The organism is Salinivibrio sp. SS3, assembly GCF_001722105.1.
In the GTDB taxonomy this organism is placed as follows: Bacteria; Pseudomonadota; Gammaproteobacteria; order Enterobacterales; family Vibrionaceae; genus Salinivibrio; species Salinivibrio kushneri.
This window is the reverse complement of sequence record NZ_MEBQ01000004.1, coordinates 1-113,364: the sequence shown is the minus strand read 5'-3', so window position 1 is coordinate 113,364 and position 113,364 is coordinate 1. Positions and strand designations below refer to the sequence as shown.

General features: G+C 51.7%; 109 protein-coding genes, 5 tRNA genes and 1 pseudogene (1 of these 115 only partly in view). 57 read left to right on the top strand and 58 right to left on the bottom strand.

Features of this window, described 5'->3' with window-relative positions; all coding sequences use genetic code 11:
- The 4 genes in view from BGL48_RS02210 to BGL48_RS02195 are tightly spaced (at most 36 nt apart) and all read right to left on the bottom strand, a layout consistent with a single transcriptional unit that may run on beyond the window.
- A protein-coding gene (locus BGL48_RS02210; protein ID WP_069361120.1) for a DUF2069 domain-containing protein crosses the window boundary here: on the bottom strand, window positions 1–124 show its 5' portion. The gene continues 290 nt to the left of window position 1, outside the view; the window shows 124 of its 414 coding nt (coding positions 1–124); its start codon is at window positions 122–124; its stop codon lies off the left edge, out of view.
- Between the two features lie 36 nt (window positions 125–160).
- Window positions 161–751, bottom strand: a complete 591-nt coding sequence (wrbA, locus tag BGL48_RS02205) for an NAD(P)H:quinone oxidoreductase (protein WP_069361119.1) — start codon at window positions 749–751, stop codon at window positions 161–163.
- Window positions 748–1,104: an arsenate reductase (glutaredoxin) gene (gene arsC, locus BGL48_RS02200; RefSeq protein WP_069361118.1), complete on the bottom strand. Its 357-nt coding sequence runs from the start codon at window positions 1,102–1,104 to the stop codon at window positions 748–750. Before arsC ends, wrbA begins: the two co-directional genes overlap by 4 nt.
- Window positions 1,105–1,127: 23 nt before the next feature.
- Window positions 1,128–2,627 carry a beta-barrel assembly-enhancing protease gene (locus tag BGL48_RS02195; RefSeq protein ID WP_077520285.1) on the bottom strand — a complete coding sequence of 500 codons (1,500 nt, stop codon included), beginning with the start codon at window positions 2,625–2,627 and terminating at the stop codon, window positions 1,128–1,130.
- Window positions 2,628–2,752: 125 nt separating this feature from the next.
- Between BGL48_RS02195 and BGL48_RS02190 the strand changes: the two genes are divergently transcribed.
- From BGL48_RS02190 to BGL48_RS02180, 3 genes are all read left to right on the top strand, one after another.
- A complete protein-coding gene (locus BGL48_RS02190; protein ID WP_069361117.1) occupies window positions 2,753–2,971 on the top strand; it encodes a sulfurtransferase TusA family protein in 219 nt (72 codons plus the stop codon).
- 10 nt (window positions 2,972–2,981) lie between these two features.
- Entirely contained in the window at window positions 2,982–4,061 is a 1,080-nt protein-coding gene (locus BGL48_RS02185) for an AI-2E family transporter (RefSeq protein WP_069361116.1), read from the top strand.
- A 106-nt stretch (window positions 4,062–4,167) separates the two neighbouring features.
- Window positions 4,168–5,604 carry an FAD-dependent oxidoreductase gene (locus BGL48_RS02180; protein WP_069361115.1) on the top strand — a complete coding sequence of 479 codons (1,437 nt, stop codon included), beginning with the start codon at window positions 4,168–4,170 and terminating at the stop codon, window positions 5,602–5,604.
- A 77-nt stretch (window positions 5,605–5,681) separates the two neighbouring features.
- Here BGL48_RS02180 and bcp read toward each other — a convergent pair whose 3' ends face one another.
- Window positions 5,682–6,152: a thioredoxin-dependent thiol peroxidase gene (gene bcp / locus BGL48_RS02175; RefSeq protein WP_046073724.1), complete on the bottom strand. Its 471-nt coding sequence runs from the start codon at window positions 6,150–6,152 to the stop codon at window positions 5,682–5,684.
- Between the two features lie 267 nt (window positions 6,153–6,419).
- Here bcp and dapA point away from each other — a divergent pair, with 267 nt between their 5' ends.
- The 3 genes from dapA to purC are packed head-to-tail and all read left to right on the top strand — an operon-like array spanning window position 6,420 to window position 9,114.
- Complete coding sequence (gene dapA, locus BGL48_RS02170; RefSeq protein WP_069361114.1) at window positions 6,420–7,298, top strand: 4-hydroxy-tetrahydrodipicolinate synthase; 879 nt, start codon at window positions 6,420–6,422, stop codon at window positions 7,296–7,298.
- A gap of 15 nt (window positions 7,299–7,313) precedes the next feature.
- The gene (gene bamC / locus BGL48_RS02165) at window positions 7,314–8,342 is read left to right on the top strand and encodes an outer membrane protein assembly factor BamC (protein ID WP_069361113.1); all 1,029 of its coding nucleotides are present in this window, start codon (window positions 7,314–7,316) and stop codon (window positions 8,340–8,342) included.
- Window positions 8,343–8,400: 58 nt separating this feature from the next.
- The gene (gene purC, locus BGL48_RS02160; RefSeq protein WP_069361112.1) at window positions 8,401–9,114 is read left to right on the top strand and encodes a phosphoribosylaminoimidazolesuccinocarboxamide synthase; all 714 of its coding nucleotides are present in this window, start codon (window positions 8,401–8,403) and stop codon (window positions 9,112–9,114) included.
- A 69-nt stretch (window positions 9,115–9,183) separates the two neighbouring features.
- On the opposite strand, the gene BGL48_RS02155 is transcribed toward purC, so the two are convergent.
- Genes BGL48_RS02155 through BGL48_RS02140 form a run of 4 tightly spaced genes read right to left on the bottom strand, consistent with a single transcriptional unit; the run spans window position 9,184 to window position 11,577 of the window.
- Window positions 9,184–9,378, bottom strand: a complete 195-nt coding sequence (locus BGL48_RS02155; RefSeq protein WP_069361111.1) for a DUF2897 family protein — start codon at window positions 9,376–9,378, stop codon at window positions 9,184–9,186.
- Complete coding sequence (locus tag BGL48_RS02150; protein WP_069361110.1) at window positions 9,366–10,061, bottom strand: M15 family metallopeptidase; 696 nt, start codon at window positions 10,059–10,061, stop codon at window positions 9,366–9,368. The genes BGL48_RS02155 and BGL48_RS02150 overlap by 13 nt, the downstream gene beginning before the upstream one ends.
- Entirely contained in the window at window positions 10,061–11,194 is a 1,134-nt protein-coding gene (gene dapE / locus BGL48_RS02145; protein WP_069361109.1) for a succinyl-diaminopimelate desuccinylase, read from the bottom strand. Before dapE ends, BGL48_RS02150 begins: the two co-directional genes overlap by 1 nt.
- Before the next feature lie 38 nt (window positions 11,195–11,232).
- Entirely contained in the window at window positions 11,233–11,577 is a 345-nt protein-coding gene (locus BGL48_RS02140) for an ArsC family reductase (RefSeq protein ID WP_069361108.1), read from the bottom strand.
- 224 nt (window positions 11,578–11,801) lie between these two features.
- On the opposite strand from BGL48_RS02140, the gene BGL48_RS02135 reads away from it, so the two are divergent.
- Window positions 11,802–12,080, top strand: coding sequence for a winged helix-turn-helix domain-containing protein (locus tag BGL48_RS02135; RefSeq protein ID WP_025740011.1), 279 nt, complete (start codon window positions 11,802–11,804; stop codon window positions 12,078–12,080).
- Here the strand turns inward: BGL48_RS02135 and BGL48_RS02130 are convergent.
- Together BGL48_RS02130 and BGL48_RS02125 are read right to left on the bottom strand one after the other, a co-directional pair.
- The gene (locus tag BGL48_RS02130; protein ID WP_176719627.1) at window positions 12,077–12,457 is read right to left on the bottom strand and encodes a DUF1499 domain-containing protein; all 381 of its coding nucleotides are present in this window, start codon (window positions 12,455–12,457) and stop codon (window positions 12,077–12,079) included. The genes BGL48_RS02135 and BGL48_RS02130 overlap by 4 nt on opposite strands.
- Before the next feature lie 65 nt (window positions 12,458–12,522).
- Window positions 12,523–12,873 (bottom strand): DUF2956 domain-containing protein, encoded by a 351-nt coding sequence (locus tag BGL48_RS02125; protein ID WP_069361106.1) that lies wholly within the window; start codon window positions 12,871–12,873, stop codon window positions 12,523–12,525.
- 121 nt (window positions 12,874–12,994) lie between these two features.
- Here BGL48_RS02125 and BGL48_RS02120 point away from each other — a divergent pair, with 121 nt between their 5' ends.
- Window positions 12,995–13,444: a DUF2919 family protein gene (locus BGL48_RS02120; RefSeq protein WP_069361105.1), complete on the top strand. Its 450-nt coding sequence runs from the start codon at window positions 12,995–12,997 to the stop codon at window positions 13,442–13,444.
- A gap of 68 nt (window positions 13,445–13,512) precedes the next feature.
- Here BGL48_RS02120 and crr read toward each other — a convergent pair whose 3' ends face one another.
- The 5 genes from crr to cysZ form a co-directional block, all read right to left on the bottom strand.
- Window positions 13,513–14,022, bottom strand: a complete 510-nt coding sequence (gene crr, locus BGL48_RS02115) for a PTS glucose transporter subunit IIA (RefSeq protein WP_069361104.1) — start codon at window positions 14,020–14,022, stop codon at window positions 13,513–13,515.
- Window positions 14,023–14,061: 39 nt separating this feature from the next.
- The gene (gene ptsI, locus BGL48_RS02110) at window positions 14,062–15,789 is read right to left on the bottom strand and encodes a phosphoenolpyruvate-protein phosphotransferase PtsI (RefSeq protein WP_069361103.1); all 1,728 of its coding nucleotides are present in this window, start codon (window positions 15,787–15,789) and stop codon (window positions 14,062–14,064) included.
- Window positions 15,790–15,839: 50 nt separating this feature from the next.
- The gene (gene ptsH / locus BGL48_RS02105; RefSeq protein ID WP_069361102.1) at window positions 15,840–16,097 is read right to left on the bottom strand and encodes a phosphocarrier protein Hpr; all 258 of its coding nucleotides are present in this window, start codon (window positions 16,095–16,097) and stop codon (window positions 15,840–15,842) included.
- 317 nt (window positions 16,098–16,414) lie between these two features.
- Entirely contained in the window at window positions 16,415–17,383 is a 969-nt protein-coding gene (gene cysK / locus BGL48_RS02100; RefSeq protein ID WP_069361101.1) for a cysteine synthase A, read from the bottom strand.
- Window positions 17,384–17,554: 171 nt separating this feature from the next.
- Window positions 17,555–18,313 carry a sulfate transporter CysZ gene (cysZ, locus tag BGL48_RS02095; RefSeq protein WP_069361100.1) on the bottom strand — a complete coding sequence of 253 codons (759 nt, stop codon included), beginning with the start codon at window positions 18,311–18,313 and terminating at the stop codon, window positions 17,555–17,557.
- 309 nt (window positions 18,314–18,622) lie between these two features.
- On the opposite strand from cysZ, the gene zipA reads away from it, so the two are divergent.
- The 3 genes from zipA (at window position 18,623) to gltX (ending at window position 23,298) form a co-directional block, all read left to right on the top strand.
- Window positions 18,623–19,585 (top strand): cell division protein ZipA, encoded by a 963-nt coding sequence (zipA, locus tag BGL48_RS02090; RefSeq protein WP_069361099.1) that lies wholly within the window; start codon window positions 18,623–18,625, stop codon window positions 19,583–19,585.
- 111 nt (window positions 19,586–19,696) lie between these two features.
- Window positions 19,697–21,706 (top strand): NAD-dependent DNA ligase LigA, encoded by a 2,010-nt coding sequence (gene ligA / locus BGL48_RS02085; protein WP_069361098.1) that lies wholly within the window; start codon window positions 19,697–19,699, stop codon window positions 21,704–21,706.
- A gap of 167 nt (window positions 21,707–21,873) precedes the next feature.
- Window positions 21,874–23,298 (top strand): glutamate--tRNA ligase, encoded by a 1,425-nt coding sequence (gene gltX, locus BGL48_RS02080; protein ID WP_069361097.1) that lies wholly within the window; start codon window positions 21,874–21,876, stop codon window positions 23,296–23,298.
- Window positions 23,299–23,370: 72 nt separating this feature from the next.
- Here the strand turns inward: gltX and BGL48_RS02075 are convergent, their stop codons facing one another.
- Window positions 23,371–24,621, bottom strand: a complete 1,251-nt coding sequence (locus BGL48_RS02075; protein ID WP_069361096.1) for a uracil-xanthine permease family protein — start codon at window positions 24,619–24,621, stop codon at window positions 23,371–23,373.
- A 260-nt stretch (window positions 24,622–24,881) separates the two neighbouring features.
- On the opposite strand from BGL48_RS02075, the gene BGL48_RS02070 reads away from it, so the two are divergent.
- A complete protein-coding gene (locus BGL48_RS02070; RefSeq protein ID WP_069361095.1) occupies window positions 24,882–26,054 on the top strand; it encodes a DUF2066 domain-containing protein in 1,173 nt (390 codons plus the stop codon).
- A gap of 96 nt (window positions 26,055–26,150) precedes the next feature.
- Here BGL48_RS02070 and BGL48_RS02065 read toward each other — a convergent pair whose 3' ends face one another.
- The 6 genes from BGL48_RS02065 to miaB all read right to left on the bottom strand — a co-directional run bounded on the left by BGL48_RS02065 (window position 26,151) and on the right by miaB (window position 32,277).
- Entirely contained in the window at window positions 26,151–26,729 is a 579-nt protein-coding gene (locus BGL48_RS02065) for a YSC84-related protein (protein WP_069361094.1), read from the bottom strand.
- A gap of 73 nt (window positions 26,730–26,802) precedes the next feature.
- Window positions 26,803–28,368, bottom strand: coding sequence for an apolipoprotein N-acyltransferase (lnt, locus tag BGL48_RS02060; protein ID WP_069361093.1), 1,566 nt, complete (start codon window positions 28,366–28,368; stop codon window positions 26,803–26,805).
- Window positions 28,355–29,227 carry a CNNM family magnesium/cobalt transport protein CorC gene (gene corC / locus BGL48_RS02055; RefSeq protein WP_069361092.1) on the bottom strand — a complete coding sequence of 291 codons (873 nt, stop codon included), beginning with the start codon at window positions 29,225–29,227 and terminating at the stop codon, window positions 28,355–28,357. The genes lnt and corC overlap by 14 nt, the downstream gene beginning before the upstream one ends.
- Window positions 29,228–29,245: 18 nt before the next feature.
- Entirely contained in the window at window positions 29,246–29,716 is a 471-nt protein-coding gene (ybeY, locus tag BGL48_RS02050) for an rRNA maturation RNase YbeY (protein ID WP_069361091.1), read from the bottom strand.
- The gene (locus BGL48_RS02045; protein WP_077485401.1) at window positions 29,713–30,798 is read right to left on the bottom strand and encodes a PhoH family protein; all 1,086 of its coding nucleotides are present in this window, start codon (window positions 30,796–30,798) and stop codon (window positions 29,713–29,715) included. The genes ybeY and BGL48_RS02045 overlap by 4 nt, the downstream gene beginning before the upstream one ends.
- A gap of 54 nt (window positions 30,799–30,852) precedes the next feature.
- On the bottom strand, window positions 30,853–32,277 hold the full coding sequence (miaB, locus tag BGL48_RS02040; protein ID WP_069361089.1) for a tRNA (N6-isopentenyl adenosine(37)-C2)-methylthiotransferase MiaB: 1,425 nt from the start codon (window positions 32,275–32,277) through the stop codon (window positions 30,853–30,855).
- 283 nt (window positions 32,278–32,560) lie between these two features.
- On the opposite strand from miaB, the gene BGL48_RS02035 reads away from it, so the two are divergent.
- Both BGL48_RS02035 and BGL48_RS02030 read left to right on the top strand, forming a co-directional pair.
- Window positions 32,561–33,721 carry a 2-octaprenyl-3-methyl-6-methoxy-1,4-benzoquinol hydroxylase gene (locus BGL48_RS02035; RefSeq protein WP_069361088.1) on the top strand — a complete coding sequence of 387 codons (1,161 nt, stop codon included), beginning with the start codon at window positions 32,561–32,563 and terminating at the stop codon, window positions 33,719–33,721.
- A 27-nt stretch (window positions 33,722–33,748) separates the two neighbouring features.
- Window positions 33,749–34,360 carry an HAD family hydrolase gene (locus tag BGL48_RS02030; protein ID WP_069361087.1) on the top strand — a complete coding sequence of 204 codons (612 nt, stop codon included), beginning with the start codon at window positions 33,749–33,751 and terminating at the stop codon, window positions 34,358–34,360.
- A gap of 61 nt (window positions 34,361–34,421) precedes the next feature.
- Here the strand turns inward: BGL48_RS02030 and BGL48_RS02025 are convergent.
- The 8 genes from BGL48_RS02025 to lolB form a co-directional block, all read right to left on the bottom strand.
- Window positions 34,422–34,496 (bottom strand) — tRNA-Gln (locus BGL48_RS02025).
- Between the two features lie 17 nt (window positions 34,497–34,513).
- Window positions 34,514–34,600 (bottom strand) — tRNA-Leu (locus tag BGL48_RS02020).
- 50 nt (window positions 34,601–34,650) lie between these two features.
- Window positions 34,651–34,727 (bottom strand) — tRNA-Met (locus tag BGL48_RS02015).
- Window positions 34,728–34,997: 270 nt separating this feature from the next.
- Window positions 34,998–36,089, bottom strand: a complete 1,092-nt coding sequence (gene ychF / locus BGL48_RS02010) for a redox-regulated ATPase YchF (protein WP_069361086.1) — start codon at window positions 36,087–36,089, stop codon at window positions 34,998–35,000.
- A 24-nt stretch (window positions 36,090–36,113) separates the two neighbouring features.
- On the bottom strand, window positions 36,114–36,704 hold the full coding sequence (gene pth / locus BGL48_RS02005) for an aminoacyl-tRNA hydrolase (RefSeq protein WP_046073696.1): 591 nt from the start codon (window positions 36,702–36,704) through the stop codon (window positions 36,114–36,116).
- 193 nt (window positions 36,705–36,897) lie between these two features.
- Window positions 36,898–37,845, bottom strand: a complete 948-nt coding sequence (locus BGL48_RS02000; RefSeq protein WP_046073862.1) for a ribose-phosphate pyrophosphokinase — start codon at window positions 37,843–37,845, stop codon at window positions 36,898–36,900.
- A gap of 32 nt (window positions 37,846–37,877) precedes the next feature.
- On the bottom strand, window positions 37,878–38,735 hold the full coding sequence (gene ispE, locus BGL48_RS01995; RefSeq protein ID WP_077607689.1) for a 4-(cytidine 5'-diphospho)-2-C-methyl-D-erythritol kinase: 858 nt from the start codon (window positions 38,733–38,735) through the stop codon (window positions 37,878–37,880).
- On the bottom strand, window positions 38,728–39,318 hold the full coding sequence (lolB, locus tag BGL48_RS01990) for a lipoprotein insertase outer membrane protein LolB (protein ID WP_069361084.1): 591 nt from the start codon (window positions 39,316–39,318) through the stop codon (window positions 38,728–38,730). The genes ispE and lolB overlap by 8 nt, the downstream gene beginning before the upstream one ends.
- A 298-nt stretch (window positions 39,319–39,616) precedes the next feature.
- On the opposite strand from lolB, the gene hemA reads away from it, so the two are divergent.
- The 10 genes from hemA to BGL48_RS01940 all read left to right on the top strand — a co-directional run bounded on the left by hemA (window position 39,617) and on the right by BGL48_RS01940 (window position 49,685).
- The gene (hemA, locus tag BGL48_RS01985) at window positions 39,617–40,876 is read left to right on the top strand and encodes a glutamyl-tRNA reductase (protein ID WP_069361083.1); all 1,260 of its coding nucleotides are present in this window, start codon (window positions 39,617–39,619) and stop codon (window positions 40,874–40,876) included.
- 11 nt (window positions 40,877–40,887) lie between these two features.
- Entirely contained in the window at window positions 40,888–41,976 is a 1,089-nt protein-coding gene (gene prfA / locus BGL48_RS01980) for a peptide chain release factor 1 (protein ID WP_069361082.1), read from the top strand.
- Entirely contained in the window at window positions 41,976–42,821 is an 846-nt protein-coding gene (prmC, locus tag BGL48_RS01975; protein WP_069361081.1) for a peptide chain release factor N(5)-glutamine methyltransferase, read from the top strand. The genes prfA and prmC overlap by 1 nt, the downstream gene beginning before the upstream one ends.
- 31 nt (window positions 42,822–42,852) lie before the next feature.
- A complete protein-coding gene (locus tag BGL48_RS01970) occupies window positions 42,853–43,236 on the top strand; it encodes a SirB2 family protein (protein ID WP_069361178.1) in 384 nt (127 codons plus the stop codon).
- Between the two features lie 2 nt (window positions 43,237–43,238).
- A complete protein-coding gene (locus BGL48_RS01965) occupies window positions 43,239–44,048 on the top strand; it encodes a SirB1 family protein (protein WP_069361080.1) in 810 nt (269 codons plus the stop codon).
- 31 nt (window positions 44,049–44,079) lie between these two features.
- The gene (kdsA, locus tag BGL48_RS01960) at window positions 44,080–44,931 is read left to right on the top strand and encodes a 3-deoxy-8-phosphooctulonate synthase (protein WP_069361079.1); all 852 of its coding nucleotides are present in this window, start codon (window positions 44,080–44,082) and stop codon (window positions 44,929–44,931) included.
- Between the two features lie 254 nt (window positions 44,932–45,185).
- The gene (locus BGL48_RS01955) at window positions 45,186–46,532 is read left to right on the top strand and encodes a Na+/H+ antiporter NhaC family protein (protein WP_069361078.1); all 1,347 of its coding nucleotides are present in this window, start codon (window positions 45,186–45,188) and stop codon (window positions 46,530–46,532) included.
- Window positions 46,533–46,804: 272 nt separating this feature from the next.
- Window positions 46,805–48,478, top strand: a complete 1,674-nt coding sequence (gene ushA / locus BGL48_RS01950) for a bifunctional UDP-sugar hydrolase/5'-nucleotidase UshA (protein ID WP_069361177.1) — start codon at window positions 46,805–46,807, stop codon at window positions 48,476–48,478.
- Between the two features lie 98 nt (window positions 48,479–48,576).
- Window positions 48,577–49,050, top strand: a complete 474-nt coding sequence (gene ybaK / locus BGL48_RS01945) for a Cys-tRNA(Pro) deacylase (RefSeq protein ID WP_069361077.1) — start codon at window positions 48,577–48,579, stop codon at window positions 49,048–49,050.
- A gap of 17 nt (window positions 49,051–49,067) precedes the next feature.
- A complete protein-coding gene (locus BGL48_RS01940; RefSeq protein ID WP_046073686.1) occupies window positions 49,068–49,685 on the top strand; it encodes a LysE family translocator in 618 nt (205 codons plus the stop codon).
- Window positions 49,686–49,755: 70 nt separating this feature from the next.
- Here BGL48_RS01940 and smrA read toward each other — a convergent pair whose 3' ends face one another.
- Together smrA and BGL48_RS01930 are read right to left on the bottom strand one after the other, a co-directional pair.
- Entirely contained in the window at window positions 49,756–50,340 is a 585-nt protein-coding gene (smrA, locus tag BGL48_RS01935; protein ID WP_083238382.1) for a DNA endonuclease SmrA, read from the bottom strand.
- A 145-nt stretch (window positions 50,341–50,485) separates the two neighbouring features.
- Entirely contained in the window at window positions 50,486–50,623 is a 138-nt protein-coding gene (locus BGL48_RS01930) for a DUF3149 domain-containing protein (RefSeq protein ID WP_046073685.1), read from the bottom strand.
- Window positions 50,624–50,929: 306 nt separating this feature from the next.
- On the opposite strand from BGL48_RS01930, the gene BGL48_RS01925 reads away from it, so the two are divergent.
- A tRNA-Pro gene (locus BGL48_RS01925) sits at window positions 50,930–51,006 on the top strand.
- 126 nt (window positions 51,007–51,132) lie between these two features.
- A tRNA-Pro gene (locus BGL48_RS01920) sits at window positions 51,133–51,209 on the top strand.
- 53 nt (window positions 51,210–51,262) lie between these two features.
- Here BGL48_RS01920 and BGL48_RS01915 read toward each other — a convergent pair.
- Window positions 51,263–51,700 carry a DUF411 domain-containing protein gene (locus BGL48_RS01915; protein ID WP_069361076.1) on the bottom strand — a complete coding sequence of 146 codons (438 nt, stop codon included), beginning with the start codon at window positions 51,698–51,700 and terminating at the stop codon, window positions 51,263–51,265.
- A gap of 12 nt (window positions 51,701–51,712) precedes the next feature.
- Window positions 51,713–54,655 (bottom strand): cation transporter, encoded by a 2,943-nt coding sequence (locus BGL48_RS01910; protein ID WP_083238380.1) that lies wholly within the window; start codon window positions 54,653–54,655, stop codon window positions 51,713–51,715.
- A 103-nt stretch (window positions 54,656–54,758) separates the two neighbouring features.
- Between BGL48_RS01910 and cueR the strand changes: the two genes are divergently transcribed.
- Window positions 54,759–55,220 (top strand): Cu(I)-responsive transcriptional regulator, encoded by a 462-nt coding sequence (cueR, locus tag BGL48_RS01905; protein WP_069361075.1) that lies wholly within the window; start codon window positions 54,759–54,761, stop codon window positions 55,218–55,220.
- A 3-nt stretch (window positions 55,221–55,223) separates the two neighbouring features.
- Here cueR and BGL48_RS01900 read toward each other — a convergent pair whose 3' ends face one another.
- The 3 genes from BGL48_RS01900 to tesA all read right to left on the bottom strand — a co-directional run bounded on the left by BGL48_RS01900 (window position 55,224) and on the right by tesA (window position 57,982).
- Window positions 55,224–56,078, bottom strand: a complete 855-nt coding sequence (locus BGL48_RS01900; protein WP_069361174.1) for a thioredoxin family protein — start codon at window positions 56,076–56,078, stop codon at window positions 55,224–55,226.
- A 432-nt stretch (window positions 56,079–56,510) separates the two neighbouring features.
- The gene (locus BGL48_RS01895) at window positions 56,511–57,356 is read right to left on the bottom strand and encodes an SDR family oxidoreductase (protein ID WP_069361074.1); all 846 of its coding nucleotides are present in this window, start codon (window positions 57,354–57,356) and stop codon (window positions 56,511–56,513) included.
- An 11-nt stretch (window positions 57,357–57,367) separates the two neighbouring features.
- Window positions 57,368–57,982, bottom strand: a complete 615-nt coding sequence (gene tesA, locus BGL48_RS01890) for a multifunctional acyl-CoA thioesterase I/protease I/lysophospholipase L1 (RefSeq protein WP_069361073.1) — start codon at window positions 57,980–57,982, stop codon at window positions 57,368–57,370.
- Here tesA and BGL48_RS01885 point away from each other — a divergent pair.
- On the top strand, window positions 57,981–58,667 hold the full coding sequence (locus BGL48_RS01885; protein WP_069361072.1) for an ABC transporter ATP-binding protein: 687 nt from the start codon (window positions 57,981–57,983) through the stop codon (window positions 58,665–58,667). The two genes, tesA and BGL48_RS01885, sit on opposite strands and share 2 nt — an antisense overlap.
- A complete protein-coding gene (locus tag BGL48_RS01880; protein ID WP_069361071.1) occupies window positions 58,657–61,098 on the top strand; it encodes an ABC transporter permease in 2,442 nt (813 codons plus the stop codon). Before BGL48_RS01885 ends, BGL48_RS01880 begins: the two co-directional genes overlap by 11 nt.
- Before the next feature lie 129 nt (window positions 61,099–61,227).
- On the opposite strand, the gene BGL48_RS01875 is transcribed toward BGL48_RS01880, so the two are convergent.
- Entirely contained in the window at window positions 61,228–62,124 is an 897-nt protein-coding gene (locus tag BGL48_RS01875; RefSeq protein ID WP_069361070.1) for a TIGR01777 family oxidoreductase, read from the bottom strand.
- 226 nt (window positions 62,125–62,350) lie between these two features.
- Between BGL48_RS01875 and BGL48_RS01870 the strand changes: the two genes are divergently transcribed.
- From BGL48_RS01870 to BGL48_RS01855, 4 genes are read left to right on the top strand one after another with little or no spacing between them, the layout of a single operon-like run.
- Window positions 62,351–63,076: a DUF1538 domain-containing protein gene (locus tag BGL48_RS01870; protein WP_069361069.1), complete on the top strand. Its 726-nt coding sequence runs from the start codon at window positions 62,351–62,353 to the stop codon at window positions 63,074–63,076.
- Window positions 63,073–63,855 carry a DUF1538 domain-containing protein gene (locus BGL48_RS01865; protein WP_069361068.1) on the top strand — a complete coding sequence of 261 codons (783 nt, stop codon included), beginning with the start codon at window positions 63,073–63,075 and terminating at the stop codon, window positions 63,853–63,855. Before BGL48_RS01870 ends, BGL48_RS01865 begins: the two co-directional genes overlap by 4 nt.
- A gap of 9 nt (window positions 63,856–63,864) precedes the next feature.
- A complete protein-coding gene (locus BGL48_RS01860) occupies window positions 63,865–64,215 on the top strand; it encodes a P-II family nitrogen regulator (RefSeq protein WP_069361067.1) in 351 nt (116 codons plus the stop codon).
- Window positions 64,212–64,634: a CBS domain-containing protein gene (locus tag BGL48_RS01855; RefSeq protein WP_069361066.1), complete on the top strand. Its 423-nt coding sequence runs from the start codon at window positions 64,212–64,214 to the stop codon at window positions 64,632–64,634. Before BGL48_RS01860 ends, BGL48_RS01855 begins: the two co-directional genes overlap by 4 nt.
- A 249-nt stretch (window positions 64,635–64,883) precedes the next feature.
- Here BGL48_RS01855 and BGL48_RS15950 read toward each other — a convergent pair.
- Window positions 64,884–65,151: pseudogene (locus tag BGL48_RS15950) on the bottom strand (transposase); the annotation flags it as partial.
- Window positions 65,152–65,352: 201 nt separating this feature from the next.
- Here BGL48_RS15950 and BGL48_RS01850 point away from each other — a divergent pair.
- Entirely contained in the window at window positions 65,353–67,668 is a 2,316-nt protein-coding gene (locus tag BGL48_RS01850) for a hypothetical protein (RefSeq protein ID WP_069361065.1), read from the top strand.
- A 149-nt stretch (window positions 67,669–67,817) separates the two neighbouring features.
- Window positions 67,818–68,939, top strand: coding sequence for an ISAs1 family transposase (locus BGL48_RS01845; protein ID WP_069361064.1), 1,122 nt, complete (start codon window positions 67,818–67,820; stop codon window positions 68,937–68,939).
- A 398-nt stretch (window positions 68,940–69,337) separates the two neighbouring features.
- Here the strand turns inward: BGL48_RS01845 and BGL48_RS16440 are convergent, their stop codons facing one another.
- Window positions 69,338–69,463: a hypothetical protein gene (locus BGL48_RS16440; RefSeq protein ID WP_255377289.1), complete on the bottom strand. Its 126-nt coding sequence runs from the start codon at window positions 69,461–69,463 to the stop codon at window positions 69,338–69,340.
- Window positions 69,464–69,636: 173 nt separating this feature from the next.
- Between BGL48_RS16440 and BGL48_RS01835 the strand changes: the two genes are divergently transcribed.
- The 4 genes from BGL48_RS01835 to BGL48_RS01820 are packed head-to-tail and all read left to right on the top strand — an operon-like array spanning window position 69,637 to window position 73,746.
- On the top strand, window positions 69,637–70,548 hold the full coding sequence (locus tag BGL48_RS01835) for a 3-keto-5-aminohexanoate cleavage protein (protein ID WP_069361063.1): 912 nt from the start codon (window positions 69,637–69,639) through the stop codon (window positions 70,546–70,548).
- A complete protein-coding gene (locus BGL48_RS01830; RefSeq protein ID WP_069361062.1) occupies window positions 70,545–71,501 on the top strand; it encodes an L-carnitine dehydrogenase in 957 nt (318 codons plus the stop codon). The genes BGL48_RS01835 and BGL48_RS01830 overlap by 4 nt, the downstream gene beginning before the upstream one ends.
- Window positions 71,501–71,962: a thioesterase family protein gene (locus tag BGL48_RS01825; RefSeq protein ID WP_069361061.1), complete on the top strand. Its 462-nt coding sequence runs from the start codon at window positions 71,501–71,503 to the stop codon at window positions 71,960–71,962. Before BGL48_RS01830 ends, BGL48_RS01825 begins: the two co-directional genes overlap by 1 nt.
- Before the next feature lie 29 nt (window positions 71,963–71,991).
- Window positions 71,992–73,746 carry a BCCT family transporter gene (locus tag BGL48_RS01820; protein ID WP_255377288.1) on the top strand — a complete coding sequence of 585 codons (1,755 nt, stop codon included), beginning with the start codon at window positions 71,992–71,994 and terminating at the stop codon, window positions 73,744–73,746.
- Between the two features lie 142 nt (window positions 73,747–73,888).
- On the opposite strand, the gene BGL48_RS01815 is transcribed toward BGL48_RS01820, so the two are convergent.
- Window positions 73,889–74,836, bottom strand: coding sequence for a GlxA family transcriptional regulator (locus BGL48_RS01815; protein WP_218089793.1), 948 nt, complete (start codon window positions 74,834–74,836; stop codon window positions 73,889–73,891).
- A 295-nt stretch (window positions 74,837–75,131) separates the two neighbouring features.
- On the opposite strand from BGL48_RS01815, the gene BGL48_RS01810 reads away from it, so the two are divergent.
- On the top strand, window positions 75,132–76,505 hold the full coding sequence (locus BGL48_RS01810; protein ID WP_069361058.1) for a hemolysin family protein: 1,374 nt from the start codon (window positions 75,132–75,134) through the stop codon (window positions 76,503–76,505).
- A complete protein-coding gene (locus BGL48_RS01805; RefSeq protein WP_069361057.1) occupies window positions 76,502–77,518 on the top strand; it encodes a CNNM domain-containing protein in 1,017 nt (338 codons plus the stop codon). The genes BGL48_RS01810 and BGL48_RS01805 overlap by 4 nt, the downstream gene beginning before the upstream one ends.
- Window positions 77,519–77,642: 124 nt before the next feature.
- Here the strand turns inward: BGL48_RS01805 and metQ are convergent, their stop codons facing one another.
- Genes metQ through metN form a run of 3 tightly spaced genes read right to left on the bottom strand, consistent with a single transcriptional unit; the run spans window position 77,643 to window position 80,215 of the window.
- Window positions 77,643–78,458: a methionine ABC transporter substrate-binding lipoprotein MetQ gene (metQ, locus tag BGL48_RS01800; protein ID WP_069361056.1), complete on the bottom strand. Its 816-nt coding sequence runs from the start codon at window positions 78,456–78,458 to the stop codon at window positions 77,643–77,645.
- A 46-nt stretch (window positions 78,459–78,504) separates the two neighbouring features.
- Window positions 78,505–79,191 carry a methionine ABC transporter permease gene (locus BGL48_RS01795; RefSeq protein ID WP_069361055.1) on the bottom strand — a complete coding sequence of 229 codons (687 nt, stop codon included), beginning with the start codon at window positions 79,189–79,191 and terminating at the stop codon, window positions 78,505–78,507.
- Window positions 79,181–80,215 (bottom strand): methionine ABC transporter ATP-binding protein MetN, encoded by a 1,035-nt coding sequence (gene metN, locus BGL48_RS01790; RefSeq protein WP_069361054.1) that lies wholly within the window; start codon window positions 80,213–80,215, stop codon window positions 79,181–79,183. The genes BGL48_RS01795 and metN overlap by 11 nt, the downstream gene beginning before the upstream one ends.
- 247 nt (window positions 80,216–80,462) lie before the next feature.
- Between metN and BGL48_RS01785 the strand changes: the two genes are divergently transcribed.
- Window positions 80,463–81,101, top strand: coding sequence for a LysE family translocator (locus BGL48_RS01785; RefSeq protein ID WP_069361053.1), 639 nt, complete (start codon window positions 80,463–80,465; stop codon window positions 81,099–81,101).
- 7 nt (window positions 81,102–81,108) lie between these two features.
- On the opposite strand, the gene BGL48_RS01780 is transcribed toward BGL48_RS01785, so the two are convergent.
- From BGL48_RS01780 to BGL48_RS01770, 3 genes are all read right to left on the bottom strand, one after another.
- Window positions 81,109–82,248: an amidohydrolase gene (locus BGL48_RS01780; RefSeq protein WP_069361052.1), complete on the bottom strand. Its 1,140-nt coding sequence runs from the start codon at window positions 82,246–82,248 to the stop codon at window positions 81,109–81,111.
- A gap of 129 nt (window positions 82,249–82,377) precedes the next feature.
- Window positions 82,378–84,525, bottom strand: a complete 2,148-nt coding sequence (pta, locus tag BGL48_RS01775) for a phosphate acetyltransferase (protein ID WP_069361051.1) — start codon at window positions 84,523–84,525, stop codon at window positions 82,378–82,380.
- Between the two features lie 105 nt (window positions 84,526–84,630).
- Window positions 84,631–85,827, bottom strand: coding sequence for an acetate kinase (locus BGL48_RS01770; RefSeq protein WP_069361050.1), 1,197 nt, complete (start codon window positions 85,825–85,827; stop codon window positions 84,631–84,633).
- 355 nt (window positions 85,828–86,182) lie between these two features.
- Between BGL48_RS01770 and yfbV the strand changes: the two genes are divergently transcribed.
- Complete coding sequence (gene yfbV / locus BGL48_RS01765) at window positions 86,183–86,632, top strand: terminus macrodomain insulation protein YfbV (protein WP_046073658.1); 450 nt, start codon at window positions 86,183–86,185, stop codon at window positions 86,630–86,632.
- Between the two features lie 117 nt (window positions 86,633–86,749).
- Here the strand turns inward: yfbV and BGL48_RS01760 are convergent, their stop codons facing one another.
- The 3 genes from BGL48_RS01760 to BGL48_RS01750 all read right to left on the bottom strand — a co-directional run bounded on the left by BGL48_RS01760 (window position 86,750) and on the right by BGL48_RS01750 (window position 89,192).
- Window positions 86,750–87,718 (bottom strand): ChaN family lipoprotein, encoded by a 969-nt coding sequence (locus BGL48_RS01760; RefSeq protein WP_069361049.1) that lies wholly within the window; start codon window positions 87,716–87,718, stop codon window positions 86,750–86,752.
- A 15-nt stretch (window positions 87,719–87,733) separates the two neighbouring features.
- The gene (gene rlmA, locus BGL48_RS01755) at window positions 87,734–88,561 is read right to left on the bottom strand and encodes a 23S rRNA (guanine(745)-N(1))-methyltransferase (protein WP_069361048.1); all 828 of its coding nucleotides are present in this window, start codon (window positions 88,559–88,561) and stop codon (window positions 87,734–87,736) included.
- A gap of 130 nt (window positions 88,562–88,691) precedes the next feature.
- Entirely contained in the window at window positions 88,692–89,192 is a 501-nt protein-coding gene (locus BGL48_RS01750) for a YfbU family protein (protein WP_069361047.1), read from the bottom strand.
- Window positions 89,193–89,392: 200 nt separating this feature from the next.
- On the opposite strand from BGL48_RS01750, the gene BGL48_RS01745 reads away from it, so the two are divergent.
- Both BGL48_RS01745 and BGL48_RS01740 read left to right on the top strand, forming a co-directional pair.
- Window positions 89,393–90,040 (top strand): energy-coupling factor ABC transporter permease, encoded by a 648-nt coding sequence (locus tag BGL48_RS01745; RefSeq protein ID WP_069361173.1) that lies wholly within the window; start codon window positions 89,393–89,395, stop codon window positions 90,038–90,040.
- A 149-nt stretch (window positions 90,041–90,189) separates the two neighbouring features.
- Window positions 90,190–91,380, top strand: a complete 1,191-nt coding sequence (locus BGL48_RS01740) for an MFS transporter (protein WP_069361046.1) — start codon at window positions 90,190–90,192, stop codon at window positions 91,378–91,380.
- A 62-nt stretch (window positions 91,381–91,442) separates the two neighbouring features.
- Here the strand turns inward: BGL48_RS01740 and focA are convergent, their stop codons facing one another.
- Window positions 91,443–92,891 carry a formate transporter FocA gene (gene focA, locus BGL48_RS01735; protein WP_069361045.1) on the bottom strand — a complete coding sequence of 483 codons (1,449 nt, stop codon included), beginning with the start codon at window positions 92,889–92,891 and terminating at the stop codon, window positions 91,443–91,445.
- A 197-nt stretch (window positions 92,892–93,088) separates the two neighbouring features.
- Here focA and BGL48_RS01730 point away from each other — a divergent pair, with 197 nt between their 5' ends.
- Window positions 93,089–93,994: a LysR substrate-binding domain-containing protein gene (locus tag BGL48_RS01730; protein ID WP_069361044.1), complete on the top strand. Its 906-nt coding sequence runs from the start codon at window positions 93,089–93,091 to the stop codon at window positions 93,992–93,994.
- A gap of 77 nt (window positions 93,995–94,071) precedes the next feature.
- Here the strand turns inward: BGL48_RS01730 and pflA are convergent, their stop codons facing one another.
- The gene (pflA, locus tag BGL48_RS01725) at window positions 94,072–94,812 is read right to left on the bottom strand and encodes a pyruvate formate lyase 1-activating protein (RefSeq protein ID WP_069361043.1); all 741 of its coding nucleotides are present in this window, start codon (window positions 94,810–94,812) and stop codon (window positions 94,072–94,074) included.
- Between the two features lie 330 nt (window positions 94,813–95,142).
- On the opposite strand from pflA, the gene BGL48_RS01720 reads away from it, so the two are divergent.
- A complete protein-coding gene (locus tag BGL48_RS01720) occupies window positions 95,143–96,765 on the top strand; it encodes a methyl-accepting chemotaxis protein (RefSeq protein ID WP_069361042.1) in 1,623 nt (540 codons plus the stop codon).
- 145 nt (window positions 96,766–96,910) lie between these two features.
- Here the strand turns inward: BGL48_RS01720 and pflB are convergent, their stop codons facing one another.
- Together pflB and BGL48_RS01710 are read right to left on the bottom strand one after the other, a co-directional pair.
- On the bottom strand, window positions 96,911–99,187 hold the full coding sequence (gene pflB / locus BGL48_RS01715) for a formate C-acetyltransferase (protein WP_069361041.1): 2,277 nt from the start codon (window positions 99,185–99,187) through the stop codon (window positions 96,911–96,913).
- Between the two features lie 133 nt (window positions 99,188–99,320).
- The gene (locus BGL48_RS01710) at window positions 99,321–100,832 is read right to left on the bottom strand and encodes a DUF3360 family protein (RefSeq protein WP_069361040.1); all 1,512 of its coding nucleotides are present in this window, start codon (window positions 100,830–100,832) and stop codon (window positions 99,321–99,323) included.
- 428 nt (window positions 100,833–101,260) lie between these two features.
- Here BGL48_RS01710 and BGL48_RS01705 point away from each other — a divergent pair, with 428 nt between their 5' ends.
- The 5 genes from BGL48_RS01705 to BGL48_RS01685 all read left to right on the top strand — a co-directional run bounded on the left by BGL48_RS01705 (window position 101,261) and on the right by BGL48_RS01685 (window position 106,013).
- Window positions 101,261–102,490 (top strand): tetratricopeptide repeat protein, encoded by a 1,230-nt coding sequence (locus BGL48_RS01705; protein WP_069361039.1) that lies wholly within the window; start codon window positions 101,261–101,263, stop codon window positions 102,488–102,490.
- Between the two features lie 428 nt (window positions 102,491–102,918).
- The gene (locus tag BGL48_RS01700; protein ID WP_069361038.1) at window positions 102,919–103,689 is read left to right on the top strand and encodes an ABC transporter ATP-binding protein; all 771 of its coding nucleotides are present in this window, start codon (window positions 102,919–102,921) and stop codon (window positions 103,687–103,689) included.
- A gap of 84 nt (window positions 103,690–103,773) precedes the next feature.
- Window positions 103,774–104,550 carry an ABC transporter substrate-binding protein gene (locus BGL48_RS01695; protein ID WP_069361037.1) on the top strand — a complete coding sequence of 259 codons (777 nt, stop codon included), beginning with the start codon at window positions 103,774–103,776 and terminating at the stop codon, window positions 104,548–104,550.
- Window positions 104,551–104,588: 38 nt separating this feature from the next.
- Window positions 104,589–105,329, top strand: coding sequence for an ABC transporter permease (locus tag BGL48_RS01690; RefSeq protein WP_069361036.1), 741 nt, complete (start codon window positions 104,589–104,591; stop codon window positions 105,327–105,329).
- 6 nt (window positions 105,330–105,335) lie between these two features.
- Window positions 105,336–106,013 (top strand): ABC transporter permease, encoded by a 678-nt coding sequence (locus BGL48_RS01685; RefSeq protein ID WP_069361035.1) that lies wholly within the window; start codon window positions 105,336–105,338, stop codon window positions 106,011–106,013.
- Window positions 106,014–106,096: 83 nt separating this feature from the next.
- On the opposite strand, the gene xthA is transcribed toward BGL48_RS01685, so the two are convergent.
- Both xthA and BGL48_RS01675 read right to left on the bottom strand, forming a co-directional pair.
- Window positions 106,097–106,900 (bottom strand): exodeoxyribonuclease III, encoded by an 804-nt coding sequence (gene xthA / locus BGL48_RS01680; RefSeq protein WP_069361034.1) that lies wholly within the window; start codon window positions 106,898–106,900, stop codon window positions 106,097–106,099.
- A 118-nt stretch (window positions 106,901–107,018) separates the two neighbouring features.
- Window positions 107,019–107,219, bottom strand: a complete 201-nt coding sequence (locus tag BGL48_RS01675) for a hypothetical protein (RefSeq protein WP_069361033.1) — start codon at window positions 107,217–107,219, stop codon at window positions 107,019–107,021.
- A 569-nt stretch (window positions 107,220–107,788) separates the two neighbouring features.
- Between BGL48_RS01675 and BGL48_RS01670 the strand changes: the two genes are divergently transcribed.
- The 4 genes from BGL48_RS01670 (at window position 107,789) to arsJ (ending at window position 111,698) form a co-directional block, all read left to right on the top strand.
- Entirely contained in the window at window positions 107,789–108,238 is a 450-nt protein-coding gene (locus BGL48_RS01670) for a helix-turn-helix domain-containing protein (protein ID WP_175993704.1), read from the top strand.
- Window positions 108,239–109,032: 794 nt separating this feature from the next.
- On the top strand, window positions 109,033–109,374 hold the full coding sequence (locus tag BGL48_RS01660) for a metalloregulator ArsR/SmtB family transcription factor (RefSeq protein ID WP_021024015.1): 342 nt from the start codon (window positions 109,033–109,035) through the stop codon (window positions 109,372–109,374).
- An 11-nt stretch (window positions 109,375–109,385) separates the two neighbouring features.
- Complete coding sequence (locus BGL48_RS01655; RefSeq protein WP_069361031.1) at window positions 109,386–110,393, top strand: ArsJ-associated glyceraldehyde-3-phosphate dehydrogenase; 1,008 nt, start codon at window positions 109,386–109,388, stop codon at window positions 110,391–110,393.
- Window positions 110,394–110,474: 81 nt separating this feature from the next.
- Window positions 110,475–111,698 (top strand): organoarsenical effux MFS transporter ArsJ, encoded by a 1,224-nt coding sequence (arsJ, locus tag BGL48_RS01650; RefSeq protein ID WP_069361030.1) that lies wholly within the window; start codon window positions 110,475–110,477, stop codon window positions 111,696–111,698.
- A 48-nt stretch (window positions 111,699–111,746) separates the two neighbouring features.
- Here arsJ and BGL48_RS01645 read toward each other — a convergent pair whose 3' ends face one another.
- A complete protein-coding gene (locus BGL48_RS01645; RefSeq protein WP_069361029.1) occupies window positions 111,747–112,100 on the bottom strand; it encodes a DUF4168 domain-containing protein in 354 nt (117 codons plus the stop codon).
- Window positions 112,101–112,311: 211 nt separating this feature from the next.
- Here BGL48_RS01645 and BGL48_RS01640 point away from each other — a divergent pair, with 211 nt between their 5' ends.
- Entirely contained in the window at window positions 112,312–113,289 is a 978-nt protein-coding gene (locus tag BGL48_RS01640) for a glutathione S-transferase family protein (protein WP_069361028.1), read from the top strand.
- Window positions 113,290–113,364: the final 75 nt, after the last annotated feature.

Here is a 113,364-nt window from a genome sequence, read left to right as displayed (position 1 = left end):
GAGGAATCGTCCAGCCGATGGTCACCGCCAAGGCATTGAGGTGAGGGTGGGGCGACAATGATGCGTGCCAGATGACCACCCAGGCAATCAGGCCGAGGTTACTCAACAACGAAAGCTTACGCATTAATGCAAGCCGAGAGTCAGTCACAATTCTATCCTTTTATCCCAAGTGATGGTGAACGGTTTGTGCAAAACGTGCGAGACGTTGGCCTAAGGCTTTGGCGATTTGTTTTTCGTCGGCGATTAAAGGCTGGTTTGCATCAGCCACACTCGACGCACCATAAGGTGAACCACCGCCTTCTGTGGTGTGTAATGCGCGCTCGCTATGCGGGACACCGAGCAGCATCATGCCATGATGAAGCAGCGGCACCGTCATGGTGAGCAGGGTGGTTTCTTGCCCACCATGCAACATAGAGCCAGCGCCAAATACCGCGGCAGGTTTATCAATCAGTGCACCTGATAGCCACTCACCACTGGTACTGTCGATAAACTGCTTTAAGGGCGCGGCCATATTACCAAAGCGCACCGGGCTGCCAAGCGCCAAACCGTGGCAATCCAACAAGTCTTGCCGGGTGACAAAAGGGTCTTTCGCCGTCGAGGCCGGGGTTTGACCATCAGGGTAAGCGGGTAGCTCGGGCACCGTGCGCAACACGGCTTCCACACCTTGTGCTTCGATGCCCCGCGCGACTTGTTGGGCGAGCTTGCGTGTATTCCCCGAGCGACTGTAGTAAAGCACTAATACCTTTGTCATTTTATCAGCGCGAGTACGTTCTCAGGGGGGCGACCAATCACCGCCTTTTCCCCTTTTACTGCAATGGGACGTTCGACCAATTTGGGATTGTTGACCATGGCGTCGAGTAGTTGCGCTTCGTCTACTGACGCATCGCCCAAGTTCGCCGCTTTGTAGTCCGCTTCTTTGGTTCGCATCATCTCCCGAAACGAGCTGAGCCCGAGTTGCTGTTTTAACATCGATAAGGCTTCAGCAGAAAGCGGGTTATCGAGATACTTGATAATAGTCGGCGTCACACCGTTGGACTCCAACAACTTGAGAGTTTCACGGCTTTTGGAGCAACGCGGGTTGTGGTAGAGAGTTATAGCGGTCACAACAATGATCCTTTTTGAGTGAGTTAACGGTCGCTAAGCGCTTTAAAGCGGGCTTGTTGGCGACGTAGTTGATCAAGACGCGCATCATACCGTGCCTGCGCCAAGCTACCTAACTCAGCGAGCTGGGCGGCTTGGGTATAATTGCGAATGGCTTTGTCCCATTGTCCGCGTAAGGCATAACGCTCACCTTGGGCGGCCAGCTCACCGTCTCGATGCGTACCAGTACTTTCGTACGCTTGTTGTAACAAAAACCAACCGTTGCTGTCATCTGGATGCTGGTGTGTATATCGCTCCAGCATGGAGATCGCGTCGTCCCCTCGCTTGGCTTTGACGAGGGTATAGGCATGATTGAGCAATAATACGCGGTTGTTTGGTTGATGGTTCAACGCCTGCTCGAGGCGTGATAGTGCCTTATCGTAGTGTTTCTCACCGATGTTTAAATCGGTCATCGCATCGATGAAAAATCGATTATTAGGTTGCGCCTTAATCAGTGGGGTTAATTTTTTCCGCGCATCGTCAAAACGACGCGCGTCAATATCAAGCAGCGCCATCCCGTAGTTAAGGCTTTGCTTTTCGGCCGGCGAGGCCTCTTTATGACGTCGTTCAAACCAGTCCATGGCCGAGCGACTGGCGATGCCACTATATCGTGCGACGATCCGCGCGCGCGCAAGTTGATAATCGGGCGAGACAGGTACCCGTTTTTGTGGGTATTGGCGGGCACGAGCGCGAGAGTCAGTGATCCGTGAAGCCGGTAAAGGGTGGGTGCTGAAGTACTCGGGCATTTGACTGGCGTAACGGTACTCATCCGCCAGCCGTGAGAAAAATCGCGGCATGGCTTGCACATCAAAATCAGCACGTGCGAGGGTTTCAATACCGATCCGATCGGCTTCTTCTTCATTACGACGAGTGAAATTGATTTGGTTTTGCATACTGCCGGCTGTCGCGGCATGTGCGGCTGCAATCCCAGCTTCGGGAGCGGCAATCGCGAGCATCAATGACCCCACTAAGGCGGCGACGGTCAGCGGCGAGGTTTGCGCTTGCTCCTCCATGCTTCTCGCCAAATGACGTTGGGTGACATGGGCGATTTCGTGGGCCATCACCGATGCCAGCTCGCTTTCCGTTTTTGCATGGAGGAATAGGCCGGAGTGCATGGCCACGTAGCCACCGAAAAAGGCAAAGGCGTTGATTGCCTGATTATCGATTAAAATAAATCGAAAGGGTGTACGAACATCGTTGGCATTCGCCACCAGTCGATGACCTAAGCCGTTAATGTACTCGTTGAGCAAAGGATCGCTGATGATGGGCTTGCTGGCTCTTAGCATCCGCATATAGGCATCACCAAACTCTTTCTCTTTGGCCACCGATAAGGTACTGACGGCAGCGGTACCGATATCCGGTAAATCACTTTGGTATGACTCAACGCGGGCAGACACAGGCGCGCTCGCTAACACCCCCGCCAATGCATAACAGAGCAGGCGGCGAGCCTTGCTGCCTTTGTGAGAGCCAAGTGCGCGTGATGACATAAGTATGATGACCTTTAAATGCAGGGTGTACTTAGGTACAGACCGATAAAACCCGTTAGGGTTTCGTTGGCGTTCTATCTAATGTCCATTACAATACTGACGATAATACCGACCGGTGAGCCAGAATGGAATCTCAAACACTTGATTTGCGAGAACATGTTTGCCCAATGGCGCTATTGCTGGCAAAGCGCGCCGCCGCGTTATTGCCGTCAGGTGAGCAATTGGTGATTTTACTCGGTGATCAAGGGGCGAAAGACGATATCCCCAAGTATTTTAAACGCGAAGGCTTCAGCATGCAGTGGTTAGACACGCCAGCTTCGCGGCTACTCATCACAAAGAAATAGCGGGCTTTTTATGTTTGATATGTTACATCGCTGGTATCGGCGACGTTTTTCTGACCCACATGCGGTAAGTCTGGTGGCGATCCTCCTTTTTGGTTTTATTACCATCTACTTTTTTGGCAATTTGCTCGCCCCATTGCTGGTGGCGATCGTGATGGCCTATCTACTAGATTGGCCGGTCAATCGTCTCTGTCGGTTGGGGTTGCCCCGCGTGTTGTCAGTGCTGGTGGTATTGACTGTGTTTGTCAGCTTAACCTTGATGGCATTATTTGGGTTGGTGCCGACCATATGGAACCAAGGGGTCAGTTTGGTCGCTGATGTGCCAAATATGTTTAACAACATGCAAGCACTGATGCTGAGTTTGCCAGAACGCTACCCAGAGCTGATTAATCCGCATATGGTCAACACCTTTGTCGACACCTTGCAAAATAAAGTGCTTAACCTGGGTGAAACACTGGTAAAAGGTTCATTGGCGTCTTTGGTCAACTTAGTCGCGGTAGCGGTATACCTGATTTTGGTGCCGCTGCTGGTGTTCTTTTTGCTCAAAGACAAAGCGCAAATGCTGGCGATGTTTAAAGGCTTGTTGCCGCGTAATCGTCGTCTTGCCTCTCGAGTCGGGCATGAGATGAATCAACAGATCTCCAACTACATCCGCGGCAAAGTGACTGAAATCATTATCGTCGGGGTGACCAGCTACTTGACCTTTAGCCTGTTAGATCTTCGCTACGCGGTGCTACTCAGTGTGGCGACGGGCTTTTCTGTGCTGGTGCCTTATATTGGCGCGGCGATTGTCACCCTCCCGATAGCGATTGTTGCTTTGTTCCAGTGGGGACTCGAGCCTGGCTTTTGGTATGTGATGATCGCCTATGGTGTTATCCAAGCGCTGGATGGCAATGTGCTCGTCCCCGTGCTTTTTTCAGAAGCGGTGAATTTACATCCCGTCGCCATCATAATAGCCGTACTGGTTTTCGGTGGACTCTGGGGCTTTTGGGGCGTATTTTTTGCTATTCCATTGGCGACCTTAGTGAAAGCGGTGTGGCAAGCGCTGCCGGTGATAGAGCTGGATGACGATCCCAAGGCAGAGATTGAGTGATCCATCTTGTTTTCACGCCCCTAATTAAAGGGGCTGAGCGGCAGGTAAACATCGACACGCCGTGATCAGTTTGGCCCATAGAAGTAGTAATGAAAACAGGGTTGGCATGGCAGAACACAGGCAAGAAAAAACGCAAGTAGAAAAGTTTCGCGTCGCGGTGATAGGTGGCGGTGTTGCAGGAACCACAGCAGCAATGCGCTTGGCTGAGCGCGGCGTGGATACCCAGGTGTTTGAAGCGGGCACCGGCTTGGTCAGTGGGCCGCCGATTTGTCATCTGCATGCGGGCGGCAATTTGTATCGTGAAATCTCGCTCGATCAATGCCTGATCTTACTTGAACAGTCGGTAGCCACGGTGCGTATGTATCCGCATTCGGTTAATCGTCGACCGACTGTCCTTGCTGTTCCTCAGCAAGACCCAGGCTCGCTCGACAGCGTGATTGCACGTTTAGAAACCCTGCGCGAGCGCTACGCGCAATTGGTTGAACTGGATAGCGATAATAAAGTCATGGGCGAGCCGAGCGATTATTTCCGTTTGTATCAGCAAGAGGAATTGGAAGCACTGCGCGCTCAAAACTATCACAGTCTGACCGATGCCGCGGACCAGTGGATGTGGCCTGTCGCGCAATCGCTCGATTTAAGCGCAATGAAATACCCTCTGGTGCTGGTGCAAGAATACGGGCTTAGCGTCTTTCGCCTAGCAGCGGAAGCGCAATTGACCCTTGCTGACGCGCCGCATTGTCAGCTTAATTTCAATCACAAAGTGATGGATACTCAGCCCATCTCGTCAGGGTGGCGGGTAACCTATCAAGACCAGACTGGCCAGATACAAAGCACTGAGGTTGACTATCTGATCAATGCGGCCGGATTCCGTACGGGCACGATCGATGATATGGCCGGGTTTGGTCGCAAGCGTTTGGTGGAATACAAAGCCGCGTATATCGCGCACTGGACAAGCACAGAGTACCAATGGCCAGAGATTATTGTCCATGGCCAGCGGGGCACGCCACAAGGGATGGCACAATTGACCCCTTACCCGGATGGTTTTTTCCAACTCCATGGCATGACCCAAGATGTTACCTTGTTTGAGCGTGGTTTAGTGAAAAGCTCTGCGGAGTCGGCGCAACCGACTGTCGATGCACGTTATGTGAAAAACATCGATAAAGGCTGGGACTGGCAAGAAGTGTGTGAACGCACTGATCGTGCGATTGACCACTTTGGCCAGTGGTTACCGGCATTTAAACAGGCGGAAGTCGGCGGCAAACCCTTGTGTGGTGCGCAGCAAATCCCCGGGGATGATCCTTCCTTACGTGCCTCGGATGTGTCGTTTGATGGTGAGCGTTATGCACGCTTTGAAATTGTTAAAGCGTCGTCGGCGCTGACGGCCATCAATAAAGTACTGGCGCAATTTGAAGATGCGGGTTGGATCTCGCCTACCTCTTATCAGCCACTGTCGCGCCCCAACACCGCGAAAATAATCGATACCGCTTGCGAGCTTGCGATACGCCGCGGATATCCGGAGGCGTTGGCAAAGCCTGTCGGTTAATCATACAAAAAGCGCACGGTGGCCGTGCGCTTCTAGTCTGTAGGCTGCTCTGTCGCCAACGCTAACGTGGACTGACGTTACGCTTGGTTTAAGTAATCAAGTACCACTTGGTGGTGGTCCTTGGTTTTAAACTTATTAAACACATGTTCTATCTTACCGTCTTTGCCGACCAAAAAGCTTAGACGATGAATCCCATCGTATTCTTTGCCCATGAATTTTTTCGGTCCCCAGACACCGAACGCATCGGCGACGGCATGATCTTCATCGCTCAACAGCGTGAAGTTAAGTGCATCACGTTCAACAAAGCGGGCCAGTTTTTTCACCGGATCAGGGCTAATGCCAAGCACCACGGTGTCAAGTGCATCCAACTCAGCTTTGGTATCGCGTAATGAGCAGGCCTGCGTTGTACAGCCCGGTGTCATCGCCTTTGGGTAGAAATAAACCAGAACACGTTTGTCGCCTTTGAATTGGCTAAGCGTGACGGTGTCGCCATTTTGGTCTTGCAGTGAAAAATCGGGCGCTTGGGCGCCTTCGGTGATTGTTTGCATGCGCTGCGTTTCCTTTTTGTCGGTCAACCGAATCCACGATGATAGAGGGTGCTCGAGATTACGCAAGTTTTTGATAATAGGATCACTGACTTGACAGGATTTGACTGCCCATTGACGCAGGCTCCCTCCTTCTTCGATTATAACGTTAAGACACATTGTCTATCGATGAAAAAATGTCGATTAAGACATGCCTAGACGCAGGGTTATTCTTGTGTTTGCCCAGCGCCAAAAGTAACATTGCAAGCATCACTAATAAGGGAGACGAACATGGTTTCTGGAAGCATTGTGGCGCTCGTCACACCAATGGATGCACACGGCGAAGTTGATTACGTTAGCCTGGAAAAACTGGTCGAGTTTCATATCCAATCGGGCACTGATGCGATTGTCGCAGTGGGCACGACGGGTGAGTCGTCGACAGTAACCGTGGATGAGCACATTAAAATTGTGCTAAAAACCTTGGAATTTGCTAATGGACGTATTCCGGTTATCGCGGGAACCGGTGCCAATGCCACCCACGAAGCCATCACTTTCAGTAAAATGTTTGCTGGCTCGGGCGTGGCGGCCTGTCTAAGCGTGACCCCTTATTACAACAAACCGACCCAGGAAGGCTTGTTCCAGCATTACAAAGCCATTGCTGAAGCCACTGACCTGCCGCAAATTTTATATAATGTCCCCGGGCGTACGGCGGTCGATATTCAACCGGAGACAGTGGCGCGATTGGCTGAGTTTGACAATATTATTGGTCTTAAAGATGCCACGGCTGATGTAAGCCGAGTCGCGATCCATCGGGAACTTTGTGGCGATGATTTCCTCTTATTCAGTGGCGATGATTTAACGGGCCTAGATTTTGTCTTGGCTGGGGGGCATGGCGTTATCTCTGTGACCAATAATGTGGCAGCGGCGCAAATGGCGAAAATGATCAAACTGGCGCGCGCGGGTGACGCAGAGCAAGCACATGCCATCAACGAAACCTTGATCCCCCTACATCGCCACCTGTTTGACGAAGCCAATCCGATCCCAGTGAAGTGGGCAGTCCGCGAAATGGGCTTGATTGCGGATGGACACCTTCGTCTGCCATTAACTGAATTAAGCGAGCACTTGCGTCCAGATGTGCGAGAAGCACTGCGTGTAGCAGGTGCGGTGTAAGCCGTTGGAGTGTCAATGAAACCAGTATTTAAGCTCGGCCTTTGTGCCATCATGGCCACCAGTGTGGTGGCCTGCAGTGGTGGCGTCGAGCAGCGTCGTCAAGCCAAAGATGACTTTGGCTACTTGCAAACAACCCCGTTGTCGCCATGGCAAACCTTGCCGGATCAAGCGCCGTATTTTTCCACCAATTATCAGATCCCGACACAAGACTTTAATGGTGAAGTGGGTCAGAACGTTGATATTCGTCCGCCGCGCCAAGTGCTGGACTTAATCCCGGGCGCACGGATACAACGTGATAGCCGCGGCGTCACCCTTGCGGTTGCCAATGAAAAGCAACTCGATAAAGTGTGGCAAACGGTGGAACGTTTGGTCAGCGAGCAGACCATTCCAGTGGCCTCACAAACCGCAGACCAAGTAGAAACCGGTTGGATTGCTTGGGAAAAAGAAGACAGCGCCCATCAAGCACGCTTCCGTCTATCGCGTCTTGAGCAAGGTCGCCGTTTTGCGCTAGGGGTGAATATGATTGACTCGCGCGCGAAAGCCAGCGATGAGCCACTCACGCCTGCGTTGCGTGAGCGCTACAACACCTTGATGACCAACCTTATCACGGTCAGTCACGATGCGGCCTTGCGTGCCGAAGCGCGCCGTCTGGCCGAGCAACGTCAAGCAGATATTCCGATTAGCTTTGGTACCGATCGCAGTGGCCTGCCAGTGATTATTGCTCGTGCGCCCTATGACGTAGTGTGGGAAAAGCTGCCTGCCATCATTAAGCCTTTAGGGTTCACGGTAGAAAGTCGTAACCAGTCGCAGGGCACGGTAAAAACCCGTCACGTTGCGCCAAGTGATGAGCGCTGGCAATCCCTTGGCGTTGATCCGGTTTCGTTCCCAGATAACAGCTACACCTTGCTGCTGGGCGATCTCGGCAACCGCACATCACTTAACGTTACCAACAGCGATGGCAAACCCGTTGATGAGGCGACGTTAGAAGCGCTGAGTCCAGCGCTAAAAGCGGTCATTGCCCAAGTGAGTCAAGTATCAGAGTAATTTTATAGGGACGCGGTGAGCGTCCCTTACTTTTAGCGCCTAATGGAGAGTATAGGTAATGGAAAAACGTGCTGAGTTGTATCGCGGTAAGGCAAAATCTGTCTATGCCACAGAGGATGAGCACCGCTTTGTTCTGCACTTTCGCAATGACACGTCTGCGTTTGATGGCGAACGTGTCGAGCAGCTTGAGCGAAAAGGTGAAGTGAATAACAAATTTAATCACTTCATCATGCAAAAGCTTGAGCAGGCGGGTATCCCCACCCAAATGGACCAATTATTGTCCGATACCGAGTGCGTGGTGAAAAAGCTCGATATGATCCCAGTAGAGTGTGTGGTGCGCAATATCGCGGCCGGATCGCTTTGCCGTCGCCTCGGCGTCGAAGAAGGTACGGCATTGACGCCACCGACCTTTGAACTGTTTTTAAAAAACGACGCACTGCACGATCCTATGGTCAATGAATCCCTGTGTGAGTCTTTGGGCTACGCGACACAAGCACAACTGGCGACGATGAAATCACTGACCTATAAGGTGAATGATGTTCTCAAAGCCTTGTTTGCCGACGGTGACTTATTGCTGGTCGATTACAAACTTGAGTTTGGTGTTGATCATCAAGGCAATATTGTTCTGGGTGACGAGTTTAGCCCCGACGGTTGTCGATTGTGGGATGCCAATACCCGAGAAAAACTGGATAAAGACCGCTTCCGCCAAGGCCTAGGTGGCGTTGTGGATGCTTACATCGAGGTGGCAAAGCGTATCGGCCTTACCCTGTAATTTTTGGACTCAAAAAGCAAACGTTTGCTTTTTAAGTGAGAAAAATAGCGCCATTAACGTGGCGCTATTTTAGTCTTTGTGTTCATCAGACTGCGATGGCTTGCTATCCGCATCTTTTTCCTTGGATGACGCGGTTTTGTCAGGCTTGTCTTTATACTTAAGGCCAAATTTTGCGTTGGCAGTATATTTGAGCGCCATGATATTGCTAACCACGACAGCTACCACGATGGCAATAATGACATAAGGGTTGGTTAGCCATTCCATTGTTCCACCTCGCACAAGTTAGTGACGTAGGTTGAATATATCCAATCCATCTGCTCAAGAATAGTCTCTTTACCACAAATAGGCGCATTGCTGATCGCGCTGGCAAGCATGTCTTGGCTCAATGCTGACAAGAGGGCGGCGCTGGTGGCGATATGGCTGATATGCCAAGGCTCTCTCGCAACCCCACCTTTATCTTCGGCATAAGGCAGGAAGAACCCCCACTTAGGGGCATGCACTTTGAGCCATTGTGAGAAGGCCGCTTGAGGGCCATCATCATATTCCGGTGGCGTGAGCGCCAACCTTTGATCCGGCCCCAGTGCGCGCTTGTCATACACGTCTATGTCTGTGCCCCAATGGTGGCGGCTTGCCCCTGGCAAGGCTGACCAGCGCAGTATCGCTTTGACCCGCGCTGCCTCTGACAATGTTGACACATCTAACGGGCGACTCTCAGCATCTAATACTGGCTTTTCGCCATTAAATTTACCGTTCCAAATGGCTAACTGACGCGCAAACGAGCGATAGCCGCTGGCAATCATGAGCGTGAACCCCGCTTGCGATGCCGCCTGTTGTAGGGCGGCAAAGTCGGCGAATACCGCTTGGTGCAAGCAGGGCGCATTAGGTCGACTGTTAATCGGTGTTAGCGCGGAGGCGTCTTGCCCTGTGAGCTGTGCGGGTGTCGGCATCAAGGGAGTGCCTTCTCCAAGACCTTTTGATACATGTCAGTCAGCTTTTCTAAATCCGGGATGCTCACACACTCATTGACCTTGTGGATAGTGGCATTCACCGGACCCAGCTCAATCACTTGCGCCCCCATTTGCGCAATAAAACGTCCGTCGGAGGTGCCGCCAGTGGTCAGCAATTCTGGTGTTTGATGGTTCACCTCTTCCACCGCAGCCACCACTGCATCCAGTAACGTGCCTTTATCGGTTAGGAAAGGGTCACCACTGTGCGTCCACTCAAGGGTATAGTCGAGCCCATGGGCGTCTAAAATCGAGTAAACCCGCTTTTTGATGGTTTCACTGTCCAACTCAGTACTAAAGCGGAAGTTAAACTGTGCATGGCACTCCCCTGGAATGACATTGGCCGCGCCCGTGCCGGCCTTGATATTGGGGATTTGAAAGCTTGTGGGTGGGAAAAACGCATTGCCTTTATCCCACAGTGTTTGCGCAAGCTCGGTGAGTGCTGGCATCGCCTGATGCACCGGGTTAGTCGCAAGGTGAGGGTAGGCAACATGCCCTTGTGTGCCTTTGACGTAGAGATCCCCTGTGATGGATCCGCGACGGCCGTTTTTCACCACATCACCGACGTGGTGGGTGCTGGACGGCTCACCGACAATACACATGTCAATCTTTTCGCCGCGCGCCATTAGAGTATCGACCACACGGGTAGTGCCATTGATAAACGGGCCTTCTTCATCAGAGGTGATTAAAAACGCCAGTGAGCCAGAGTGGTCTGGGTGCTCGGCAATAAAACGTTCAACGGCCACAACCATGGCGGCCAGTGAGCCTTTCATGTCGGCGGCGCCACGTCCGTGGAGATGATCATCAATCACCGTCGCTTCAAACGGCGGTGTGTGCCATTGTTCGTGCGGCCCTGAGGGAACCACATCGGTGTGGCCGGCAAAAGCAAACAGAGGGCCTTCCGTTCCCCGTCTGGCCCACAGATTGGTGGTATCTTCAAACACCATGGTCTCAATGGTGAAGCCCAAGGCTTCTAATCGCGCAATCATTTGATCTTGGCAGCCGGCATCTTCCGGCGTGACCGATTCTCGGTTTATCAGATCTTTCGCTAAAGCCAGCGTGGCAGAGTCAGTCATCAGGGTTTCCTTACAACAAAAATGAATCGGCTATCACATTACGCGAAAATATCAGCGTATTGATTCTCTTTGAAGCCGAGATAATAGCTACCTTTGTGTACGAGCAATGGGCGCTTAATGATCGCTGGATTATCAAGCATGATCGCGATTGCGCGGGTTTGATCTAAATTGGCTTTTTGCTCATCACTCAATTGGCGGTAGGTGGTGCCACGTTTGTTGACTAGCGCTTCCCAGCCGAGTGCTGAGACAAACGTCTGCAGCATTTGTGCGTCTAGGCCATCTTTTCGATAGTCGTGATATTGATAGTCGATACCTTGGTTATCCAACCACTTTAGGGCTTTTTTTAGGGTGTCGCAGTTTTTGATCCCAAATACAGTTGTCATGGTCTTATCGTGCTTGTTGGCAAAGGTTTAAGAGTGACACTGCTGGTTAATGAACGCAACACCTAGCGCGGCAGGCATGTGCGTCATTTGATGGCCCAAGAATGTGTGAAATGCGTAGGTAAATGCGCCTGCAGCACGTCGATTTGATGGCGTTTTGATCAAACGCAAAGCCTCTTAGTAGGCACCATGAATAATGGGATCACTCGTAATTGTTGGAGGTTCATATGGAACTCAACCCGGTATTTGCTCGGCGCTTGTATCTCGCCGCACTGGTAGAAGAGATGGAGCGCCCAAACGTGCCGCGTTTGATTGAGGCAACAGGCTGGCCACGCCGCACGATCCAGGATGTACTCAAATCGTTGTCAGGGCTAGGCATTGATATGACATTTATCCAAGATGGCAAGCGCCATAACGATGGTTATTACCAGCTAAAAGACTGGGGCCCGTTTCGTCGCGATTGGGTCGAGGATAAAAAGCGAGATATTCGCTCTTATATCAACTAATACGCACCAGAGGGTGTGACTAATTTCGCCTCAATGAGTGTACGGCGAATAGCATCTGCACGCCGACGGTTTGCGCCAAAGTCGTAATAGCCGACACGAGAGGCAGAGCGAAGCGCAATCTGGTCTCCGTTGAGTGAGACTTCAACATCATCGACAAAGCGCAACACCCGGGTGGTGAAGCGTAAGTGTGCGTAGTTGTCTTGGGCTGAAACGAGTTCTGCACGGGGCATTGAGGCAATTTTCTCGACAATGTTAGCCAAGGCAACGTCGGTGTTAGCCAGCCGCAGAGGCGCTAACTGAAACGTCGCGCGCGTGTCTTCTGTTGAAACACAATTAGGGCTGTCACCACAGGCAGTGACAGGCGGTTGTTTTGCCATGGGGCCTCCTTTTGAGCAGCCGAACAGCGTAAAAACGACAATAAGGCCGAGCAGATTTTTTCCCATTATGCCCCCACGAGCGCGTAACCAATAAATCCTATCCAGCTTACGACGAGTAAAAGCCAAGGTAAATGGCGGTAGCCTTTATCCTGTGCGGGTGGCTGAGAGGAAGGCGCAGGCTCGCGAGGTTGCTCGACCGCCGGTGTCGCCTTTTGCTGTTTCTTTCGTGCTTTATCCTGTGCTCGCGCCTTTGCCTTTTGTTCTTTTTTGTACTGCGCAATCCCTTTCTCAATCCCCTGAGCGATCAGTTTTGTCTGAGCCTTGGTTTGTCCGGGCTTTTGCGTGGCTTTGGCAACGCGCATGGCGTCTTGTTGCGTCTCTGGCGAAATCGTTGCTTTTGCTTTTGCTTTGGCCATGAAGGCTCCATATAACGCTAAATAAATGGCTCGCCCCTAGGATAACAAATTTTGCTTTTGCGCTTGCAGTTTTTATCGCATGTCGCCATGGTAAATGCGTGACTTCTCAATCAAAAATCTTATGGACACGTTTCATCATTTCGACGACAAAGGGTACATCAAAGCGCCCCAGATCGCCGTGTTGTGCCTACTACTGTTAAGTCGCGCATGGTGGCTACTGGCGATGGCTGGAGTGAGCCGAGAGCAGGGCAGCGAGCTGCTCGCGCTGGTTTATCCTGACACGTCTGCGTTTTATCTCAGCTTAGTGATTGGTTTAGTGCCGCTTGCGCTATTACTGTTGGTGGGAAACTGCGACAAGGCGCCTGAATGGTTAACACAGCATTGGCACTTGGGTTATTGGTGGGTATGGCTGTTGTGGACGTGGGAAGCCTATCAAGTGGCGCATACGCTCACGATGACGGGGGGACGGTTTGATTGGTTGCTTGCCTTGCATGGGCTTTGGTTAGTGTGGGCGAGCCTTTATTGGCTGAGAAGCCGGCGAGTGAAGCGCTTTTTTTACCAGTTCACATAAACAGGACAAGCATCGGGCATAAAAAAACGCAGCACGAGGCTGCGTTTTTCTTCACTAAGAAATCTGAATTACTTAGTGACGCGCAATACAGAGGTTTCGCCCACAGTGACGGCACCAGAGAGCTTAGTTAGCTCTTTGATTTCGTCCATGTTAGAGATAACCACTGGTGTCAGTGTTGATTTGGCTTTCTCTTCGAGCATGCCTAAATCAAATTCGATCACGGTGTCACCGGCTTTCACCGTTTGACCTTCTTCCGCAATGCGTTTGAAACCTTCGCCTTTTAGCTCGACGGTGTCGATACCAAAGTGTACGAACAGCTCAACGCCGTCATCTGACTCAATTGAAAAAGCGTGGTTGGTTTCGAAAATCTTACCGATAGTGCCGTTAACTGGCGCAACCATCTTGTCGCCTGATGGTTTAATCGCAACACCATCACCGACGATTTTCTCAGCAAACACAACGTCAGGTACGTCTTCGATGTTGACGATCTCACCCGACAATGGGGCGATAATTTCAATGGCACTTGCGTCGTTGCCGTCTTCAGACACCAACTTCTTCAGTTTGTCGAACAGACCCATAGTGTTGCTCCTAAGCAGTGATTCTTTGCTGATTGTATATTAGCAAGCGGTTTTTTCCGCAATAAATTTTTCGACATAGGCCTCGATTTCTGCCGCAGTTGGCAAAGTGAGTGCTTTGTCGGCCATCGCTTTCACATCAGCAAAGTTGGCATTACGGATAATCTTCTTGATGCGAGGGATAGAGATGGCACTCATACTAAACTCATCCAAACCCATTCCCATCAATAGTAACGTTGCTTTCTCGTCACCTGCAAGCTCTCCGCACATCCCGGTCCATTTACCTTCCGCATGTGAGGCATCAATCACTTGCTTGATAACCGTCAATACAGCAGGAGACAGAGGGTTATATAGGTGCGAAATCAGCTCATTACCACGATCGACCGCCAAGGTATACTGAGTCAAATCGTTGGTGCCAATGCTGAAGAATTCCACTTCTTTCGCGAGGTGGTGAGCGATCGCAGCCGCGGCTGGCGTCTCAACCATCACACCGATTTCCAGATCGGCGTCGAAGTCGTGACCTTCTTGGCGCAGTTCTGCTTTGTAGGTCTCGATCGCTTCTTTCAGCTCTCGGATTTCTTCCACAGAAATGATCATCGGGAACATCACACGGATTTTACCGTGCGCCGAAGCACGAAGAATAGCACGAAGCTGATCGCGAAGAATTTCGCGACGATCGAGGCTAATACGAACTGCACGCCAACCCAAAAATGGGTTCATTTCTTCCGGCAAGTTCATATAAGGCAGATCTTTGTCACCGCCGATATCCATGGTGCGGATGATCACAGGATGGCCATCAATCGCTTTCGCTACCGCTTTGTAAGCTTGGTATTGCTCTTCTTCAGTCGGAAGCGCGTCGCGGTCCATAAACAGGAACTCGGTGCGATAAAGCCCCACACCTTCACCGCCGTTACGGTTTACGCCGTCACAGTCTTTGACCGTGCCTACGTTACCGCACACTTCGACTTGGTGACCGTCAAGCGTGATGGCTGGCAGATCTTTAAGCTTCGCCAGTTCCGCTTTCTCGGCGATGTGTTGGTCACGAATCACTTTGAATTTGCTGAGTTCTTCGTCTGAAGGGTTGACAACGATTTGGTTGTTAATCGCATCAAGCACCAGCATGTCGCCGTTTTGTATTTTGTTGGTCGCATCATTGGTGCCTACAATCGCTGGCAACTCAAGCGAGCGTGCCATGATTGAGGAGTGTGAAGTGCGACCACCAATGTCGGTGATGAAACCAAGCACATAATTCAGGTCAACCTGTGCTGTTTCTGAAGGCGTCAGGTCGTTTGCAACCAGGATCACTTCTTCGTTGATAGCGCTCAACGACACCATATTGATGCCAAGTGCGTTTTTGACGAAGCGTGAACCGATGTCACGGATATCCGCGGCACGCTCTTTCAGATAATCGTCGTCGAGTGACTCAAGCGTGACCGCTTGTTCTTCGATAACGCTATAGATAGCGTGATCGGCGGTCGCTAGGTTTGACTTGATGAAGCTGACGATCTCTTCTTCGAGTTCTTCATCTTCAAGTAGCATGATATGACCTTCGAAGATAGCTTCTTTCTCTTCGCCGAAGGTCTCCCTTGCTTTGTCCTTGATCGCTTCGAGTTGCGTCTTAGACTGTTCGCGAGCATCCAATACGCGCTGAATTTCTTGATCGATTTGAGACGCAGCAATCTTATCTTTATTGATAACAACGTCTTCTTCTTGCAGCAGCAGTGCTTTACCAAAAGCAATACCAGGTGATGCCAGGATGCCTGAAATCATAGCTTTACCTTACGTTTATCCAACTTAAAACCGATAGAAAAAGAGCCGGATTACTCCAGCTCGTCCATCAGTTTTACTAGGTGATCAACGGCTTGTTGTGCTTGCGCACCTTCAGCAGAAATAGTCACCATAGTGCCTTTGGTCAAGCCAAGGGTTTGAAGTTTAAATAGGCTTTTTGCGCTCGCGCTCTTACCGTTAGATTCAACAGTGATGTCAGCGTCGTAGCTTTTCGCTTCTTTAACGAACTGCGCCGCTGGACGAGTGTGTAGGCCGTTTTCTGCAGTAATCTCAACTTGCTTCTGATACATGATTCACCCCGTTTCTGTATTTTTTTAAATCTATGTATTAAATATAAGGTTAGCTTAACCGCTAACGGGCGACTTCGCTATCCGTTGACGCTAACCTAACCAAGAAATCGACCTGATAGCTTAATCCATGTCAATTTCGTGTCATCTTTTTGCCATTTTTGACCTTCCACTCATTAGGCGCGAGGGCTTTTATTTTGATGCGGAAAATAAAAAGGCAGACGTGTTTTACTAAAGCTTAATATAAAAATCAAACAAAAAAGGCCCAATTTGGGCCTTTGCGAATAGGGGGTTGTAAAGGCTTGTTGGCTAACCTGCTGTTACTGCTCAGTTTCCAGCTCGGTGAACATGCCAGCAAACAGTGGCGAGCTGAGATAACGCTCTGCTGCACTTGGCAAAATTGTGACGATCTTCTTATTTGCAAACTCGGGAAGCTCGGCAATTTTGTTAGCCGCAACCACCGCGGCACCTGAAGAAATCCCGCCCAAGATGCCTTCTTCTTCCATCAGGCGGCGAGCCATGGCAATGGCTTCGTCTGAGCTGACAGACACCACTTGGTCAACAAGCGTGACATCTAAGTTTTTCGGCACAAAGCCCGCGCCAATACCTTGAATTTTGTGAGGGGCAGGTTGCACGTCTTGTCCCGCGATGGTTTGCGCAATCACCGGCGACTCGGCAGGCTCGACGGCGACTGTGGTAATGGCTTTGCCTTGGGTGTTTTTAATGTAGCGGCTGACACCGGTTAGGGTGCCACCAGTGCCAACGCCGGAGACAAACACATCGATTTCGCCGTCAGTGTCTTCCCAGATTTCAGGCCCAGTGGTCTTTTCATGGATCTCAGGGTTGGCGGGGTTGTCGAACTGTTGCAGCATCAGATATTTACCTGGCTCTGCTGCCATGATTTCTTCCGCTTTGGCAATCGCGCCTTTCATGCCTTTTGGCGCTTCGGTCAGCACCAGCTTCGCGCCCATGGCTTTGAGCAGTTTACGGCGCTCAAGGCTCATTGACTCTGGCATGGTTAGGGTCAGCTTATAACCACGTGCTGCCGCGACATAGGCAAGCGCGATACCCGTGTTACCACTGGTCGGCTCAATCAATTCGATACCGGGTTTGAGGGTGCCTTTTTTCTCTGCATCCCAGATCATATTGGCACCGATACGGCACTTGACGCTAAAGCTTGGGTTGCGTGCTTCAACTTTGGCCAGCACGTTTGGCTTCGCCACGCGGTTTAGGCGAACTAGCGGTGTGTTTCCGATGGTTTGTGTATTGTCTTCGTAAATCTTGCCCATTGTATCGTTCCTTCATGACACCGATTTTAATCACCCTCCAAGCATATCTCTGCTGCTTGGTTTTGAAAGGATCGGTTGGTTATATCTTATTGTGACATTAACCAATAACTGATTGGTTAAACGAAAAAAGCCCACATTATGGATGTGAGCTTTCGCGTAGACGATCACAGATTAATTGCGCCCCAATGAGGATTTGTGTTTATCCACCCACATAGCGGTTGCGCCGCATACTGCCGCAGGCATCACCAGTAGGTTGAGAAAAGGAGTCATGGTAAACAGCATGACTATTGCGCCAAAGCTAAGCGATGCGCCCCGTTGTTGGTTTAACGTCTGGCGCATGGCGGGAAACGACACCTTGTGATTATCGAACGGATAATCACAGTATTGAATCGCCATCATCCACGCGCTAAACAAAAACCAGATCACTGGCCCCACGGTTTGTCCAACCGCGGGGATCCATAGCAGCAGTAAAAAGCCTAATGCTCTGGGGATGTAGTAGGCGAGTTTTTGCCACTCTCGTTTCATCACCCGCGGGATATCTTTAATGATACCAGCCAAGCCATCATCCGGTGCCCGTGTGCCTGACAGCTTTGCCTCCACATGTTCGGCCAGCAAGCCATTAAAGGGCGCGGCTATCCAGTTTGCCAGTGTGCTGAACACGTAGGAGAACACGACCAAGATAGCAATCACCACTAAAGGCCAAATCAAAAAAGAGAGCCAGGACAACCACTCAGGTAGACTGGCCATCCAATGGTCGATCCAGTCACCCACCTGCGAAAGCAAATAGATGAACGCGCCACCCAGCAGCAACACATTGATCAAAATAGGAATGATTACAAACCGGCGTAAGCCGGGTGCCATCATCAGAGAAAAGCCTTGGAACAGATAACCAGCACCAGTTTGGGGGCGAGGGCGAGCATAATTCGCCATGATATCTCCTTGAGAACAATGTCGGTCACAACAAGCCGCATACATGCGGTCGATACAAAAATAACGGTGTGCGCTATATTACGGGGGGAATCATTGCGATGACAACGACCCAATAATGGGAAAGTTTAACGATTTGTGTGTCTTGATTCGTTAAATTCTCCCCAACTTTTGATACAGTTAACTAAGTTGACCATTAACGCATTGCGTCAGCCAACAGGCCCCGCTTATGATCACACTAACCTTTGCAACCTGGTTGGCGTTGTGACATAAGCGAATCAAAACGCTGAACATAGATAGATTTGAGAATCGATGATGCAGGAATTGCGCCTTGTACTGATTGTGTTGGGGGCACTAGCAATCGCAGCTTTGCTTTTGCATGGCCTCTGGACAAACAAGAAAGAAAAGACGACCAAGTTTGGTGAAAAGCCGTTGGGAAAGCTGGATGACGACAGTGACGATCAAAAGTTTGACCAAGATGGTATTGGCGCCGTCAGAGTCGTCAGTCGCGCTAAAAGCGAAAGCGACAAACCTGTGCGCCAAGAGCCAGCGATGAACTTTGGGGAGAAACCTGACGTCGACCCCTTGTTCGCTGGGCAACCTGGCCCCCAGTCTGAACCTGAACAACCCCTGTATCCTTCAATGTCCGCCACTGACGATGAACCTTCGTTTTCAGCCGCCACCCCGCAAGCGGCAAATCACGATAATGAAGAACCAGAGATGCCGCAGGCACACGCGACCATGGCTGATGATGAGCCATTAGCGCCAGCGCAAAGCGCGCGTCAAGGTGATACAGAAACGGCTGAGCAGGGCGAGTCGCAACACAGTGATGAATCGCCACAGGCGGATGAAGCCGCGGATGAGACAGAAGTGCTGGTTTTGCATGTGCACGCGAACAATAGTGACGTATTCACTGGCCTTGAACTGATCCCGATCCTTGAGCAATACGGCCTCCGTTTTGGTGATATGGGTATTTATCATCGCCACTCTGATCTATCGGGGAGTGGAAAAGTCTTATTCAGTGTGGCCAATATGGTCAAACCCGGTACCTTCGATGTAAGCCATAGCGAAAGCTTTGAAACGCCGGGTATTAGCTTTTTCATGACCCTGCCGTGTTACGGTGAGCCAGAGCAAAACTTTAAGCTTATGCTGCAAACGGCCCAGCAAATTGCGGACGAGTTGGGCGGATTAGTGCTGGATGATTCACGCACCATGATGACCCCGTCACGATTGGATGAATATCGCGAGCGCGTCAAAGCCTTTATGGCCAAATAGCCTGCGCTAACGCGACCACGGTTTAAGCATACAGCGGGACATGGCTCCCGCTGTCTGTGATTTATCGATATACTTGCCCGCAACCGACTCCGCTCAGACGACGAATCAAACATGGCTTACAGCAAACAACAACTCGATGATTTAAAGCACCAGCTTAACTATCACGCCTACCGGTACTACGTTGAAGACAGCCCAGAGCTGCCCGATGCCGAGTACGACCGCCTGATGCAAGACTTATTGGCCATTGAGGCGGCACACCCTGAATGGATAACTAGCGACTCACCGAGTCAGCGAGTCGGTGGCGCACCGCTTAGCGCGTTTGAGACGGTCACCCACGAGTTGGCGATGTTATCTTTGGGGAATGCCTTCAGTGATGACGATCTGGCTGACTTTGAACGCCGTGTTAAAGATAGACTCGGTGATGGCGAGCCGGTCACCTACACCTGTGAGCCCAAGCTCGATGGTTTAGCGGTGAGCCTGATTTACGAAAATGGTGAGCTGGTTCAAGCTGCGACGCGGGGAGATGGCACCACCGGCGAGAACATCACCCACAACGTCAAAACCATTCGCAACGTCCCCCTTACCTTACAGAAAGGGGATTGGCCAACGCGGCTCGAAGTGCGTGGTGAGGTCTTCATGCCGAAAGCGGGCTTCGAGGCACTTAACGAGGCCGCGCTTAAAAAAGGCGATAAAACCTTTGCCAACCCGCGCAATGCGGCGGCAGGCAGCCTGCGTCAACTGGACCCCAAAATCGCCGCTAACCGACCATTGAGTTTCTATGCCTATGCGGTGGGCGTGATGTCGACTCCCTTCGGCCAAGGGCAAAGTGAGCGCTTACAGAAGCTCAAACAGTGGGGCCTAGCGCTCAGTCCAGAAGTGAAACGGGTGGAAGGCCTAGACGGCGTGAAAGCCTACTACCAAGACATTATGGCGCGCCGTGATGCACTGCCCTACGAAATAGACGGTGTCGTCATCAAAGTTGACAGCATTGCCAGCCAAGAACGGTTAGGGTTTGTGGCGCGCGCGCCTCGTTGGGCGATAGCTTACAAATTCCCGGCGCAAGAAGAAATCACCACTGTCAACGATGTGGAGTTCCAAGTGGGCCGCACTGGGGCCATTACGCCAGTTGCCAAGCTTGAGCCTGTGTTCGTGGGCGGCGTCACGGTCAGTAATGCTACCTTGCACAACGGTGATGAAATCGAACGGTTAGGCGTTCATATTGGTGACACCGTGGTGATCCGCCGTGCCGGTGATGTCATCCCTCAGGTTGTTGGCGTGGTGGAAAGCCGGCGTCCTGAGCAGGCACAACCAATAGTGTTTCCCGATGCGTGTCCGGTCTGTGATTCAGCGGTGACCCGTATCGAGGGGGAAGCGGTCGCACGCTGCACCGGCGGATTAATTTGTCTGGCACAGCGCAAAGAAGCGATTAAACACTTTGCGTCTCGTAAAGCCATGGATATTGATGGCTTGGGCGATAAAATCGTCGAGCAGTTAATCGAAAAAGAGCTAATTGAGACGCCAGCCGATCTCTTTACCTTGACCCCGGGTCGTGTGACGCAGCTCGACAGAATGGGGCCAAAATCAGCGCAAAACTTGGTTGATGCACTGGAAAAAGCCAAAGCCACGACCTTGCCACGCTTTATTTATGCCTTGGGCATTCGTGAAGTGGGCGAGGCGACCGCGCAAAATCTCGCTTTGCACTTTCATACCCTCGACGCGTTGCGCGCGGCCGATGAAGAGGCTCTCATTAACGTGCCGGACGTGGGTGCGATTGTCGCAGGCCACATCGTTCGCTTCTTTGCCGAGCCGCACAACCAGAGTGTGCTAGAAGCCCTACTGGCAACTGGGATCCACTGGCCCGAAATCAGCGCGCCGTCAGAGCCAGATGCGCAACCGTTGGCGGGTAAAACCATTGTCCTGACGGGCACCTTATCGCAAATGTCTCGCAGTGATGCCAAAGCGGCGTTACAGGCGTTGGGCGCGAAAGTGACCGGCAGTGTCTCGGCAAAAACCGACATGTTAGTGGCGGGGGAGGCCGCAGGCTCCAAACTCACCAAAGCGCAAGATCTGGGCGTCACTGTACTCGATGAAGATCAAATGATTGCCATGCTTAATCAGTAGCTTTATCCATCACGCTGTGTGCCGAGCGATTCGAGCGAATCATCGCGCACAGGTGCAATAGTTTACATGGCCATGTTCCGTGTCTGAGCATGGCCGGATTGTGGAATTTACCTGTACTGGTAAACTAACCGTTACATATTATTCTCAACACTGGGATAGGGATCCTAATGACGATTAAAACCCGCTTTGCCCCCAGCCCAACCGGCTTTTTGCATGTTGGTGGCGCGCGTACCGCACTTTACTCTTGGCTAGCAGCACGCAGCCAAGGTGGTCAATTTGTGTTGCGTATTGAAGATACAGATATCGAACGTTCAACCCAAGAAGCCATTGATGCCATTCTAGAAGGCATGAAGTGGCTGGGCCTTGATTGGGATGAAGGGCCGTACTACCAAACGAAACGCTTTGATCGCTATAACGAGCTTGTTGATCAGCTGTTGGCAGAAGACAAAGCCTACAAGTGTTATGCCCCCAAAGAGCTGCTAGAAGAAATTCGTGAAGAGCAAAAAGCGAATGGCTTGAAAGCACGCTACGATGCTAATCACCCCAAAGTGGTTGAAGCAAACAGCCAAGCCAACGCTGACGACCCACACGTCATTCGTTTCCGTAACCCCAAAGACGGCAAGGTGGTGTTTGACGATAAGATCCGCGGTCGGATTGAAATTGCGAACAGCGAGCTTGATGACTTGATCATCCGCCGTACCGACGGCAGCCCAACCTACAACTTCTGTGTGGTGGTTGATGACTGGGATATGGGGATCACCCAAGTGGTGCGTGGCGAAGACCACATTAACAACACCCCGCGTCAGATTAATATTTATGAAGCGCTGGGTGCGCCTGTCCCTGAGTTTGCCCATTGCTCGATGATCCTCGGCGACGATGGTGCCAAGCTGTCTAAGCGACATGGTGCAGTGAGCGTCATGCAATACCGCGATCAAGGTTTCTTGCCACAAGCACTGCGTAACTATTTAGTGCGTCTGGGATGGTCTCACGGCGACCAAGAAATCTTCTCGATGGAGGAGATGATTGATTTCTTCTCCCTAGAAGCGATCAGTAAGTCAGCCTCTGCCTTTAATACGGAAAAATTGCGTTGGCTGAACAACCATTACATCAAAAATGGTGATCCGGCTGAGGTCGCGTCACACTTGCAGTGGCACCTGGATCAACAGGGTATTGATGCGTCCACAGGGCCGGCTCTGACTGACGTGATCCAGCTGGTGGGTGAGCGTTGTGACACCCTAGTGGAGTTGGCCGAGCAAAGCCGTTACTTCTATCAAGATTTTGATGAGATTGAGGCAACCGCCGCCAAGAAACACCTGCGTCCAGTCGCGCTTGAGCCATTGCAAGTAGCCAAAGGCAAGATTGAAGCGTTGGATGAGTGGACAGTGGATGCCCTAAAAGCCGTGATCGCGGATACCTGTGCCGATCTCGATGTTGGTATGGGTAAAGTTGGTATGCCATTGCGTGTTGCAGTCACTGGTGGTGGTCAATCACCCTCAGTGGATGCGGTGATGCACCTGATTGGTAAAGACCGCGTATTGGCGCGTATCGAACAAGCCATCAAAGTGGTTGAAGCTCGAGCCGCACAAAGTTAAAAAAGTCGCCAAACCGCGGCACAATCAAAAAAGGGCGCTGCGGCGCCCTTTTTAAGTGTGTCATCGCCTGTCTTAATGCGACTCTTCTTCCATCTGTGCGCTATCAACGATGTGGTTCTCGCCCATTTGACGAGGCAGCACCCAGTTAAGCACGATGGCGACCAAGCCACACAAGCTGATGCCTTGTAAGCTGAAATCGCCAATGCCAAAGGCCATCCCGCCAATCCCAAAGACCAAGGTGACCCCGACAATCGCGAGGTTGCGCGAGTCGTGAAGATCTACTTGATTGCGAATCAAAGTATTCAGACCCACGGTAGCGATAGAGCCAAACAGTAGGATCATAATGCCGCCCATCACCGGCAAAGGAATGGTCAGTAGTAGGGCTCCCAGTTTACCCACAAACGCCAGCACAATGGCGGTGAACGCCGCGTAGGTCATTATTTTAGGGTTAAATGCTTTGGTGAGCATCACTGCGCCGGTGACTTCACTGTAAGTGGTATTGGGCGGAGCACCAAACATGGATGCAGCGATCGTCGCCGCGCCGTCACCTGCCATGGTGCGGTGCAAACCGGGCTTTTTCAGGTAGTCTTTACGGGTGACATTGGAAATTGCCAGCATATCGCCCACATGCTCCACCGCGGGGGCGATGGCTACGGGAATCATAAATAAAATGGCGTTGATGTTAAATTCTGGCAAGGTAAAGGCAGGCATCATCAACCAGCTGGCATTGGCTACTTGGGTAAAGTCGACAATGCCCATCACTAGGCTGGCCACATAGCCAACCGCAATACCGGCCATAATGGGGACCAATTTGAAAAAGCCCTTGGCAAAGACACTGACCGCAATGGTGGTGAGTAATGAAAGCAGGGAAATCCAGATAGCGATATCACCGGCGATGAGTTGCTCACTGCCGTCGCCACTTTTACCCAGCGCCATATTGACGGCGGTGGGCGCGAGGCCAAGTCCAATCACCATAATCACAGGGCCTACCACCACGGGAGGAAGCAATTTGTGAATAATGTCTACGCCTTTCACGCGAATAATGCCCCCCATGATGAGGTAGATAACCCCGGCGGCCATCAGTCCACCCATGGTGGCGGGAATACCGAAATTGTTCACGCCGTACAGAATGGGAGCAATAAAGGCAAAAGAAGAGGCGAGAAAAATAGGAACAGAGCGGCGGGTAATAACTTGAAAGATTAGGGTACCTATTCCGGCACCAAAAAGTGCGACGTTTGGGTCAAGCCCGGTTAAAAGCGGGACTAACACCAAGGCTCCAAATGCGACGAACAGCATTTGTGCCCCTTGTAAAACTTGCATCATGATCTCACCTCCAAAAAAAATCGCGCAATGCTAGCACAAAGCGTTTCTGTGATTCCTGTCATGTTTTTAAATGTGAGACCGATAGCAAATAAATGATGTAACGGATTTCATTGATCGAACGGAATCGTGAAATAGACCGTTTTACAGTGGCACCTATCACTATATCGCGTTTGCTCTATCTTTTTTACAAATGAGGATTGCTGAACCTAGAGCTGTCAGCTTATGATCGCTGGACTCCCATTTATCCATGTGGAAAGACTATGAATCGATTTGTGTTGGCCTTCATTGCCTGTTTATGGTTGCCTAGCGCGCTGGCAAACGACCTTTATCACGCCAGCATTCCGCTTGATAATGGCGCGCAAACCTCCCAACAAGCGGCAAAAAAACAAGGGTTAAGTGCCGTTCTGACTAAGGTGTCCGGTCAGCGGAACTTGTCTGACAACCCAGCGGTTAAACAAGCGCTGCAAGAGGTAGATAGCCTAATCACCCAGCTCGGTTATGGTGAACATGAGCAAGGGGCGGATGGCGCGACGCAGCGTACGTTAGAAGTTGGATTTGACAGCCAACAGGTGCGTGAAATATTGCGTCAAGCGGGGCTCCCTTTGTGGGGAAGTCCGCGCCCGTCGGTGCTGGTGTGGCTGGTGGATGACCGCGGCCTTGAACGGCAAATTATTTGGGAGCAAAGTGAGCGCCCAGTGATAGATGAGCTGCGCCAAGCGGCGGCATTACGTGGGTTGCCTGTACTTATTCCTGTGGGCGATTTTGATGACCTGATGGCGATTTCGAGCAGTGATTTGTGGGGCGGGTTTATTCAGCCCGTTGAACAGGCCAGTGAGCGTTACCAACCAGACGGTATCGTGATTGCCAAACTGACCGACCAGGGGATTCGCTGGCAGCTTTTTCCTGAAGCAAACCAAATGCAAACTAATCAAACCCGCGGTCAGGCGCGTAACGCAACCGCAATGATTCATTCACTGGCCGACTATTACGCGCAGCAAACCGGCGTCATCCTGGATCAAGACGAAGACAGTGCGTCTGTGGTTATTGCGGTTGGCGGTATAGAGAGCGGCGATGATTATGTCGCACTCGAGAAAACACTGGCAAACTTGAATGCGGTACAAAGTGTACATTTACGCAAGCTTAATGATGACACCCTAGTATTCGATGCGCAGTTGGCCGCGTCACAGCAAGCTCTGATTAAAGAGCTAACCGCCAACCGAGAAGTGCGGTTGATGACCATGCAGGAGCAAGAGGCTTATACGGCAAGCACATCGCCAACCGCCAGCGAGTCGGCAAATACCGCGCAGCCGCCTGTTGAGCTGGAACAAGGTGATCAGGCGGTCGAACAGGGGGAGAGCGATAGCACACAAACGCTTGTTCCCGAGCCACAACCGTCGGCGGAAAAGCGTCTGTGGTTTGTTTGGCAGCCGTAACGATGTACTGGCAACGCCAAGCTAAAAAGGCTAGCCAACACGGCTAGCCTTTTTGATGCGCAGATAAGGCGTTTTACGCTCTGTACGCGTCAGTGACTACCAGTTAGTAGGAGTAAATTGTTGACCGGCGAGGGCGGCTTCTACCATCAGTCCTCCCTTTGCATGGGTAAAGACAGTCAGCCCATTGACGTAATAGGCTTTCGACTGACGGTTACTGGCGGAGGCTGAGGTGCCAGAGGTACCGGTTTGCGCCGATGCCCCCTCGGTCAATGCGGTGGCAGACGCTTGCGCGCCAAGCTCCACTTGACCTTGCATAAAGCGGTCATACGCTGGTTTGTCTTTAAAGAAAACAATTTCACTGAATGCTTGGCCACCAAAGGTCAGCCCGACCGATACCTGTTTGAGCGCCGCGGCACTGACCGGCGCATCTTGACGATAAACGACGCCCTTACCATAGGCACCACCTACCCAAAAACCCCCTTTGCCGACAGAAGGAAAGACGGCATAGCCGTAGGCGTTATCAAAAAAAGGTTGGGTTTGTGGGTACTGCTTAAATTGTTCGCGTGCGAGGTTGGCTTGACGCACCTGGTCTTGCTGCGAGCTGGTCGCGCAACCGGTCAATGCCGTCAGTGCGACAATGACCAATGCAAACCAGCGATGAGAACGACGTAACATGGTTATCTCCTTATGGCGTTAATCTAAATGACCAAAAGCACAATCAGGTTACGTCAGTCTCTTGCTGGCAATGTCAGAGGTTTGTTGAGATTTTACTTGGTTTACGGGTATCGCGACGCCAAACCATTACGCCCAAACAGCCACTGATCATGACCCAAAGCCACAGCGGCGTATTGCCCCATTGGCGGTAAGGCGTGATGCCTTCCGTCCCGGTTATCTGCGTGGTCAGCACCTGGGTTTCAAACTGAGGCAGCGTCGCTTCAAGCTTGCCGTGCTCATCCACCAAGGCCGTGACACCGTTGTTGGTGGCCCGTATTACTGGTAGGCCAAATTCAAGTGCGCGCATTCGAGCAATTTCAAGGTGTTGCCAAGGGCCAATTGAGCGACCAAACCACGCATCATTCGATAGCGTAATAATTGCGTCGCTGTCCGCGTTCAAGTTGTCGCGGATTTGCGCGGGAAAGGCTATTTCATAGCAAAGCGCGGTAATGTAGTCCCAGCCGTTGGCGGGCAGGGCGGGCTGAACCGGCTCACCTGGTGAAAATGATGACATTGGCAGGTTAAACAGCGGCGCGAGCGGGCGTAATAGCCCCTCAAAGGGCACAAACTCGCCAAACGGTAGCAAGTGATGCTTGCTGTATTGGGTGGGGGCCGGATAGCGATACGCTGGCGTCCCTGCGCCCAGTGCCAGTACATTGTTAAAGTACGCGCCCTGCTCATTTTGGTCGAGCGCGCCAGTGATCACCGTGGTTTGATTATGCTTGGCGGCTTGATCAAGCTGGGAGAAAAAACGGGGCAGTTCGCGCTCTAGAGCGGGAACGGCGGCCTCTGGCCAAATAATGACATCACTGTCCCAATGCTGGCGGGTTAAATCCAAGTACTTCATTAGCGTCGGCCAGCGCTGATCGGGGCGCCATTTCAGCGCTTGCGGCACATTGCCTTGAATTAACGAAATTTGCTGTTGTTGGTCGGTTTTTGTTACCCAGTTAATGCTGCCGAGGCCATAGCTGACCGCGACCAGCCCTAACCCCGCGGCGACCGCACCATAACGTGCTTGTCCTTGCCAATGACCCCAGCGAGGCGTGATGAGTGCGAGCAGGCCAGCCAGTATAGCCAAGACAAGCGTGATCCCCTGTACCCCGAGCACAGGAGCAATGCCAGCCAGTGGGCTGTCGATTTGGCTGTAGCCAGGCCATAACCAAGGAAAGCCGGTAAACACCCAGCCTCGAAGCCAATCAATCACCAGCCATAAGGCGGGGGCGAGGATTAACCACTTGATACCGGGCTGACGAATGGACAGCTTGTTGACCAATGCGCTAAATAACGCCGGGTAGAGGGAGAGATAAGCAATCAGCAGTGCCATCAACGACAAGCCGGCGATGGCAGGCATGCCACCAAAATGATCGATGCTGACGTAAACCCAGCTAACGCCGGTGGTAAATTGGCCCAGTCCCCAGCAAAACCCCAACCACGCACTGCGCTTGGGCGAGGCGTTTTGTAGCAGAGTGAATAAGCCCCACAAGGCAACCAGCATCAATGGCCAGTACGAGAAGGGAGAAAAGGCGAGGGTGGCGGAGGCACCAAAAGCGGCAGCCAGTAATGACTGCCCGCTTTGGTATAAACGGTTAGGCGTTTTCACTGTTAACTTCGCTACTGTCTGGGATAGTGACTTGTAGCTGAATGATACGACGACTATCGGCGGCCGTCACTTTAAAGTGATAATCACCAATGTCGACTTCTTCACCGCGATCAGGGAGATGGCCAAAGCTGGTCATCACCAGACCACCGATGGTGTCTACCACATCGTCTTGGAATTGAGCACCGAAATGCTCATTAAAGTCTTCCAGGGTCGTCAGGGCTTTGACCGAGAATGTATGACGGCTGAGCTGGCGAATTTCCTGCTCGTCTTCGTCGTCGTACTCGTCTTCGATCTCACCGACGATCTCTTCGAGAATGTCTTCAATGGTCACAACCCCTGACACGCCCCCAAACTCGTCAATGACAATCGCCATGTGATAGCGCTCTTCTTGGAACTCTTTGAGCAAACGATCCACGCGTTTACTCTCAGGTACCACCACCACGGGGCGTAACACTTTTTCGATGTCAAAGTCTTCGGCATCTGGGCGCAGGTAGCGCAACAAATCTTTCGCAAGCAAAATGCCTTCAACATGGTCTTTGTCATCGCTGATCACAGGATAACGAGAGTGTTGGGCATCAATAATAATATTAATGATCGCTTCCAATGACTGCGATCGTTCAACGATTACCATCTGCGAACGGGGTATCATGATATCTCTCACACGCATGTCAGAGATTTGCATTACACCTTCCAGCATGTCCCGAGTGTCATGATCGATCAGGGCGTTTTGCTCTGAGTCTCGAAACAAGTCCACCAGTTCTTGTCTGTCTTTTGGGTCAGCTTGGAAAAACTGACCCAGCCGCTCGAAGAAGGTCTTCCTACTCGGACCGTCTGAGTTTTGCGAATTATCGTCGTTCATTCAATTTCATTCAGTTGGTTAACGCTCGATGAAGTCGTTAGCATAAGGGTCACTGACCCCCATAGCGGCGAGAAGCTCTCGCTCCAGCGCCTCCATTTGCTCGGCTTCATCATCCTCAATATGGTCGTAACCCAGTAGGTGTAAGCTACCATGGACAACCATATGTGCCCAATGATCCATCAGTGCTTTGCCTTGTTGTTGTGCTTCTTGTTCAACAACTTGGCGACACACGACCAAATCACCGAGTAAATCAATCTCCACCCCAGGGGGGGCATCAAACGGAAAAGATAACACATTTGTGGGTTTATCTTTGCCGCGATAATCGCGATTAAGGCTTTGGCTCTCGCCCTCATCGACGATGCGTATCGTCACTTCTGCTTGGGGCCGAGCGGTGCGCACGGCCTGTTCAAACCAAGCTTGGAGCTGATCGTCACTGGGCAAGCCTTGTTCGTTCTCACAGGCAATTTGCACATCGACATAGTAGCTCATGACGGATCCTGTGAGTCAGTGGTGGCAGGCTGCGCAGCCACTTGCTGGGCTTCACGCGCTTCTCGACGACGTGCCTCGGCTTCTTTTCGCGCTTTGGCGTCTTCCGCTTCCCACTTATCGTAGGCTTGAACAATGCGGGTGACCACATGGTGGCGGACGACATCATCTGCTTGGAAAAAGTGGAAGCTAATTTCGTTCACGTCCGCGAGTACCTCAATCGCATGGCGCAGGCCTGAGCGCGCATTGCGCGGTAAGTCGACCTGAGTCACGTCACCGGTGATCACGGCCCGTGAATTAAAGCCAATCCGCGTCAAGAACATCTTCATCTGCTCGACTGTAGTGTTCTGGCTCTCATCCAAGATAATAAAGGCATCGTTCAAGGTTCGGCCACGCATATAAGCAAGAGGTGCCACCTCGATCACGTTACGATCGATCAATTTCTCCACCCGTTCAAAGCCGAGCATTTCAAAGAGCGCATCGTAAAGGGGACGCAAGTAGGGGTCGACCTTTTGGCTTAAGTCACCGGGCAAAAAGCCCAGCTTTTCACCGGCTTCAACCGCAGGACGCGTCAGGAGGATACGACGGATCTCTTGACGCTCAAGCGCATCCACCGCCGCCGCAACAGCAAGGTAGGTTTTACCCGTCCCCGCAGGGCCGATACCAAAGGTGATATCATGATTGACCATGTTGGCGATGTACTGCGCTTGGTTGGGCGTACGCGGTTTGATCACCCCTTTTTTGGTCTTGATGTTGATTTCTTTACCGTAAGGAATGCTCGACTCGGTGTTTTGCTCCAACACGCCCGACTCTTTGATCGCCAAATGAATCGCTTCGGGCTCAATGTCTGGAGAGCTACCACGCACAGGGGCAGTGTCGACGTATAAGCGCTTTAAAATATCGACCGCGGCATTGGCTGTATGGGGTTTGCCCATCACAGTAAATGCATTATGGCGGTGGCTAATTTCCACACCCAAGCGGCGCTCAAGCTGTTTGATATTATCGTCAAACGGGCCACATAAGTTGGCAAGACGGGTGTTGTCGGCAGGTTCTAGGTTCAGGTCAAGAGAGATGATTTTAGACAAGATTATCCTCGCTTTCGGCGCCGGTTACCCGGCGCCGTTGAATTGATGAACGCGTTATGGCGTGAAAACACCAACACCAAGCTCGTTTTCGTTGCGCGTCTTCGCCATGATTTCGGTTGGCGAGACGGCGACACGCAAGTCCATATCTTTTTCGGTACGAACCAGCTCGCCGCGCAGCGAGTTTGGCATCACTTCAGTTATTTTGACGTCAACAAATTGGCCAATCAAATCGACAGAGCCTTCAAAGTTGACTACTCGGTTGTTCTCGGTACGACCACGCAACTCCATCAGATTTTTGCGTGATGGGCCTTCAACCAAGATACGTTGTTCGGTATCCAGCATCATGCGCGAATAGCGCATAGCCTGGCTGTTCACTTGTTGTTGCAAGCGGTATAAACGCTCTTTTTTCACTTGCTCCGGGGTATCGTCTGGCATATCGGCAGCCGGCGTGCCTGGACGAGACGAGTAAACAAAGCTAAAGCTCATATCGAAATCGACATCTTTAATCAATTTCATGGTCGCTTCAAAATCTTGCTCGGTTTCCCCCGGGAAGCCCACGATAAAGTCAGAGCTGATGGTGATATCCGGACGCACCTGACGCAACTTACGGATTTTTGATTTGTACTCAATCGCCGTGTGCGGGCGTTTCATCATGGTCAAAATCCGATCTGAGCCGCTTTGTACCGGCAGGTGCAAGAAACTTGCAACCTCAGGGGTATCACGATACACCTCAATGATATCATCGGTAAATTCAACCGGATGGCTGGTGGTGTAACGGATACGGTCAATACCATCAATCGCCGCGACATAACGCAGCAACTCTGCAAACGTGCATACATCACCGTCATGGGTGTCGCCACGGTAGGCGTTCACGTTTTGTCCCAACAGGTTCACTTCACGCACACCTTGTTCAGCCAGCTGTGCAATTTCGAACAATACGTCATCCAGCGGGCGGCTGACTTCTTCGCCACGGGTGTAAGGCACCACGCAGAACGTACAGTATTTGGAACAGCCTTCCATGATCGAGACAAAGGCGGTCGGCCCTTCTGCACGAGGCTCAGGCAGACGATCGAATTTTTCGATCTCTGGGAAGGTAATGTCCATCACTGGCGCATGATCCGAGCGTGACTGCTTGATCATCTCTGGCAGGCGGTGCAAGGTCTGCGGGCCAAAAATCACATCCACATAAGGCGCACGCTCACGAATATGGTCGCCTTCTTGAGTTGCCACACAGCCACCGACACCGATCACCAGCTCTGGGTTTTTGTCTTTGAGGGTTTTCCAACGCCCGAGTTGATGGAATACCTTTTCTTGTGCCTTTTCTCGAATCGAGCAAGTATTGAGAAGGAGAACGTCTGCGTCTTCTGGTTGTTCGGTCAGCTCATAGCCACCGGCAGAATTGAGCAGATCTGCCATTTTGGATGAGTCATACTCATTCATTTGGCAACCCCAGGTTTTGATCAGCAGTTTCTTAGCCATGTAACTTCACGCTCATTGTTAATCTTATGGACGACATTACCCTTTCAAGCTGTATGGTTTTTAATCAGTCAATCAGCTTGGCAAGCCGCGTATTGTACTGCTTTCCAATATCGCTGACCAGATCACAGGTTCGGAGAAATCACGTCGATCCGGCTAAACGTTTGAGCGGACGCGACAAAGGCCCGCTCGGAAAAGCGAATTTGCCCTCACTTTGATCGGATTGATATCGAATTCTCGTTTACCTTCAGTAGAATGCTTGCATCAACGGCACAAAGAGACGGTCATGAATCAATTTGAAGTTATTATAGTCGGCGGTGGCATGGTTGGCGCAGCGGCGGCACTTGGGCTTGCTCGCCAAGGTCGCCAGGTGGCGTTAATTGAGCGCCAGCCCCCTGAGCCTTTTGAACCTTCACAACCGATGGATTTGCGCGTTTCGGCGATTTCTCAGGCATCGGTGAGCTTGCTCAAGGATCTCGGTGCGTGGGCCAGTGTTGAAGCCATGCGTGTTTGCCCGTATCGCCGCCTAGAAACCTGGGAAGCGGAAGACAGCCGTGTGTGTTTCAGTGCTGACCAACTCGACTTGCCACAATTAGGATATATGGTCGAGAACCGCTTGATTCAACTTGGTCTGTGGCAACAGTTTGCTCGTTTTGACAATTTGCACCTCGTCTCACCGGCCTCGATCACGGGTATGACGCAGGCGGGCGAGCTGCATCAAGTCCAATTAGACAGTGGTGACACCCTGAGTGCCCCTTGGCTTATCGGCGCGGATGGTGCCCATTCCAAAGTGCGAGACTACGCGCAAATCGGCCTCACTAGCTGGGATTATCGTCAGCATTGCATGCTCATCCATGTCGAAACCGCTGCGCCCCAACAAGACATTACCTGGCAGCAGTTTTTCCCCTCCGGACCACGCTCGCTGTTGCCGCTTTGTGGCCACAATGCCTCGCTAGTGTGGTATGACAGCCCAGCGAGAATTCAACAGTTGTGTCAGCTCAATGCCGAACAGCTCAAAGCTGAGATCGTGAGCCATTTCCCACCACAAGTGGGCGACGTCACCCCCATCAACTGGGGCGCGTTTCCACTGACACGCCGTCATGCTCAGCAGTACCATCGTAATGGGGTCGTAGTGATTGGTGATGCCGCCCACACCATTAACCCGCTGGCAGGGCAAGGGGTGAACTTAGGCTTTAAAGACGTCGCTGCACTGCTGGATGCCTGTGCCGATGCGGGCGCACAATGGCAAGCGGAGTCAACGTTAAAGGCATACGAAAAGGCACGCCGTACGGATAACATGATGATGCAAACCGGGATGGATGTGTTTTATGCCGTGTTCAGTAACCAAGTGACGCCTTTAAAACTGGCACGTAATGCAGTGTTTAAACTGGCTGAACACAGTGGCCCGGTGAAAAAGCAGGTGTTGAAATATGCACTTGGGCTATAGTCTTGGTGACAATAACAAGGACGTGATATGGCTAACTACCAGAACATTATTTTTGATATTGGCAATGTGATCGTGCGTTGGTCACCAGAAGAAATTATCCGCTTAACCTTAGGGGACGCGGCGGATGCCCACGCGCATGCCAATCAAATCTTTCAGAGCGATACCTGGCAAGCGCTGAACCGTGGCAGGCTCACCGAGGCGCAAGCCAAGCAGCGTTTTGCCGATGACACGGCGCTAAGCCCCGCGCAGCTTGAGGCGCTGTTTTATTACATCAAACAGACTCAGATTTGTCTTTACGGCAGTGTTGATTTGCTTCGCTCGGCCAAAGAGGCCGGATACGGGGTTTATGCGTTAACCGATAATGTGCGCGAAATCGTGGCGTTCTTAAAACAGCGCTATACGTTTTGGTCACTGTTTGATGGTGCGATTGTGTCAGCGGAAGTGGGCTGTTTGAAACCCGAGCCCGCCATCTATCAACGCTTGTTGGATGATTACCATCTCGACCCAGCTTCTTGCGTGTTTTTGGATGACAAAGTCGCGAACGTCGAAGGCGCGAAAGCGCTAGGCATGGCGGGCATCCCTTTTACCGATGCACAGCAAGGTCGCGCAGAACTCGCCAAGCTGGGGATTGTGGTTTAACCGATGCGGTAAACATGAACGCCCAAACGCAAAAAGCCCACAAGGTGTGGGCTTTTTAATATGGCTGGGGTACCAGGATTCGAACCTGGGAATGACGAGATCAAAACCCGTTGCCTTACCGCTTGGCGATACCCCAGTAGGCGTTGCCTAACTTGGTGCGGAGAGAGGGACTTGAACCCTCACGTCCTTTCGGACACTAGCACCTGAAGCTAGCGCGTCTACCAATTCCGCCACCTCCGCAAAAGGTGGGTAACTCGGCAATAAAAACGCTGCCAAATTACAAAAATAAATGGTGGCTACGACGGGATTCGAACCTGTGACCCCATCATTATGAGTGATGTGCTCTAACCAACTGAGCTACGTAGCCACGCTGTAAGGCGAAAGCCTTAAGACGGAACGGATTATGCGGATCGAGAGCTAGAGCGTCAAGTATGGCTGGCCATTTTTTTATGATTTTCATCTCGTTGGCTGCATTATTCACCAGTTTGTGCGGTTTTTGTCAACAATATGCGTCCAAGACTAACGCTTAGCCTGAGGTTAGCGCGATTCAAATAAAAAAAAGCCAGCCCGCAGGCTGGCTCAAAATCAATAGGGTGGGGTCTCGACAACACACCCAGAGGGGCTTAACGCTTGCGCGTTAAACGTTGAAACGGAAGTGAATGACATCGCCGTCTTTAACAATGTACTCTTTGCCTTCCAGGCGCCACTTACCGGCATCTTTGGCACCGCTTTCGCCATTGTTAGCAATGTAATCATCATAGCCAACCACTTCGGCGCGGATAAAGCCTTTTTCAAAGTCGGTGTGGATTTTACCTGCCGCCTGTGGCGCGGTAGAGCCGATCGGCACCGTCCAAGCACGCACTTCTTTCACCCCTGCGGTGAAATAGGTATGCAAGGTAAGCAGCTCGTAACCGGCGCGAATAACGCGGTTTAGGCCCGGCTCTTCTAGACCCATTTCATCTAAGAACGCGGCCGCTTCTTCGGCGTCCAGCTCGGCAATTTCGCCTTCAATTTCCGCACACACAGCCACCACGGTCGCGCCTTCTTTAGCGGCGATGTCGCGGACTTGGTCCAAGTACGGGTTGTTTTCAAAGCCATCGTCGTTGACGTTGGCAATGTACATGGTGGGCTTGAGCGTCAAGAAGTTGAGGTATTGCACCGCCGCTTCTTCTTCTTTGCTCAACTCGACCGAGCGCAACATGTTGCCTTCTTCTAGTACAGGCAGCAGTTTTTCCAATACCGTCAGCTCAAACTTGGCGTCTTTGTCGCCGCCTTTGGCTTTTTTGGCGTTGCGCTGCATCGCGCGCTCACAGCTTTCCAAATCGGCGAGCGCCAGTTCGGTGTTAATCACGGCAATGTCATCAGCAGGATCGACTTTGCCCGACACATGGACAATATTGTCATTTTCAAAACAGCGCACCACATGGCCAATGGCGTCGGTTTCACGAATGTTGGCCAGGAATTTGTTACCCAGGCCTTCACCGCGTGACGCACCTGCGACCAAACCGGCGATATCGACAAACTCCATGGTGGTCGGTAGCACTTTTTGTGGGTTCACAATCTTGGCTAACGCATCCAAGCGTAGGTCAGGCACAGGCACCACGCCCGTGTTTGGCTCGATGGTACAAAATGGAAAGTTAGCGGCGTCAATGCCCGCTTTGGTCAGTGCGTTAAATAGTGTGGATTTACCTACGTTTGGTAGGCCCACGATGCCACATTTAAAACCCATGAGATGGTAACCCTTTAATCAAAATTACTGTGCTTTGAAGGTATGTAAACGATTTTGCGCTTTAGCAAGATCGTCTTTGAGCAGTATTTCAAGGCTGCGAACCGCCTCATCAGTGGCCTGTTCTAACAGACTCTGCTCATTGGCGGGGGCTTTGGTAAGCACATATCCCGCCACCTTATCCTTGTGACCCGGATGGCCAACACCAATCCGAAGTCGATAAAATGATTTATCATTTGCCAGTTTGCTGATGATGTCACGCAGGCCATTATGGCCACCGTGCCCACCACCTTGTTTAAACTTGGCCACACCGGGTGGTAAGTCTAGTTCGTCATGCGCCACCATGATGGCGTCGACGGGAATATTGTAAAAGTTCGCCAGTGCTTGCACGGCCTTCCCGGACAAATTCATGTACGTGGTTGGGATCAACAAACGCAGATCTTGCCCGTGGACATTGATACGGCCCGTCAAACCAAAGAATTTTTTTTCTTCTTTTAACGGTGCATTGTGGATCCGCGCAAGCTCTTGCACGACCCAAGCGCCCGCGTTGTGGCGTGTTTGGGCATATTCTGGCCCTGGATTGGCCAATCCAACTAGTAAGCGGATCTGATTACTCACAACGTTTCTCGCTATCTGTCTACTCATCGTAGCCGGTGAGCATCGCGCCCACGCAAAAAGGCGACATATCCTACCATTGTTGTGACTAAAGGGTCGAGCCAGCACCGGTAAATGGCCGATAAAAAAACACCCTGCACAAAGGCAGGGCGCTTAGGCGCGGTTGCTGTGGCTAACTCAATGCCTGGCGGCTAACTTACGAGTTAAACATCGCAGAGATAGACTCTTCGTTGCTGATACGGCGAATCGCTTCGGCCAGCATGCCAGAGAGCGTTAATTGCGATACGCGGCCAGTGGCCTGGATCTCGGCGCTCAGTGGGGTAGAGTCCGTCACCACGATTTCATCAATCACAGACTCAGCGATATTCTTCGGAGCATCGCCAGAGAAAACGGGGTGAGTCGCGTAAGCGAAGACGCGCTTAGCGCCGCGGTTTTTCAACGCTTCGGCCGCTTTACACAGGGTGCCACCGGTATCAATCATGTCATCAACGATGATGCAGTCACGCCCTTCAACATCGCCAATCAAGTGCATAACCTGTGAGACGTTGGCACGTGGACGGCGCTTATCGATAATCGCGATGTCAGTGTCATCCAGCAGCTTCGCAGTGGCACGCGCGCGGACCACGCCGCCAATGTCAGGAGACACAACCACAGGGTCTTCCAGGTTCTTCGCCAGCATGTCTTCAAGCAGAACAGGGGTACCAAAGATGTTATCGACCGGCACGTCGAAGAAGCCTTGGATTTGTTCAGCGTGGAGATCAACGGTCAGGACGCGGTCAACACCCACGTTAGAAAGGAAATCTGCAATGACTTTTGCGGTGATAGGAACACGAGAGGAGCGGACGCGGCGATCTTGACGAGCATAACCAAAGTAGGGGATAACAGCGGTTATGCGGCCAGCCGATGCACGTCGAAACGCGTCTATCATGACGACCAGTTCCATTAAGTTGTCATTGGTCGGGGCGCAGGTGGACTGGAGGACGAACACGTCACTACCGCGCACATTCTCGTTAATCTGAACGCACACTTCACCGTCAGAAAAACGGCCTACAGTGGCGTCACCCAGTGACATGTAAAGACGGTTTGCGATACGTTGGGCGAGAACGGGTGTCGCGTTACCAGCGAACAGCTTCATATCAGGCACGGTGGAAACCTCGGGTTGCATCCATTTAGTAGTCACTGACCGACGGTTTGTTGCTGCAGCGCATCAAGTAGGGGTGAACGATTCAACCCACGTGCAACAAACCCTGTCAGCCAGTTAGGCATAGTGTCGAGTGTGGCCTGGGCATCTTGTGCAGTGTCAAACTCGGCAAACACGCACGCGCCTGTCCCAGTCATCCTAGACGGCGCGTATTCTAGCAGCCACGAAACAGCCTTATCAACCTCGGGGAATTGTTTACGGGCTATCTTTTCGCAATCGTTTTCGTATTTTTGTGCCATAAGCGCAGAAACTGTGCGCTTTGGCGTGTTTCGTTGCAACTGAGGGTGAGTGAAAATGGCAGCGGTGGAAATAGACACGTCAGGCTTCACCACCAAGTAGTATTTCTCGCGTGGCGCAACGGGCGTAAAGACTTCTCCAATGCCTTCTGCGACTGCCGCCTGCCCATAAATGAAAATCGGCACATCGGCACCTAGCGTCAGGCCGAGTTGCGCCAGCGTTTGTTGGCTTACTTGGGTTTGCCACAAATGATTGAGTGCAACCAGCGTGGTGGCCGCATCGGATGACCCACCGCCCAGACCGCCGCCCATGGGGAGACGTTTTTCCACATCGATGTGCGCGCCTTGTTGGCATCCTGTATGCTGCTGCAACGCTTTTGCGGCTTTGACAATCAAGTTGTCATTTTCACTCACCCCCTCTATCACGGGGCTGAGGCTGATCTTACCACTCGCGTTCGGCGTAATAGCCAATGTGTCGCCATGGTCGAGAAACTGAAACAGGGTTTGCAGCTCATGATAGCCATTGTCGCGACGGCCGGTGATGTAGAGAAATAAGTTAAGTTTGGCAGGCGCGGGCCAAAAGGTGGGTTCAGTCATTATCGAGCGTCCAATCAGAAATCATCAATTTAACGGTTTGCTGGTCTCGGGTCAGGGTAATACGTGTGGGGAGCGCAGGCTGCGTGTCAGCGCTGTAGTCTTGATAGTCAATGTCCCAGCCTTGCGCCCCGTTGAGGGTCGCAACACGGTTATCTGGCCCTAGCGAAAAACTATCTTGTGCGCGTGGTAGTCCAATGAGCCAAGGGGCAAGCGCGTCGACAGGTAAGTGTGCACCAGTCAAATAGGCGACCAAACGGGCCGGGTCGGTATCTTGATAGCGCTCACCTTGGTCATCAATTAAGACCGCACCTTGTTCATTCATGGTTAACGACAGCAAGGTGGTGCCGAGAAAGTTGGTGAGCCGCAGTTGAGATTGGGCGGGCGAATACCGCCAGTACAAATTGGCAGAAAAACGCGTGCTCGGGGCAATAAACGCGACCTTACCCCGTGCGGTGTAGCTATCCACCGATGCCAAGGCGTCGCGATGACTCTGCCACTCAGTCGTGGGGGCTGGGGCAGTGGCACACCCCGCAAGTAGCATTAAAAACAGTGCCAAGACGCTCACGCGTATAGAGGAGAACATCAAACCGAGTATCCTTTTTGTTTTCGTCAACCGACCGCTTGTTGTCGTTCGCCGACTCCAATCGCTGTGTAACGCTACTTTGCCACAAGCGCCGGACGGAGAGAAGCCAGTCAAGCGCTTGGTTGTGTGGAGGAAATAAAGGCATGTTAGCTGTTGTATACCTTTACATCGATTTCGCGAGGCTTCACATTTCCGTGCCACGAGAATGCTGCGATACAATGTTCGCTTTAATTCGCGGGGGGCATCAAGTAAAATCCTCCGCTCCAATCCTTACTGGTGCTGTCGGTAACAACGCTTCATGAGCCTGTTAGTTCTCGGAATTAATCACAAAACGGCCCCCGTCGAGCTGCGGGAAAAGGTCGCCTTTTCGCCGCAACAACTTGAGCAGGCGTTAGGGCAGCTTTCCGAGCATCCACAGGTGCGCAGTTGCGTGATCGTTTCAACCTGCAACCGCACTGAGATTTATGCGGAGCTAAATCAGCCGGGTGTTGGGGTATTGGTGGAATGGCTAACGCGTTTTCATCAGCTCAGTAGCGATAGCCTGATGGCCAGCATTTATTACCATGAAGAGCAATCTGCGGTGAAGCACCTGATGCGGGTCGCGTGCGGGTTAGACTCCTTGGTGTTAGGCGAGCCGCAAATATTGGGGCAGGTCAAGCAAGCGTACGCCAGTGCCGGGAAAGCGGGAATGATTTCTGGCTCATTGGAGAAATTGTTTCATAAAACCTTTGCGGTGGCGAAGCGGATCCGCACCGAGACCGAGATTGGCGGCAATGCGGTATCAGTGGCTTTTGCCGCTTGCACATTGGCGCGCCAAATTTTTGAGTCGTTATCGGACGTGACAACCTTGCTAGTGGGTGCCGGCGAGACCATTGAGCTGGTGGCCAGGCATTTAAAAGAGCATCAATGCAGTCAAATTATATTTGCTAACCGCACACAATCACGCGCGCAGGCACTTGCCGAACAATTTGACGCCAAGGTGTCGGGGCTTGAGGCGCTTCCAGAGCAACTCTGCCAGGCCGACATCGTGATTAGCTCGACCGCCGCGCCCATGCCATTGATTGAAAAGGCGATGGTCGAAAAAGCCTTGAAACAGCGGCGTCATCAACCCATGTTGCTGATTGATATTGCTGTCCCGCGTGACATTGATGAAAACGTGGGCAGTCTCGCGGATGCGTACCTATACAGCGTGGATGACTTACAGTCGATTGTGGAGCACAACCGCGAGCAGCGAAAGTTAGCGGCGATTCAAGCCGAAGCGATTGTGACCGAAGAAAGTGCTGATTTTATGCGCTGGCTGCGCTCACGCGAAGCGGTAGACAGTATCAAGCAGTACCGCACACAGTCTGAACACATTAAACAGGCGGAATTGGAGCAAAGTATTCAGGCTCTAGCCAATGGTGCTGACGCAGAAAGCGTATTACGCCAGCTGAGTAACCGCCTGACCAATAAACTGATCCACCCCCCCACGCAGGCGATGCAGCAAGCTGCACAAAATGGTGAGCCGGATAAACTGGCGGTGATGCGTGTTTGTTTGGGGCTGGACAGTGACAACTAACGAAGAGATATATGAAAGCATCAATATTAGCCAAGCTAGAGTCGCTATCTGAGCGTTACGAAGAAGTTCAGCACCTGCTCGGCACCCCAGATATCATTAATGATCAGAACAAATTCCGCGCGTTGTCGAAAGAGTATTCGCAGCTGGAAGAGGTGATCAAGTGCTTTACTGAGTTCAAGCAAGCGCAAGAAGACTTGGCGGCTGCCCAAGAGATGGCCAACGAAGATGACGCAGAGATGCGTGAAATGGCGCAAGAGGAAGTCGCGCAGGCTGAACAAACCATTGAGTCACTGACCGATCAGCTCCAGATTTTGCTATTGCCGAAAGATCCGAACGATGATCGCAATTGCTTCCTAGAAATTCGCGCCGGTGCCGGTGGGGATGAAGCCGGGATTTTTGCCGGGGATTTATTCCGCATGTATAGCCGTTATGCTGAGCAGCGCGGCTGGAAGTTAGAAATCATCAGTGCCAGTGAAGGGGAGCACGGCGGCTTTAAAGAAGTGATTGCCCGTGTTGCCGGAGAAGGTGCGTATGGTGTGCTCAAGTTTGAATCTGGCGGCCATCGCGTTCAGCGCGTGCCCGCAACAGAATCACAAGGGCGCGTGCATACCTCGGCCTGTACTGTGGCGATTTTGCCAGAAATCCCAGAAGCGGAAGCGCCAGAGATTAACCCAGCTGATCTGAAAGTTGATACCTTCCGTGCATCCGGTGCCGGTGGTCAGCACGTCAACACCACAGATTCTGCCATCCGTATTACCCACTTGCCGACTGGCACTGTGGTGGAATGTCAGGATGAGCGCTCACAACACAAAAACCGCGCCAAAGCGATGTCGGTACTGGCAGCACGCTTGATTAAAGCGGAAGAAGAAAAGCGCGCCGCAGAAGAAGCGTCAACGCGCCGTAACCTGTTAGGCTCGGGTGATCGCTCAGACCGTATTCGCACCTACAATTATCCGCAAGGGCGGGTATCGGATCACCGAATCAACCTGACCTTGTATCGTCTCGACGATGTCATGCAAGGTGACCTGGATAGCTTGGTCGACCCGGTGATTCAAGAGCACCAAGCCGACCAACTTGCCGCCTTGTCTGAGCAGCAATAATGACAGCGACGATCAGCGCATTACTGGCCGATAGCACCACAGAGCTGACCGCTTTATCGGGCGGCGCTGCAGGCGTCGACGTTAGGGCGTTGCTCTGCCATGTGTTAGGACAACCAAGCAGTTATCTTTACACTTGGCCAGAGCGCAAACTCACCGCCGCACAATTAGCGCAATTTCGTCAGTTGTTTGCTCGTCGTCTACAAGGCGAGCCCGTGGCGTATATTTTGGGTTACCGCGATTTTTGGACGCTACGACTCAATGTGTCACCGACCACTTTAATCCCGCGTCCTGAAACCGAGCTGCTGGTGGAACAAGCGCTGGCCGTGTTGCCTGCCACGCCTTGCCGTGTGCTGGATTTAGGCACCGGAACGGGGGCTGTGGCTTTAGCCATTGCCAGCGAGCGGCCTGATGTCACCGTTGTGGGGATTGACCTGATGCCTGAAGCGGTTGCCTTAGCAAGCCGAAATGCGCACGACAACCACCTCTCAAACGCCCACTTTATTCAAAGCGACTGGTTCAGCGCACTCAGTGATATGAATCGGTTTGAGGTGATTGTGAGTAACCCACCGTATATTGACGGCGATGATCCACACCTTCAGCAAGGCGATGTCCGCTTTGAACCCGCCAGTGCTTTGGTCGCCGAAGAAAGTGGCTTAGCCGCGATTCGTCACATCGGCCAAACCGCGCCCACGTATCTGGTCGATGGGGGCTGGTTGATGGTCGAGCATGGTTATAACCAAGGCGAAGCGGTCCGGGCGGCATGGAAAGACGCCGGCTGGCCCGATGCCAAAACCCAACAAGATTACGCTGGGCTCGATAGAATCACCTTGGCACAGCGACTTTAACTGACACTGATAGGAAGCAGGAATCGTTATGATCTACATGGCTCTTAAGCACACCCACTTACTTACCGTGGTGTTAAGCCTTTCGTTATTCGTTATCCGATTTGTCTGGGTGATGCGTGGCAGTGAGATGATGAATAAAAAATGGGTCAAGGTCACCCCGCATGTGGTCGATACCCTATTACTAAGCACCGGTGTGGCGCTGATTTTTGTGACCGGGTTTATTCCTTTCACCGAATCCGGCGCGTGGCTGACAGAAAAGCTGACCTGTGTCTTAGCTTACATTGCCTTGGGCTTTGTCGCCTTGCACTACAGCCGAGGCAAACTGTTCCGCACTGTGGCCTTTCTAGGCGCATTGGGGTGGGCCTATGCCGCGGCGAACCTTGCATTACTCAAAGTTCCTCACGTAATGGGATAAACATGATGCCATTAACCGATCAACAATTAGACACGCTCACACTGGCAGAGGGGGCGGCGACCCTGAACCATGCCATCGACTCGTCAGTCGATGTGCATCAGATTAAAGCGTCGCTGGATCGCCTTGCCGACGAAGCCGAGCACCAGCTTGGCGCCGAGCCCGATATGGCATTACGACTGGATGGCCTGTGTCGTCTTTTTTATCACCAGTGGCAATTTAAAGGCGACATCGAGCAGTGCTTTTCATCGGATAATGTCTTTATTAATAAGGTGTTAGAGCGTAAAACTGGGATCCCAGCTTCATTGGGCGCTGTCTTCTTATACTTGTGCGAGCGCTTGTCGCTGCCGGTTAAGCCAATGGCGTTCCCCAGCCAGCTGGTGCTGCGTATTGATGAGTTAGAGGACGCCCCCGTTTTCATCAACCCGTTTAACGGCGAACGGGTTAACGAGCGCATTTTGCGTGGCTGGCTCAAAGGAAGCCAAGGCCCACTTGCCGAGCTTGAAGCGTCGCACTTGCAGCCAAGTGACAACCCCACCATTATCGGTCGTTGGCTTACTGTGGCGAAAAGTGCGCTATTACGGGAAGAAAAATACGCCATGGCGCTGCGTTGTAGTGAACTGGCGCTAACCTTTAGCCCTGATGATCCTTACGAGATTCGCGACCGCGGCTATATTTTCCAACAACTGGATTGCGATCGTGTGGCGGCGACTGATTACGAGTATTTTATTGAGCAATGCCCGGATGATCCGGCAGCAGAGCTGCTAAAAATGCAAGTAAAAGCGCTTAACGAAGAGCAACCGACGTTACATTGATGCGTGATCACGCATGACTAAGGATACCTGTATGACGCAAAAAACCGTCCACATTGGTGACACCCCTGTTGCCAACGATCGCCCGTTTACCTTGTTTGCTGGCATGAACGTGCTGGAATCACGCGATTTGGCCATGCAAATTTGTGAGCATTACGTCAAGGTGACCGACAAGCTTGGCATTCCCTATGTTTTCAAAGCTTCATTCGACAAAGCGAACCGCTCATCAGTGCATTCTTACCGTGGCCCGGGCATGGAAGAGGGGCTCAAAATCTTTGAAGAGCTAAAAAGCACCTTCGGCGTCAAAGTGATTACTGACATCCACGAGCAATATCAAGCGGCACCGGTAGCGGAAGTGGCAGATGTGATCCAATTGCCCGCCTTCTTAGCGCGCCAAACCGACTTGGTTGAAGCCATGGCCAAAACCGATGCGGTGATCAACGTTAAAAAACCCCAGTTTATGAGCCCTGGCCAAGTCGGCAACATCGTCGACAAATTTGCCGAGTGCGGCAACGAAAAAGTGATTTTGTGTGAGCGTGGTAGCTGCCACGGTTACGATAACTTGGTGGTGGATATGCTCGGCTTTGATGTGATGAAAAAGGCCTCTAACGGCAGCCCGATCATCTTTGATGTCACCCACGCGCTGCAATGTCGTGATCCACAAGGCGCGGCGTCTGGTGGCCGCCGTCAGCAAACGGTTGATCTAGCCCGTGCGGGTTTAGGCACTAAAATTGCCGGTTTGTTTATCGAAGCGCATCCAGACCCAGACAATGCCCGTTGTGATGGCCCGTCAGCGCTGCCGCTAGATAAACTCGAGCCTTTCCTCGCACAAATGAAAGCGCTGGATGATGTGATTAAAAACTTTGAAGAGATTGATATCCGCTAATTAGCGGTCGATCGATACCCATAAAAAGCTGCCGAAATGGCAGCTTTTTTTGTCTGTATTGAAACACAATAGGTCAGCCAGTGACGGGCGCGGTTCCTAGGATAAAAGGGAAGGTCAGCTGTTGCTGAGTAATGAGTCAGCAATCTAGACAAGCAATCAAGATATTTAGATGTTTAGACGTCCATTTGTTGACTGGACGGCTAGAGGTCTGTAACCTTGATCACAGTTTTAAAAGAGGTATTACAAAAACTGCCATGACAACATCAGCAAACACCGCACCGCGGCCCTCGGCGCTCGCACTTCTCCCGCTACTTTTATTTTTAACCCTTTTTATCGGAGCGGGGGTGTATTTTACTCTAGAAGGTGCGGACTACGCGTTTTATCAGCTTCCTGCGCACGTCGCTATTCTGCCTGCAGTGATCCTGGCCATTGGCTTGAGCCGTGAGCGCCTGAACACCGCCATTGAACAATTTATTCGCGGTATGGGACACGGCGACATTATTGCGATGTGCTTAATTTATCTGCTCGCCGGTGCTTTTTCCGCGGTCGCCGATGCCACGGGTGGGGTAGAGGCCACGGTCAATCTGGGACTGACCCTGATCCCAGAGAGCTTGATCTTACCCGGACTATTTGTGATTGCGGCGTTTATCTCTACGGCAATGGGCACCTCGATGGGCACCATTGCCGCATTAGCGCCTTTTGCATTGAATATGGCGACAGCCACGGGGCAGGCACCGGCGGTGATGGCCGGTGTACTGCTAAGCGGGGCGATGTTTGGTGATAACCTTTCTTTTATCTCTGACACCACCATCGCCGCGACGCGCTCACAAGGCTGTAGCATGCGTGACAAGTTCAAAGAGAACGTGGGGATAGCCATTCCCGCCGCAATCGCCGCGATTATTCTGTTTGTGTTTAACAACCAAAGCGCACCCGTCGACGCACCAGGGAGCATTAACTATCTGGCGGTATTACCCTATTTGTCGATCATTGTATTGGCGCTGGCGGGATTAAACGTGTTTGTGGTGCTCACCGCTGGGATTGCCTTGGCGCTGTGTGTGGGGTTAATGAGCACCCCTGACTTCACGTTGCTGACCTTCAGCCAAGAGGTCAAAGCAGGTTTTGCCAGCATGCAAGAAATCTTTGTCTTGTCGCTGATGATTGGCGGGATCGCCGAGCTGATGCGTTGCCAAGGTGGGCTGAGCTTTTTGACCCAGGCGGTGAATCGGGTGATCGCTCGGTTTGAAAAAAACCGTGGCTCGCATCACTCCCGCGCGAGTGAATTTGGTATCGCCTTGTTAGTGTCTTTTTCTAACTTGTGTACCGCCAACAACACGGTTGCGATTGTGGTCTCTGGGCAAGTGGCGAAAAACATCGCCAGTGAGCACGCGGTGCCGGCCAAACGCAGTGCCAGCTTGTTGGATATCTTTTCCTGCGTGGTACAAGGCCTGATCCCTTATGGCGCACAAATCCTGCTCCTCGGTGCCAGCTTTGGCTTGTCGCCGTTGGTGATTGTTAGCCACTCTTACTATTGTTTCTTCCTCGCCGCGTCGGCATTGATTGCGGTGATTAGCCGCCGATGGTGGCAAGCGCGTCGCGCTTAATCGCCATGGTTGACACATCACGGCGCTGTCTTTTCTTGTCTAGATAGGTAAGCAAAGGCTGCGCCGTTTTTGATCTGTCTAGAGTTCAGACTCTATAAATTTTGTCTCGATCACCAAAGTCGCCTTGCCTAAGCGTTGTAAGGTGATCGCAGCAACAAAAATATGAAATCACTCAGCACCATAGCATCAATTCTTTTAGACTAGATAGCGTTTTATAACCACCGACAATGATGTCGATGGTGGTTTATCCATCGCTAAAAAGGTCTATGATCATGAAGGAACGTCTTTGTTTGAAGGCAGCGGTCAGCGCTGCATTAATTGCCTCATTGGCAGGCTGTGCCAACTCTGGTTCAGAGACACAAGAGCAAGGTTGGGCGCCAGATACTACTTATAAACTCACCATTCTTCATACCAACGATCACCACGGTCGTTTCTGGCACAACCGCTATGGCGAATACGGCATGGCAGCACGTAAAACCTTGATTGATGATCTGCGCGCAGAAGCCAAAGCGGAAGGCAGCCAAGTACTGCTCCTGTCGGGCGGCGACATCAACACGGGTGTCCCAGAGTCAGATTTGCTGCAAGCCGAGCCTGATTTCAAAGGGATGACCCAAATTGGTTACGATGCAATGGCCATTGGTAACCACGAGTTCGATAACCCGCTTAGCGTGCTTGAACAGCAAATGCAGTGGGCTGACTTCCCGATGCTTTCTGCCAACATTTACGACAAAGAAACCGGTGAGCGTAAGTATCAGGCTTACGAGATGTTTGAGCGCAATGGGTTGAAAATTGCGGTTGTGGGTCTGACCACCGAAGACACGGCCAAAATCGGTAACCCAGAATACATTGGTTCTCTCGACTTCCGCGACCCGAAAGCCGAAGCGAAAAAAGTGATCGCCAAGCTGAAAGAAACCGAGAAGCCCGACATCATTATCGCCGCGACCCATATGGGTCACTACGCCGACGGTAAGAGCGGCGTGAATGCCCCAGGCGATGTGGCGCTAGCACGTTACATGGATGACGGTGATCTCGACCTTATCATCGGCGGCCACTCACAAGAGCCTGTGTGTATGGAAGGCCCGAACATGTATAACAAGAGCTTCGAGCCTGGGGATGCATGTACGCCAGACCAACAAAATGGCGCGTGGATTATGCAAGCTCACGAATGGGGTAAGTATGTCGGTAAAGCGGAATTTGAATTCCAAAACGGCGACCTTAGCCTGGTTAGCTATGACCTGATCCCGGTTAACCTGAAGAAGAAAATTAAGGTTGATGGCGAGAAAAAACGCGTCTTTATTCAAGATGAAATTGAAAAAGACCAAGCGCTGTATGATTTCTTGAAGCCTTACCAAGACAAAGGGCAAGAAAAGCTGAGCGTGAAAATTGCCGAGAGCAACGGCAAGCTAGTGGGCGATCGCAACATTGTGCGCTTCCAGCAGACTAACCTAGGTCGTCTGATAGCCACCGCTCATATGGAACGCGCCAAAGCAGACTTTGCGGTCATGAACTCAGGCGGTGTGCGTGACTCTATCATTGCCGGTGACATCACCTATAAAGACGTGCTCAAAGTGCAGCCATTTGGCAATATGGTCACCTATACCGACATGAGCGGTAAAGAAGTGATGGATTACCTCAATGTGGTTGGAACCAAGCCAGTTGATTCGGGTGCTTACGCGCAATTTGCGGGTCTGTCGATGGTCGTTGAAGACGGTAAAGTCCATGACGTGAAGATTGGCGGTGAGCCCATTGATATGGATAAAACCTATCGCTTCACCGTGCCAAGCTTTAACGCTGCAGGCGGCGACGGCTATCCAAAACTGACTAATCACCCTGGTAACGTCAATACTGGCTTTGTTGATGCAGAAGTATTGAAAGACTATCTGGAAGCCAACAGCCCAATCGATGTTAATGACTATGCGCCACAAGGCGAGATCGTTTACAAATAAATGGCTGTAAGATTGTCAGAACAAAAAGCGGTACCGATGCGGTGCCGCTTTTTTTATGTAATCATTAGTGACGGGTTTACAAACAAGTGGCAAAAACGATGACGCCTGCAATTAAATTAGCAGAAAAACAAAGCATTGCGTTTGAAGTTCACCAGTACCAGCACGATCCGAATAACCTTAATTTTGGTGAAGAAGCTGTCCAAGCGTTAGGGCAAGACCCGGCTCGGGTATTCAAAACACTATTGTTTTGTATTAATGGTGACAGCAAGCAGCTAGCGGTGGCGGTTGTCCCCGTCAAAGGCACCCTCAACCTAAAAGCCGCTGCCAAAGCCGCGGGTGGCAAGAAAGCAACCATGGCCGATCCGCAAGTGGCCCAGCGCACAACAGGCTACCTGGTCGGAGGGATAAGCCCGCTTGGTCAGAAAAAGCGGCTACCGACGTTTGTCGACAGCTCCGCGCAGCAGTTTGAGACGATTTGTGTCAGTGCCGGGCGGCGTGGACTGGAAATCGAACTCTCACCGGACGATCTGCTGTCTTTGACTGCGGGGCACTATGCCGCGATTGGCGAATAAATAAGAAGGATACATAGATGACTCTTACCATTTGGGCGTCGCTCGCCTTGGTTTGCATGCTTGGGGCGATGTCGCCCGGGCCGAGCTTGGTGGTAATGGCAAAGCATAGCCTTGCCAATAGTCGCTTACATGGCATTGTGGCTTCATGGGCGCATGCCTTGGGGGTTGGCCTCTACGCGCTAATTACCATGTTAGGGTTGGCGGTTATCTTTAAACAATCCCCGTTGCTTTTTACCGTCATTGCCTATGCCGGCGCTGGCTATCTCGCTTGGCTAGGAGTGAAATCATTGCTCAGTAAAGGCGGGGTGGCAGCTAAATTAGAAGCGGGACAACCCGCCAGTTTAGGCGAGGCGGCACGTGATGGGGCGATGATCTCGATGCTCAACCCAAAGCTGGCACTATTTTTTATTGCCTTGTTTAGCCAGTTTGTTGCGGTGGGCACGGACTTATTTAGTCGTAGTGTGATTGTGCTGACGCCATTATTGATTGATGGGCTCTGGTACACCTTGATAGCCTTTTTGTTATCCAGCCCTGCCATTGTCGACAAGCTACGTCACCACGGCGCGTGGGTGGATAAGCTTTCAGGCGTGGTGTTGATTGCGCTGGCGGTACGTGTGGTGGTGACGCTGCAATAGTGAGGCGCAGCTAGAGGCAACAAACAGACGCGTTAATAAAAAGACTGGCAGCCCGCCAGTCTTTTTGCATTTAGGGGCGGTGACTTAAGTGGCGCTCGCGGGTTTCTAGCTTTTTCTCTTGGCTTTTTTTGATCATCACATATAACGCGCCGGTACCGCCTTGATGACGCAGTGCCGAGTGGTAGCAGAGCACATCTGAAATTTGTTGTAGCCACTGACAGACATAGCTTTTCATCATTGCCTGTGGGTTACTACGCTCGCCTTTTCCATGCACAATGATCACAGTACGCACATCCATACGCTGGCATTGTTTTAAAAAACGTAAAATTTCATCTCGGGCTTTTTCCAATGACATCTTATGCAGGTCGAGCCTTGCGTTGACGTCATATTTGCCCAGTCGTAGTTTACGAAACACGCCATCCTGTACGCCATCGCGCTTGTAGGCCATCACCTCGTCGGGCTTGACCATCTGGGCGTACTCGAGTGACAGGTATTCAGGATCGCTGTTTGCCAGTTTCTGTGCGGCCTGTTGGCGTGCAAGCTGGGCCTCAGTGGGCTGATGCGAGCCTGTTTGCTCCTCAACCGTGTCCTGCTTGATGGGTGCCACGTCTGACATCATTTCTCGAAACAGCTCAAATTCATTTTTATCACTCATCACTACAGTGCCATGTGCGTCGTGGAGTCATTTGGGGACAGTATAAACGAAAATAAAAAAAGAAACCTAGAGCCACACTCTGTGACCAACCATGCAACTCCAGGTTAAGCAAGTTTGCTTAAAGATAGGTAGGCAATAAAACAGGTTATTGAGGTTTGGAAGTCATCACTTTGTAGACAAAATAGCCGCCGAAAAAGCTGATCAGGCCAAATGTACAGATGATGACAATCATGGATGACAAGCCCACGGCGTTGCCGAAAAGTAGATCAAGCCAAAAGTCCATAGTCTGTACCCTCGCGTCCGTTAATGTAGGGTCAGGATGCCAATAGGAAGCGGGTTGAATACTGATCAGGATCAAGAGAAATGGCGAACAAATTATCAACATTTGTTAACAACGATCTGATCACAAACTGCGCGCAACTGATGCGACTTTCACCGTTTAGAGCGGTTGAATGAAAAAATAAGCCGCTAGGGCTTGAGGTTTCTCGGTGCTTGAGTATGATAGGCGACTTCAGCAGCGAGGATGCACTTAAACGCATACTAAGCTGCTTGACAAGTTCGATGCCCATTCGTAAAACTTGTCAGATATCGGTGAATAGCGCAGTTTGGTAGCGCATCTGGTTTGGGACCAGAGGGTCGGGGGTTCGAATCCCTCTTCACCGACCATTATTCAGTTAGTGGAGAGCGCGTTTGGTCGGGGGCCGGAAGCCGGTCCAATCGAAGCCCTCTTCACCGACCATTATTTTAAAACTGAGTGATCTAAGGTTACTTGGTAGACGTAAAAAGCATTAACGGTGAATAGCGCAGTTTGGTAGCGCATCTGGTTTGGGACCAGAGGGTCGGGGGTTCGAATCCCTCTTCACCGACCAACAAGAAACCCCAGCCGAGAGGCTGGGGTTTTTTCGTTATGCTGACGGTGAGCCTATGGCTTTGGGTAATGCTGGAAGGCTTGCGTGTTGCCTGCGTCATCAAACGCCATCACTGTGTAGGGCTGGTGGCGGTCACCATATTCCATTCCTGGCGAGCCAATCGGCATGCCAGCGACAGCGAGACCTTCTAACCCAGTATTGGTAGCGAGTAGCTTTTTCACCTCTTTGGCTGGTACATGCCCTTCAATCACATAGCCGTTGATACGTGCGGTATGGCACGATTGCATATCGGCAGGTACGCCCATCTCTTGCTTAATGGACGCCATATCGTCATGCGGTTTAACCTCCAGCTCAAAACCGGCTTGCGCCATGTGCTCAACCCAATCGTCGCAACAGCCACAGCTGGGAGATTTATACACCACACCGCTCGCGGCCATCGCTGAGGCACTCATCAGGCTCACGACTCCAGCAAGTAGTTGTAAACGCTTCATTCTCGCTCCTTGTTACTTATTGTCTGATTTTATTTTGAAAAAACGTAGTCGATTGGCGTTGGTGACAACCGTAATCGAAGATAGCGCCATCGCGCCTCCTGCGATTACTGGGCTGAGCAACATGCCAGTGAATGGATAAAGGATGCCGGCCGCGACTGGGATCCCTAAGGTGTTATAAATAAAGGCACCAAAGAGGTTCTGCTTCATATTGCGCACGGCGGCTTGAGACAAAGCAATCGCGTTAGCCAATGCCCCTAGGTGCTGGTGCATCAGAGTGATTTGCGCACTTTCTATGGCAATATCACTGCCACTGCCCATGGCGACACCCACATCGGCTTGTGCGAGTGCAGGGGCGTCATTAATGCCGTCACCGACCATCGCCACACGTTTGCCTTGCTGTTGCAGCTGTTGAATTTGTTCCGATTTACCATCGGGTAGCACCCCAGCAATCACATGATCGATGCCTAGCTGACGACCAATGGCATTGGCGGTATCAGGATGGTCACCAGAGAGCATGATCACTTCGAGCCCTTGCGATTGCAGGTTGGCAATCGCCTCAATCGCATCGTCGCGAATAGGATCACTGACGCCAATCAGCGCTTGCACACTGTCTGCATTGGCAAGATAGATGGCAGTCTCGCCACGCTGAGTCATGGCGTCGATGTCACTTTGATAGGAGGCAGTCTCGATCCCTTGTGCGTCCATCCAGGCTTGGTTGCCAATGAAGTAACGCGTACCATCAATTTGCGCCTGGATCCCCTTGCCAGACTCGCTGTTAAAGTCGTTTGACGTTGGCAGTGAGAGATCCTGTGCCTTGGCATCATTAACAATGGCCTGCGCCAGCGGATGCTCGGAGTGTTGCTCCAGCGAGGCGGCGATCGCCATCAAACGCGCTTGGTCGCCGTTAATAGCTTTTACATGGGTCACTTCCGGCTGGCCGCGTGTCAATGTCCCGGTTTTATCAAACACTAGGGTATGGAGCTTGGCCGCAGTTTGTAGCGCATCCGCATCACGAATTAATACCCCGACTTCGGCAGCGCGACCGACCGCCGCGGTGACCGATAAAGGCGTGGCGAGGCCAAGCGCACATGGACAAGCGATGATTAGCACCGTGGTCGCGGTGACTAGCATGTAGCTGACCGACGGCTCGGGGCCGACAACATACCAGATAGCCGCTGTAACCAACGCAATAGCGACCACGATGGGTACAAACACCGCGGAAATGCGATCGGCAAGCTTGGCCAGCTCGGGTTTACTGCTCTGTGCTTCGCGCACCAAATCGATAATACGCGCCAGCATGGTATCGCTACCCACACCAGTGGCTTTAAGCGTCAGGCTCCCTTTTTGGTTGACTGTCCCCGCGTGCAGCGTGTCTCCCTGCTGTTTGCTGACCGGCACGGGCTCACCCGTGAGCATAGACTCATCAATATAGCTGCTACCATCAACCATTTCACCATCCACAGGGACTTTGGCACCCGGTTTCACGCGCAGCGTCATGCCTTGTTCCACATCACTTAGTGGGCGCTCGGTTTCTTGGCCATTTTCAATCACTAGGGCAGTGGGCGGCTGCAAATCAAGCAGCTGGTCAAGCGCTTTGGAGGTGTTGGCACGTGCGCGCGCCTCAATCGCGTGGCCTAAGCTGATTAAACCAATGATCATCGCTGAGGCTTCAAAGTACACATGACGCGCCTGCTCGGGGAACAAGGCAGGGGCGAGCACCACCGCGGTAGAATACAGCCATGCTGCGCCTGTCCCGAGTGCCACCAAGGTATCCATGGTAGCCCGTTTGTGCTTCAGCGCTTGCCAGGCATTGGCGAAGAAATGACGCCCCCCGGTAGCGAGCAGCAAGAGGGTAAGGATGGCTACCGAGCCCCAAGCCCACTGATCTTGGCTGGATTGAATGGTCATACTGCCACCCAATATTCCCCAAGCCATAATCGGGCCACCCAGGCCCAAGCCAGCGATCGTGCTGCGTTTAAAGTTTTTCAATTCCGCGGCTTGTTGGTGCTGCTGGCGCTCGCGACGATCATTGTCATCCTCGACTTTCTCAGCGCCATAGCCGGCGTTTTCCACGGCCTCAACGATGGTGTCAGGTACGGCATCACCTTTTACAATCGCACTGCGCTCGGCCAGATTCACACTCACATTGGCCACGCCATCCACACTGCTGATGGCAGTTTCAACACTTTTGACACAGCTTGCGCATGTCATGCCAGATAACACAAACTGCATACGTGAATGGCTGGATGAGGTTTCAGTGCGTGGCGGCGTTTCGGCCTGTTGGTCAACCTCAGTGGTCGTAGTTTGAGGTTGATGCGGCTCGGTGGATGAGGGCGTTTCTTGGCTGGGGTCGATGAGTGTGGCCTCAAAGCCTAAAGATGTGATCGTTTCAATCAGCGTCTCGGCGCTAAGCGTCGTGCGTACGGTCGCCGCGTCTTTGCTGACTTGGTAGTCAAAAACCGCATCGTTTTCATCGAACGCACGCTCTACTTTCGCCACGCAGTGACCGCAGCTTAACCCCGATAATGCCAATTGATGCTGATAACCGACTTGATAGCCAAGGTTCTCAATGGTTTGGATGATGGACGCCAAGCTCAAGCTGGTGTGAATATCTGCATGAGTTTTACTGACCGAATGAGAAAACACCGTGGGCTGCTCGTCCAGCGCTGCTTCGACTTTGGCCACACAGCGGCCGCAGTTTAGCCCGCTTAAGACCAAGTGATAATGCTCACCGACCTGATACCCGAGCGCTTCAATCGCGTTGACTGCTTGGCGTAGTGGGTACTCAGTGCTCTCACCCAGGGCTTCTAACGACACTGACTGGGTATCAATGTTCTCAATGCGAATCCCGTCGATACCCTCAAGCGCTTTTGTCGCTTTTTTCACACAGCCTTGGCAGCTTAAGCCACTCAGCGGCAGTGTGTAGTCGGTGATGTGAGTGTCGGTGGTGGTCATTGCCTCTCCTTATCGCCTGACATGATTCGATGTTGGCGTTTGTCGCAACGTCAGTTAGGCTAAACTGTAAACCTTATAGCTACTGGAAGGTCAAGCGAGAAAAATGAAGATTCAACAAGTGGCAGAGAAAACTGGCCTCACCAGCAAAACCATTCGCTTTTACGAGCAGAAAGGGCTGATCACCCCGCCGCATCGAGCGGAAAACGGCTATCGCGATTATCGCGAGCAGCATATCAATGAGCTGCAAATGATCCGCCGTGCGCGATTAGTGGGCTTTACCTTGGAAGAAAGTGCGGATTTGTTAGCGTTATCGCGCGATCCGTCGTTACGCAGTGCCGATGTCAAAGCGCGCGCCGAGACAAAATTGGTAGAGATTGATGAGAAAATGGCAGAACTGGCGGCAATGAAAACCACCCTGCACGCTCTAACGCAGGCCTGTCCGGGAGATGGTGACGCGCAGTGCCCGATTATCGAAGCACTGCGCGGTGACAGTGAGCTAGGCGAGTTAGACACCAGCTCCTCAAGTTGTTGCGCGTCAGGGGCTGAACCGCCCGCGACAAACTAGCATTTAGTAAAGCAGCGAATAGAGCTGACGACGATAACGCGACGCGACTTCATTGCCTTGGCCGAGTGCGGTAAGAATATCCATCAGGGTTTTCTTGGCTTCACCCTCGCCATGATTCATATCGCGGCGAAGAATCTTCATCAGTAACTCCAGCGCCTCTTCACTGCGATTAATCTGATTATATTGCACCGCCAACTCATAAGCGACGTTGGCGTCGTCTGGGCTTTCCTCGAGTTGGGCCTGAAGGCGGCGGATTTCAGGGGCATCAATCGCTTGGTTATGCAGCTCAATTTTTGCCACCAAGCTTTTGTAGGTGGCATCTTGATCTTGCATCAGCACGGTGTCGAGCAGCGCTTGCGCCGCATCAAACTGATGGGTCTCGACCAAGCATTCCGCCATCGCCAGCTTATACTCGCCTTTATCGCCGTGACTGGTTTCCAGTGGCTTTAAAATGACCAAGGCATCGGTATAGTTACCTTCGGCCATGAGCTGACGCGCTTGCTCGAACGCTTGATCTTCTTGACTAGGTAGGTGCTTATCAAGCATTTCGCGCACTGTGTCGTAGTTTTGTGGGCCAGCTAAACCGTCTACCGGCTGACCGTCTTTAAACAGCGCCAGAGTTGGCAGTGCACGGACGCCAAATTGCGCGGCAATCATTTGTTGCGCTTCGCAATCGATGGTTGCAAGGGTAAAGGTGCCATGACTGTCGTGAGCAAGTTGTTCGACGGTGGGTTTTAGCTCCACGCTTTCGGGCATCATGTTCGCCCAAAAGTACACCAATACGGGCGTGCGAGACGATGACTCGAGAATTTGCTGAAAATTATGCTCGGTTAATTCGACAATATAGTTTGCGTTCATCATGGATCCTGACCAAGTGGATTTTCCTTAAGGGTGGGGGCAAACGTGCAGAAATTCAAGCAACTGGGCCTGTATTTGGGCGTGTGATGGCGGATCGAACCGAAAGGTGAAAAGGGGCGAAACGTAACAGCTACGAAAAAGCCACCCGAAGGTGGCCTATTTCGTCGGTCTGCAAGCGAAGTCATTACAAAGCAAGTGCGAGTTACAACACGAGCACCACGCACAAAGCGACGCTCAAGCAGAGCCAGTTCAATTGATGCAAGGTCATCAGCCGGCTCCTTTATGATTGTTATCGAGGATGTTGCGTTGTCGATGGACAGTGTCCTAACGGACGTTGTCCACCAGTGACTACCAGATTAGCGCTCGTCTATGACAAAAGTATGACAAATGCGACAGCAGCCACGCTTTTGTGGTGGTTTTTTCGCTGTTGCATCAACCGCCTTTGAGCAATACCCGATCGAGCCAGCGGCTGGGTAACACGCGTTTTAGAACCGCCATCCACACCGTGGGCTGAGTGACTCGATAACGTATCTTGGGGCGAGGCGAGAACAAGGCATGCGTCAGCGGCGCGACAAGCGCGTCGGCAGGCAGGGTATATTTGTTGCCGCCTTCGTCCGCCGCGAGGCGGTCAAGTTGGGCTTGGTAGGCCTGCTGATGACGGCTTTTATTGGGCTCGACCCAGTGTTTAAAGGCGCTGAGCGCATTGGCACGAAATGCCGTTTCAATTGGGCCAGGCTCAATCAAGCTCACCTTAATCGGTGTGTCGCTCAGCTCTAAACGCAAAGTATCGGTCCAGCCTTCGAGGGCAAACTTGCTGGCGTTATAGGCGCCGCGATATTTCAATGCCACGATACCCAGCACCGAGCTGTTTTGCACAATGCGTCCTTCGCCGTAATTAAGCAGCATCGGCAATAAGGCTTGGGTTAAATGGTGCCAGCCAAACACATTGGTCTCAAACTGAGCGCGTAAGGCATCGGTGGGCAAATCTTCCAGCGCGCCGGGTTGGCCATAAGCACCGTTATTAAACAGCGCAAAAAGCTTGCCACCCGTCATTTGCTCAACCGCCTCGACTGCTTGGTTGATGCTGGCCGTGTCTGACACATCTAACTGAATACAAGTTAGGCCTTCTTGCTGTAAACGGCTGACATCGTCAGCCTTTCGGCAACTGGCGATCACCGTGTGTCCTTGCTCATGCAAGGCTTTGGCGCAGGCATAGCCGATGCCGGTGGAGCAGCCAGTGATTAAAATGGCGTTATTAAGCGGTGAGGCAGTGTCCATAAGATCCCCGTTCATGATTGAGTTGCGTCAGACAAGTAAGGCGCGAGTTTTTCTGCCATAAAATCGGCAATCCAAGCTTGTGCGGCGGGCATCGGGTGAATGCCATCATCACGCATCCATTCAGGCTTTTGGATCACAGTCTCCATAAAAAAGGGCAGCAAGGGGGTTTGTGTTTGCGCCGCCAGTGTAGGATAAATATCAGCAAACCCTTGTGCATAGCGCTGACCATAATTAGGCGGGATTTGGATTTGCACCAACAAAGGCGTGGCATCGGCCGCGCGAGTTTGGGTGATCAATTGCTTAAGGTTGTCTCGTATACGTTTAAATGGCCAACCGCGTAGGCCATCGTTGCCGCCGAGTTCAATCAGCACCCATTCGGGCTGGTGGCGTTCTAATAATTGCGGCAGACGCTGCAGGCCATTGGCGGTGGTGTCGCCGGAAATACTGGCGTTAATCACCTCAACCTCGACATTATGTTCTTCGAGCGCGCGCGGTAGTTTAGCAGGCCAGGCTTGTTCAGCCGCCATTTGGTAGCCAGCGCTTAAGCTGTCACCAAGGACAAGGAGCGTTTGTGCACTGGCACTGCTCACCCACAAAAAACACAACAAAGTAAGGATGCGTAACATGGCCTCTCCTGTTATTCGAGCCGAAAAAATTGCAAAACATGTCGTGACACGCGAACAGCCGCTTACCATTCTGCAGGATGTCTCGCTACAAATCGAGGCAGGCGAGTCGATTGCATTAATGGGGGTGTCCGGCGCAGGGAAATCCACCTTGATGACCTTGCTTGCCGGATTAGATACGCCCAGTGAAGGCGAGGTCGATCTACTTGGCTACAAGCTTTCCACCTTGGATGACGATGCGCGCGCGGCGCTGCGAGCCGAATCAGTGGGGTTTGTGTTCCAAAGTTTTTTACTGGTGCCGTCACTGAACGCGCTTGAGAACGTGATGCTGCCGCTAACCATTCGCGGTGAGGAAGAAGATGAAACCCGCGCCAAGCAACTGCTGGCCTCGGTAGGGTTACAAGGACGGGAAACACACTTACCTTCACAGCTCTCTGGCGGGGAGCAGCAACGGGTGGCTCTGGCGCGCGCCTTTATTATCCGCCCGCACGTGTTATTTGCCGATGAGCCGACCGGCAACCTCGACCAAAAAACCGCGGCGACCATTATCGATTTATTGTTTGAACTAAACGAAAAGCATGGCACCACCTTGGTGTTGGTCACTCACGATCCGGCGCTGGCCAAGCGTTGTCAGCGTACCTTGATGATGGACAGCGGCAAACTACAGGAGCGAGTGAATGGCGAGTAAAAACGGACTACTCAATCGCTGGGCGTGGCGCGAACTGTTGCACGGGCAAATTTGGCCAGTGGCGGTGGCGCTGGCACTGATCATCACCTGTGTGTTTGCGCTGTCGGCATTGGCCGATCGCATTGAAAACGTGCTCACCCAGCAAGGGCGCAACCTGATTGCCGCCGATACCGTGCTGCGTGCTCGTCAGCCGCTTAATACCGAACAAATTGAGGCGTTTAAACAAGCCGGTGCCACGGTATCTGCACAAACCCGCTTTGGCACTATGGCGTTCAGCGAGCAAAAGATGCAGCTGGTGAGCGTGAAAGCGGTGGATAGCCTGTATCCGTTGCGTGGCGACTTGGTGCTGGAGCAAAACGGCCAAGCGATTGGCGGTGACCGACGTATTCAACCCGGTGAGCTATGGCTGTCTGAGCGGGTGTTCAGTTTGCTGAGCGTGAAACCCGGCGATACCGTCTCAATTGGTAACCTTGATCTCAACGTCAGCGGTACTTTGGCCGCCGAGCCGGAGCTGTCGTTTAACCCCTTTAGCCAGATGCCCGCGGTGATGATGCACCGTGCCGATGTACCTGCCGCCGGCGTGGTGCGCGAAGGCAGTCGGGTGCGTTATCGCTACTTTTTAACCGGTGACGAGCCCAGCCTAAGCGCGGCTAAAGCCAGTTATACACTGCAAGATGGTGAGCGCTGGGTGGATGAAAACACCTCTGATCGCACTGGCGATATGCTGGATCGCAGCCGTCAGTACTTGTCGTTAACTGTGGTGCTGGTGATTGTGATGGCCGCGGCCACCTTAACCTTAACCTGTCAGCACTATGCTAAAAGCCGCGCCGATTTGGTGGCGATGCTAAAAAGTTTAGGCGCCAGCCAACAATGGGTGCGACGCTGGTTGGCACGGCAGTTAACCTTATTGTTTGTCCTTGCCACCGCCGTGGGGTTAGCGGCGGGTTACACCCTCGAAGTGCTATTGCGCTTGCCGCTGACCGATGTGCTGCCCTCGCCATTACCCAGTTATGGCTGGGTGCCTTGGGTGCTTGCGCCCGGCGTCGCGCTGTTGGTGGCGCTGCCTGCCTTGGGCGTGCCGCTGCTTAAGCTGCTGGATGCGCCCGCGTTGGCCGCCGTGCAATCGCAGGCGGCTCGTGGGCGTCGCCGTCGCGGCACCGCGGCTGTTTTAATTGCGATACCGGTAGGGGCACTTGCGCTGTGGGCGTTCGACAACACCTTGCTATGGACAGTGCTGGGGGCGATGGCGGTAATGATCGTCTTGCTGGCATTGGCAGGGTTAGGGCTGCTTAGGTTGGTGAAATCACGGGTGCGTGCGCCGTCGGTCAAGCTCGCCTTAAGCCGAATTACCCGCAACAAACTGGCTAGCAGCGTGCAGTTAGGGGCACTGGCGATCTCCTTTATGCTCTTGGCGATTATCTGGCTGCTGCGCACTGACTTGCTCGCCGATTGGGGACGGATGCTGCCACCCGATGCGCCGAATGTGTTTGCGGTGAATATCGCCCCGAGTGAGCAGCAAGACTATGTAGGTGAACTCGATGACGCCAGCCTGATGCGCTCCGATGCCTACCCCATAGTGCGTGGCCGGCTGGTGGGCAAAAACGGTGAGCGCTACCAGATCCCCACCGATGAAGCCGAGCGTGATGAAGCGGACGAGGCCTTGCGCCGCGAGCTTAACTTCACCTGGCGCGAAACCTTGCCATCACACAATGAGGTGATTGCCGGAGACTGGCCAACCGAGAATGGTGTGTCAGTGGAGGCCGACATTGCCGAGCGCTTGGAGATTGAGATTGGCGACAGCCTGACCTTTAGCGTGACCGGCCAAGACTTTACCGCCACGGTGAACTCGATTCGTGAAGTAGAGTGGCGCAATATGCGGCCTAACTTCTATTTTATTTTCGACCGCGAGACACTCGCCGACAAACCCGCCAACTGGCTGGTGAGCTTCAGGCTCGACGAATCGCAAACGCCCTTGCTCAATCGCTTGGCGCGGGAGTATCCGACTGTCACGCTGCTTGATTTGCGCACCATGAGCAGCCGTATTCAGTCGATTTTGCGTCAAATTGGCTTGTCGCTTTCGGTGTTGGCGGGGCTGGCGGTGATCAGCGGCCTGTTACTGCTGCTCACCTTGCTGCGTATTAGCTTGAGCGAGCGTCAGCAGGAGATAAACCTCTATCGCACCTTGGGCGCGAGCCGCACCCGTATTCAGCGTACCTTGTGGAGCGAGTACGGCGTGATGGCCTTTGTGTCTGGCCTTATGGCGGTACTCGGCGCAGAAGCGGCGATGGTTGGCTTGCTTAAGTGGGGCTTTGAAATGGAGGTACGCCTGCATCCAGAGCTTTGGGCGGTGTTGCCGGTGTTGGCGGTGGCGCTGGTGTTTGTCACGGTCGCTTCGATGCTGCGTAAACTGATTGACCCGCAACGGCGTTAACAGGGGCGGTAAGCATCCTTGTTTCACGCATAACAAAGCGGGTATCAAGAAAGTTGATACCCGCTTTTTTGTATACAACGTCTAGCAAAATCCGGCTAATAACACCGCTTGTGCGAAAGACAAAAGCCGCTACTTAAACAAAGACTGCATCGCTTCTTCCACCTTGGGGTGCTGGAAATTAAAGCCCGCGTCCTCCAACGCATGGGGTAGGGCGCGCTGGCTATCGAGCAGCAAGTGCGAGGCTTCCCCCATCATGGTTTTAATCGCCAGAGTAGGGACAAAGAACACGTGTGGGCGTTTTAAAGCACGGGCAAGCGCCTGACTAAAACGTTTATTGGTGACCGGCTCTGGCGCGGTGCAGTTAAACGGCCCTTTAAGCTCAGGGGTATTGAGCAGGTGGATAATCGCGCCGACCATATCATCAATATGGATCCACGGCATGTATTGCTGGCCTTTACCAATGGGGCCGCCAAGGCCAAGTTTATACGGCAGCATCATCCGTTTGAGCGCGCCACCTTCAGCGCTTAACACCACGCCGGTGCGCAGCAAGCACACCCGCGTGTGTTGCGAGGCACCTTTCAAGGCAATTTTTTCCCATTGATGACACACATGCTGGGCAAAATCATCGGCATGAACCACCAAGGTTTCGTCAAAGCTGCGATCTTGCTGATCGCCGTAATACCCTACCGCCGAGCCGCTGATAAAGGTGTGAGGTGGGGTGCTGCTGGCATGGATTTTCTCGACCAGCTTTTCTGTCAGCCCCCAACGGCTGGTGCAGATGATGCCTTTTTGCTGCTCACTCCAGCGTTTATCGGCAATCGGCTCGCCCGCCAGATTGATAACCGCATCAATATCATTCAGGTGAGGGAGGTCATCAAGGCGCTCTAACGGCGTGACTTTATCGCCAAAGCACTGGGTGACCTTTTGCTTCGAGCGCGATAACACAGTGACCTGATGCTCGGTCAGCAAGCGAGGAATTAACGCCTGACCAATCAGGCCAGTGCCGCCAGTGATTAACAGTTTCATGCCTGATGTCCTAACGTCGAGTAATGGATGATATAGATAACGCTAAGAGGGTTTTAGACTTAGCGCAAGTGATTGCTTTGTATCCTGTTACGTACCGCAACCAAAATCGGTTTGATCGCGCAGTTTTCTCCTCTGCCCCTCGCACGCCAAATTGGGAGTGCTAACATAAATAGGCGCATAAAAAGTGTGTTTTTCATTTTACTACGCAGGGAGTCATGTCGCCTACATGCAAGCGTTATTCAAATCATTGCTAGGAAGCTTTCGCGATCTCTTACCCATCATCCTAGTGATTGGCTTTTTTCAAGTGATTGTCCTGCAACAACCGCTGCCCAACTGGATTTCGATTACCTTTGGCTTGGTGCTGGTGGTCGTGGGGCTGACCTTATTTGTATACGGCTTAGACATGGGATTATTCCCGATTGGCGAATCCATGGCACATTCGCTGGCCCATAAAGGCAGTTTAGGCTGGTTGATTGCGTTCGCGTTTTTGCTCGGTTTTGGCACCACTATTGCGGAACCCGCACTTACCGCGGTGGCGGCGGAAGCGGCAGATGTCGCCGCTAACGGCGGGATGATAAACACCACAGAGGCAGCCAAAGATAGCTACGCCAATGGGCTGCGGCTAACCGTGGCGCTTTCGGTCGGTTTTGCGATTGTGCTGGGGGTGGTGCGAATTATGAAAGGCTGGCCGATCCACCGTTTAATCATTGGCGGCTATTTGTTGGTGGTGGCAATGACCATGGTCGCACCGCCCAGCATTATCGGCATTGCCTATGACTCGGGTGGGGTGACCACCTCGACCATCACGGTGCCGCTAGTCACCGCGCTCGGCGTGGGGCTGGCGACCGTGATTAAAGGGCGCAACCCCATGGTGGATGGCTTTGGCTTGATTGCCTTTGCCTCGCTATCGCCGATGATCTTCGTGATGGCCTACGGCATGGTGGTGGCATGAACAATCCACTCACCTTGTTTCTCGACACCTTTTTCTCCACCGTGCGCGATGTGATCCCGATTATCGCGATCATCTTTGGCTTTCAGCTGTTTGTATTGCGCAAAGCGCTCAACAACCCCAAACGGATCTTTCTCGGTTTTTTCTATGTGATCTTGGGCTTGAGCCTGTTTTTAATGGGGCTGGAGCTGGCGCTATTCCCGCTGGGATCGTCGATGGCCGAGCAGCTGACCGCTCCCGATTTTGTCGGCGCAGCGCTCAAAGCAGGCGGCGAGATTAACTGGCAAGCCTATTACTGGGTGTATCTGTTTGCGGCGGCGATTGGCTTTAGCACCACGGTGGCTGAGCCCTCATTAATCGCGGTGGCGATCAAAGCCGCCAAAGTCTCAGGCGGGGCGATTCGGGTGAATGGGTTGCGCGCCTCAGTGGCACTGGGCGTTGCCATGGGGATTGCTTTGGGGTGCTACCGCATTGTGGTGGGCGATCCGCTCCATTATTACATCATCACCGGCTATGTAGTGGTGGTGATCCAAACCTATTTTGCCCCGCCGTTTATCGTACCTTTGGCCTATGATTCTGGAGGGGTGACCACCTCAACCGTGACCGTACCTTTGGTGACGGCGCTCGGGTTGGGGCTAGCCTCTACCGTACCGGGAAGAAATCCGATGCTCGATGGGTTTGGCTTAATTGCGTTTGCCAGTTTGTTTCCGATGATCACCGTGATGGGTTATGCCCAAATCACAGCCTATTTACAGAAAAAGCACGCACAGCGTTCATCGTAAGGAGAGCCTATGCGGTTCAAATTAATCATGGCGTTTATTGAAGATGCCAAAACCGATGCGGTGCTCGATGCCGCCAGACAAGCCGGCGCTACCGGCGCCACCATTATTAACAACGCGCGTGGCGAAGGCTTGGTTCAGAAAAAAACCTTTTTAGGGCTGACGCTGGATGTGCAGCGAGACGTAGCCATCTTCCTGGTGGAAGAGCACTTGGCACGCACCATACTCGAAACCATTAATGACGTGGGCGAGTTTGATGCCACCTCTGGCAGTGGTATCGCGGTGCAAATTGATGTGGAAGATGCCGTGGGCGTGGCCCACCAAATGCAAGAATTAACCGAAGTGGTGAAGGACGAGTTATGAAACAACATAAAACGGTAAGAGATGTGATGCATGCCCATGCCGTGTGTATTGATGGGCTCACCACGGTCGAAGAAGCGATCCGCATTGCACGCCAAGAAGATGTCAAAGCACTGATTATTAATAAACGCGATGATAGCGACGAGTTCGGCCTGGTGTTAATGAACGACATTGCCAAAAAAGTGCTCGCCAAAAACCGCGCCCCATCACGGGTGAATGTTTATGAAATTATGACCAAACCCGCTCTTAGCGTCTCCCCCGATATGAATGTGAAATACTGCGCCCGTTTATTCGAACGCTTCGGCATCAGCCGCGCCCCCGTAATCGAAAACGGCCAAGTCCTTGGCATGGTCAGTTATAACCTGATCGTGATCTACGGCATGCTCGCTGAAGAGGTGGAGAGTGAGCATAGGAAGGATTAGGGGGCAGATGGTGGTTTTGTAAGGAATGGGGGCTAGCTCATTTGTGCCCCATTTCGTGCCAGCGTCAATAACCTTACAAATCACGAAACGATGGCTTGACCTACTTTTTGTCTGTGTAATGTCTAGGGTCTGTTGACCTTTTGAGATAATTTTTGCAGCAGTTTGTGGGTTCTTTGTGCAAGGCAGAGGCTTTGAATTGTAGGAGCCTACATGATAAGCCGCCCTAGTAAATTGGAAGCTTACTAGGGCACACCAAAGAGGTATGTTAGCTAGCCTAAATACAGACCCTAGAAAACCTTGCAACGCTCTTAATGGCATAGAGAAAACGCGTTTTACCACTAGAGCTGTAGTAATGGCTAAGTCACTAAATCGGCGAGGCCTACCGTGCTTGCTCTGTTTGCTTTGATTCCGCTTGCTTATGGTTTCTTCATCGATCACAGAAAGTGAGTGAACCTCGGTTGATTAGGGCTTTGTTGTACTGCTTCCAGTTGGTTGTTTTGTAGAGAGTTTTTGGCATAAGGGCACGATTATTAACTGATGTAGCCGATCAGATCGTAACTTCCTGGTTTAGTTCCATAGAATTACGCAAGGCCGTGTCAGTATTTTATTGTTGAAATATAACTCATTATAAAAAAGGAAATAATAAGCCTTGCTCTATGAATGGTGATAGTATGATTTCTTATAAAGTGGTCGATTAAACTTGAGTTGAGCTAGTGTTATGGGTAAAAACAGCAAGCAGCGCAGAGATTTAAAGAAGAAGCGGCGCGGAAGAAAAAACAAATCATCATTCAATAGTGTTAGCAAAGATTCATCACCAGTATTTCAAATGATGGAAAATCCCTTTGGTGACATGACTGATGAACAGCGCAGGAAAATGGTCAGAACACTCGAAGCAAAGAGCAAGGAACAGGTGACCGGCGCGCTTGATTGCATTGACAAGATATTTAGAAAGCATGACCCAATAGGGTTGATATCTGTCGTAGCTGCTTATGGGCTGTGCGTTGGTGCATCGGATGATGGGATAGAATCTAACCGCTCTCTTAGTGGGATTGAGCAAGCTCATTTAGAGATACTTCAAGCGTTGGCTTTAAAAGTGCCAGAAGAAAATGTTGGCTTTTACCCTCCAACCCCCGAGGTGATTGAAGAGATTATTGATAAAGTCAAAGAGCTTAGCACTGCTTTTACTTTTAGTCGTATGAGCGAAGATGGATTGAATTTATCTCCAGAAGACGGTGCCATTAATCTAATTCAGGAAAAGCTGCGGGGTCATACTCAGATGGTTAGAAACTGGGGTTTCCATTCGCAAGTCAAAACCATAAGCAGAGAGCTTTACTCGGGCTTTGACGGTATGCTAACCAAGGAGTTAGGCTTTTCTGTATCTAATATTCTCGATGTATTTGAATCACTTACAATCACAATGGAGTCAAAGCTATCTAATCACTTTGAGTCAATAGCAAAGGTAAGGCGCAGTAAAAAGCCCAAAGAGATCGTAATTGAATATCACAAGCTCATTGATAAGGGTGAAGAAGAGGCGGAAGCATTTCTTAAAGAGTTTAATGTTGCTAGTTTAACGGAGGAAAACGCATTTTCTCTATGTTTAGCTCATTATGATTTGAGAATACCTGACATTTACCTCATAGATTTTCAAGAGTTATCAAAAACTGTTGGTTTGGATGAAAAGGTAGTTCGGAGCATAGTCGACTATTTCTCACTTAAAATAGGAGACTTACACAAACAGAATGAGCTGTTTTTCTTCTTGAGCAACCCTGCATGGAACAAGCCAATAATACGTTCAGGGGATGAGTTCTACAGTATTCTACCGCAACTTTTTTTCAGCTTTGTGTTTGTGGTTATGGATGACATCATCGAGATGTTTGATAAAGATGGATTGCACAAACGCAGAGCCACCTACCTTGAGAGCAAGATTGAGGAAATTGTAAAAAGAAGGTTTCCTGACTCCAAAGTTGTGAGTGGAGTTAAGTGGGTTAAAGGAGAGTCCCAGTTTGAGACCGACTTGATAGCATTTATTGACTCTCATGCCATTATCATTGAGGCGAAATCACAGAAAATCTCGAAATCTGCATTAAGGGGGGCTCCTGCTCGTATTAGAAGGCATCTGGAAGAGATTCTTATAGAGCCGAGTGTGCAGTCTCATCGTCTAGAGCTTAAGATAAACGAACTAAAATCAGGTAGCGGCTCTATAGAGGACTTTGTCGACGATTTGCCGGTAGATATTTACGAGATTAATAAGGTTATTCGTGTTTCAGTATCACTTGAAGATTTTGCGACATTACAGTCTAACTTGCGCTTGTTTGATGCTACAGGATGGGTGCCAGATGATTTCGCGCCATGCCCTTCGATGAACTTAGGTGACTTTGAGATATTATTCGACTTGTTGGAGCACCCCGTTCAAATAGTACATTATCTATTGCGTAGAGCAGAGATTGAGAACACCTATCAATTTATAGGTGATGAGCTGGATTTTATGGGATTATATATCTCAAATCTATTCAATCTGAGTAATCTCACAAAAGACGCTTCGACAGAGATTGTGCTCACGGGTATGTCAGAATCACTAGATCTTTACTACATGTCAAAAGATAAAGGAATACCGACGCCTAAACCTCAGCCAAAAATTACACCTTGGTTTAAAGATGTATTCAATAAACTAGAGGAAAGGTCAACACCTCGCTGGAGTGAGATTGGTAGTGTTCTCAACAGGTTCCCACCAGATGACCAAATAAAATTATCACGCCACATTAAGGACCTGACAAAAGTAGTGGAAAAAACTTGGCAAGTCGAAGGGCATAAGAACAGCTTAATATATAACCCAGCAGAAAGCTCAGAGTATGCTTTAGCAGTAGTGCTTTTCAAGAATGCTAACCGCGAGCGTAGGTATGAGTACGTTGAGAATGCACTCTCATTAGCCTTGGAACCCAAACATGTTAAGCATTGTTTGATTATTGCAATTAATATTGATGATGAATCTTTGCCATATCACTACATTGCTTTCGCTGAAGATGCGGAAGTGTAGTGAATAAGGGAATTTGGCCAGCCACATGTAGGCTGGTCGTATAGCAGGGCGAGATCGCGAACGTTTTTTAACCAATAAAGGATCGGTTTGACGATCACCTCTGGCTGTGATCATATAGACCGATTCTAAAATAGTTCGAGATAGATACCGTGGATATCGATATATTTAAAGACTACTTCAGCACCGTTGATGATAACCGCCAGAGTGCCAAGATAACCTACCCGCTATTCGACCTGCTTTTTGCTTCATTGTGCGCGGTGATTGCGTGGTCGAAAGGATGGTACGAGATTCGAGAATACATCCTCGGGCACCATGAGTGGTTTAAGCGTAACGGTATGTTTGAAGACGGTATTCCTGCCGACGATACCATCGCTCGTGCCATCTCTTCGATTGAACCGAGTGCCTTTCAAGCCTGCTTTATCGATTGGATGAAAGCGGTCCATCAAATGACGGATGGTCAGGTGGTCGCGATCGATGGTAAAACGCTGAAAGGCTCTTACAACCGTGAGGATAGAAGTAGTACGATCCACATGGTCAGTGCGTATGCCAGCGAAAACCACCTGGTGCTTGGGCAGCTCAAGACTGAAGAAAAAAGCAATGAAATCAGTGCGATTCCCGAGTTAATTCGCCTACTCGATTTACGCGGTGCGCTGGTCACCATCGATGCGATGGCCTGTCAAACGAAAGTTGCCAAAGCTATTGTTGAGCAAGGTGGTGATTACTTATTAGCGGTGAAACAAAACCAGGGAAAGCTAGCGAACGCGATCACCGCGGCATTCAGTGAGCAACGTCGAACCTTCAATGACGATGTTGTGTCTGAGCATGGCCACGGTCGTACTGAGTCGCTCCAGTGCTATATAATTGATAAAGAATGTTTATCAGGCGACTTTACTCGTTGGCCATCACTACAAAGCCTTGTCATGGTTGAGTCTTTACGTGTTGAAAAAGGGCGCCCGATGTCGCTGGAGTACCGCTACTATATCAGCTCAAAATCACTGACTGCCGATGAGGCAAGCCGTGCCATCCGCTCGCATTGGGGCATTGAAGCCATGCACTGGGTATTGGATGTCAACATGGGTGAAGACGCCTGCCAAATTTATAAAGACAATGGGGCCGCGAACTTTGCCTGTCTGCGACACATGGCCTCAAACATGGTGCGGGCTGAGCCGACCAAGATCAGCTTGGTGGCCAAACAGAAGCGGTGTCTCATGAATCCCAGCTTCTTAGAGAAGGTTTTAGCCGCAGGCATACCGGCGATGGTTGAAAAATGAACACTCATGCGCTCGCCCTGGGTCGTATAGTTGCAATAGTAGAAGTAACCCGAAAAATCAGAATGCTTTATGGGCGTAACTCACATTTGTCCATTTCCAAGTAAGAACGACGTCCTACTTATTCTTTTCGCATTACTCCAAAGTCCGCATTGTTTAGTGCGGGCTTACTCATTTCACAGTATGTCCAGCTGGGCGAAATTTCGCCTTTGACGACAGCGCCGCTATCGCCACAATGACCCCAGTGACTTAGACCCACCAAGCCTTAACTCCACCCCTAACCCATTCACAATCGCCATCAGTGGCTGAGGGACTGCCTTTTTGGCTGAGTGTGCGGTAGAGCGCTTCTCGTCAAAGGCCGGTTTTTTTAGCAATATCTGCCATTCCTTTGGCGCGCGCGATCACACCCAGAGTGCATCGGCGATACATGCGGGATCGCCCGTTTGCACCGCTTCGTCTAAGTAAGCTTGAAGTGCTTCTTGGTTGTTCAAGAATGCTGCTGGGTCAAATGGGGGGGCCGTTATCATCGGTAACCGCTATCACGTTTAGCGCTCTACCGTGATTTGTTTGCGCCATTCCGTCAGCCTGCCAGTAACTCACAATGTCTCTTTATGTGGCTTTTATGTCGCTTAGTGTCAAGTTATGACGCTGTATTCCCGACACACTGTGGCCAGTTTAATCAAGCGACAAGAGGCCGAACATGAATCGCAGCGTCATCCTTACCTGCGCCGTCACCGGTGCGGGCGATACCACGGGCAAAAACCCCAATGTGCCAATCACGCCAAAACAGATTGCCGACAACTGTATTGAGGCGGCGCGTGCTGGTGCCAGTGTCGCTCATATTCACGTGCGTGATCCTGAAACGGGCGGCATTAGCCACAACATTGATCACTTCCGTGAGGTGATGGAGCGCGTTCGCGAATCAGACGTCGATATTGTTATGAACATCACCGGCGGTGGCGGCGGTGATTGGGTGCCGGATCCTCAAGACCCAAGCCGTGGTGGGCCGGGCACTGATATACAAACCCCAGCCGAGCGCCATGAGCCAGTGGGCGAGCTATTGCCTGAGCTGTGCACCTTAGATTGCGGCAGCCTGAACTTTGGCGACATGGTGTACATCAATACCGCTGACTGGCTGCGTGAGCAAGCCCGTATGGTGCAGGCTGCGGGCGTGAAAGCCGAGCTGGAGTGCTTTGACTTAGGTCACGTTTGGTTTGCCCGCCAGCTACAAAAAGAAGGTTTGCTTGAGGGCGATCCGCTGTTTCAGCTTTGCTTAGGGATTCCATGGGGCGCGGAAGCGGACACCGAAACCATGTTGGCCATGCGCAATAAGCTGCCGGAAAACGCCAACTGGGCGGCGTTTGGAATTGGTCGCCATCAGATGCCGATGGTGGCGCAAGCCATGTTGCTGGGTGGCCATGCGCGCGTGGGCTTGGAAGATAACCTCTACTTAGAAAAAGGGGTGATGGCGACCAACGGCGGCTTGGTAGAAAAGGCGAGCACCATTATTGAAAACCTTGGCGGTCGCATTATGACACCCGCACAAACGCGCGCCGCGCTGAAACTGGTTGACCCTAAGACGGGTAAGCCGGTTGAAGGAGGTGAGCAATGAGCAAGCAGTTAGCGGTCATCGGCACTGGCGTGATTGGCAATGGCTGGATTGCGCGTGCCTTGGCGCAAGGTTGGGACGTGGTTGCCTATGACCCTGACCCACAAGCGCCCACTCGCACCCGTGCCTTTGTAGCCAATGCCTGGCCATCGTTAGAAAAACTGGGCCTTGCCGACGGCGCGGATCCTGCTCGGTTAACCTTTGTCGATAGCCTTGAGCAGGCGGTGAAAGAGGCCGACCTGATCCAAGAGAACGTGCCGGAGCGCATCGATATTAAGCGCCAAACCTTGGCGGCGATTGATGCTGCCGCGGCGCCAAGCGCGATTATTGGCTCATCGACCTCTGGCTTTAAACCCACTGAGCTGCAGACGGATTGTCACAATCATCCGGGGCGGGTGATGGTAGCGCATCCATTCAATCCTGTGTACTTGCTGCCGCTAGTCGAACTAGTCGGCGGCGAGGCCACTCAATCGGATCATATTGACTGCGCCCATGCACTTTACCAAGCGCTGGCAATGCGTCCCTTGGTGGTTAAGCGCGAAATCGAGGGGCATATTGCAGACCGCTTGATGGAAGCGCTATGGCGTGAAGCCTTGCACCTGGTTAACGATGGGGTGGCCACGACTGAAGAGATTGATGCGGCAGTGGTTTATGGCTGTGGCTTGCGTTGGTCACTGATGGGCACCTTCTTAACCTTCCACCTGGCCGGTGGCGAGCAGGGCATGCGCCATATGCTAGAGCAGTTCGGCCCGGCGCTAAAACTGCCGTGGACCAAACTCGAAGCGCCTGAGCTGACCGATGAGCTGATTGATAAAGTGGTTGAAGGCTGTGAACACCAAGCCGCGGGTCGTCCCGTCTCTGAGCTAGACCGTCGCCGTGATGCGTTTTTGGTCGAGCTTTTAGACTTGGCGCAGAAGTACTGGCCAGAGGCTGAAGGTTTGGAAGGGCGCATCTAATGGCACTGTTAACGATAGACGTCGCCCCCGAGTGGGTCGATTATAACGGGCACATGAACGACGCCGAGTATGCGCGCGTGTTCTCGCTGGGTGTCGATGCGCTAATGGCCACCATTGGCTTGGATGACGAAGGCCGCACCCAGCATGGCTATACCATTTATACCCTAGAAACCCATTTGTGTTACCGACGTGAGGTGCATCAAGGGCAGACCTTGGTGGTCGACGTGACCGTGTTAGCGCGGGATCAAAAGCGCCTGCATGTGTTTATGCAAATGTGTGATTGCCAAGGTGAGGTGCTGGCCACCAGCGAGCAGATGCTGATGGGCATCGATACGCAAACCGGTCGCCCCGCACCGTTTCCGGATGCTGTCTCCAGCCTGATTGAGCGGCTGCCTACCGCATCCGACAATGAGTGGCCCCAGCTTGCTGGGCGTCGCATCGGCCTACCCAGTAGGCAGTGAGCGCGTCGTCACCAAGATGGTGAGCCATCATGAGGTCCCGCCCAGCAGAGCCTGGGCGGATTACGGGATCGCCGGCCCGACTTCCGGCTCAAGGAGGAATCATTATCGCTACTTCAACACCCCCAAACTCATCCCAACGCGGTGACAGCCAGCAGGCTGCTACCTCGACCGATTACATGGTCACCGAGCTTGCGCAAGGTGGCTTCTTCCAAGGCATGCACCGCGGCATGACCATTTGTTCAGCCGTATTGGTATTGGCGTTTGTACTGTTCACTGGCTTTGAGTCAGAGACGGCCAGTGTCTTGTTCGGTGCCACGCGCACCTGGATTGAAAGTACCTTTAGTGGTTACTACCTGGTCACCGTGATGCTGTTATTGACCGTGTGCGGTTTTATCGTTTTCAGCAAGTACGGCAACGTGCGGCTCGGCCCTGACGACAGTCGCCCAGAGTTTAGTAACTTCTCCTGGTTCTCGATGCTGTTTTCTGCCGGCATTGGTATCGGCATCCTGTTTTTTGGGGTGGCCGAACCCATCTTTTATCTCGATAACTCCGGTGGATTTGGTTATCCCAACAATCCCCACGCCGACATGGCGGGCGCGGCGACCATTGGCTATGAGCGCGCCATTGATGCGCTGCGGGTCACCGTGTTCCACTGGGGGCTGCATGGTTGGGCCATCTATGTGATTGTCGGTATGTCACTGGCGTATTTTGCCTACCGTAAGCAACTCCCTTTGGCCCTGCGCTCGGCGCTTTATCCTTTTATCGGCGATCGTATTTTCGGCGCCTGGGGCCATCTGTTTGACATCCTCGGGGTGCTGGGTTGCGTGTTTGGCGTGGCGACGTCGCTCGGGCTTGGCGTGAGTCAAATGGCCGTGGGGCTGGAGCGCTTGATGGGTATCGCCTCTGGCTTATCGACTCAACTGGTGTTGATTGCGGTGATTTCGTTTATCTCGATTGTGTCGGCGGTCTCTGGTGTGCGCCGCGGGATCCGTATTATCTCGCAGATGAATATTTGGGTGTCGGTGTTTGTGGTTGGCGTCTTTTTAATTGGTGGCCCCACATTGTGGCTGTTCGGCGCGTTTGGTGAAACCTTACTCGACTATGCGATTAACTTTATCCCGATGGGGCTGTGGTTTGCTGATGAGCCGGGTACGGTAGATTGGCAGCAGGCCTGGACCATTTTCTATTGGGGCTGGTGGCTTGCCTGGGCGCCGTTTGTAGGGTTGTTTATTGCGCGTATTTCCAAAGGGCGCACCCTGCGTGAGTTCGTGTTGGGCGTGTTGTTTGTGCCTACCTTGCTGATCTTTGTCTGGTTGGTGATTTTTGGCGGCAATGCAATCTATCAAGAGCTGTATGCCAGTGGTGGTGTGGGCAGTGCTGGCATTATCGACTTGGTTAATGCTTGGGAGCTGCCAGCGGCCTTATTTGCGGCAGCTGATGGCATTGTCGGCACCGGCACGTTCGGCTGGATACTCTCGGCTCTGATGGTGTTCTTGCTGATGAGCTGGTTTGTGACCTCGTCGGACTCGGGCACCTTGGTGCTGACAACCATCTTATCACTGGGTGATGAGGAGCCGCCGCGGCGTTTCCGTATTATCTGGGGCGTGGTAATTGGCTTGGTGGCGGCGACGCTGCTAATGGCCGGCGGCCTTAAGGCGCTACAGACGGCGTTGATCGCGGCAGCCTTGCCACTGAGCGTGGTGATCCTGGTGATGACTGCCGGGGTGCTGATCTCACTGTTTGGTGAATCGCGCCGCTCGCTGGTCGCGGCTAAAAAAAGCTAGCCGCCAAAAATAGCTGGACGCGAAAAAATAGCGGTTTAAGACGTCGCACCGAGACGCGCTAAACGCGAGACAAGCTGCTCATTCCGTTGCCGATTAAGGTGGCGGGGTGAGCGGCTTTTTTATCTATCTTGCCTTTCTTCTTTTACTGGCTTTGGGCTTTTCGCATCTGGCGCGGCGACACACCGTAGTGGGTGCGAAACGCGCGGGAGAAACTCGAGCTTGAGCTAAACCCACACGCCAACCCCACGGATAATACATCAAGATCGGTTTCTTTTAGCAAATAATGGGCACGCTCTAGCCGTAACCCCAAATACCAGCTTCGTGGTGACTGGTTCAGCTCGCTGTCAAAAAGTCGTTGCAGATGGCGAAGCGAGATACCACTGCGCTGCGCCACCTCCGATAAAGGCAGGGGGGATTCTATATGGCGTTCCATCACATCCACCGCGTCGACTAGACGTCGGCGATGGGTGCCTAAACGGCGGGCGAGTGTCATTCGCTGTTGATCGCGCCGAGTACGAATGCGCTCGTGCACCAGCTGCTCAGAGACGTCGATGGCTAACTGGGTACCGTGGCGACGTGCAATCACATCCAGCGCCATGTCCATCGCCGCTGCGCCCCCTGCGCATGAAAAACGCCGCGGTCCCAGCTCAAATAGCTCATCTGAGGTCCTAACTTCCGGAAAGCGTTCTTGAAACGAGGGCAGGCTTTCCCAATGCAGGGTGACCCGCTCACCCTTGAGCAAGTCGGCAGCGGCCAGCAAAAAGCAACCGGTGTCGAGCCCGCCGAGCGCGCACCCCGCCGCATCAAGCCGGTGCAGCCAGCGCATTAAGGGGCGACTTAAATAGGCTTCAGGATCAAAACCGCTACACACGGCCAGCGAGGGCAGGTCATGCACCGCATCAATGGCTTTATCCGCCAGCAGTGACATGCCGTTAGACGCCTTCACTGGTTTGCCATCCTCACTGATCATTTGCCAATCAAACAGCGGTTCGCCGCTGATCTGGTTGGCAATACGCAGTGGCTCGACGGCAGAGAAAAAGGCCATCATCGAAAAGCGGGGCAGTAAAAGAAAGCCGATACATTCTGGCATCGGGCCTGTGTATTCAAGACGCATGACCACAAACGAACAAAGAATGGTAGAAATAATGATGAGGGGCAGCCACTAGCCGGGTCAAGATAAGGTGAGCATTTGATTGATAAAAGTATTAAATCGTTTGGCTGCCAAACGCGTGACGGTGAGGTGTACAAAAATTAACTAGACTGTATCGATATCACCAGAATATACTCCGATTCCTCTTTCTACATAAGGCATATTTTGTGGATCCAACACGCGTCGATTGTCACTCCCCTTCACTGGTACGTTGTCACCAACAAAGGATGCAGTCATGATTGAACCTATGATTACCCTCCTGCTCGGTCTTTTCTTTATTTTGTTAATTATTGCCGCCAATGGCTACTTTGTGGCGCAAGAGTTTGCCTATATGGCGGTCGATCGCGCAAAGCTTGCGACCTTAGCCGCGACGGGCGATGCGTCGGCAAAACGGGCGCTGGCGGTGACAAAACGGACGAGCTTTATGCTGTCTGGCGCGCAGCTTGGTATCACGGTCACCGGCTTGGTGTTGGGCTTTGTTGCCGAGCCGTTGGTCGGCGAGTCGATGGGCGTTTTATTGCAACAACTAGGCTTGTCGCTGGAAGCGGGGATCGCGATTGGCACCATGGCGACGCTCGCGGTGGCGATGATTGTGCAAATGATTTTGGGTGAGCTTTACCCGAAAAACTTAGCCATTGCCAATGCTGAACCCATGGCGCGTATGATGTCGCGTTCGACACTGATTTATATGTCGGTGTTTGGTTGGATCATCAGTTTCTTTGATAAATCCGCCAACCTGGTGCTACGGATGGTGGGGATTCAACCGGTGCATGATCTTGATATGAGTGCCTCAGAAGACGACTTACACCATATTATTGCCGACTCGCGAGAGAGCGGGGATTTGCCGGTGGAGTTGTCACTGATGATGGATAGGATCCTGGATTTTCCTGCGCGCGATGTTGAGCATGCGATGGTGCCGCGTTCGCAAGTTGATTGGGTGTCGCCAGAAACCAAGCTGTCCGAATTGTTGGCGCTGATGGCGCAAGCCCATACTCGTTATCCTGTGCTTGATAATAATGATGCGCCTGTGGGCGTGGTTCACCTGTCAGATGTCCTCGCGAAAACAGAGGCGGATTCAAATGATACCGTGGCGTCAGTGATGCGTCCTGCCAGTGTCCTCCCCACATTAATGCCGTTGCCAAATGCGCTAGATCAGTTGGTGCGCACGACCAATCAACTGGCGTGTGTGATTGATGAATATGGCGGCTTTGCTGGCGTATTAACGATTGAAGATTTGGCCATGGAGATCGTAGGGGAAATTACCGACGAACATGATAGTGATCATGCCGAGGCGGTTGTCCCTGAAAGCGACAATATTTGGTTAATGGACGGTGATGTGCACATCGACGAAGTGGAGCGTGCGATTGGTTATGATCTGCCGCGGGGTGATGTCGAAACCATAGCTGGCGTATTGATTGCGGCGTGTGGCGCATTGCCAGCCGTAGGGGATACGGTGACCATTGCGCTGCCGATTGACCCATCCGAACTGGCGGAGAGTCAACCAATTATGCGCCATCTTGAAGTGGATGTATTAAGCATTGAACGGCACATTCCCACGTCGGTGCGGGTCACGCTTATTGAGCAGCCCATTGTGGAGGATAATCAATGACCGATCCGTTAGTGGTCAGTGTGGTCACGCTGGCTTTGATTGTGTTGAGTGGCTTTTTTGTCATTATCGAGTTTGCCTTGATGGGCGCGCGTCGACATCGTCTGGAAGAAATGGCGGTAGAGAGTGGGTCGGCGCGGGCAGCGCTGCGTGGGATGAATGATTTGACCTTGATGCTGGCAGGGGCGCAATTAGGGATCACTTTTTGTACCTTTGCTCTCGGGGCGGTCACCAAGCCAGCGGTGGATGTCTGGGTCGGGCCCGTCTTTCTCGCGGTTGGCTTACCCGCTTGGGCGGCTGATGCGGCGGCCTTCGGGTTTGCGCTATTTGTGGTGACATTTTTGCACCTCGTCGTGGGTGAGATGGCACCGAAGTCTTGGTCGATTGCTCATCCAGAAAAGTCAGCCTTGGCAATCGGTGTTGTCTCGCGCGCTTATGTGTGGCCGTTACGTCCGTTACTTCGCTGGATCAATCGTATTGCCAATCGCTTGGTGAAAGCCTCAGGGGTTGAGCCTGTAGAAAGCGCCGCGGTCGGGGGACAAGATATTCAGACTATTCGTCAATTGGTTGAGCATTCTGGGCAAGTGGGAACTTTGCAACCAGCGATTCAACGGCAATTGTCGGGGTTGATCGATCTGAGTTCGATTGCAATCGAAACCTTGGTCACCCAGGGGCAGGTGATGGCACATGTTGATAAACATGCAACGGTCGCAGAGGTGCGTGCTGTCGCCGTGGCGTCAGGGCATCTGCGTATTTTAATGACTGGCAACGAGGGGCTTAAGCCGTTGGTGGTGCACGTGCGGGATACGCTACTCGAACCGGCAGACCGACTCGCACGCGATGTCGCTCGCAATGCGTATGTGTTAGATGCCAACACGCCCATCTACGAAGCGCTAGCGCGCATGCGTGAGGCCAGCGTTCAGCTCGCGGTGGTCAGTAAAGAGGGGGAAATGATTGGCGTGGTGACGCTGGCGGATATTTTAAAACGCGTGCTTCCGGTCACGGCAGCAAGTTAACCCGCTATTGGCCAAGATTAAAAAATGCCACAGTCACTTCACCAGTCACTGTGGCATTTTGTTTAGTTATCGATACTCGTTAGTGTCGCTGCGTTCGTCTGAGCGAACATATTGTGACGCTAGCTTACCAGCCTTTTACCACCGCCCCGTCAAAGACTTCCATTGCGGCATTATAAACCGCGTCAGTTTGGTAGGCTTTAACAAAGGTTTTCACGTTTTCAGCGTCGACGTTGTCTTTGCGCGCCACAATCAGGTTCACGTAGGGTGACTCTTTGTCTTCAACAAAGATGCCGTCTTTGTTTGGCGTTAGGCCCACGCCGGCGGCAAAGGTGTTGTTGATGATAGCCAAGTCTACGTCTTCCAGCGAGCGAGGCAGTTGTGGGGTTTCTAGCTCGATGATTTCAACGTTTTTCGGGTTCTCAACGATATCCAGTTTGGTGGCGTTGATGCCTGCGCCTTCTTTAAGCTTGATGATGCCTTGTTGCTCAAGCAATACCAGTGAACGGCCTAGGTTCGATGGGTTGTTTGGCACGGCAATTTTACCGCCTTCTGGTAGATCCTCGACGCTATCTAGCTTGTAAGAGTAGGCCGCAATCGGATACACAAAGGTGTTGCCAGCAATCGCGAACTCATAGCCACGATCTTTGATTTGTGCGTCCAAGTAAGGTTTGTGTTGGAAAGCATTCACGTCGACTGAACCATCGTCCAGTGCCGCGTTCGGCGAGACGTAATCGGTAAAGGTGATTAGCTCTACATCAAGGCCGAGCTTTTTCGCTTCTTTCACGGCGTGTTCAGCCACTTGTGCTTCTTCGCCGGCCATCACGCCCACGGTGATGCTGTTATTATCGGTCGCGGCTTGTTCTTTCTCACCGCAGCCAGTCAGCACCAAGGTAGAGGCAAGGCCAAGCGTGGCGAGTAGCGTTTTAATGGTGGTTTTCATTGTCTGTCTCCCTGTTTGCAACATATTCGTCATTATTGTGTTTGATTTAGCGGTGATCGGCGCGTCGCACTAAGTAATCACCAAAAGATTGAATCGCTTGTACTAAGACCACCAGCATCACAACGGTGATCAGCATGACGGTGGTATCAAAGCGTTGATAGCCGTAGCGGATGCCCACATCCCCAAGGCCGCCGCCGCCGACCGCACCGGCCATGGCCGAGTAGCTCACCAAGGTGACCAAGGTAATGGTGGCGCCATTGATGATGCCTGGCAGTGCTTCTGGTATCAGCACTTTATAAATAATCTGGAACGGGTTCGCGCCCATCGCTTTGGCCGCTTCTTCTAGCCCTGCTGGTAGTTCCAGTAACGCCCCCTCAACCAAGCGGGCAATAAATGGAATCGCGCCGACGGTCAGTGGCACAATCGCCGCCGCGGTACCGATCGAGGTGCCAACCACCATGCGGGTAAAGGGAATAATCGCGACCAGCAAGATAATAAAGGGGATGGAGCGACCAATGTTCACGACTGCGCCAAGCACCTGGTTAACTTGTGGTTGACCCAGCAAACCACCGGGTTTGGTCACATGCAGTAACACGCCTAGTGGGATGCCAATCACAAACCCCATGATGCCGGAGGCAAACACCATATACAGGGTTTGGCCGGTAGCCTCGAGGAGCAAGTTGATAAGGGCGCTGTTTTCATTAACCCATTGGGTGAGTTGATCAATCAACATAGCCAAGTACCTCCGTGTTGACATGGTGCTTGTTGAGGTAAGTAATGGCGTTTTCAACCGCCTCTTTGGGGCCCATGATCTCCGCGAGGAGTAGGCCGAATTTCACGCCACCGGCATAGTCGATATCTGAGCTTAAAATACTGATGTCGATATCAAATAGGCGCGAGATCTGGCTGATTAATGGGTCATCGACCGTCGCACCGGTAAACTCAAGGCGCACTAACGGGTAGCTGCCTTCAAAGTATTCTTGTTGTAAGCGCTGGGCGAAATCATGCGGCACTGACAAGTCGAGGGTTGAGCGAATAAATTGTTTCGCCAAGTCGGATTTGGGGTGCGCAAAAATCTCGCCTACCGGGCCGGATTCAACCAGCTCCCCATCGCCAATGATGGCGACGTCGTCACAGATACGTTTGACCACGTCCATTTCGTGGGTGATCAGCAAAATGGTGAGGTTGAGCTTTTGGTTGATGGTTTGCAGCAGTGACAAAATCGATTGGGTGGTGGCCGGATCCAGTGCGCTGGTGGCTTCATCACAAAGCAGAACGTTGGGGCTTGGCGCCAGTGCGCGGGCAATGGCGACACGCTGTTTTTGTCCGCCACTGAGGCTGACAGGATACACATCACGCTTATCGGCCAAGCCGACCAGATCGAGCAGTTCGCTCACGCGTGTTTCAATCTCATCGCGGCTCGAGCCACTTAGCTCAAGCGGTAGGGCGATATTGTCGAAAACGGTGCGTGACGAAAGCAGATTAAAGTGTTGGAAAATCATCCCGATTTTACGGCGCGCTTGGGTCAACTGGCGGCTGGGTAGCGCGGTGAGGTTAGTGCCCCCCACTTTGACTGAGCCGCTGGTTGGGCGCTCGAGCAGGTTAACCATCCGAATTAGGGTACTTTTCCCAGCACCGGAGGCACCGATCACACCAAATACTTTTCCCTTGGGAATAAATAAGTTGATGTCATTAAGGGCATGAATTCGGCGCTCCCCGAGTTCGAATACCTTGTTGAGGTTGGTTATCTCAATCATCACATGTCCTTGGCGAATAATTTGATCACAGCAGACTCACTCAGCGGCTTGTGCCACATTCTTGCTGTCGCTCTGGTTATTGATGCTATGAGTTAGTCAAAATTAAGTCAATGGATATTTTTACTTCTGGACGTCTAAATGGCAATAAGTCCAATCGCTTGGTTATAAACTCAACAGTCAGCTTGATCTCAAACGATAAAGGGCGTTTACTAGAGGCCCCTGTAGTGCTTTGTTCTGATTACGCTTTATGCCAACTTCTTTGATTGATACCACCATGCTTTCCTTGTTTATCCCGACCTTTTTCCTCGTCTCGGTGACGCCTGGGATGTGTATGACCCTCTCGATGACGCTGGGAATGACCATCGGGGTTAAGCGTAGCCTGCATATGATGTGGGGCGAGTTAATTGGCGTGGGGCTGGTGGCGATTGCCTCGGTGATTGGAGTGGCGGCGATGATGCTTAATTATCCGTCTATCTTTCAGGTTTTCAAATACGTCGGTGGTGCCTATCTGGCGTTTATCGGGGTGCAAATGTGGCGATCTCGCGGGAAAATGGCCATTCCTGAGGAGGATGACGCTAGCCCCAGTCAAGCGTCTGCGTGGTCCTTGGCGGCCCAAGGATTTGTCACCGCGATTGCTAACCCGAAAGGCTGGGCGTTTATGATCTCACTGTTGCCGCCGTTTATTAATCCTAAATTAGCGCTGCCTAGCCAGTTAAGTGTGCTGGTGTTGATTATTCTGCTGACTGAATTTAGCTGTTTGATGCTGTATGCCAGTGGCGGTCGCACGTTGCGTCAATTTCTGCAGCAAAGAGGCAACGTGCAATTACTCAACCGTGTCGCCGGCACCTTGATGGTGGGTGTTGGCGTTTGGCTGGCGCTGGGGTAGGGCGTGATTAGCCTGTGATGCAGCCGTGATGCTCAGCGACCAACGCGGTAAAGAGCGCTTTGGCGGTGGGGAGGATCGCATCTGGGAAATCATAATCAGGGTTGTGCAGCTGTGGATGATGCTCACCACTGCCAATGCCAAATAACGCCCCTGGCCAACGAGCAAGAAATTCGGCCACATCCTCCGACCAACGCATGGGCTCGGTGAGCCTGTGAACGGCTAACCCTAACGACTGCGCGGCATTGACCACATGCTGCGTATGGTGCGTGCTGTTCTCGGCCGCGATAAAGGGCTCATGCCAGCAAACACTGACCGTTAATCCTGCCCGAGCCGCCAGCGTGTTCACTTTGTCGATTAAGTCGGCCTTCATGGCGTGAAAGCAGGCGTTGTCATCACTGCGTAACGTGGCCATCACGGTCGCCTGGCCGGGGGCGACGCCGTAGGCAGGCTCTCCTAACTGGGCGTGAACCAAGGTGACGAGGCTGTTGGCGTCAGGGTAGGCGTCGGGCAGTTGTGTCAGGGTATGCAGCACGCCTGTCATCGCACTGGCAGGGCTGATCCCACGCTCTGGGTAGGCGGCATGAGAAGTTTTTCCGTACAACTCAATAGCGACTCCGGTCGAGGCACAGGCAAAGGTGCCGGGGCGCACCACGATTTGATGCTGACTAAAGCCGGGGAGATTGTGAAAGGCGTAGACGTTATCAATCTGCGCGTTGGTAAGTGCGGGGGACTCGCACATACGCGCTGCGCCTTCGCCGGTTTCTTCGGCAGGCTGAAAGGCGAGCAGCACAGTGCCACGAGCGGGTGGCGTGTGGCGAAGCTCGGCGGCGACGGCCAGCAACGCCGCGGTATGACCATCGTGGCCACAGGCATGCATCACGCCTGAGTGCTGGGAGCAATAAGCCAGTGATCCACGCTCTTCAATCGGCAGCGCATCGAAATCGGCACGTAGCAAGGTGGTGGGCCCTGGTGCCGCGCCTTGAATGGTGACCAGGATCCCGTGACCGCCGACATCAGTGGCAGGGTGAAAGCCAAATTGCCGCAACTGGGCAGCGATAGTGCGGGCGGTGAGGGCTTCGTGGTTAGACAGCTCAGGGGTTTGGTGCAGGGTATGCCGTAGTGTGACGGGATCGAATTCGTTAGCCATCTTCGACTCCAAAACCAGAATGGATACGCCATGCTAGATCGCGTTGGCATGTAACGTTGTGAACGCAAACGCAAAAAAGCCAGCAACGGGTGCTGGCTTTTGTTTTATCTCGACAGGGCGTGGTGCAAATTACACTTGGCCGTTGTCTTCCGCTTGTTTCGCTTGGATAGCGGTCAGTGCCACTGTGTAAACAATGTCATCAACCAATGCGCCACGAGACAGGTCGTTCACCGGCTTGCGCATGCCTTGCAGCATTGGACCGATAGACACCAGCTCAGCAGAACGTTGTACCGCTTTGTAGGTGGTGTTACCTGTGTTCAAGTCTGGGAAGACGAACACGGTCGCTTTACCGGCAACCGGTGAATCCGGTGCTTTCGACTTAGCCACATTTTCCATGATGGCCGCGTCGTACTGCAGTGGGCCGTCAATCACTAGATCAGGGCGCTTCTCTTTGGCAAGACGGGTGGCTTCGCGAACTTTATCCACGTCAGCCCCTTTGCCCGAGCTACCGGTCGAGTAAGAGATCATTGCCACGCGCGGCTCAATACCGAATGCGGCGGCAGAATCGGCTGATTGAATTGCGATTTCAGCCAGTTGTTCTGCGTTTGGATCCGGGTTAATCGCACAGTCACCGTAAACCAGCACTTGCTCAGGCAGCAGCATGAAGAAGACCGACGATACCAAAGAGGCGTTCGGCGCTGTCTTGATGATCTGCAGCGGTGGGCGAATGGTGTTAGCGGTAGTGTGCACGGCACCGGAAACCAGACCGTCGACTTCGTTGGCTTCTAGCATCATGGTTCCCAGTACCACTGTGTCTTCCAGATGCTCTTGCGCAATCACTTCGGTGATGCCTTTGCTCTTACGCAGCTCAACCAAGCGGGCCACATATTTGTCACGCGCTTTTACTGGGTCAATGATTTCAACGCCTGCGCCCAGGGTGACGCCTTGCTGATCGGCAACACGTTTAATTTCTTCTGGGTTACCTAAAAGCACACACTCAGCAATTTTACGCTCGGCACAGATAGCGGCGGCCTTGATGGTGCGTGGCTCGTCACCTTCCGGCAGCACAATGCGCTTGGCGGCTTTACGCGCAAACTCGGTGAGCTGATAACGGAACGCTGGTGGGCTGAGGCGACGCTCGCGGTTAGAGCCAGAGCTTAGTGACTCAATCCAGTTGCCATCAATGTGGCTGGCTACATGGTCGTTCACAAACTCAACACGCTCTTTGTCGTCAGCCGGGACTTCGAGGCTGAAGCTTTGCAGGTTGAGCGAGGTTTGCCAGGTGTTCCCTGCAGTGGTGAACACCGGTAGGCCCGTTTCAAAGGCACGATCACACAGTGCTTTGAGCTGATCAGGGATCGAGTAACCACCGGTTAGCAGCAGTGCACCGATTTCCACGCCGTTCATCGCCGCCAAGCAGGCCGCGACAATCACGTCTGGACGGTCTGCCGAGGTCACCAGTAGTGAGCCAGGGCGGAAGTGCTCAACCATGTTAGGAATAGAACGGGCGCAGAAAGTAATGCTTTTGATACGGCGCGAGTGAATTTCACCTTCATTGATGATGGTGGCATTCAAGTGCTTGGCCATATCGCTGGCACGGGTGGCAATTAAGTCGATTTTCCACGGCACACAACCCAGTACGCGGATTGGGCTCGAGTTAAAGATCTGCATCACTTCAACGTTGGTCGGACGCGCGCCATCTGCATCGTCAAAGATTTCTGACAGATCAGGGCGGGTGCGGCCAGCATCATCCACAGGCGCATTGAGCTTGTTGATGATCACGCCAGAGATATTGCCGTTTTTGCTGCCGCCAAAGTTGGTGCAAGCAAACTCGATACGCTCTTTTAGCTGGGCTGGGTTGTCGGTACCTGGTGTGGTCACAAAGACAATTTCTGCATCCAGCGTCTTGGCAATCTCGTAATTGATTTGGTTGGCAAACGGATGGTTACGCGTGGTAACTAAGCCTTCAACCAATGCCACTTCGGTGTTTTGGGTGGCGTGAGTGAAGCGTGCAAGTACTTCTTCAAGCAACACGTCTTCTTGATCAGAGCGCAGCAGATTTTCGGCCTGGTTCATCGACATTGACTCGGCGACTTTCATATCACTGTTGGCGTGAATGATTTCCGTCGTCAGGTCTGTCACATCGGTGTCGCTACCGTGATGTGGCTGGGCAATGGGTTTAAAAAATGAGACGCGAACGCCTTTACGCTCCATCGCTCGCATGACGCCGAGGCTGACACTGGTCAGGCCGACGCCGGAGCCGATTGGGATTAGCATAATAGTACGGGACACGTTGACTTCCTCTTACTATCTGATTGGCGTGCCGGACAGGCCGGCACAAATATAAAAACGGCTGAGTGGAATCAGCCGTTGGGAATGGTCTTACAGGCCAGTTAGGCGCGCAGTGTCTTGCGCAATGACCAACTCTTCGTTGGTTGAAATCACCATCGCAGGTACACGGCTTTCGTCTGTGGTGATCACGCCTTCGCCACCAAAGCGGGCTTTCAGGTTGCGCGCTTTGTCGACATCAACACCCAGTAGCGACAAGCGCTCAAGTACCAGTTCGCGGATTGGACCTGAGTTCTCACCGATACCACCGGTAAAGACAATCGCATCAAGACGGCCGTCTAGGGTCGCGGTGTAGCTGGCTACGTATTTGGCAAGACGGTGACAGAACACATTCATTGCGCGAGTGGCTTCTTCTTTCTCGCCGTAGTTGTCTTCGACAAAGCGGCAGTCAGAGGTCACTTCGGTCAAGCCTTGCAGGCCAGACTCTTTGGTCAGCATGGTGTTGATTTGCTCAACGCTGTAACCCAGTGCATCGTGCAGATGGAAGATAATCGCAGGATCTAGGTCACCAGAGCGGGTGCCCATGACCAGACCTTCCAATGGAGTCATGCCCATTGAGGTGTCGACGGATTTGCCGTTTTTAATCGCACATACTGACGCGCCGTTACCGAGGTGGCAGTTAATGATGTTGACTTCATCAACAGGCTTGCCAAGCTGCTCAGCGGCGGCGTTAGCGATAAAGTAGTGCGAGGTACCATGCATGCCATAGCGACGGATGCCGTGCTCTTTATAAAGGTTATAAGGCAGCGCATACAAGTAGGCTTCTTCTGGCATGGTTTGATGGTATGCCGTATCGAATACCGCCACGTTTTTCAGCGCTGGGAAGGCTTTTTTCGCCGCTTCGATACCTACGATATGGGCTGGGTTGTGCAGCGGTGCAAAGCTGGCTGCATCGTGGATCCCTTTCAGTACATCGTCCGTAATTAATGCTGACTGAGTAAAGTGCTCACCACCGTGAACAACGCGGTGGCCGATGGCACCTAGGTTCTCGGCAAGCTCAGGCTTAGAGGCAAGAATGGTATCAACAATGAAGTTCAGTGCTTCATTGTGTGCGGCACCTTCGCCGAGTTGGGCTTCATGCTTACCGTCCATTTTCCACTTAATGCGGGCTTCTGGGAGGTGAAGGCATTCGGCTAGACCGGTAAGATGCTCATCGCCTGATTGAGCGTCGACAATGGCGAACTTCAAAGAGGAGCTTCCGCAATTGAGTACGAGAACCAGCTTGGACATGTATGACTACCTATGTTTCGTAAGACAGAGTGTATTGAACAAAAAGGATAGTGGACAAACAGAGACACTACCTTTTTAAAAAAAGAATTATCTCATGCGTTGTCGCGGGGAAGAACCATCTTTATCCGTCCTGGATAAATGAACACTCCGTCGAATACAACCAGATTAGGTTGCGAGACAATCGAATCCGAGCAACAATGATAAAGTGCGCTAAGGATAGCGGGACTTGATACAGATAACAAAAATTTTTTGAGCAATACTGGTTAATTTTGAAAGTTTTTAAACAGTTTGTTTAATTTTTATTGTAAAAGTTGAGTGACAGCGAGTCGAGTCACACTGAGTAAGTGAGGTAGGTATGACAACGAATAAGTCAATCTGGCGCTGCCTGCAAGACGGTCAGAAGTACATGCAGGAATGGCCAATGAGAAAGGAGTTGGCACCGGTTTTTCCCGAAAATCGAGTGATCACCATGACTCGTTTCGCGATTAAAGTCATGCCTGCCGTGGCGGCAATCAGTGTATTGCTGCAGATGTCGGCCAATAATGTGCAAGGGCTACCGCAAGCGGTGATTGTGGCCTTATTCGCGTTAAGCCTGCCGGTGCAAGGTTTGTGGTGGTTGGGTAAGCGTCGTGATACGCCTCTGCCGCCGGCGCTTGCGGGTTGGTATCGCGAGCTGCATCAAAAGATCACCAGCGAAGGCCATGCGATGCAGCCCATTAAAAGCCAACCTAAGTACAAAGAGCTTGCACATGCGTTAAGCCGCGCGTTTAAAGTGGATCGCGCCGCGTTGGAGCGCTGGTTCTAACAGACACGCGGCGTCGTCGCGATCGAATAGCTATCGACTAGGTATAGAGAAGAATCGACAAAAAACGCCGACCAGTTGGTCGGCGTTTTTTGTCTGTGGAAAAGCGTGAGCGCTGAGCTATTTGGTTGCGCGCTTACACTGCGCGTCACCTTGCCCCTGCATTTGGCTCACCGCTTGACGCATTTCATCCATCGACAGCCAACGCTGTGGCATGGGCAGTACGTGCAAGCGCAAGTCTGGCGCGTCGTCGCTCAGCATGGCTTGGTCGCTCACCGCGGTGATCAGTGCAATGCGCAGTTCAGGGTTGCGGGCGTGAATTTGTGCGGCGGTTCCCAACCCCTCAGCCACGTGAAAACGCCCGGCGACATGCACAATTTGGCTGTTGGGGTGAGCGGCATGATACGTGACGATGCTTTCGGCCATGGTGGCATCCCAGGCAAGCTGGGCGGCATATTGCGCGTCTGTTTGGCTGGCGCTGCCATGGTGCATATTTGCCTTAAACTTGCGCTTATAGGCAGAATCTTGGGTATCTACGGTGTCAGCAAACCAGCTACGCTGTTGCTCGGACAGACTATCCAGGTAGGACAAACCTTGTTGACCAATACAGCGCACCAGTCGCTTGGGGGCGTTGGCAGCAATCACCTCGATTTGACGTTGCTTGGCCAGCTCAATTAAGGGGCGGTAGCTGCCGTCATAGTTATCCCAGGCATTGGCCTGTCGTTTTAACGTGTCTTCGCCTATCTCGCCAGCAAGATATTGGTTAAGGACTGGCTGTGCATCGCGACTGAACTGCTCCATCGACAGGGCCACCGAATGCTCTGAGGCGAGCTGACTGAGTAGTTCAGTTTGAAAGCGGTGTACACCAGGATGGCCGTGCCACTCGCCAATAAGCACCACATCGGCATCCGCAACTTGAGCGGTCACTTGGGTCAGGCGCAATGGCTCGCCGTTTGCGCGGGTGACTTGGTAGTCAAATAAGGTGGCAAGCGCATCGGTTTTCGCATGGAGCGCTGAGCTAGTGAATGCGATGCAGGCTGCGGCGAGCAAGGTATTGATGAGACGAACCGATACACGACCTTGTTTCATGGCTTTTCTCCTTGGCTATGATTGCTCTGCGGCGTGATGACGATATACGCGCAGGGTGAAGTCGGCGTCGCACTCAAAGGCCTCGCTGTTGGCTAAGGTGTCACGCCACTCATCTGATGCGCGCCAAGCAAAGGGCGTCATCTGCAGTAGCGTGAGGGCTTGCTCGCCGGCTAATGTCATCGGGTAATGTAGTGAGTGCTCACTTTCCAGCTGGAAGCCTGGTAATGACTCCGGTGGCGTTTCGTGTAAGCGCACTTCTTGATAGATACCGGCTTTTAGCTGAAATAGATGACGTGGACCTGGCGTGACCGTCACTACCACGCCGCCAGGCTTAATCACGCGATCTAACTCTTCACCGTTACAGGGCGCATAAATGCGTACCACACCATCAAGGCTGTTGTCGGCAAACGGCAAGCGCTGGGAAGAGGCGACCGAGAACTGACACTGTGGATACCATTTGGCCGCATAACGTACCGCCACTTTGGCAATATCTAATCCGTGTACCGACCATTGTTGCGCTGCGGTTTGATCGGCAATTGCGTGGGTGTAATAACCTTCGCCACAGCCCACGTCTAAGATGGTTTGGTGCTCGCCATCGAGCGCCTGGGTGAGGGCGTCAATCATCGCTTGGCGCATCGGCGCATAATGACCGGCATTTAAAAACGCCCGACGGGCTTGGGTCATGGCTTTATTATCGCCCGGATCTTTAGAGCGCTTAAATTGTACCGGAAGCAGATTGAGGTAGCCTTCTTTGGCGCGGTCAAATTGGTGATTGTTAGCGCAATAGGCGCCACGTGACCTAGCTTGCAGGGGCTGTTGGCACAGCGGGCATCGATAAATCATGGTTGTTCGGTGTGTTAGCGTGAATGGGCTTAAGGGTACGGGCTTGCGAGGCGTTCGACAAGCGCGGCGCGAGCAAATTAAACAGCCGCCTGGTGGGCGGCTGGCAATAAAGAGGGGCGCTTGCTTTGGTTTAGGCGGCGAGGATCTGCTCAATCTCGGTTAAGCTTAAGTGGAATTGGCGCGGGCACTCACGCCATAAAGCCAGCATGCGACGGTACTTTTCCAGCATGGGCATTTGGCTGTTAAAGCGGTGCTCGCCTTGATCAAATTGCGGATAGAGCCCCTCTGTATCGACAAGAAAGCGGACATAATGCACTAAAGCACCTTCAGTGGCGGCGTCAAAGCCCCAGAACTGCACGCGACGTGGTGATAAGGCGGCTTGGTTGGCGTCGTCCAGAAGGTTGTAAGAGGCCTGTATCGCATGGTGCATTTCCATGATATCGATGATCTCACGGCATTGGGTTTCACATAACGCCTCGAACTGGCTGATCACTTCCGCCATTTGCAAGCCGTAACCGCGCTCAATAATGGTTTGTAAGCGGCGATACTTTTCGCTATTAGAGGGATCGAGGTGGCACATTAATTGGTATTGATTAGATAAAATCAGACGTTGTGCAGGGGTCATATCCATCGCGGTTGGCCTCTTAACTTTCAAAGGTACAATAGTCGTTCATCAATTGATGAGGGAATAAATAAAGACTACCACCTCTATGAGGGGGAAATCTTGATCTGAGCTATGTCCGTAGCACGTTTATCACCCGCTAGTGGTTGTGTCAGTCAAAGGTATAAAAGGTCAGTGACTAGGGATTGAATATGTTTGAGTTCGCCGAAATGAGCGGTTGGCAATGGGGCGGCTGGTTATTGTGGGCAGCGGTGCTGTATCGGACCTACCCACCAGAGTTTTTCGCTAAGCTGCGCCAGGAAACCGGGTATCAGCATTTGGCGTTTTCCTCCGCGGTGGTGTTGTTTGCGCTGTGGGCGCTCCAAGCGGGGATCAAAGAAGGCCTGGATATCCACTTTTTAGGCGTGACCACCTTAGCCTTGTGTCACGGCTGGCGCATTGCCATTTGGATTGCCACTGTGCCATTGGCGTTGATGGCGGTGTTTGGTTTTGTTCCCGTTGCTGATGTGGGCATGACCGCATTGACCACGGCCGTGCTACCTATCACCTTTAGTTATGGCATTTTCGCGCTCAGTTACCACTATTTAACCCGGCATTTGTTTATTTACATCTTTATCGCTGCATTCATCGGCGCGGCGCTCACGATAGTGTTCCAGCTGTCAGTGACCTCGTTGTGGTATTGGTTAGCCGATAGGCACAGCTGGCAAGACATTGTGCATAACTACCTGCAAATTGCGCTACTGATGTGGTTCCCTGAGGCGCTATTAAACGGTATGGCAGTGACGGTGATGGCGGTATATCGGCCTCATTGGTTGCGCACCTTTTATGACCGTGAGTATTTATCGCCAGAGCGTTGATGGCAAAGCGCTTAGGCGTTCACAGGGTATATCGATTAAATTTTCTTATTGATACGAACAAAAATGTTCGCTGTATTTATTCTGGATAATGGTACATATTTGCGGCCCCGGCCGTCCGTGCCACTTATCTGAGAATTGAACAAACTGTCATGAACAATCTATCCTCTGCACAAAATGGCAGCGGCGTAGCCCTGTCTGTGTTTCCATGGGTGCCACTAGTGAGCTTATCGGCATTTGCGGTCGCGAGTGGTTACTTGATGAGTTTGATTCCATTGGCGTTAATGCCGCTTGGAATGCCAGCGGAATTGGCCGCCTGGCTGGCGAGCGCCTTTTATGCGGGACTATTGTTCGGTGCTTTGTGGAGCGCCCGTATTGTTGCGCGTATGGGGCATCGTCAGGCATTAGTTTTGTTTATGAGTGTGGTGTTGCTGTCTATTGCCGCGATGGCAACGATCAAAGCACAGGGCGTATGGCTAGTGTCACGTTTTGTGGCCGGTATCGCGGTCGCAGGGGTGTTTGTCACCATTGAGTCATGGTTACTGATCGCGGATTCTGATCGTCAGCGCGCCAAGCGTTTAGGCTTTTACATGGCAGCCTTATATGGCGGTAATGCCTTGGGTCAGTTGGGCGTCGGTTATGTCGGTGTGACAGGGGCCCAGCCTTATTGGTTGATTGGTAGCTTGGTCACGGCAGCGATTATCGTGCCCTTATTTATGCGTCATGGTGAGCCATCGCAGGCGATGATGGGCGCTGTTGAACACTCGGGCACCTTGGGAGCCATTCGTAAAGCTGCCTATATTGCCTGTATCGTGTCGGGGCTCACGTTAGGTGCGATCTATGGGTTATTACCCCTTTATCTTGCTGAACGTGTCGACGATCACCAACAGATTGGGGCTATGATGGCGTTAGTCATTATGGGCGGCATGGGTGTTCAGCCGTTATTGGGTGCCATCTCGACGAGAGTCAATCGAGTCCTGTTGATGTTCTATTTCTGTGTGGTGGGATTGCTTGCCGTGGCCACCATTACACTTGCTAACAGCAACGTGTGGCTTGGTGTTGGACTCGTGATGCTTGGTAGTGCGGTGTTTGCCATTTATCCTACCGCGATTGCTTATGCGTGTGCCACGTTGGCACCGGGGAAAATTGTCGCGGCCACTGAGGCGCTTCTCCTCGCGTACAGTGTTGGATCCGTCAGTGGTCCGGTATTCGCGCAGCAAGCATTTGCGGGTGAGCAAGGATTGATGATGTACTTAGCCAGTTGTTTGCTCAGTACGGCGGTGTATATGTGGGTCGCTTACTTACGAGGACGCCGGCAGATGACTAACTGGAGTGCTGCCTGACAACGGCGAGTGCGAAAAACAACACGCCTCAGAACTGCGCTGAGGCGTGCTTTTGCGTTTGATTAGGCGCTAACAAGTCCCTCTTTAGCATCGGCAGGGAGAATATCCATGGCGTTGCCGTATAACGGTGCCAAAGCCCGAACCACATCTGAGCGACTTATCACCCCTACCAAGCGCTCGTCTCTCATCACCGGATAAATATAAGGGCGTGATAAGGTTTGCGTTTTAGCGCGTTCTAATGCCGACTGGGTAGTAAAGCGCGTAGCAATGCCCGCATCACTGACAGGGTACAGTACTTGGTTGTCAATGCTCATATACTGCGCCAGTTCAATCACCGATTGGTCTGCCTCAACGGTTTGTACCTCAGTGCGCATTAAGTCTTCGACTTTGGTGTCCATATCGGGTTGGTAATCATTCCACCATAAATCGACGAATACATCTTGCACCGAGAAAAAGCCGACTAATTCATTTTGCTTGTCGACCACCGGTGCGCCTTGTAACTGATAGCGGTTGAGTTGCTCTAATGCATCGGCCACAAACTGGTGGCTTTGTAAGGCGCAGTGAACAGGCTTCATGTTTTTTTCAATGGTTAAGGTTTCTTGGGTCATAGTAGGTCTCTCAGAATAATTTGCAGACGGGAGCGTCAATGCAGAAATGTGTGCGGTTTTGTGTTCTCTTTCTGGATTAATAATTAGCCAGTACCCCATGCCGACAAGGCCTGCACCGCCGACAATATTGCCGAGGGTGACAGGGATTAAATTGGCACTGATAAACTGGATCAGGTTTACGTCACTAAAGGCTGCGGGGGAGCTGCCCACCGCTTGCCAAAAGCTGTCTGGTGCGAAGGTGGCGATGCTCATGCCCAATGGCACCATGAACATATTGGCCACACTGTGTTCAAAACCGGTGCTGACAAACATGGCGACAGGCAAAATCACCATCACGGCTTTGGTCAGCGGATTTTGCGAGGTGAATGTCATCCAAATCGCCAAACAAACCAACAAGTTACAAAGCACACCAAGAGAGAATGCTTGCAGCCAGCTGTGATGCAGTTTGTGCTGAGCCACATGAAGAGCGTTGAGCCCCCACTGCCCATCATCAAGCTGGTATAAGCCCGCCGCCATCACGATCAGCACCAACAAGAGCGCGCCACATAAGTTGCCGATATACACCCTTGCCCAGGTATAAAGCAGGTTGCGTGTACTGATTTTGCCGTTGGCGCGTGCGAGCATCGATAGCACCGTGCTGGTAAATAGCTCAGCCCCGCCAAGCACCACAAGAATTAATCCCATGCTAAAGGCCAGCCCGCCCATCAAGCGGGTGAGTCCCCAACCGGCTGTGCTCCCCGTGGTCACCGTGAGGTAAAACACGAACGCCAACCCGATAAATAGACCAGCCATCATCGCCAACCCGACGGCCATACGAGTCGATTTGCGCGGTTTACTCTCAGCGTATTGCTCGGCTTGCACCAGCAGTGCAGCGGGGCCGTCAGTGTGGATAGGGGTTACCATCGGCTGCCTCCTCTTTTGGCAATGCGTGCCCGACCTTGAAGACAAAAAAACATACTGGTTGTACTCCTTTTTAGACTGAATGTGAATAAATCCAGCCTATTCGCCTGGTTATCAGGAGTAAAATTGATATTGCTTAGGGTAATAATCACAAAAATTGATAGTCTGATGTCATCAAAGTCAGACAGTAAGGATCCTAGATGCGCTACTCACTCAAGCAGCTCGCTGTGTTTGAGGCGATTGCCGCGATGGGCAGTGTGAGCCGTGCTGCCGACCATTTAGCGTTAACGCAGTCGGCGACCAGCATGGCGCTTTCACAGCTCGAAAAGCTACTTGGTAGGCCGCTCTTTGAGCGCCAAGGCAAGCAAATGCAGCTCACCTATTGGGGAGCATGGTTGCGACCCAAAGCACGACAACTGCTGTTTGATGCGCAACAAATTGAAGCAGGATTTGATGGACAGCACATTATTAGTGGTGATATTGCCTTAATTGCCAGTCAGACCGCCGCAGAGCACCTGATCCCAGACCTTATCAGTATTATTGATAGTGATTTTCCCGAGTTGAGAATCGACTTTACGGTGAAAAATACGCAAAAGGTGATTGATAGTGTGCGCCGCTATCAACACGATTTAGGGATCATTGAAGGCCGTTGTGATGACAGCCGCTTGAAACAACAGGTGTGGTGCCATGATCATTTGGTGGTGGTGGCAGCCAAGCATCACCCTTACGCGCAGCGCGATCAAGTAAGTTTGGCGCAACTTGAGCAAGCGCAGTGGGTATTGCGAGAGCCGGGGGCCGGGACACGGCATAGTTTTGATAGTGCCATTCATGGCGTTATCGAAGATCTTGATGTGCGGCGAGAATATGAGCAGGTGCCGGTATTACGTACCTTGGTGGCCAATTCCAACTACCTCAGCTGCTTACCCTATCTTGATGTCGAGAAGTGGATAGAACGCGAAGAGCTGGTGGCGCTGTATGTGCCGGAGCTGAATATGCGCCGGACACTGTCGTTTATCTGGCGAGCGGATGGCGCCGATAATCCCTTGCGTGATTGTATTATTCGAGAAGCCATTCGGATGACTAAAGCCCGCCGTCGAGAGATGTAAGTATCAAGGCGCGAAAAACAAGGATAAAAAAAGCCGGCCACGAGGTGACCGGCTGATGGGGGCTGAGGGGCGTCAGGTTAATACATGACGTTATGACCATAACTGGCAATAATCGCTTTGACGTTATCCATCACTTCTTTTGATGGGGGCGAGACGTCTTGCAGTTCGTAATCATGGCCCAGTGCTTCCCATTTGTGTGCACCGAGCTGGTGGTAGGGAAGTAACTCGACTTTTTCGATATTATCCATGTCTTGGATAAATTGGCCGAGACGATGGGCAGAGTCATCATCATCTGTATAACCGGGGACAACCACGTAACGAATCCAGGTTTTTTGCCCAATTTTGTGCAGATATTTGGCAAAGTCGAGCGTTCGTCGGTTTGATACACCGACTAAATCTTCATGAACCTCATCATTGAGCTGTTTGAGATCCAGCATCACCAAGTCGGTCGCATCAAGGACTTCATCAATCACCGGGGTGTGTTTGCGAATATAGCCGTTGGTATCTAAACAGGTGTGGATCCCTTCCGCGTTAGCGGCTTGGAAAAAATCACGCACAAACTCAGGTTGCAACATGGCCTCACCGCCAGATGCGGTCACCCCGCCACCAGAGGCGGTAATAAAATGGCGATAGGCACGCACATCTTTCATTATTTCATCCACGGTGACTTCTTTGCCGCCATGCGTGTCCCATGTATCACGGTTATGACAGTATTTGCACCGCATCAAGCAGCCTTGCATAAAGACAATAAAGCGGATGCCAGGGCCATCTACGGTGCCACAGGACTCAAACGAATGGATGCGACCAATTGTCGACATAGCTGTCTCCAGACTGCGAATGGCTATGCCGTCATTTTATTACAAACCCGGTGTGAAGATAAGGGAATTCCCGGCTTTTTCGCACTTCTCGCCTTGTATTGCCCCCTCATTACACGCCTGACTCAAGCTTGATCACAGTTCCAATTTTTTATTGCCCAATGAGTGAGACGTTAACCAGATAAATTCCATACAGATTTTGTGACTTTTCCCTTTTTTGTCCAAACTGACGTGCGACACGTCGCCAAAGCGATACATGCTTATGCCAGGTTGCATGCAAGCAGGGATATGCTTGGTGTCAGGCTAGGATCAAAGCAAATGCTAGGACTTATAATGAAAAGAATCAGTGATCTGAGAGTGAAAAATAAGCTTGTTGCACTAATGCTGGTTGCCGTTGTGTTGCTGGCAGGGATCAGCGCGTACACCATCAACAAAGAGCGGGAGCAATCCTATGCTGAGCGGACGGCCTCGTTGCGCGCCAATATTGAGGTGGCGCAAAGTGTGGTGGCCTATTACCGACAGCAGGCACCACAAATTGGCGAACAAGAAGCCAAAGCACAAGCGATCGCGCAGCTTAATAAACTGCGTTACGACAGTAATAACTACTTTTGGGTGCTTAAACCTGACCTTACCATTGTGAACCACCCGCTAAAGCCTAAGCTAAACGGCACCAGTGCGGATGGGCTGACCGATGGTGAAGGGAAGCATCACTGGCGTGAGATGGTGGAAGTCAGTCAAGGTGCACAGGGTGGTGTGCTTGATTATACCTGGCGCTCACCTGAGGGCGAGATGAAGCCGAAAATCTCCTACGTTAAAAGGGTTGATGGCTGGAATTGGATTATTGGCTCAGGCGTGCATGTCAGTGATATTGAAGCACGGGTGATACAATCTGCGTGGCAAATCGGTGGTTTAACCCTGTTATCTGGCGCTATCTTGCTGGTAGCCGGTGGGTTTGTCAGCCGCGATATTGTGATGCCATTGGATGAGCTGGTAGAAAAATTCGATCGCATTGCGGGTGGCGATCTTCGGATAGAGTGTGGCTATACCCGCCACGACGAAATAGGCAAGCTCGCTCGACGGATGGATACCGCGATGAGCAGTGTACGAGAGGCGCTGCGTGTTGCGCATGACGAAGCCAAACAATCGTCGACCATGGCGTCTTCAATAGCGTCGGCCAGTGAGGAAAGTGCACAAAGTATTCAATCTCAACGTGCGCAACTTGAGCAGTTGGCCACGGCGATGAACGAAATGACGGCCACCGTGGCCGATGTTGCCGATCACGCCGAGCAAACCGCGCAAGCCACCAATGACATTTCCTCAATGGCGGACGATGGCAACCATAAGCTAGACAGCACGGTGGCCAGTATTCGTGAGGTGGCTGAGCGTATTGCCGCGGCGGATAAACTGGTGAATCAAGTGAAACAAGGCGTGATGGAGATCAGTGATGTGGCGACGGTGATCCAAGGCATCTCTGAACAAACCAATCTCTTGGCGCTTAACGCCGCCATTGAAGCGGCCCGCGCCGGTGAGCAAGGCCGAGGCTTCGCGGTGGTCGCTGACGAAGTGCGCTCGCTTGCACAAGGCACGCAAAAATCGACCACCCAAATTCAAGGCACCATAGAATCACTGACCAACAACGCGATTGAAGCGGCAGAGGCGATGACATCAAGCCATCAATCCAGTGAAGACAGTGTCAATACGGCGCTAGAAACCCAAGAACAATTGAAAGCCATGGTGAGTGCCTTGCATGGCTCGAATGACCGCGTGGTACAAATTGCCGCCGCGGCAGAAGAGCAGGGGACGGTGTCAGAAGAAATGAACCAAAACGTGAGCAACATTCACAACTCAGCCAACGAAATTAGCGGTGCCGCCTCGCACCTTGCTGAGCAAAGCCAACTGCTTGCTGATTCAGCCCGTGAGTTGGACAGTAAGTTGGATCGCTTTGAAGTGGTGTAATTGCTGATTGCGCCTAGCTGGCAGGTTAAACAACCGCTCGCTGGGCGTTGCCTCTTTAAGACATAGCGCTGAAAAACGACAGACAAACAAAAACCGCCAGCATTGCCGGCGGTTTTTTCTTTGGGCGTTAACCCTGCTTTATCGCTTACAGTGAAGAGGTAAAGGTACGGGTAATCACGTCTTGTTGCTGCTCTTTCGTCAGCGAGTTAAAACGTACCGCATAACCTGATACGCGGATAGTCAGTTGAGGGTAGTTCTCAGGGTGATCCATCGCGTCCAGCAACATTTCACGGTTCATCACGTTAACGTTCAAGTGCTGGCCACCTTCTTGGCCGCTTTCGTGGTGGAAGTAACCATCCATCAAGCCTGCCAAGTTAGCGCGTTGTGCGTTTTCGTCTTTACCCAGTGCATTTGGCACGATAGAGAAGGTATAAGAAATACCGTCTTTGGCGTGGGCAAATGGCAGTTTACCAACAGATGTCAGTGACGCGACGGCGCCTTTTTCATCACGGCCGTGCATGGGGTTAGCACCTGGGCCAAATGGCATACCGGCTTGACGACCGTCAGGGGTGTTACCCGTTTTCTTACCGTAAACCACGTTTGAGGTGATTGTCAGGATAGATTGAGTTGGAACCGCATCACGATACGTTCTCAGTGAACGGATCTTGTTCATGAAGCGCTCGACCAAGTCACAGGCAATCGCATCAACACGCTCGTCGTTGTTACCAAATGCTGGGTATTCGCCTTCGATATCAAAGTCGATAGCAATACCGTCTTCGTCACGAACTGGCTTCACTTTGGCGTATTTAATCGCGGCTAGTGAGTCAGCCGCCACCGAGAGACCGGCGATACCGCATGCCATGGTGCGATGTACATCACGGTCGTGGAAGGCCATCAGCGCCGCTTCATAGCTGTATTTGTCGTGCATGAAGTGAATGCTGTTCAGCGCAGTCACGTATTGTTTTGCTAACCAATCCATCAGGTGATCCATGCGGTCCATGACTTTGTCATAGTCCAACACTTCATCGGTCATCGGCGCGTGCTCAGGGGCAACTTGGATTTTCAGCTTCTCGTCAATACCACCGTTGATGGTATAAAGCAGCGTTTTCGCCAAGTTGGCACGGGCACCGAAGAATTGCATCTGCTTACCAACAATCATTGGCGAGACGCAACATGCAATCGCATAGTCGTCATTATCAAAGTCAGTGCGCATCAGATCGTCGTTCTCGTACTGGATAGACGAGGTGTCGATCGAGACTTTGGCACAGAACTTTTTGAAGCCTTCCGGCAACTGCTCAGACCAAAGCACGGTGATGTTTGGCTCTGGGCTTGGTCCCATGGTGTATAGGCTGTTTAGGAAACGGAAGCTGGTACGTGAAACCAGTGGACGACCGTCAACACCCATACCGGCTACTGATTCCGTTGCCCAGATAGGGTCACCAGAGAAGAGGTCATCATACTCAGGCGTACGTAGGAAACGCACCATGCGCAGCTTCATCACGAAGTGATCGATCAGCTCTTGCGCTTGCTCTTCAGTCAGTTTACCCGCTGCGATATCGCGCTCTAGATAGATATCGAGGAAAGTAGAGGTACGGCCAAGCGACATGGCGGCACCGTTTTGGGTTTTCACTGCACCCAAATAACCGAAGTATGTCCACTGAATGGCTTCTTGCGCGGTTTCGGCAGGGCGAGAAATGTCACAGCCGTATTTTGCGGCCATTTCTTTCAATTGACCCAGTGCGCGATGCTGCTCTGCAATTTCTTCACGCAGCTGCATGGTCATTTGCAGATCTTCGCCGTTTTCGAATTTCTCTTGCAACGAATCGAATTGGGCTTTCTTGTCTTTCATCAAGAAGTCAATACCGTACAGCGCAACGCGACGGTAGTCACCGATGATACGGCCACGGCCATACGCATCAGGCAAACCGGTCAACACGCCAGATTTACGGCACTTCAGGATTTCTGGGGTATAAATATCGAAAACACCTTGGTTATGGGTTTTACGATATTCCGTGAAGGTTTTCTTCACTTGTGGATCGAGTTCGCGGCCGTAGGCGTCGCATGACCCTTGAACCATGCGGATACCACCATATGGGAGCATCGCGCGTTTGAGCGGCGCGTCAGTCTGCAGACCAACAATCTGTTCCAGATCTTTCTCGATGTAGCCGGCGTCGTGAGACGTCAGGGTAGAAACCACAGATGTATCAAAATCAACCGGTGCATGCGTCGCGTTCTCTTGCTTGATGCCTTCCATCACGCGCGCCCACAGTTTGCGAGTGGCGTCAGTTGGCTCAGAAACTAGGAATGATTCGTCGCCCTCGTAAGGGGTATAGTTTTTCTGGATGAAGTCGCGAACATCAACTTCTTTGCTCCAGTTACCTTCAACAAATCCTTCCCATGCATTGGAAACGTGCTCAGACATGTTGCACCTACCTGTACTCTTTTCAAAAAGATATGTATTGGGACCAGGTTCAGTCATCGTATTTGTCAGTATGGCTGACGCCTGCGACCCATCGATTTATCCGGATACCCCGCCCGAAAGCGGGGCAATGTTATTACAACAAAGATGGAATGCCGGGAATCATTCCGACTGCCAACATGGCAGCAATACAAATGATCACTGTGGCGGTTGGAATCACCAGACGGTCAACGGTAGAGAGCGTTGTCGGGCGCTCTTTATCACCGATAAGGCCGTTGTTGTCCAAGAGCATAGTGACTGCCCAACCAAAGACTGGATTAACAGCCATGGAGGCGAAAATACAAATACCCGCTGCTTGGCTCGACTTGGCGTCTTTCACCATCTGCATGCCTGCTTCAAGCAAGGGCAAGAAAACACCTGACAGTAGCGCGATGGTCATCACGGGTGGCCAAGTGGCGACATCCATTGGATAGCCAATCAAGGCAACGGCAATACATAACAGGCCCAATACAATGGCACCGCCAGGGATGGGTCGACGCGCAATCGCCGCTGGAATCATGTAGGTTCCCCACGATGAGGTGATGTTACCGCCACCCACTGAGGCCCCGACCATTTGACGAATAGAACAACCTGTCATGGTGTCATCCACGTCCATCAATACTTTTTCGGCTTTCTTAGGATAATTTAGTTCCTGGAAGATACGGTGACCAAGAAAGTCCGGTGACCACATCGCCACGGCCAGCAGTGCAAACGGCAAAGAAGCAAGAAAGTGCGACAGGTTGGGAAGACCGAGTTGCCAGCCTTGCTCGGTTGAGCCCCACCAGTAAACCGGATTAAGGTTAGGCACACCCGGTTGAGTAACGAATTCTAGTGACGAGCCCGCACCCAGCGCGGTAGCAATTAATCCACCGGTGACCGCACAGACGGGAATCGCGAGCCAGCGTTTACCGATGCGCGCCAAGAAGGCATAGATCACAATCGACACGGCGAGAATCAAAATGGAGATATAGCCCATATCAATGGCCGCGCCCCATGCGAGCAGGCTCTCAATTTGGCCTTTGGCACCCCCAAAGCCCAAGAATATCAGCAAACCACCAGCCACTCCCTGGCTCGTTAAGTTCACTAATTTAGAGCCGCCTTTGAGATAACTGAGTATCAGGCCAAAGGCACCGATTAGAATCCCCAATGCCAATGGGTGCGCCCCAGCTAACGCGATGGTGCCAACCAGTGGGATCATCGGTCCGTGGTTGCCAGCCAAGTTGGCGCGTGGGTTAATAAACCCGCACAACAGGACACAGAAAAGAAGCGCTGGGATAAGCATTTCTACCCGCGCCACTTCGACGGCAAACGCTTTCCCTAGGGTGATGTGATCCCACGCGGCGGTTAAGCCATCCGCCCAAGACATCATCACGGCGGAGTACATGGCGATAATGCCGATAGTACCCGCTAGAGCAGGAACAAGGTCTTCGATTTCAAAACGGAAGTCACGGCCAGGCAGGTTCAAACCCCAACGGCGCGGACGCATAATTTGTAGTTCGTGATTCAGGTAGTCAGCGCGGGAGGCAAATGAAGAAGCCGGCTTGTGCTTCTTTTGATATTCGCTCTTTTCTTCGTGACTCACACTGCGGTCATGAGCATGTGTTGCCATAATTTCCTCGTCGTACAGAAAGCAAACGCTTTCGAAACAGTGGCTTAGCCAGTCTTTATGTGTTTTTAACGCTGGCCTTATGGCCGTGTTCTGTTTCGTTATCAGCATGCTAACAACAGGGGGGGCGTAGAATGTTGACTTAGATCATTACCGTGTAATTTTTTTACGTGCTACGCCCACTTGAGCCGCGGTTTTTGCCCCTGAATTGCCCCTCTCATCGCCGATAAATCCGTATTCGTGTAATTTAATTACTATTTAAGGCGATGAATATGTGCTACAAAACAGCAAGATAAACGCGCCCGATGTAAAGCGGGCGTGGTGGCATCTTGAATCTGGGTCAATAAATAAAGACAGTCCCTGCGTGCTCGCTGTAGTGAATAAAAAAGATAGGTTATAGTCGATATATTGTCCTCTAAAAATGGATCCTTATGGTGCGCCGATTGTTCCGCCTTGTTGTTTGTCCTCGCATGCTGATGCCAACGTGGCGTCGTTTGAGTTTGGGCGCGTTATTGCTTTGCCCTGTCATGGTCGTGCAGGCGGCGGGGGTAGACACGGTGAGCGCCGCCATTCAAAACGGCGATTATCAAGATGCGCTTACCCAGGCGGACACCTTGCTGACCCCATCGGAGCAGCAGGCGTTAGTACCCTCTGAGCGTGCAGAGTTACAACGTTTGCAAGCCATCGCCCACCTTTACCTTGATCAGCGTGCAGAAGCGTATCGCGCGTATCGCCAGGCGTTGACACTGAACGGACTGAGTAAAGCGAGTGAAGCGGATGCGTTGACGGCGGTGATTAGCTTGGCGTTTCGGGTTGAGCAATATGAAGAAGTATTGAACTATGCTCGCCAACTTCGTGATAAGCATACACTGCAGCCAACCTCTGCCCGTTTCGCGATGCAGGCTGCTTATGCGCTATCGCGTTTCGATGTGGCGATTGAGTATGCGCGCCAGCTGCAAAAACTCGGTGCTGAGGATGCCTTTATTCTGCAAACCAAAGGGCTCAGTGAAGTGGCGCTATCACGCTTTAAGGCGGCGGCAGCGACATTCGATAAGTTGGTCAATCAACCCGATGTGGCCCCTCGTTGGTTAGAGCAGGCCGCACGCGCTCACGCTAAAGCGGGCTCGCACCAAGCGGCACGCCAGTATTTAGCGCGTGCCAATGCTGACATTGCCCTTTACCGGACTCTCTCCGCCGGGCAAATGGAGCTGGGGGCCTCACAGCAGGCATTGCTATATTGGCAACAGGGATTACAGCAATTGACCCGGCTACCCACTCGTGATGAGCAGTTATTTCTGGTGCAGTGTTTGATTAAAACAGACCAGCGCGTGGCGGCGTTAAACCGGATCAGTGAAGTAAATTTGAGCGAGCCAGATAAGCAAACGCTCAAACTACAGGTGATGCTTGCGTATCAGCTTAATCACTGGCAAGAAGTGATTGATACCGCGCAAGTGGCGCTCTCTTATGGTCTAAAAGATGATCGTATGCTGTGGCAGTGGTTATCCATCAGTGCGATTAAAGCCGGGGACTATGCGCTGGCAGACTATGCGTTAGAACAGTGGGAGGCGCGTGATCCCACCGGCCTTGCCGAGCGCTGGCGTGACACCTTAGAGCTGCTTAAAGCGAAGCGAGCCAAACGTCACGACGCGCGGCTGTCATAAGGCGGTTGCCTACGTTAAAGGCGGTACTGTCTTTTTTAGTAGACGTTTAACTATGGTGTTCACAGTTTTGTTACGCACCGTGGATCGTATTGAAATGAAATAAATTGCACGTCTCTCCCCTCTAATGCCAATTTTTATCAGCTTTCTCGATAAAAAGAACCCGCTTTCTTCAAGTTAACTTCTATACTTACCTCGGTTAAAGCCGCTTTATCGCGGTTAATGGCTGACACAGAAATTGTTGGTTTTTTCAGCAGTAAATTTTACAATTGACTTTTTATGCAGTAATAGTGACTATAATGAATGCGCTTTGAAGGTTAACAAAATGTTGCTCATTGGGTTGAGGGGTGATATTTTCGATCCATACTCGGTGCATTTGGTGCGCTTTAACCACAAATACAATAGATTTCACGGATGACAGGAGTTAGCGCATGACGGATGCTGTGGCGCTACAGGTAAAATCACTTAAAAAAAGCTTTGGGCAGCATCAAGTGCTCAAAGGTATTTCCCTCGACGCCCACCGCGGCGACGTGATTTCCATTATCGGCTCTTCCGGCTCTGGCAAGAGCACCTTTCTTCGCTGTATCAATTTGCTGGAAACCCCCACGGGCGGTGAAATTTGGGTCAATGGTGAGTTGATCAAAATGAAAAACAACCGTGCCGGTGAACCCGTTCCCGTCAGTGACAAGCAAGTGCAACGCATTCGTTCGCGTCTGGCGATGGTGTTTCAAGGGTTCAATCTTTGGTCGCATATGACGGTGCTGCAAAATGTTATCGAAGCACCCGTGCATGTGCTAGGCGTGCCCAAGGCACAAGCGATTGAAGAAGCAGAAGCGTTATTACACCGCGTTGGGCTTTATGAGCGCCGCGACTACTACCCAGGCCATTTATCCGGGGGGCAGCAACAGCGTGCGGCGATTGCGCGCGCACTCGCGGTAGAGCCAGAAGTCTTGCTGTTTGATGAGCCAACCTCCGCGCTGGATCCTGAATTAGTAGGAGAAGTGCTGGGGGTGATGCGTTCACTGGCTGAGGAAGGGCGCACCATGCTGGTGGTGACCCATGAAATGAGCTTTGCGCGCGATGTTTCTAACCATGTGATGTTCTTGCACCAAGGATTAGTGGAAGAGCAAGGCAACCCCAAAGAGTTGTTTGATTCGCCAGAATCAGAGCGTTTGCAGCAGTTTATCTCATCGATTTATTAATCTATTTAGTAAAAATATCAATAGCATAACCATGCAATAGGGCAATGCCCTGACAACATCGTAAAAACGACAGGAGACAGGAAGATGAAAAAATGGCTAGTTGCCGCCGCTGTAATGGCCGCGGTTGGGTCAACCTCCGTAGCAGCCAAGGATTGGAAGGTCGTACGTTTTGGTATCGAAGGGGCGTACCCTCCATTTAGTTGGACCACTAACGAAGGCGAGCTGAAAGGCTTTGATGTCGATATGGCCAATGCACTCTGCGAAGAGATGCAGGCAAAGTGTAAGATTGTGGCGCAGGATTGGGATGGCATTATTCCATCGCTGCTGGCACGTAAATACGATGCCATTATCGCCGCGATGTCGATTACCGAAGAGCGGAAGCGAAAAGTTGACTTCACCAACAAATACGCGCTGATCCCTAATAAATTTGTGGCCGAAAAAGGCACGGATCTGACCTTTACCAAAGAGGGCTTAGAGGGCGTTAAAATTGGTGTGCAGCGCGCGACCACCCATGATAAATACCTGACTGATAACTATGGCGATTCGGTGGATATCGTCCGTTACGGCACCTTTGATGAAGCTTATCTTGATCTGAAAGCGGGCCGTATCGAATCGATTTTGGGTGATGCTTCAGCCCTGCAGCAAGGCCTTCTTGATAAAGACGGTGGCGATGAGTTTGAATTTATCGGTCCTTCGTTGACGAACCCTGAGTGGTTTGGTGAAGGCTTTGGTATTGCGACGCGCAAGCAAGACAAAGCGCTGACGGAGAAGCTTAACCAAGCGATCGATTCATTACGTGAAAAAGGCGTCTATGATGAGATTGCGGCCAAATACTTCGACTACGACGTTTACGGCGAGTAATAGGCAGGCGGGCAGCATGAAAGTGCTGCCCGATTCATATGATTGATTTGAAAGGTTACGAGTGGTCCCTGCTCGAAGGCGCATGGGTGACCCTTCAGGTTGCGCTGCTCTCGTTAGGTCTTGCCATGCTACTGGGTATGCTGGGCGCACTGGCGAAACTCTCCAAATTTGGCTGGCTGCGTGGGATAGCGACCGTCTATACCACAGTGATACGCGGGATCCCTGATCTGGTGCTGATGATGCTGATTTTTTACGGCGGGCAAATGCTGCTAAATAACAGTTTGTATGGCATCAATGAATGGTTAAACGAGTACATGGCCGGTCAAGATCCCAATCACGACTGGACATCTTATTTGCCCGATTACATCGATGTGAGCCCATTTATTGCCGGGATCCTAACCATCGGGTTTATCTTTGGTGCTTACATGGCGGAAACCTTCCGCGGCGCGATTATGGCGGTGGATTCAGGAGAGATGGAAGCCGCACGTGCCTATGGCATGAGCAGCAGTTTGGCATTCCGCCGTATTCTGCTGCCGCAGATGATCCGACATGCGCTGCCAGGCTTTGGTAACAATTGGTTGGTGCTGCTCAAAACCACCGCGCTGGTATCAATCATTGGCCTTGATGACATGGTGCGAAAAGGGGCGCTGGCGGCCGGCTCAACCCAGATGCCCTTTACGTTTTACTTTACCGTTGCCCTGATTTTCTTGCTCTTTACCAGCATCTCGACCACGGGACTGCGCTGGATGGAGCGCCGTTTTAGCATTCACACGCGGTAGGTGACCATGGATTTTTCTCTTGTACTCGAAACCTGGCCGATATACTTAGACGGCCTTTGGACCACCGTGTGGTTGGTGGCTTCTGCGTTGGTGATTGGCTTAGTGGTGGCGGTGCCGGTGGCGGTCGCGCGTAATGCGCAATTTCCTTTATGGCGCTATCCCGCATGGGCGTTTATTTACTTTTTCCGTGGCACGCCGCTGTTGATTCAACTGTATTTGATTTACTACGGCTTAAGTCAGGTAGTGAATGTTGAAGATACCTTGTGGCAACATGCTTGGTTCTGCGCCTTGGTAGCCTTTGTGCTCAACACAGCCGCTTATACCGCTGAAATCATCCGTGGCGCCATCAATGGCTTACCCAAAGGAGAAGTGGAAGCGGCGATTGCTTATGGCATGAGCCCCTACAAAGCTTTTTCGCGCATTGTGTTGCCGAGCGCGATGCGACGTGCGTTGCCGGCGTACAGTAACGAAGTGGTGTTTATGCTCCACGGCTCAGCGGTGGCAGGGATTATCACCATTGTCGATTTAACCGGTGCGGCTCGGATTGTGAACTCGCGCTATTACGCTCCGTTCGAGTCGTTTTTGACTGCGGGTGTGTTCTATATGGCGCTGACATTTAGCATCCTTTGGATGTTCCGCTTAGCGGAGCGCCGCTTCCTGCGCCATTTAAAGCCGCTGAGCTAATTAGCTTAATCTCAAATAAGAAACGCCGCAGTGATCCCCTGATCATCTGCGGCGTTTTTTATCCAAAGTGCGTGCCTTGGGGCTTACTTAAAGGTCGCCCAAATCGGTGCGTGATCTGATGGCTTTTCAATCCCACGCAGTTCGTAGTCAATCCCCGCTTCAATACAGCGGCTGGCCAGAGCTTGGGTGGCTAACACCACATCAATACGCAGGCCGCGGTTATCGTCAAAGCCACGAGAGCGGTAGTCAAACCACGAGAACTGATCGTTCACGCTAGGATGCAGGGCACGGAAGGTGTCAACAAACCCCCAATCCATCAGGGTGCCCAGCCACTCACGCTCTTCGGGCAAGAATGAGCACTTGCCAGTGCGTAGCCAGCGTTTGGCGTTTTGCTCGCCAATACCGATGTCATCGTCTTTCGGGCTGATATTGATATCGCCCATCACCACCAGCTGTTCACTCGGGTCACGGCCGGCTAAATAGGTCATCAGGTCTTGATAAAACTTACGCTTGGCGGGGAATTTGGTTTCGTGGCTGCGGTTTTCCCCTTGTGGGAAATAACCATTGAGCACAGTGATCGGCTTGCCGTTTTCGTCTTCAAAGGTCGCCATGATCATCCGGCGTTGAGCGTCCTCGTCATCAGTGGCAAAGCCTTTTTGCACGCTGATAGGGGACTTCTTACACAGCATTGCCACGCCATAATGCGCTTTTTGGCCATGAAAGTGCACTTCATAACCCATGGCTTCGACGTCAGCAAGGGGGAAGGCGTCGTCATGAACTTTGGTTTCTTGTAACCCGATCACGTCAGGTTGATGCTTTTCAATCAAGGCTTGCAATTGATGCAAACGAGCACGAATACCATTGATATTGAATGAAATGATTTTCACGTGTGAGGCTGCCTTTGTTGTCTTGTTAATAGCAAGACACTTTACCAGCTTCGTTCAATGAACGGAAAGGCGGCCTCTATTTCTACCGGTTATGGAAACGCGCTATATTGTCTAAACGTTAGTGCGCGAGAGCAAACTCACCCAAGCATTCGCCTTGGCTAAAAATAGTGCCAAGCTCGGTGTTGGGATCAAACTGTAGCGTCGGTTGGGATAATGTTGGTAGGCGATGTAGCAAGTGCTTGAGGATAATATCCCCATTAAATTGATGGATCGCGACCTGCCAATTGGCAAGATTAGGGAGTGAAAAATTAACTATCAATGGCGTTCCTTACTGTTTTGTTTGTGTTGTTAGCGGTTTTCGTTTGTGTTTGCGTACGGCGTAAATGATACCAGTGACGCAGTCTGCCGTTAGTCGCGGCCATATTTTATCTCCATGAGTTAAATGATTATTGCTCTGCCCCCTCAGTGGTTATCGATCATGAGCCGCGCAAATGCGCCGGTCCCTTTGGAATGAGCGATCACCATCAATACAGTGATACCCACCAATGAGTGATAGCAAAAGGGTTGTTAACGGGTTATCAATCTAGGAAAAAAGCGAAAGTGGATTACTGCAGAGAGTCTATGCGGGAAATAGCGTGGTCTGTCTCGACTTTGACTTGATGTCTTTTGATGCTCCGTATCTAGAGCCCTAGTCACACTACAGCATTTTATGCGGATGTAAAGGGCTTTTTAGAAACCCGGTGCCTTTATGTTTCGTGTTCGACTATATCGGCAATGAGCGTTTGAATGGCTTTCGAAAATTTCGAATGTTGACAGATTTTCGAATATTTCAGATACTGAGCAGTACATAGGCTTATACCGCCTGAAATCAAAGCCGAGAAAAATACGATGAATATGACAACACTGCCAAGTGCCGAAGAAATCACACTGGCTAAGCTTAGTAGCCAAGCGTTATCAGCCGTTATAGAAACCAATGGTGAAGCGCAAAAAATTCATGTCGTCGATAAGTCTGGTCAGAGTCATGAAGTCACTATTCCATCAAGTGCGCTAAACATGATGATTGAGGTGCTGACGCAATTAGGCCATGGTAACTCAGTGAGTATTACCCCTATTCATGCCGAGCTGACCACGCAAGAAGGGGCTGACATGCTCAATATGTCTCGTCCGACATTTATCAAGCTGCTTGATGCTAATGAGATCCCATATAGTCGTACAGGTAACCGCAGGAAGGTGGCCTATGCCGATTTGATGGCGTATAAGAATCGCTTAGAAGAGAAACGGCTAGCAGCACTTGCTGAACTATCAGCGTTAGATCAAGAAATGGATATGGGGTATTGATGACATCCTATACGGTAATTTTAGACGCATGTGTTATGTACCCCGCGCCACTTCGCAGCTATCTCATGTATTTGTCCAACACGGGGTTATTTAGAGCACGATGGACAGAACAAATACATGATGAATGGATCAGAAATCTCCGCAGAAACAATCCGGATGTCGACCCAGAACGATTAGAGAGAACCAAGCAGCTGATGAATGCGCATGTTCCTGATTGCTTGATTGAAGGATATGAGCCATTGGTAGACGGTTTAACCTTACCAGATGTAGATGATAGACATGTTGTTGCCGCTGCCATTAAAAGGGCAAGCAGAGTCTATCATCACCTTCAATTTAAAAGACTTCCCTTCAGAGGCACTTGATCCACTTGGTTTATCTGCCATACATACAGACGAATTCCTATGCGACATGTTTGAACTAGATAGCAGCGCTTGCGTTAAGGCTGCTCAACAACAAAGGCATGGCCTGAAGAACCCTCCCATGACTTCAGATGACTTTTTAGCCTGTTTACAACGGCAAAAACTGCCTAGCTTTGTCTCAAAATTAAGAAGCTTCAGCTGCATGCTTTAGTCGAGTTCGTACATCAATATTAAGCGTTAGTGCTTGCCTAGCGTTATACCTATCACGTGCTCTGTCAATTGCCTTGGTGAATGTCGCGCTAAGGATGAAGCGGCGCTATACGATTTAACATGAAGCTTTTATGAATTCCGCCCTGTCCCGGTTGCATGCATGCTTGGGTTTATTAATATTCGCATATCCATATATGCATTTAGTAAAGCGTTATGAGAGAGCCTATGTTGCCTCACCAGTTTTTCAAATTATTGGCCGATGAAACGCGTGTGCGATGTTTGTTGCTCATTGCTCGTGAAGGGCAGTTATGCGTGTGCGAACTTACTGAAGCGCTAGACACCTCGCAGCCGAAGATCTCACGCCACTTGGCGCAATTACGTGCCAGTGGGGTGTTGGTTGATACGCGCCAAGGGCAATGGGTGTTTTATCGCTTAGCCGCTGACTTACCCGGTTGGATGCGCAAACAAATTCAGGGGTTAGTTGATTCCAACTGCCTAAAAGACACTTATCAAGAAGATATTACGCGGCTTGCCAAGATGGCGTCTCGTCCTACCTGCTGCGTGTAAAGGAGAGAGCAATGACAATTAAAGTCGGGATTAATGGGTTTGGCCGTATCGGTCGTTTGGCATTACGGGCAGCATTTGATTGGCCAGAGCTCGAGTTTGTGCATATTAACGATGTGGCGGGAGATACCGAAACGCTGGCGCATCTGCTGGAGTTTGATTCGGTACAAGGGCGCTGGCATCACGCGGTGAGTGCAGAAGGCAACCGCGTGCAGATTAACGGCCAAACACTGACGACAAGCCAAGAAAAAGCGATTGATGCCGTCGATTGGTCAGGCTGCGATGTGGTGATTGAGGCAACGGGAAAACACCGTGACGCAGATTTGCTGCAACAATACTTGGACCAAGGCGTAAAGCGCTTGGTGGTCTCTGCACCGATCAAAGATGAGCGTGTGGCGAATATCGTAGTGGGCGTCAATGACGCGATTTTTGATCCGAGCAAACATCGAATTGTTACTGCGGCGTCGTGTACCACGAACTGCCTGGCACCGATTGTGAAAGTGATTCATGAAAAGCTGGGCATTGCGCAGTCGACCTTCACCACTATTCATGATTTAACCAATACCCAAACGATTTTAGACGCGCCGCATAAAGACTTACGTCGCGCCCGTGCGTGTGGCATGAGCTTGATCCCGACCACCACAGGTTCGGCGACCGCTATCGTAGAAATTTTCCCGGATCTAAAAGGCAAGATTAATGGCCATGCGGTGCGTGTCCCCCTTGCCAATGCGTCGCTAACGGATGTGATCTTTGATGTAGAAACCGATACCACCGCCGACGAGGTGAATGCACTGTTGCAAGAGGCTGCCGACGGCGAGCTTAAAGGCATTCTTGGCTTTGAGGCGCGTCCTTTAGTCTCGATTGATTACCGTGGCGATCAGCGCTCTACTATTGTCGATGGTTTATCCACCATGGTAGTGGGCAAGCGTATGGTCAAAATCTATGCGTGGTATGACAACGAAATGGGTTATGCCACGCGCACCGCTGAGCTGGTGCGCAACGTCGGTCTTGTCGATCAGTAAGTGATACTTTGTAACGCTGGCGGTGTATACAGTGCACCGCCTTTATTTACCGCTTTTATTAAACCTAAATAGACGGCCACTATGTTTGCTCAATTAAGTCAATCTGTGCGCCAGTACATGCTGGTTACCTTTAACTATTGGAACTTCACCATCACCGACGGCGCACTGCGGATGTTGGTGGTGCTGTACTTTTATGACTTAGGCTACGGCACCTTAGAAATTGCCTCGCTGTTTTTGTTTTACGAATTCTTTGGGGTAGTGACCAATCTTGTCGGCGGCTGGTTAGGGGCTCGATTAGGGCTTAACCGCACCATGAATATTGGCCTAGGCATGCAAATTGTGGCGCTTACTATGCTGGCGGTACCCGCGGCGTGGCTCACCATCCCCTGGGTGATGGCGGCACAAGCACTATCTGGGATTGCGAAAGATCTCAATAAGATGAGTGCCAAAAGTGCGATCAAAACCCTGGTTCCCGATAATGCACAGGGTGCGCTGTTCAAGTGGATTGCGATCCTCACCGGCTCTAAGAACGCGCTCAAAGGGGCAGGCTTTTTTGTCGGTGGCGCACTGCTGTCTTTCATTGGCTTTCAATACGCGGTGGCAGCCATGGCCGGTGTGCTGACTGTGGTCTTTATTGGCAGTGTGGTGTCACTAAAAGCGGATTTAGGTAAAGCTAAAAGTAAGCCTAAGTTTTCAGAAATATTTTCCAAGTCGCGCAGCGTCAATATCCTCTCAGCGGCACGCATGTTTCTCTTTGGCGCACGAGACGTGTGGTTTGTCGTCGCCTTACCGATTTATTTGGGCAACACATTCGGCTGGAGCCATAGTATGGTCGGTGGCTTTCTTGCGCTATGGGTGATTGCTTACGGCGTGGTGCAAGGGATTGCCCCGAAAATGACTGGGCGCCAAGCTGGCCATTCGCCGGGTGGTAAAGCGGCATTAGGTTGGGCAGGTTTATTGGCCGTGGTGACCGGCATCATTGCTTATGCAATTGGCGAACAGTGGTATCCGCAAGGGGTGATTATCGTTGGACTCATGGTGTTTGGGGCGATATTTGCGATTAACTCTTCACTGCATTCCTACCTGATCGTCAGCTACGCCAAAGGTGACGGTGTGTCACTGGATGTGGGGTTCTATTATATGGCGAACGCCATGGGACGCTTAATTGGCACCGTGTTATCCGGTTGGATTTTCCAAGTGTGGGGGCTAGCAGCCTGTTTGTGGGTCTCTTTCGCCTTCTTGTTCATCACGACGGTGATTTCGCTGTGGTTACCCAAAACGCCAGCCGTGATAGCCCACACTTAAACCAATAGGGGCAAGCATGCATATGCTTACCCCTGTTTCAAACTACGGCTACTCATTGAGCATATTGCTAATTTTCTTCTGCAGCTCTTTATCTTCACGTGCTTGACGAAAAACAGCGTTATATTCTTCTATCGTCAGGCCCGTTGCCTCAATTGCTTGTGCCATTTCTTTCTGCGTCTGTGCCATTAGCGCTTTCGCTTTTTCTTCACTACGAATGCTCTCAAGTTTACTTTGATAGTCTTTAGACATTGAAACCACCTGTTCAGCGGCCTCTGCATAGCTGCTTATCACTTGGTCGGTCAGCTGATCCGCTGACAGTTCGTTTGTTTCGTTGGCAGCAAAACTTGGCAGACTGGCTGCAACAACAAACGCAAAAGATAGGGTCGCTAATAAACGTTTCATTAATACTCTCCTTTTATTCATCACGGTCACCCTAAAAGAGATGGAGAGTGACGGTCAAACGCGAATAAGCAATCAGACAAATTCTCACAAGATCATGACATTGTTGATGCTGTAAGGATTGCTCAGTTTTTTCGAATAACTCCAACAAGTTGCTCTGCCGACTTTCCCTCGCGCTCTCCTTATACTGTATAGCGTAGAGAAAGGAGGACGTATGGGAAAACTGATAGACGGTATTTGGCATGATGTGTGGTATGACACCAAGTCTTCGGGAGGGCGATTTGTCCGTGAAGACGCGGGTTTTCGTCATTGGGTGACCGCCGATGGCCAAGCCGGACCCAGTGGCGATGCGGGCTTTAACGCTGAATCAGGCCGCTATCATCTGTATGTGTCTCTTGCTTGTCCGTGGGCGCATCGGACCCTGATTATGCGTCATTTAAAAGGGCTTGAGCCTCATATTGATGTCACCGTGGTGGCACCTGAAATGTTAGAACATGGCTGGACGTTTTCTGAGCCCGAGCCATTGTATGGGTTCCATTATGCTCATCAGCTCTATACCCACGCGAAGCCGGATTACACGGGGCGGGTCACCGTGCCGGTTTTATGGGATAAGCAAACTCAGACCATTGTGAGTAATGAATCAGCCGATATCATTCGAATGTTTAATTCGGCGTTTAATGATATTACGGGTAATCATGACGATTATTACCCAGACAACCTGCGTGCAGCGGTTGATCAGTGGAATGAATTTGTTTACCCCAACGTGAACAACGGCGTTTATAAATGTGGCTTTGCCACCGAACAAGCGGCTTATGAAGACGCCTTTGATCAGCTATTCAGTGCATTGACGGTATTGGACGACCATCTGAGTCGCAACCGCTATCTAGCCGGCAATCAGATCACAGAAGCAGACTGGCGGCTGTTCACAACGTTAATTCGCTTTGATCCTGTCTACGTAGGCCATTTCAAATGTAACAAGCAACGTATTGCCGATTACTGCAACTTGTTCTGTTATATGAAAGAGTTATTTCAGGTGCCAGGCGTGGCCGAGACGGTCGATATGCATCATATCAAAACCCATTACTATTACAGTCACGGCAACATTAATCCGACACGCATTGTGCCTAAAGGGCCAGAGCAAGATTTGTGGTCGCCGCATGGGCGTGCATCAGTCAGCTCTCGTGGCAAGTGATTGAGCCGTTGACAAAAAACAACGAAAAAGGGCCAGCAGATGCTGGCCCTTAAAAGTGGTGGTGGAGGAAGGATT

Excerpts from the sequence above, each read along its gene's own strand:
- wrbA (WP_069361119.1), bottom strand. The coding sequence starts at position 751 with ATGACAAAGGTATTAGTGCTTTACTACAGTCGCTCGGGGAATACACGC.
- BGL48_RS02195 (WP_077520285.1), bottom strand. The coding sequence starts at position 2,627 with ATGTCATCACGCGCACTTGGCTCTCACAAAGGCAGCAAGGCTCGCCGC.
- BGL48_RS02190 (WP_069361117.1), top strand. The coding sequence starts at position 2,753 with ATGGAATCTCAAACACTTGATTTGCGAGAACATGTTTGCCCAATGGCG.
- BGL48_RS02185 (WP_069361116.1), top strand. The coding sequence starts at position 2,982 with ATGTTTGATATGTTACATCGCTGGTATCGGCGACGTTTTTCTGACCCA.
- BGL48_RS02180 (WP_069361115.1), top strand. The coding sequence starts at position 4,168 with ATGGCAGAACACAGGCAAGAAAAAACGCAAGTAGAAAAGTTTCGCGTC.
- bcp (WP_046073724.1), bottom strand. The coding sequence starts at position 6,152 with ATGCAAACAATCACCGAAGGCGCCCAAGCGCCCGATTTTTCACTGCAA.
- dapA (WP_069361114.1), top strand. The coding sequence starts at position 6,420 with ATGGTTTCTGGAAGCATTGTGGCGCTCGTCACACCAATGGATGCACAC.
- bamC (WP_069361113.1), top strand. The coding sequence starts at position 7,314 with ATGAAACCAGTATTTAAGCTCGGCCTTTGTGCCATCATGGCCACCAGT.
- purC (WP_069361112.1), top strand. The coding sequence starts at position 8,401 with ATGGAAAAACGTGCTGAGTTGTATCGCGGTAAGGCAAAATCTGTCTAT.
- BGL48_RS02155 (WP_069361111.1), bottom strand. The coding sequence starts at position 9,378 with ATGGAATGGCTAACCAACCCTTATGTCATTATTGCCATCGTGGTAGCT.
- BGL48_RS02150 (WP_069361110.1), bottom strand. The coding sequence starts at position 10,061 with ATGCCGACACCCGCACAGCTCACAGGGCAAGACGCCTCCGCGCTAACA.
- dapE (WP_069361109.1), bottom strand. The coding sequence starts at position 11,194 with ATGACTGACTCTGCCACGCTGGCTTTAGCGAAAGATCTGATAAACCGA.
- BGL48_RS02140 (WP_069361108.1), bottom strand. The coding sequence starts at position 11,577 with ATGACAACTGTATTTGGGATCAAAAACTGCGACACCCTAAAAAAAGCC.
- BGL48_RS02135 (WP_025740011.1), top strand. The coding sequence starts at position 11,802 with ATGGAACTCAACCCGGTATTTGCTCGGCGCTTGTATCTCGCCGCACTG.
- BGL48_RS02130 (WP_176719627.1), bottom strand. The coding sequence starts at position 12,457 with ATGGCAAAACAACCGCCTGTCACTGCCTGTGGTGACAGCCCTAATTGT.
- BGL48_RS02125 (WP_069361106.1), bottom strand. The coding sequence starts at position 12,873 with ATGGCCAAAGCAAAAGCAAAAGCAACGATTTCGCCAGAGACGCAACAA.
- BGL48_RS02120 (WP_069361105.1), top strand. The coding sequence starts at position 12,995 with ATGGACACGTTTCATCATTTCGACGACAAAGGGTACATCAAAGCGCCC.
- crr (WP_069361104.1), bottom strand. The coding sequence starts at position 14,022 with ATGGGTCTGTTCGACAAACTGAAGAAGTTGGTGTCTGAAGACGGCAAC.
- ptsI (WP_069361103.1), bottom strand. The coding sequence starts at position 15,789 with ATGATTTCAGGCATCCTGGCATCACCTGGTATTGCTTTTGGTAAAGCA.
- ptsH (WP_069361102.1), bottom strand. The coding sequence starts at position 16,097 with ATGTATCAGAAGCAAGTTGAGATTACTGCAGAAAACGGCCTACACACT.
- cysK (WP_069361101.1), bottom strand. The coding sequence starts at position 17,383 with ATGGGCAAGATTTACGAAGACAATACACAAACCATCGGAAACACACCG.
- cysZ (WP_069361100.1), bottom strand. The coding sequence starts at position 18,313 with ATGGCGAATTATGCTCGCCCTCGCCCCCAAACTGGTGCTGGTTATCTG.
- zipA (WP_069361099.1), top strand. The coding sequence starts at position 18,623 with ATGATGCAGGAATTGCGCCTTGTACTGATTGTGTTGGGGGCACTAGCA.
- ligA (WP_069361098.1), top strand. The coding sequence starts at position 19,697 with ATGGCTTACAGCAAACAACAACTCGATGATTTAAAGCACCAGCTTAAC.
- gltX (WP_069361097.1), top strand. The coding sequence starts at position 21,874 with ATGACGATTAAAACCCGCTTTGCCCCCAGCCCAACCGGCTTTTTGCAT.
- BGL48_RS02075 (WP_069361096.1), bottom strand. The coding sequence starts at position 24,621 with ATGATGCAAGTTTTACAAGGGGCACAAATGCTGTTCGTCGCATTTGGA.
- BGL48_RS02070 (WP_069361095.1), top strand. The coding sequence starts at position 24,882 with ATGAATCGATTTGTGTTGGCCTTCATTGCCTGTTTATGGTTGCCTAGC.
- BGL48_RS02065 (WP_069361094.1), bottom strand. The coding sequence starts at position 26,729 with ATGTTACGTCGTTCTCATCGCTGGTTTGCATTGGTCATTGTCGCACTG.
- corC (WP_069361092.1), bottom strand. The coding sequence starts at position 29,227 with ATGAACGACGATAATTCGCAAAACTCAGACGGTCCGAGTAGGAAGACC.
- ybeY (WP_069361091.1), bottom strand. The coding sequence starts at position 29,716 with ATGAGCTACTATGTCGATGTGCAAATTGCCTGTGAGAACGAACAAGGC.
- miaB (WP_069361089.1), bottom strand. The coding sequence starts at position 32,277 with ATGGCTAAGAAACTGCTGATCAAAACCTGGGGTTGCCAAATGAATGAG.
- BGL48_RS02035 (WP_069361088.1), top strand. The coding sequence starts at position 32,561 with ATGAATCAATTTGAAGTTATTATAGTCGGCGGTGGCATGGTTGGCGCA.
- BGL48_RS02030 (WP_069361087.1), top strand. The coding sequence starts at position 33,749 with ATGGCTAACTACCAGAACATTATTTTTGATATTGGCAATGTGATCGTG.
- ychF (WP_069361086.1), bottom strand. The coding sequence starts at position 36,089 with ATGGGTTTTAAATGTGGCATCGTGGGCCTACCAAACGTAGGTAAATCC.
- ispE (WP_077607689.1), bottom strand. The coding sequence starts at position 38,735 with ATGACTGAACCCACCTTTTGGCCCGCGCCTGCCAAACTTAACTTATTT.
- lolB (WP_069361084.1), bottom strand. The coding sequence starts at position 39,318 with ATGTTCTCCTCTATACGCGTGAGCGTCTTGGCACTGTTTTTAATGCTA.
- hemA (WP_069361083.1), top strand. The coding sequence starts at position 39,617 with ATGAGCCTGTTAGTTCTCGGAATTAATCACAAAACGGCCCCCGTCGAG.
- prfA (WP_069361082.1), top strand. The coding sequence starts at position 40,888 with ATGAAAGCATCAATATTAGCCAAGCTAGAGTCGCTATCTGAGCGTTAC.
- prmC (WP_069361081.1), top strand. The coding sequence starts at position 41,976 with ATGACAGCGACGATCAGCGCATTACTGGCCGATAGCACCACAGAGCTG.
- BGL48_RS01965 (WP_069361080.1), top strand. The coding sequence starts at position 43,239 with ATGATGCCATTAACCGATCAACAATTAGACACGCTCACACTGGCAGAG.
- kdsA (WP_069361079.1), top strand. The coding sequence starts at position 44,080 with ATGACGCAAAAAACCGTCCACATTGGTGACACCCCTGTTGCCAACGAT.
- BGL48_RS01955 (WP_069361078.1), top strand. The coding sequence starts at position 45,186 with ATGACAACATCAGCAAACACCGCACCGCGGCCCTCGGCGCTCGCACTT.
- ushA (WP_069361177.1), top strand. The coding sequence starts at position 46,805 with ATGAAGGAACGTCTTTGTTTGAAGGCAGCGGTCAGCGCTGCATTAATT.
- ybaK (WP_069361077.1), top strand. The coding sequence starts at position 48,577 with ATGACGCCTGCAATTAAATTAGCAGAAAAACAAAGCATTGCGTTTGAA.
- BGL48_RS01940 (WP_046073686.1), top strand. The coding sequence starts at position 49,068 with ATGACTCTTACCATTTGGGCGTCGCTCGCCTTGGTTTGCATGCTTGGG.
- smrA (WP_083238382.1), bottom strand. The coding sequence starts at position 50,340 with ATGAGTGATAAAAATGAATTTGAGCTGTTTCGAGAAATGATGTCAGAC.
- BGL48_RS01930 (WP_046073685.1), bottom strand. The coding sequence starts at position 50,623 with ATGGACTTTTGGCTTGATCTACTTTTCGGCAACGCCGTGGGCTTGTCA.
- BGL48_RS01915 (WP_069361076.1), bottom strand. The coding sequence starts at position 51,700 with ATGAAGCGTTTACAACTACTTGCTGGAGTCGTGAGCCTGATGAGTGCC.
- BGL48_RS01910 (WP_083238380.1), bottom strand. The coding sequence starts at position 54,655 with ATGACCACCACCGACACTCACATCACCGACTACACACTGCCGCTGAGT.
- cueR (WP_069361075.1), top strand. The coding sequence starts at position 54,759 with ATGAAGATTCAACAAGTGGCAGAGAAAACTGGCCTCACCAGCAAAACC.
- BGL48_RS01900 (WP_069361174.1), bottom strand. The coding sequence starts at position 56,078 with ATGAACGCAAACTATATTGTCGAATTAACCGAGCATAATTTTCAGCAA.
- BGL48_RS01895 (WP_069361074.1), bottom strand. The coding sequence starts at position 57,356 with ATGGACACTGCCTCACCGCTTAATAACGCCATTTTAATCACTGGCTGC.
- BGL48_RS01885 (WP_069361072.1), top strand. The coding sequence starts at position 57,981 with ATGGCCTCTCCTGTTATTCGAGCCGAAAAAATTGCAAAACATGTCGTG.
- tesA (WP_069361073.1), bottom strand. The coding sequence starts at position 57,982 with ATGTTACGCATCCTTACTTTGTTGTGTTTTTTGTGGGTGAGCAGTGCC.
- BGL48_RS01880 (WP_069361071.1), top strand. The coding sequence starts at position 58,657 with ATGGCGAGTAAAAACGGACTACTCAATCGCTGGGCGTGGCGCGAACTG.
- BGL48_RS01875 (WP_069361070.1), bottom strand. The coding sequence starts at position 62,124 with ATGAAACTGTTAATCACTGGCGGCACTGGCCTGATTGGTCAGGCGTTA.
- BGL48_RS01870 (WP_069361069.1), top strand. The coding sequence starts at position 62,351 with ATGCAAGCGTTATTCAAATCATTGCTAGGAAGCTTTCGCGATCTCTTA.
- BGL48_RS01865 (WP_069361068.1), top strand. The coding sequence starts at position 63,073 with ATGAACAATCCACTCACCTTGTTTCTCGACACCTTTTTCTCCACCGTG.
- BGL48_RS01860 (WP_069361067.1), top strand. The coding sequence starts at position 63,865 with ATGCGGTTCAAATTAATCATGGCGTTTATTGAAGATGCCAAAACCGAT.
- BGL48_RS01855 (WP_069361066.1), top strand. The coding sequence starts at position 64,212 with ATGAAACAACATAAAACGGTAAGAGATGTGATGCATGCCCATGCCGTG.
- BGL48_RS01850 (WP_069361065.1), top strand. The coding sequence starts at position 65,353 with ATGGGTAAAAACAGCAAGCAGCGCAGAGATTTAAAGAAGAAGCGGCGC.
- BGL48_RS16440 (WP_255377289.1), bottom strand. The coding sequence starts at position 69,463 with ATGATAACGGCCCCCCCATTTGACCCAGCAGCATTCTTGAACAACCAA.
- BGL48_RS01835 (WP_069361063.1), top strand. The coding sequence starts at position 69,637 with ATGAATCGCAGCGTCATCCTTACCTGCGCCGTCACCGGTGCGGGCGAT.
- BGL48_RS01830 (WP_069361062.1), top strand. The coding sequence starts at position 70,545 with ATGAGCAAGCAGTTAGCGGTCATCGGCACTGGCGTGATTGGCAATGGC.
- BGL48_RS01825 (WP_069361061.1), top strand. The coding sequence starts at position 71,501 with ATGGCACTGTTAACGATAGACGTCGCCCCCGAGTGGGTCGATTATAAC.
- BGL48_RS01820 (WP_255377288.1), top strand. The coding sequence starts at position 71,992 with ATGAGGTCCCGCCCAGCAGAGCCTGGGCGGATTACGGGATCGCCGGCC.
- BGL48_RS01815 (WP_218089793.1), bottom strand. The coding sequence starts at position 74,836 with ATGCCAGAATGTATCGGCTTTCTTTTACTGCCCCGCTTTTCGATGATG.
- BGL48_RS01810 (WP_069361058.1), top strand. The coding sequence starts at position 75,132 with ATGATTGAACCTATGATTACCCTCCTGCTCGGTCTTTTCTTTATTTTG.
- BGL48_RS01805 (WP_069361057.1), top strand. The coding sequence starts at position 76,502 with ATGACCGATCCGTTAGTGGTCAGTGTGGTCACGCTGGCTTTGATTGTG.
- metQ (WP_069361056.1), bottom strand. The coding sequence starts at position 78,458 with ATGAAAACCACCATTAAAACGCTACTCGCCACGCTTGGCCTTGCCTCT.
- BGL48_RS01795 (WP_069361055.1), bottom strand. The coding sequence starts at position 79,191 with ATGTTGATTGATCAACTCACCCAATGGGTTAATGAAAACAGCGCCCTT.
- metN (WP_069361054.1), bottom strand. The coding sequence starts at position 80,215 with ATGATTGAGATAACCAACCTCAACAAGGTATTCGAACTCGGGGAGCGC.
- BGL48_RS01785 (WP_069361053.1), top strand. The coding sequence starts at position 80,463 with ATGCCAACTTCTTTGATTGATACCACCATGCTTTCCTTGTTTATCCCG.
- BGL48_RS01780 (WP_069361052.1), bottom strand. The coding sequence starts at position 82,248 with ATGGCTAACGAATTCGATCCCGTCACACTACGGCATACCCTGCACCAA.
- pta (WP_069361051.1), bottom strand. The coding sequence starts at position 84,525 with ATGCTAATCCCAATCGGCTCCGGCGTCGGCCTGACCAGTGTCAGCCTC.
- BGL48_RS01770 (WP_069361050.1), bottom strand. The coding sequence starts at position 85,827 with ATGTCCAAGCTGGTTCTCGTACTCAATTGCGGAAGCTCCTCTTTGAAG.
- yfbV (WP_046073658.1), top strand. The coding sequence starts at position 86,183 with ATGACAACGAATAAGTCAATCTGGCGCTGCCTGCAAGACGGTCAGAAG.
- BGL48_RS01760 (WP_069361049.1), bottom strand. The coding sequence starts at position 87,718 with ATGAAACAAGGTCGTGTATCGGTTCGTCTCATCAATACCTTGCTCGCC.
- rlmA (WP_069361048.1), bottom strand. The coding sequence starts at position 88,561 with ATGATTTATCGATGCCCGCTGTGCCAACAGCCCCTGCAAGCTAGGTCA.
- BGL48_RS01750 (WP_069361047.1), bottom strand. The coding sequence starts at position 89,192 with ATGGATATGACCCCTGCACAACGTCTGATTTTATCTAATCAATACCAA.
- BGL48_RS01745 (WP_069361173.1), top strand. The coding sequence starts at position 89,393 with ATGAGCGGTTGGCAATGGGGCGGCTGGTTATTGTGGGCAGCGGTGCTG.
- BGL48_RS01740 (WP_069361046.1), top strand. The coding sequence starts at position 90,190 with ATGAACAATCTATCCTCTGCACAAAATGGCAGCGGCGTAGCCCTGTCT.
- focA (WP_069361045.1), bottom strand. The coding sequence starts at position 92,891 with ATGGTAACCCCTATCCACACTGACGGCCCCGCTGCACTGCTGGTGCAA.
- BGL48_RS01730 (WP_069361044.1), top strand. The coding sequence starts at position 93,089 with ATGCGCTACTCACTCAAGCAGCTCGCTGTGTTTGAGGCGATTGCCGCG.
- pflA (WP_069361043.1), bottom strand. The coding sequence starts at position 94,812 with ATGTCGACAATTGGTCGCATCCATTCGTTTGAGTCCTGTGGCACCGTA.
- BGL48_RS01720 (WP_069361042.1), top strand. The coding sequence starts at position 95,143 with ATGAAAAGAATCAGTGATCTGAGAGTGAAAAATAAGCTTGTTGCACTA.
- pflB (WP_069361041.1), bottom strand. The coding sequence starts at position 99,187 with ATGTCTGAGCACGTTTCCAATGCATGGGAAGGATTTGTTGAAGGTAAC.
- BGL48_RS01710 (WP_069361040.1), bottom strand. The coding sequence starts at position 100,832 with ATGGCAACACATGCTCATGACCGCAGTGTGAGTCACGAAGAAAAGAGC.
- BGL48_RS01705 (WP_069361039.1), top strand. The coding sequence starts at position 101,261 with ATGGTGCGCCGATTGTTCCGCCTTGTTGTTTGTCCTCGCATGCTGATG.
- BGL48_RS01700 (WP_069361038.1), top strand. The coding sequence starts at position 102,919 with ATGACGGATGCTGTGGCGCTACAGGTAAAATCACTTAAAAAAAGCTTT.
- BGL48_RS01695 (WP_069361037.1), top strand. The coding sequence starts at position 103,774 with ATGAAAAAATGGCTAGTTGCCGCCGCTGTAATGGCCGCGGTTGGGTCA.
- BGL48_RS01690 (WP_069361036.1), top strand. The coding sequence starts at position 104,589 with ATGATTGATTTGAAAGGTTACGAGTGGTCCCTGCTCGAAGGCGCATGG.
- BGL48_RS01685 (WP_069361035.1), top strand. The coding sequence starts at position 105,336 with ATGGATTTTTCTCTTGTACTCGAAACCTGGCCGATATACTTAGACGGC.
- BGL48_RS01670 (WP_175993704.1), top strand. The coding sequence starts at position 107,789 with ATGAATATGACAACACTGCCAAGTGCCGAAGAAATCACACTGGCTAAG.
- BGL48_RS01660 (WP_021024015.1), top strand. The coding sequence starts at position 109,033 with ATGTTGCCTCACCAGTTTTTCAAATTATTGGCCGATGAAACGCGTGTG.
- BGL48_RS01655 (WP_069361031.1), top strand. The coding sequence starts at position 109,386 with ATGACAATTAAAGTCGGGATTAATGGGTTTGGCCGTATCGGTCGTTTG.
- arsJ (WP_069361030.1), top strand. The coding sequence starts at position 110,475 with ATGTTTGCTCAATTAAGTCAATCTGTGCGCCAGTACATGCTGGTTACC.
- BGL48_RS01645 (WP_069361029.1), bottom strand. The coding sequence starts at position 112,100 with ATGAAACGTTTATTAGCGACCCTATCTTTTGCGTTTGTTGTTGCAGCC.
- BGL48_RS01640 (WP_069361028.1), top strand. The coding sequence starts at position 112,312 with ATGGGAAAACTGATAGACGGTATTTGGCATGATGTGTGGTATGACACC.